We start from the raw sequence: 109445 nt of genomic DNA on the forward strand, positions 1-109445 counted from the left end.
GCTGGGCTCCAGCGCCGGGATGATCCCTTCCTGCTCGCAACAGAGCTGAAACGCCTCCAGCGCCTCGCGGTCGGTGATCGACACATATTGCGCGCGCCCGATATCGTGCAGCCACGAATGTTCCGGCCCGATGCCGGGATAATCGAGCCCGGCGGAGATCGAATAGCCTTCGAGAATCTGGCCGTCATCGTCCTGCAACAGATAGGTGCGGTTGCCGTGCAGCACGCCGGGCCGCCCGCCGGTCAGCGATGCGCAATGCTCCATCCGGTCGTTCACACCCTTGCCGCCGGCCTCCACCCCGATGATCTGCACATCCTTGTCGTCGAGAAACGGAAAGAACAGGCCCATGGCGTTCGAGCCGCCGCCGATCGCTGCGATGATCGTATCGGGCAGCCGGCCTTCGGCGGCCATCATCTGTTCCTTGGCCTCCTTGCCGATGATCGCCTGAAAATCGCGGACCATCGCCGGATAGGGATGCGGGCCCGCCACGGTGCCGATGCAATAGAACGTGTCGCGCACATTGGTCACCCAGTCGCGCAGCGCGTCGTTCATGGCGTCTTTCAGCGTGCCCCGCCCGCTGGTGACAGGGATCACGTCTGCGCCCAGAAGCTTCATCCGGAAGACGTTCGGCGCCTGCCGCTCCACGTCATGGGCGCCCATGTAGACCACGCATTTCAGCCCGAATTTGGCGCAGACCGTGGCCGTGGCCACGCCATGCTGTCCGGCGCCGGTCTCCGCGATGATCCGGGTCTTGCCCATGCGGCGGGCCAGAATGATCTGGCCCAGCACATTGTTGATCTTGTGCGCACCGGTATGGTTCAGCTCGTCGCGTTTGAGATAGATCCTGGCGCCGCCCAGATGCTCGGTCAGACGCTCGGCAAAATAGAGCGGCGACGGGCGTCCGACGTAATGGGTCCAGAGATCCTGCATCTCGTCCCAGAAGCTCTGATCCGTCTTGGCGTATTCATACTGCCGTTCCAGTTCCAGGATCAGCGGCATCAGCGTTTCCGACACGAACCGCCCGCCAAAATCGCCGAAGCGCCCATCTTCGTCCGGGCCGCTCTTGAAACTGTTCAGTCTGTCGTCAGGCATGTGCCGACCTCCGGTTTGGGTCCCGGTCCCGCTGTCGCGCTTACCGGTTCCTTTTCTGTGGGGTTGAGATATCGCGGCAGGCCCCGCGGGGCAACGCCCCCCCGCGGGCCGGCGCGGGTCAGCGCGGCAAGACCACTCCTCTCAGCGCCTCGGCGAAGGCCGCGATCTTCGCGGCATCCTTCACCCCCGGCGCGCTTTCGACGCCGGAACTTACATCCACCTGCGTGGCCCCGGTCATCTCGACGGCCAGCGCGGCGTTCTGGGGCGTCAGCCCGCCGGCCAGCATCCACGGCACGGGCCAGCGCCGGCCCGCGATCAGCCGCCAGTCGAACGCCAGCCCGTTACCGCCCGGCAGACCGGCATCATCCGGCGGCTTGGTATCGACCAGAAGCTGGTCGGCAACGCGGCCATAAGCCTCCAGCTTGGGCAAATCCGCCTCCGTCGCGATCCCCACGGCCTTCATCACGGGCAAACCGTATCGCGCCTTGATCTCGGCCACGCGGGCGGGGGTTTCGGCACCGTGAAGCTGAAGCATGTCCAGCGGCACCTGATCGACGATCCGGTCCAGAAAATCGTTTTCTGCATCGACGACCAGCGCCACCTTGGCGATGCCCGGCGGCACCTCCAAAGCCAGCTCCCGCGCCTCGGCCACCGTGACCGCCCGCGGAGATCTGGCGAAGAAATTGAAGGCCACGTAACGCGCGCCGGCCCCGGCCGCGGCCGCGACATCTTCGGGCCTGCGCAGACCGCAGAATTTGATTGCAATGTCCATCACCGGCACTTAGCGCGACGAGCCGGTATCCTCAAGCAGGGCCAGCACGTCATCCTTGCCCTCGTTGGCCCGGCCTTTCAGGCCTTCAACCTCGCGTTCAAGGCGCTGCTTGTCGCGGCGCTGCGTCTTCGCCTCGACCCGGTGGCGATGCTCGCGCAGCCATTCCCAGACAAAGCCCACCAGAAGGCCCAGAACGACACCGCCGAAGATGACGAGGAAAAGCGGCAGCTCGACCGCGTAGGACCAGCCGAACCAGAGCGCCAGATTTTCCGGCAGCACCTCCAGCAGAACCGGCTCGCGATTGGCCAGTGCAAGCACCACCAGTCCAAGCGCGACCAGCACCAGAAATGCGTATTTGAGATAGCGGATCACGTCACCCTAGCCTTTCAGCCGTCATGCCCGTTCAACCGATCCCGTAGCAGCTTGCCGGCCTTGAAGAAAGGCACATGCTTCTCCTCGACCGCGACGCTTTCGCCGGTCCGCGGATTCCGGCCAACGCGGGCGTCGCGTTTCTTGACCGAAAACGCACCGAACCCCCTCAGCTCGACCCGGTTGCCCTTGGCCATGGCCTCGATGATCTCTTCGAAAATCGCGTTCACGATGCGCTCAACATCGCGCTGGTAGAGATGCGGGTTCTCCTCCGCAAGCTTGGTGATCAGCTCCGAGCGTATCATCCTGTCCCTCCCAGGTAGTGCGCAGCAATTCTGATGACTATAGGCCGATTGGCCGCGCGGCGGAACTGAAAAGCCGCGTCCGATTTGCGAAACTCTGCCGGTATCGCCCTGTTTGGACGGGGAAATCACCGATGATCGGCAATCCGCCGCCTTCGGTGGGGGATATGCCTCACCTCTCACCATTTCGTGATTCGGCGGATCGGCGCGGCCGGGCATGGGGCCGGGGACGGGCAGGAATTTGTCTGGCGATCCCTGAAGGACTCGAACCCTCAACCTGCTGATTAGAAGTCAGCTGCTCTATCCAGTTGAGCTAAGGGACCGCTCGACGATCAGTTACGCCTTCACGGGGCCAAGGTCCAGATGCGGGCGACATGCGGGCGGCGGCCCCGCGACCGGTTCGCCGCAGGACGCCACCGGAACCGCCGCCGGACCCTAATGGGTCCAGGCACCGCGCCGGTCGGTGGCGAAATTCTCACCATAGCCGCGCGGGCGAATATTCGGTTTGCGCGTCTTCGGCTGGATCACCACCGCGTCGATCCCGTTTTCGGCGGCGTAATCCCGCGCCGCCTCCAGCGTTTCGAAATGCAGATGCACCTGACTGTTCATGTCGTCGGAACTGGTCCAGCCCATCAGCGGATCCACCTGACGGGCCGAGGCAGGCGCGAATTCCAGAACCCATTGCCTCGTCTTGGCCGTGCCCGAGGACATGGCGGTCTTGGCAGGTTTGTAGATGCGTGCACGCATGGGCGTTTCTCCGGATGTCTCGCGCTCTTATCGGAAATTCCGGACTGTCACGCAATGCGCCATCTTTTCGCGGCGATCAGTCTTCCTTCCGCGCAGAGCGGCACCGGAAGCCGCGGCACGTCCCGGCCCGGATCGCCGGATCCGCAATTCGGCCGCGTGAAGCAGAGCTTCGCGCAGGGCATGCGTCGAGAACTGGCGGAATGCGGCGGAATATCTGGAAGGAGGAGAAGTGGGTTGCCAACCCGGCTCGAGGGAGCGAGGGGTGGGGTGGGTGCACGAACCCGGTTGGCAACCGCTTCTGCTGCTTGCGGGAAAAGATTATGACGCCGATAGGGTCATTGCAATCAAAAATTCTCCTTAAGGTTGTGTTTATTTGTCTCAAACTCAAGGAGTTTTGTTAACCGTCCGGCAAGGTTTGCCGGGCGGGTGTCAGCATGGGGCGAGCAGCCCCTTGAACAGGAACAAAATAAGACCATTCTAAGGCTGTCCCATGAGGTCCGTGATGCATAACAACTCCCCCGAACAGATGCCCGTCCTGAACCGCTCCGTGGATGAAGTCCGCGTGCGGACCAAGCTGGAGGGGGGTAAACGGTTCATTCTGCACACGGAATTCGAGCCTGCGGGCGACCAGCCCACCGCGATCGCGGAGCTGGCGGCGGGGATTCGCGAGGGCGACCAGAATCAGGTGCTGCTCGGCGCGACCGGAACCGGCAAGACCTTCACCATGGCGAAAGTCATCGAGGAGACCCAGAGGCCGGCGATCATCCTGGCCCCGAACAAGACGCTGGCCGCGCAACTCTACGGCGAGTTCAAGGGCTTCTTCCCTGAAAACGCGGTGGAGTACTTCGTGAGCTATTACGACTACTACCAGCCCGAGGCCTATGTGGCGCGCTCCGACACCTATATCGAGAAGGAAAGCCAGATCAACGAACAGATCGACCGGATGCGCCACTCGGCCACCCGCGCCCTTCTGGAGCGCGACGATGTGATAATCGTGGCCTCGGTCAGTTGCATCTACGGTATCGGGTCGGTCGAGACCTATGGCGCGATGACCCAGGACCTGATTGCCGGCAAGGAGTACGATCAGCGCAAGGTGATGGCCGATCTGATCGCGCAGCAATACCGCCGCAACGATCAGGCATTCCAGCGCGGCAGCTTCCGGGTGCGCGGCGACAGTCTGGAGATCTGGCCTGCACACCTGGATGACCGGGCGTGGAAGCTTTCCTTCTTCGGCGAAGAGCTGGAAAGCATCACCGAATTCGACCCGCTGACGGGCGGGAAAACCGACACGTTCGAAAAGGTCCGCGTCTACGCGAACTCCCACTACGTCACGCCGCGCCCGACCATGCAGCAGGCCATGAAGGGCATCAAGGCGGAGCTGCAAACCCGGCTCGACCAGCTTGTCGGCGAGGGAAAACTGCTTGAGGCTCAACGGCTTGAGCAACGCACCAATTTCGATCTGGAGATGCTGGAGGCCACCGGCGTCTGCAACGGGATCGAGAACTATTCGCGCTACCTGACGGGACGCGCGCCCGGGGAACCGCCGCCGACGCTGTTCGAATACATTCCCGACAACGCCATCGTCTTTGCGGACGAATCCCACGTCTCCGTCCCGCAGATCGGCGGGATGTATCGTGGTGACTACCGGCGCAAATTCACGCTCGCCGAGCACGGGTTCCGCCTGCCGTCCTGCATGGACAACCGCCCGCTGAAATTCGAGGAATGGGACGCGATGCGCCCGCAATCGGTCTTCGTCTCCGCCACGCCGCAGGCCTGGGAGATCGAACAGGCGGGCGGTGTCTTCACCGAACAGGTGATCCGGCCCACGGGGCTGCTGGACCCGATGGTGGAAATCCGGCCCGTGGAGATGCAGGTGGACGATCTGCTGGACGAGGTGCGCCGCGTCACCGCGGACGGGTTCCGCACACTGGTCACCACGCTGACCAAACGCATGGCCGAGGATCTGACCGAGTACATGCACGAGCAGGGCATCAAGGTGCGCTACATGCATTCCGATATCGACACGCTGGAGCGCATCGAGATCCTGCGCGACCTGCGGCTTGGCGCGTTCGACGTGCTGATCGGGATCAACCTCCTGCGCGAGGGGCTCGACATTCCGGAATGCGGGCTGGTGGCCATTCTGGACGCGGACAAGGAAGGCTTCCTGCGCTCGGAAACCTCGCTGGTGCAGACCATCGGGCGCGCGGCGCGGAACGCCGAGGGGCGGGTGATCATGTATGCCGACCGCATCACCGGCTCGATGGAGCGCGCGATAGGCGAGACCGACCGGCGGCGTGCCAAGCAGATCGCCTATAACGAGGAACACGGGATCACGCCCGCGACGGTGAAAAAGAACGTCGAGGACATTCTGGCGGGCCTTTACAAGGGCGACGTGGACATGAACCGGGTGACCGCGAAGGTGGAAAAGCCCCTCCACGGGGCCAATCTGGAGACGGTGCTGAACGGGCTGCGCACGGATATGCGCAAGGCCGCCGAGAACCTGGAATTCGAAGAGGCCGCTCGGCTGAGGGACGAGATCAAACGGCTGGAAACCGTGGATCTCGTGATCTCGGACGACCCGCTGGCACGGCAGACCGCTGTGGAGCAGGCGGTGGATTCAGCGACCAGAATGGCCGGGCGCTCCACGGCGGGACGGCCCGGGCAACGGGGTGGGAAGGCAAGACGGGGGAGGTGAAGGGCGGGTCATGCTCAATGGCATCCTGCAGGAGCCGTGCAATGGTCCCTTGCGTCACGGATTGAACTGAAGTTTCCAGAATGATCCTGCCCCGCGCGCAGACGAACCGGACTGCCGAACGCCCGAGCCCGATCTTTGCGAAATCGCCCTCTGTCAGAGCGTTGTTCGCGGATCAAGCGTGGCGCTCTGCGTGGTGACGCCTTGGCCATCCTTGCCTTTGATCGGCACAGAAAGCCCTGCTTTGGCAGGACACCTAGCGAGTTGAAAGGCTGGCGGCCAACGCCGTTTCATCCAGCCACAACCTGCCGTCCCGGTAACCACCCCGGACCAGATGGCCCGGCGTCGCGACTTCGGGAAAATCGGCCGTCCACTCCCGGTAGCGATCGTTGGTGAGGACCTTGGCCCCAAGATCACGTGCTGCCGCGAGGATCGTGGGGTCTGCCGGCTCGCCCTTGCCGACCACCAATACCCTGTCGCTCGGCAGGTTCAGCAACTTTGCGAAATGGCGGTCATCAAGGTAGCGGTCGCTGAACTTGTAACCCGCGTTGGCATCGAAGACGACGCCGGGCTGAAAGCCGCGCCCGCGCAGCGTGGTGACCACTTCGCGCAGAGTGTCGAGATGCGGCGTCTCCCCGTTCCAGTGCATCACGTTGGAGCCGTCGATCACCACGTGCGGGCACTTGCGCGACCGGCGCCCCGGGATGTGCCTGCGGCCATCGGGAGCATCTGCACCAAAACCGCGGAGAAGCGCCACGCCGAGGATCAACAGGGCGGCGACGGCAGAGAGCGATGCCACGGCGAGGGGAAGCGTCAGGGTCGCTCCCTCGGTCATCAGGATTCCCCCGGCGCTGGCGAGGGACAAAAGCAGCAATATCAACGGTGTGCGCATGGAAACCGGTTCTTCTCTGGCGTCGGGGCAGGATCACATCCGCAGATGGCATTTCTGCGGCCATGAGGAGGAGAAAACGGACCGGCCCGATCTGTTCGGCCGAGGCCGCTCACACCCCCAACTCCGCCCGTTTCTTCTTCGTCATCCCCGCCACGACCAGCCGGTAGCTCTCCTCGACATGCTCGCGCAGCATCTCGTCGCTCATCGCCCCGTCCTCGTAGACCTGAAGCCATGTCATCCCCCGCGACGCCAGGTACGGCGCGGGGCGGATGCCGGGTTCGCCACCCAGCACCTCGAACGCGATCTCTCCAACCTTGAAGGTGAAGGCATCCTGTCCCTCGTTCCAGCCGCAGATCGCAAAGACCTTGTCGCCCACCTTCCAAACATCCGCATTGCCCCATTGGACCACGTGGGAGGTTGCCTTGAGACCGGCGCAGAACCGGTTGAACTGATCGCGTGTCATGGCCCGACCCTGCCCAGCCCCGCCGGCGGAGGCAAGCGGTCTTCGCAGGCGCGCGCACCCGCATCCCTGCCAATGGACCGGCCGTGCCCTTCCAATTCCCCCAAGCCACCCCATTCCTGCCCGAAATCGCGCCTAATTCCAGCCAAAGCGAAACAGACCGGGACAGATACACATGCGATGGGGCCTGCTTTTCACCGATATCTCGGCCCGTCTGATCGGGCTTTTCGGGCTTTACTGCACGGTGCTGCTGCTTCTGGTCTGGGCCCGGAACGCGGGCTTGCCGGAGGCGACGGGCCAGTTCGTCTTGGGTCTCGGGATTTTTTCGCTGGCCATGACCGGGCTTTATCTTGTGCCGGGGCTTCATGACAGGGTGTTGCGCAGCACGGTGCGCCTGCTGGCCCGCATCCCCTTCCTGCTGATCAACGCGCTCTGGCTTGTCCTGATCATGGCCGTTCTGACCTTCGCGTCGGAGAGCGGGCACAGGGTGATCCCGATGGAGTTCGGGCGGCAGGCCCATATCTACGCAATCGCCGCCCTTCTGGGGCTGTTCGCGCTGACCATTTTCCCCTTCGGCCTTGCCTATGGCGATGCCAGGGCCGAGCTGAACCGGGCCCGGCTTCTCAAGCGGCTGGACCGGGATATCACTGCGCGCGCGGCGGGCGTGCTGGATGGCTCCCAACCTGACCGGCCGCTTCGCAAGCGCGACATCGGCGATGTGCTCGCCCCCCTCCCCCTGGGGCTGACGCTTGTCTGGTCGCTCTATGCCTTGCGGTTTGGCGACACGCTGCAAACAGCCCAACTGGACCGATGGGTGGAGGCGAACGCGGTGATGCTCTTTGCGAGCATTGCGGTGCTGATCGTGTTGCCGCCCCTCCTCAACCGCCATCTGCGCGCGCCCACCACCCCGCAAGGGGCGCGGCGCGGGCTTGGCAGACGGCTGGTCCTGCCCATGCTCGCCCTGCCGGTCACGACCGGTCTGCTTCTTGCGGTGCTGCCCCATGACGGGCTGCCGCAGGCGTGGAACATGGCCACCGCAAACCCCGTCGAAACGCTGCACTACAAGCTGGTCGATATGGCGACGGACCCCGGGCTCGGCGGCTGTGTGCGCCTGGCCCCGGTCGACGCGCCCCAAGACGAAATGCTGCATTGCGGGATGGACCGCGCGTTCACGGATCAACTGGCGCCCGGCGATATCTTCGAAGCGACCGGCGAGTTGAGCCGGTTTGGCCATACGTTCGATCAGGTTCGCGTGCTGCGCTAAGCGCCGCCGGGCTACTTGCGGCACGGGGGCCGCCCGCGGTGGCCCCCTGCCCGGTCTTTTCCCCGGCTCCGTGCGCCAGAGCACAGCGCGGGTCTCTCCGACGCTCTAGACCGTTTCGGGCACGGCTCCCCGGCCTGCAGTGTCCAGTTCAGAACAGATAGGAGAGATCAGATGTCCAATCCAACCGGCCAATACACCGATGTCCGCGTGGTCGCGATCCAGGGCCATGGCGGCAACATCTCGGGTGCAACCGGCACCTACAGCAATATCAAGGTGTTCAGTTGCGGCCCGTTTCCGCCCAATGACCGCCCCGCGATCGACGGGTTCTACAACATAACCGGCAAGCATAACGGGCAGAGCTATTCGTTTCCGGGTGTGAAATGCACGCATTCCGGCGGAACAAGCGACTTCCGGGATCCCAGCACCTGACGGCGCGGGGGCATGCAGGCGCCCCGATCCGGCGGCTCCGTCCGGCATGCCCGGGCGGGGCCGGTGACTGCGTGCGCCTTCGGCTCCGACTTCGCCACATCCGCCGCGATTGAGGGTCCGGATCGGCGGGCCGCAGATACGGAAGGCCCGCCGGCCTGCGCCGGTCGTCTCTTGCCAACGGGCGGAAACGCGCCACACTTCGTGTCATGCGCTGCCTGCTGATGATCGCCGTTCTGCTCCTTCCCCTGCCGGCGCTGGCCTGGGATGTCGGCAGAGATGGCCCTCGCTGCACGCTGACCCATCGAACGGCCGAAACGACGATCCGCCTGACCTATGATTCGGGCCTGCCCGAATACACGATCCGTCTGACCCGCCCCGGCGCCCCGTGGCCGAGGGCACCGGTCTTCGCCCTGCGCTTCGACGGCGCGCAGCCCAACACGATTTCCACCAGCCGGCACGTGCTGAGCGATAGCGACACACAGCTCATGGTGACCGACAGAGGGTTCGGAAACGTGCTGGACGGGTTGCAATTCAATGACTGGGCCACCGCGATCATCGGCGACGAGATGCTGCGCATCCCGCTTGACGGCGCCGCACCCAAGGTCGCGGATTTCCGCGCCTGCAGGGCTCCCCTGCCCGTCGGCTGAACGGACCGCCACCCACCATCGGCCAGATGCGCCCCCCGGGGACGCCGGGCAGATTGAACCTTCGCCCGGCCCCGCGCGACCTATCCCCGAACCATCCTGTCCGGGAGCCTCCCCATGCGCCGTCTCGTCTCCGTCATCTGCACCGCCGGGCAACTGGCCTTCACCGGTCCGGCCCTTGCACAATCCTTCAGCATCGGCCTGTCGGACGGCCCGTTCAGCCTGAGCCTTGGCACGGGGACGCGAAACGCCCGCACATGCGAGATCAGGACGGTGCAGACAGGCGGGACGGTCCGCCTGCGCAATGGCATGATCGTGGAAAGCGTCAGCTGCGCCGATGCGGACTGCACCCGGCAACGGGTCGTGATCTGCCCGCGCCGCCGCTAGGTCCGCTCAGAAATCGAAGATATCGTCGAGGAAGGACCCGCGCCGCTTTTCTTGTGGTAGCTCGACGAGCGGTCCGGGCCCTGATCGTAATCGTCGTCATAGCCACGGCGCGCGGGTTGCGGCGCGGCCGGCGCATCCGCCGTGGAGCGTTCGATGATCTTGTCCAGTTCACCCCTGTCCAGCCAGACGCCCCGGCATTGCGGGCAATAGTCGATCTCGACCCCCTGTCGGTCGGTCATTACCAGTTGGGTTCCGTCGATGGGGCATTGCATGGGGCAGATCTCCTGAGGGTTTCATTCATACAGGTAGGCGTCATCAGGCGGCCTGACAAATGCCGATAGGGAAAGCCTATCGATCACATGGGCCCCCTTCATATCCGCCATCGCCGGGACCGCCGGCTAGGTGTCGAACACGGCCGCGACATCATACATCACCGGTTCGAAACTGCGGCAAAGCTCGGTGATCGCCTTGTTGCGGCGCACCATTTCATCGCTGCGCAGCATCGCCTGAAAATCCTCGCGCCGGTCCCATTGGGAGTAGTTCGCCACCCGGGTCTGGGCATCGTTCACATGCAGCCCCGCCGCGATGAACCCGGGCTGATGCGAAATGAACTGGTCATAGGCATCGGTCAGCGCCTCGATCAGGTCGCGGCAATTGCCGGGCGTGGTTTCGAATGTGGTGATCACGGTTTGCAGGGCCGCACCCTTGACGATGGATGGCATCAGGCTGTCCTTTCTGCTGTGCAAGGGTAACGCCGCAACGCGGGCCGGAGCAAAGAAAAAGAGGTCGCGGGGCGCGGGCGGTATGTTTTACCGGCGGCCCATCGTGCCGAGTTCCCCGCGCCATCATGGCCAGGCGGCGAAACGGCTCAGACGAAATGGCGGCGCATCGCCTGATAGACCACCGCTGTCGCCGCATTGGCGAGATTGAGCGAGCGGATATGCGGGCTGCGCATCGGGAGATGAAAAACCCGGTCCTCCATCCCGTCCAGTATCTCGGGTTGCAGACCTTTCGTTTCGCGCCCGAAGACCAGATAGGCATCGGCGGGGTAGTCCGGCGCATAGACCGATGCCGCGCCATGATCTTCGAAGAAGAAAAGCCGCTCACGACCGGGCTGCCGCGCCTGCAGAAATTCGGGCCAGCTGTCATACTCACTCAGCCGGACATGCCGCCAATAATCCAGCCCGGCCCGCCGGACGGATTTTTCCGAGATATCGAACCCGTAGGGGCGGATCAGGATCAATTCGAGATCCAGCGCCACACAGGTGCGCCCGATCGTGCCGGTGTTGCCCGGTATCTCCGGCGTGACCAGCACGACCTTCATCCGGGGGGCCGGCCGGTCGGCGGGTCCGGTGCCCGCGTCAGACATTCGGCTTGCCTTCCAGACCCAGTATCCGGCGGGTGGCGGTCCAGATCGCGGGCAGGCGCGGCGGTGTGTCCAGTTCCGCCATCACCTCGTCTTTCAGTGCGCCCGTCAGATGCGTTTCGGCAAACCCCCGCGCCCAGTCAAGCAGATCGGCCTTGTCATCGGGGCGGAGCCGCACCGCGCTGCCGATCAGGCCGACGATGGTGCCTGCGGGGGAATACCATTCGTCCTGGATGGCGCGGATCCGTTCCGGCAGGACCGGACCGATACCGCGGATCAGCCGGGATTCCGAAAACCGCAGCAGAAGCCGGCCCATCTCTTCGCGCGAATAGCCGATCAGCGGCGGGAACGTGTCGAAGAATATCGGCCCCTCCTGCCCCATGGCGAAGTTGCGGATCGACGGATGATAGCCGATGCGTTCGGGCCGGCGCGCCACCGCCGCCCAGAAGCCCGCGATGCTGATCGCCGCCTGATCGAGCAGTGCGATCGCCGTTTTCAGATCCGCGGCCAGCAGCATGTCGCGGAGCATGGTTTCCGGCGGCAACGCCTTTTGCAGGATTACCGGGCGCTGGAAGCCCGCCTCCTCCAGCAGCAGAAACTGCGTCTCGGGCAGAGTGACGCCCGCATCGCGCAGACAGGCGGCATAGGCGTCATGGCGGCGCGCCAGAAGCTCCAACACCTCGGGGTCGCGCCCGCCGCGATAGGTCTTGATCACCCGGTCCGACAGCGGCCCCGACCGGGGGCGGAACGGGGCGCAGAAATAGCCCAGGCGGCTGACGGGATCCCCCCGGTCCGCAAGCGCGTCGCGCACGGCGCGGTTCAGTTCGCTGGTGTTCATGTCCCGCCCTTTCCGCTGGCATTCCCGTGGTTAGGGCGGGGCGCGGCCACGTGCAAGGGTGCCCCGGTTCTGGCGGGGCCGTCGGCCTTGTGATATCCGGACCTCATGGCCGACGCCCCCAACCCGATCCGCGAAACCGACGATGACGCCCGCGCGCTGGCCCGGGGCCTGATCGCGGCCGCGCGCTACGGGGCGCTTGCCGTGATCGAGCCCGAAACCGGCCTTCCGATGGTCACGCGGATCGCCGTGGTGCCGGGCCCGGACCGGGCACCGATGAGCCTGATCTCGGATCTGTCGAGCCATAGCGCGGCGCTTGCGGCCAATCAGGCCTGTTCGCTGTTGCTGGGTGAACCGAAGGCAAAGGGCGACCCGCTGACCCATCCGCGGATCACCCTGCAATGCCGGGCGCAGCGCGCGGACAAATCGGCGTGGCGCGAGCATTATCTCGGCCTCTATCCCAAGGCGCAGCTCTATTACGATTTCGGCGATTTCCGGATGATCCGGTTTCAGATCGACCGCGCGCTTCTCAATGGCGGATTCGGCAAGGCCTTCCATCTGACAGCGGATGACCTTGCGCCCTAGGCGATGGCCGGTTTCCGTGCCATGCTATCCCCATGAGAGCGATTGACCCCGATCTGCCCGGGCGTTGGGGCCTGCCGGGCGAACCTTTCACCTACGAGGTTCTGCCCGACGGAAGCTATCACGTGGCCGATGCCGCGGCGCCGCTGAGTTTCTCGGACGATGCGGCGGAAATGACCTGGGACGGTCAGGTTTTCGACAGGCAAGGCGCACCCGGTATCGGCGTCGAGGGCGCGTGGCGCGCGCGCGACGGCGCCGAGCACTGGGTGTTCACCGCCGATGGGTCCTATCAGGTCGGATGGGGCGACACGCGCCCGCCGGCAACCGGCATCTGGGCCCTGCACGATCATGGCCGCAGGCTCTGGACACGCGAAAAGCTGGCCCAGTTGACGACCGACGGGGCCAATGTCGTCTTCCACCTGATCGGCGGCGGCCCGCAACCCTATGGCTACACCGTAAGCGACGGGATCTGGACGTTGCTCGACCCCACAAGCTGGAAGAAACGCGCGGCCTATCACAGGCTGTGACGCTCACCAGAACTCGGTTCCCGGCGCGCCCTTGATCCGGCCCCGCAGGTTCGGGGTGACCCAACCGCCATAGAAACTGCCGGGCTGTGGCGAAACCTGCTGATCGCCCACGAAACAGGCATCCATCGGCTCGGAGTAAAACGCGAGATACCCCGCGAGCGACGCGAAGGGTTTCGACGGGCGCGAAAAGCTCCAGGCGGCGCGCGGCCGGATCTCGCCGCCCGCCTGCGCCGTCCAGTAGCGCGCGGCCCCTTTCCATTCGCAATAACTGCTCCCCTGCGCCGCCTTCAGGACACCGGCCATCACATCCTGTGGCGGAAAGTAATAGGTCGGCGCGTGGTGGGTTTCCAGAACCCGCAGCCCGGCGGTCGTATCGGCGATCACCACCCCGCCAAGCACGACTCGCAGCCTTTGCGCAACCTGTTCGATAGCAGGAGGTCGTGGATAATCCTGCACATTTTCAGAGGGAAGATCGTTCATTGCGCTCTCCGACTTGGGAACGCCCCCGCCCCTCCGTCGACCCGGGACCTAACACAGCGCCCTCATCGAACAAGCCCCCCCGATCTGGATCGGCGGGGGCTTGCCTGTCTGTCATGGCCCTGGCGAAAAAGCAGGCGTCAGACCGTGTCGCAGCGCGCGGTCAGCTGCACGGACCCCCTGACGGCCTGCGACCAGTTCAGCCGGATCGAGCCGCGGTCAACGCCATGCCGGGTGGTCGCAAATGGCGTGGTATAGACCGCCACATTGGATGCAGTACGGATTGACCCCTCTGGCACGACAGAGGTCACCACACGCGCCTCGGTGCCGAAGGGCAGCCAGTTCCGCAGATCCATCTCCCAGACCTGCTGCGCGGTGTTTTCCGTCATCTTGACGGTGACGGGGTTCTGGGCATCCTTGATGATCCCGTGGAACGTGTTCCCCGTCATCAGGAAGGACCGCGTCCGGCTGGTATCCAGCGGAGCCACGCTTTCATCCACGCCGTCGACCCGGTCAAGCGCCTGGCCGTTGAGCTGCTTGAACACGTTGTCGCAAATCGACAATCCGTTGATGTAATGCCCCGGCCCCATCGGCTTGATGATGATGAACTTGATCCAGGGCGCCGCCCCGTTCGAGGTGAAGATATTGCCGTTGATCGTCAGCCCGCCGAAACTCAGCTCGTTTTGCAGCTCGGGCCTCGGATCATGCTCGTTGACCCATTCCAGGAAATTGTTGTCGATGTAGTTTCCGGTGATCGTGGATTTGACATTGGTATTGGTCAGAACGATCCCGGCGCTGCGCAATCCGTCGGTTTCCGCATCGCCCTGGAAGTAGTGATTGCCGATCACCATGTTGCCCGACCCGGTCAGGACCGCGAAATGCTTGAAACGCACCGCCCGGTTGTTTCGGATCTTGGGATCGTTGCGATTGACGTTCATGCAGATCGTCGTGCGATCCTGCGCCCGGGCCGACTGTTCGTTCGACAGGAACTGGCAACGGTCGACCTGAAGACCCTGGCATCCGCTATCGGCCGAGGTGATGCCGCGGTCCTTGGGGCCGGTGAAGAAGCAATCGCTGAACTGGAAGGTCAGACCGTTGATCGGCAACATCACCGCGCTGGAGCGTCCGGCGCAGAGGAACTCGATATTGCTGATGACAAAGCGTTGCAGGTTCTGAAACCCGATGAAGTCCAGAAGATACTTGAAGCGCCGGAATGTGTAGGTCTGGCTTTGCGGCGGCACGTTGAGCGGGTTCGACAGAAACACCTTCCCCGCCGCGACATTCTTGCCCGAGACATATACTTCGCGGCCCACGCCTTGCGCCGCCGTCACCAGAGACCCGATCTCGATATTCGCCACATTGGCGACGTCGGACAGCTCGGACGGCTTGGTAACGACCCAAGTGCCGGTTCCGGTCTGAACCTCGTCCTCCCAGCCGGTGCTGTTATCCGCGCTGATCTGTCCGTTTCTGATGACGCGGCGATTGGCATAGGAGTTCTTGTTGTCCACCACCGCCTGCACATCGATCGGCTCGCTCAGCAGCACGCGGCGCCCGCCCATGTCGAACGCCTCGTGATCGGATTGGTTGAAGAGCGTCTGAATACCTTTCTTGAAGCCGATGACATCGTCGCCGAATGCGTCGGAATAGGCATCCAGATCGAAGTTCTTGGTCAGTGCGAGCCGGTCCGTGTCCGACATGATCAGCCGGCCCTCGAAGCGGACGGGGCTGTTCATCGTCAGGTTGCCGACAATGCGGTAATCGCCCTCGGAGACCAGCACCTCGCGCCCGGCGGCGGCGGCATCGGCGGCCAGAAACGCCGCCCGGTCATTGGTTGTACCGTCGCCCATGGCGCCGAAATCCCGGACATCGACCCAATCCATCAGCTTGCGGTGGAACACATGGGTGATGTCTTCGATACGGATGCTCTCGATCCGTACAATCCCGCCATTGGGCCCGGTCAGATCGAGACCGAAATAGCCATAGGCCGCCGTTTCGCCCCAGGGCATGTCCACCCCGCCCCGGTCGCCCAGCCCGACAATCGCCGAGATCGTCACCACCTCGCCATAGCTGGTCAGGCTCGTCGATGGCCCGGTCTGCGGCACGCCACCCACATTCGCATCCGCGGCGGTGCCGGCCCAGCCCCCGATGCGCACATCGGGCAGGTTGCCCGCGACTGCCTTGAGGCGGGCCGAGATGCGCAGATACATGCCCGGCAGCATCGGCGTCTGCCCCATGTAGCGCAGGGTCGTAACACTGTCGGTTTTCAGGATCTCAAGGCAGGTGCCGAAATCCTGATCCGCGGGCACCAGCGCGGCATTGGTTGCGGTTGCATAGGTGTCGCTGCCGGGTGTGCCGTCCTGGCGCGACCAGACCCCAAGCCCATCGCCGAATTCCGGCGGCATCAGCATCAGCCCGTCGGTGATCACCTTGTTCATATCAAACCCTTTCCTGCGCGCGGAACGCGCACGCATCTGGCCCCGCAGGACCAAGGGGCCCTGAAAGGCAACCTCGATTGTTCACATGTCCGGAGAGACCGGCCCGCAAATCAGGGCCGGATACGCTTCAAGGATTAGCGCAGATTAGTTAAGGCAGCTTTAATGCGGCGGCGTTTTCACGCGCCCACCTCCGGCGCGCGCAGGAACTGGACGCCATTGATCTGCCATCCGGCCTCCGTTTCGATCATCTGATAGCCAAGGACATGGACCCGGCCCTGACGATCGGTCACCTGAACGCGCTGCACCACAAGCCCGCCAAGCGTCTGCAGATCGAGATAGTCGATCCGGCCCGGGCGCCAGACCATCGGATATCCCTCGCGAACCATGCGCCCGAAATTCTCGGGCGTCTGGAACAGGCGCTGGATATTGGGGCTGGCATATTGCCATGCGGTGGCGAGGTCATCTGCCAGAAACGCCTCGAACTGGCTCTGGATGGTGGATTCGATGGCCGGGTTCGGGGCCAGAACCTCCTGCGCCTGCGCCCAGGCCGCGGCCCAGATCAGGCCGAGCGTCAGAATAAATCGCCGCATGGGGTCCGTCCTTCCCGCACCGTCTTCGGATATGAAAAAGGATAGACCGCGCAGGGATCCGGTCAAACCCGCCATGGCGGCCCGTCGCCCGGTACGCCGGTCAGACGGCGAGGGTCCCGGCCAGCCCGTCCTCGATCAGCCCGATGGTCTCGGTGACGCCGTAAAGCGCCACGAACCCGCCAAATCGCGGCCCCTGGCTTGCGCCCAGAAGCACTTCGTAAAGCGCCTTGAACCAGTCCCGCAGCGGCTCGAAGCCGTGATCCTTACCCACCGCGAAGACGAGCGTCTGCAACGCCTCGTCGTCCTGCGGGCCATCATAGGCGGCCAGCCGGTCGGCCAGATCGCGCATCGCGGCGGCCTCTTTTTCATCGGGCAGACGGAACACCTTATGCGGCTTCACGAAGTCGTTGTAGTACCGCACCGCAAAGCCCGCAGCCTGATCGAGATCGGGGTGGGTCTCGGCGCTGGCATCGGGCGCATATCGCCGGATGAAGCCCCAAAGCGCCTCCTTGTCCTCCGCATGGGCGACGGATGCCAGATTGAGCAACATCGCGAAGCTGACCACCATGTTCGAGGCCGGCACGTTGTGGCCGTGAATATGAAACACGGGGTTGTTCAGCCGCGCCGCGGTGTCCTGCCCCGCATAGGCGCGCAATTGCTGATGATACTCGTCTACCGCCTTCGGGATCACGTCGAAATACATCCGCTTGGCGGTTTTCGGCTTTTGATACATGAAGTAGCTCAGGCTCTCCGTGGAGGCATAGGACAACCATTCGTCGATGCTGATCCCATTGCCCGTGGACTTCGAGATCTTCTGCCCGTTCTCATCCAGGAACAGCTCGTAGGTGAACACTTCGGGCGGCTTGCCGCCGAGTTTCGAGCAGATGGCGGAATAGATCGCCGTGTTGGGGGCATGCTCCTTGCCATAGCTTTCCCAATCGACGCCAAGCGCGGCCCAGCGCGCTCCGAAATCGGGCTTCCACTGCAGCTTGACGTTGCCGCCGGTCACGGGGAGCGTCCATTCGCGCCCCTCCGCGTCATCGAAGGTGACCGTCCCTTCGCCCGCATCCACCTGCTTGATCGGCACATACAGCACACGCCCGGTTTCGGGGTGGATCGGCAGGAAGATCGAATAGGTCTGCTGGCGCTCCTCGCGCAGGGATTTCAGCATCACCGCCATCAGGTCATCATAGCGTTCGGCCGCGCGCAAAAGCGTTTCGTCGAAGGCACCGGAGCGATAGAACTCGCGGGCGGAATAGAACTCGTACTCGAAGCCGAACGTGTCCAGAAACCGGCGCAGCATGGCGTTGTTGTGGTGGCCGAAGCTCTCGTGCTCGCCGAACGGATCGGGGACACTCGTCAGGGGCATCTGCAGATAGTCGGCCAGCATCTCCTGGTTCGGCACGTTATCGGGTACCTTCCGCATCCCGTCCATGTCGTCGGAAAAGCAGATCAGCTTGGTGGGGATGTCCGACAGGATCTCGAACGCGCGGCGCACCATCGTCGTGCGCAACACTTCGCCGAAGGTGCCGATATGGGGCAAGCCGCTTGGCCCGTAGCCGGTTTCGAACAGCACATAGCCCTTTCCGGGCGGGCCGTTTTCATAGCGTTTGACCAGACGTCGCGCCTCCTCGAAAGGCCAGGCCTTGGAGTTGAGTGCGGTCTCGCGCAGATCGGTCATTTTCATCTTCCATCGTTTAGCCGCGCCACCTTGCCGCGCGCCGCCTGCACCTATTGCCCCGCGGGCTCAGGGTCAATAAATTCCAATGACGCAAATGCCCACAGGAGCCCCCAACGTGACCGATGATACCTCCCTTTCCGCGCAGGACGCGCTGGTTGCCGTCATGGTCGCCGTCTCGGTCTCCGATGAAACGATCCGAACCGCCGAGCTTGTCACCATCGAGGAGTTGGTAAATCACCTGCCCGTTTTCGCGGATTACGACACCGACAGGATGAAGCGCGTGTCGCAGACCGTGTTCGACCTGTTCGAGGAGGAGGACGGGCTGGACGCGCTTTTCGGGCTGATCAAGAACGCCCTGCCCCACCGGCTGTTCGAGACGGCCTATGCGCTGGCCTGCGACGTTGCCGCCGCGGACGGCCTGCTGCGGCAGACCGAGCTCGAATTCCTGATGGAAATCCGCTACCAGCTCGATATCGACCGGCTCCATGCTGCCGCGATCGAACGCGGTGCGCGGGCAAGGCATATGGTACTGTAATCAGGCCATGAACGGCGACGGGGCAGTTCTTTCGAACCACCCCGGGAATGCCAGCTGACGTTAGCTGCTACTCAGACCTGTCGGTCGTTATCCGTCATTCTCGGGCGGCGTCACGCGCAGCGTCGGCACTTCGATCGTTTGAGTCTCGGTCGTGACCTCCACTTCGGGAACCTCGACCTCGACGGTCTCGCTCTCCACTGCGATCTCGCCCACATCGGCGTTGAACTCAGGCATTTGCCCCCCTTCGACGGAGACGTCGACATCGGGCAAGCGGGCTTCCTGCGTCTGATCGATATCGATCATGTAGATCGCGCCCACGATTGCGACAGCCGCGACAGCGCCAATTGCGATGTATCCACCGGTTTTCATAAGATACTCCTTTTCAATCTTCGGGCTCTCAACCAGCCGGCGCACAAATTGGTTCCCCAAATTATTATTGGAACCCAAACCCGGGGGCGCCGCGTTGTTTCCGCAGACAGGCTTCTGTCCACCTCGCAAAGGAAACATCATGGAATATGGTATTTTGGGCCTGCTGGTCCTGATCGCCAACATCTACGCGATCTACAACATCGTCACTTCCGGCGCCTCGACCGCGGCGAAGGTCGTCTGGACGCTGGTTATTCTGATCCTGCCGGTTCTGGGCTTCATCGCCTGGCTGATCGCAGGGCCCAAGAGCGACGCAAGCGCCCGGGTGTAAACCATCCGTTTCGCGCAGAGACAAACCCGGTCCGGGCTTCTCCGAGCCGGGTTTTCCCCATCCGAAGGCCTTTATGTGTAGAGAGCGGCCCATCGCTCGACTAATTGCTGCTGCAACCGCTTTGCGCGTCGGGTGTAGTCGCGCCCGCCCTCCGGGCGTTCCATCTGTGCCGGGTTCAATGCGCCGCGCCGATCCAGATCGGCGCAGAATACGGCGAAGGCGAAGTCACGGCCCGTGGGCGCGCGCGCATATCCCGCCAGCGAACTGACGAAATTCAGCGTTCCGGTCTTGGCCACGACCTCCACCGGATGATCGGGTTGCAGGTTGCCCTCGGCATCGCGCATTGGGATCGCCCTCATCAGGCGGCGCAGCATGCCATCGGCGCCCGCCGCCACCAGAGCCTGGGTCATGTCCTGCGGGCGGACCCGGCTGGCCTCCCCCAGCCCGGAATGATCGACAAAGCTGGAGTTCCGCGCCGCAAGCCGGGATCTCATCCAGGCGCTCATCTCGTCGGCCGAAGCGCTGAGCGAGCCGGGCGCCGCACCGCCTGCGATACTCGCACTCAACCCCACCGCCTCGGCCGTGATATTGGTGGACCAGCGCATCATCCCGCGCAGGATGTCCTGCAACGGCTCGCTGACATGTTCGACCAACACGCTCCCGCTCTCGGGGGGCGGGCCTTCGCCCGGCCCGTCAAGAACGATCCCGTTCGAGCGGGCCAATGTCTGGAACACCTCGGCCGCGTAGAGATGCGGCTGGCGCACCGGCAGCCAGCGGCTGCCGCCATTGCCGAGCGCGCCGCGGGCGACCGTCCAGTTCTCCCGTCCTTCGCGCTGCTCATAGGTGTATACGGGCACATCGCGATCCGCGACACGCATCCGGGCAAGGCTGACCGCAGGGCGGAGCGTTTCCGAACGCGCGTCCATCCGGACGGTATACTCCCCCTGCTCCCGCGCCCATTCGAAATGCACCCGGTTGAAGTTGAGATTGAGCCCCGAAATCGCGGGGTTGTAGCCCACATGATCCGGCTGCTCCGGGTCGATCTCCCTCACATAGGGCAGCGCGCCGGTGGCCAGCATCAGGCGGCCCGTCACCTCGCGCAGGCCGGCCTCCCTCAGTGCGATTGCCATCGCGCTCAATTGATCGGTTCCAAGCAGGGGATCGCCACCGCCGACCAGCCACAGGTCACCCTCCAGCCGGCCATTGGTGACCGGCCCGCCGGCGACCAGACGGGTCTGGAACCGGTAACCCGGCCCCAGTCGGTCCAATCCATAGGCGCAGGTGATCGCCTTGGCCACGCTTGCCGGCGGCATCCCGTAAAGCGGGCGTTCCACCTCCAGCATCTCGCCCGTACGCGCATCGGCAACCGCATAGCCCACACGCCCGCCCAGCCCCGCCTGGGTGATCAACTCGGACGGTGACGGGATCGCGCGCTGCCACAGCCCGCTGGGACGGACCAGCGGCCTCAACGAGGTTTCGGGTGGCATTGCAAAGCCGGGCTGCGCCAGCCCGGCCAATACGCCACTCAAGAAAACCCGCCGAGAAACCATTTCAAAAAAAGCCCTGTCGCCGTATTCAACTAAACCGCAGCCCGGCGGGCGGCTCAACCCTTTCGATGCTCACAAAAACCTCATATCCGGAATGGATGACATCCGGAACGCGGCGCGCGGCGCGCCGTGTGCGATCAGCGCACCCAGTCGCCCCGCGCCCTGATCTCGCTGGACGATACATCCAGCATCGGCACGTTCAGAAAGCACCAGGCCGGCGGCTCCGACATCGCCAGGCGCGAGGCGGCGGCAGCCGGCAGCTTGTGGCGGCGGAAAACCTGCGCCGCCTTGGAGGTCCGTGCCGAAATGCGTTGTCCCGGTCGGGCCATCACGCCAACAGGCACGTTGCGCATGATCCATTCCCACCGCTGCCAGCGGTGAAAGCTCGCCAGGTTGTCCGCGCCCATCAGCCAGACAAAGCGAACACCGGGGTAAAGCGCAAACATCCGCTCCAGCGTGGCGCCGGTGTACCGCGTGCCCAGACGGGCCTCGATATCCGTCACCTCGACTCTTGGGTGCCGCACAAGCGCCCGCGCCGCCGCCATCCGACGGTCGAGCCGTGCGGGCCCTTCGGCCTTGAGCGGATTGCCGGGCGACACCAGCCACCAGACCCGATCCAGCTCGAACCGCTTCAATGCCTCCCGGCTTACATGCACATGGCCTGCATGAGGCGGATCGAAGGACCCGCCGAAAAGACCCACCCGCATGCCGGGCCGCGCATTGGGAAAACCGCTTCGCAAGGGCCTCACCCCGTTGCATACCTGTCAAAGCGGTCTGGTAGCAGCCCAACCCCTTGGGCGCAAAAGAAAAGGGCGGCACGGATGCGCCGCCCCCCTCGCAATGTCCGGGGCATGTCAGTTCGTGGGGTCTTCCCAGAGGCTGTTGTCCCATAGCGGCACGGGCCGTTCGCTGCGTACTTCGAAGGTGATCCGGTCCCGCCATTCGCGCCCGTGCTGATCGGTGGCGGTCACGGTGATCACATGGGCGCCCTCGGGCAGATCGGCGGGCATTTCCAGCCGCCAGAGGTGAGAGGAACTGTCGGCGATCATCCAGGCCTCAGCCGATTGCGGGACCGCGGGGCCGAACTGCCGGCCCTGCCAGATCTCGAAGCCCTGCGCCCGCGCATCGCCCGATTGCGATTGCCATGCATAGCGCCCAACGGTCATCTGCCGCGGGACCGAGAACGGATCGGCATACTCCGCCCCTGTCAGAACATCCTCGCCATTGCCGGCCTGCGTCCGTGTCATCTCCATCATCGGGCCGTCGCCGATCTGGGCCATCACACGGCTGTTCCGCGTTCCGTTCCAGACATTGGCCGTGAGATAGACGCCCTCCCCCAGTTCCTCCGGCGTGAACAGTTTCACATCGGCCAGATCGTTCACGGTTAGCGGCGGGGCGTCGGTACTTGTGTCGTCCCGCGCCTCGGTCCAGGCGAACAGCTCGGTGAACCAGTCGCGGAATTGAGGCGTGTTGAAGCTGAGCGCCATCTGACGGTCGGGGCTCTGGTTCGCGGCATGGAAATTCACCACGAAATCCGAACCGTCGAACTCCACGATCATGTAGCCCGGCGGTGTACCGCCCCGCGCAAAGGACATCGGAGTGCCATCGAAGCTCAGATCGCCGAAGAACCAGTTGCCCGAGGGCGCGCCGCCCACCACATGGTCGAAGGGCAGCCGGGTGACGCCCACCTGCTCTTCCCAGCCTTGGTACCACTCGCCGGCGGCCAGATATTCGAACGTATGCGTGTGGCCCGAGAAGGAGACCTCGGGCCGCCCCGCCAGCATCTCGTGGATCTGGGCCAGATTGTCCGTCTGGTGCCGTCCTGTGTTGCTGTCGATGAAGGACACGAACGGAATGTGATGCATCAGCACCACCAGACGGTCCTCCGGCACCAGTGCCAGCGTCGCCTCAAGCCAGGCCATCTGGTCGTCGGTCACCCGGCCGTTATAGACTGTCCGCTCGGGGTCGGCGCAGGCATCGCGCCCGCCGGGGCCGCTGTCTTCCGGACCGCAGGGATAGACCACGTTGTCCAGCGCCACGAAAAGCACCTCGCCCATCTCGAAGCTGTAGTAATTGGGGCCGTAGATCTGGCGCCAGCTATCGGCGGAATGCACATCGCTGGAGGCATCGAAGTCGAAATCATGGTTCCCGTGGATATAGTATTGCGGCAGGTCCAGCACCGAAAAGACATCCATGAACCGCGGCAGCAGGCTCAGATCGTCGCCCATCACGTCGCCCAGCATCACCATGCACCCCGCGTCGCTCAGATCGCGGTCCAGGAGGCTGTCCAGCACGCCGTCGCGGACATAGCCGACCTCGGTATTCGAATAGGGCTGGGTATCGCCCATCATCACGCAGGAAAACGCCTCGTCGATACCGGTGCGGATCATCGGGAAATTGATCGCATCGGGCAGCGGACCGGTGGGTGCCAGCCCGCCATAGCGCAACGTCTCGGGCGTGCCCTCGGGTTTGTGATGGTAGAAGAACTGCGGAACGCCATGGGCGTTTACCGGCACGTCCCACGCGGCCGGTTCGCTGACCATGACGGTCATGTTGTCGAATACCGGCAGGCGATAGCTGCCATCGGGCCCGGTCTGGGTCACGTCGCGCCCGTTCGACACAATCACACCGCCCACACCGGGTTCGTCATCCTGGCGCACACCGTCGCGGCTGAGATCGTGGAACACCACGCCTGTCACCGTTTCGGTCGTGCCGCCGCTGCCCGGCACCACGTGAATATCGGCCACATAATCGGTCCGCGCCAGCGCTGGCGCGGCAACACTCAAAGAAACCGCCGCGAGCAAACATGCGCGGCCCGTGAAACGTCCTGGAGTCATGGGTCACCTTCAGTTTTCAATGAAACGTGCCCGAGGAATGCATCCCCCCGGAGCCCCAAGCCTGCACCCGCCGGATGACGCTGCCATGTCAGAACGGACACGTCTGAATGAAACCGGCAGGAAGCCGCCCGGCCGGGGTCGCCGGCCCCGGTACCGAGGCCGGCGGGGGATGCGCGCTAGAGGTTGAATATGTTGATCCGGGGCGGCGGGTCGACCGACCGCGGCGGCCGGGCCTGCGGCAGCAGGCCCACATCATGGCGCAGATAGTCGGGGATATCGGCCGGTGGCGGCAGATCCCGCTTGGCCGGTTTCAGACGGGCCAGCAAGCGGCCAAGGATACGCAACACCGCGCCGGGGCTCCGGCGCCGGGGATGAACGGATTGAGGTGTCATTTCGTGCTCTCCAATCAAAATGGAAAGCCGCCGCATGAGGTCGGGAAAATAGAAAAAGGCCGCGTCATGGGCGGCCTTCGAACAGGATTAGCTGATCGTGCCGCGTTTACGGGTCAAGGCCGCGTAGGGCCGTGCGGGTCACGATCATCAAGTCCATGGGTTTTCCTCGTCGAGGGGTTCAAGTGCGGGGTGCCTAGCGGGCGGCCTGAGTCGCTGCAACCCCAAATCTCGCGGATGCCCCCGCTCGGCGAAAAACCGTGGCATCCGGGTTACCGCGAATTCGCGCCCGTGCGATTGCCCATTCCCGCCGGCCCAAGTAAAGAACGACGAAACCCCATTTTCCGAGTGGAGCATGACCCATGGCCAGTTACCAATATGTCTATCACATGGATGGCGTCTCCAAGACCTATCCGGGCGGCAAGAAATGCTTTGAAAACATCCGGCTCAGCTTTCTTCCCGGGGTGAAGATCGGTGTTGTCGGCGTAAACGGCGCGGGCAAATCCACGCTGATGAAAATCATGGCCGGGCTCGACAAGGACTTCTCGGGGGAGGCATGGGCCGCGGAGGGCGCCAAGGTCGGCTATCTCCCGCAGGAACCCCAACTGGATGAGAGCCTGTCGGTCCGCGACAACGTCATGCTCGGCGTCGCCGAGAAAAAAGCCAAGCTCGACCGCTTCAACGAGTTGGCGATGAACTATTCCGACGAGACCGCCGACGAGATGGCGGCACTTCAGGACGAGATCGACAGCAACAACCTGTGGGATCTGGACAGCCAGATCGACGTCGCGATGGAGGCGCTCCGCTGCCCGCCGGATGACGCGATGCCGGAGCATCTCTCGGGCGGGGAACGCCGCCGCGTGGCATTGTGCAAACTGCTGCTCGAAGCCCCCGACATGCTGCTGCTCGACGAACCCACCAACCACCTTGACGCGGAAACCATCGCCTGGCTTCAGCAGCACCTGATCGACTACAAGGGCACGATCCTGATCGTCACCCATGACCGCTATTTCCTGGATGACATCACGGGCTGGATCCTGGAGCTGGATCGTGGACGCGGGATCCCGTACGAAGGAAACTATTCCGCCTGGCTGGAACAGAAAGCCAAGCGGCTGGCTCAGGAAGCGCGCGAGGACAAATCCCGCCAGAAGACGCTTGAGCGCGAACTGGAATGGATCCGACAGGGCGCAAAGGCGCGTCAGGCCAAGCAGAAGGCCCGGATCAACGCCTATGAGGATCTGGCCAGCCAGTCCGAGCGCGAGAAGCTTTCGCGCGCACAGATCATCATACCCAACGGTCCCCGGCTTGGCGGCAAGGTGATCGAGGTGAACGGGCTTGCCAAGCATTACGGCGACAAACAGCTGATCGAAGACCTCAGCTTCGCGCTTCCGCCCGGCGGGATCGTCGGCGTGATCGGCCCCAACGGCGCGGGCAAATCCACGCTGTTCCGGATGCTCACCGGGCAGGAGGAGCCAGATGCCGGAACGCTTGAATACGGCGATACGGTCGATCTGGCCTATGTGGACCAGTCGCGCGATGCGCTTGCCCCCGATGCCACCGTCTGGGAGGAAATCTCGGGCGGGGCCGAGATCATCGAGCTCGGGGATGCGCAAATGAACTCCCGCGCCTATTGCTCGGCCTTCAATTTCAAGGGCGGCGATCAGCAGAAGAAAGTCGGACAGCTGTCGGGCGGCGAACGCAACCGGGTCCATATGGCCAAGTTGCTCCGGTCCGGCGGCAACGTCCTGCTGCTCGACGAACCGACCAACGATCTGGACGTCGAGACCCTGCGCGCGCTGGAAGACGCCCTGACCGAATTCGCCGGCTGCGCGGTGGTCATTTCGCACGACCGGTTCTTCCTCGACCGTATCTGCACCCATATCCTGGCCTTCGAAGGCGAGGCGCATGTGGAGTGGTTCGAGGGCGATTTCTCGGCCTATGAGGAAGACAAGAAGCGTCGCCTCGGCCCGGACGCGCTGGAACCGAAACGGGTGAAATACAAGAAATTTGCAAGGTAGACGCCCAGCGGCGCCGGCAAGTGCAGGGCACGGCGCTTGCCGGGGACCGCGGGTGCGATGTTCGTCAATGAAACAGCTGTCGGCAGGGTGGTCCGGCCGCGCGCCGTCGCGGCCTGCCGTTTTCACCAAGGCCTTGTGACCGGGGCCGACATGACATTACCGCTGATCTGTGTTCGTCAGATGTAAAAGCCGGTCCCGATTTTCTCTGTCGCTTCCGTTGTGGGTCAGACACGCCAAGCGAAACCTGCCAGGTCAGACGCAGCCGTTGAGCGGCCTCAAGGAGGGGCTGCCTAAGAGCCCTCGAATGACATCCCCGGATTTCAGGAGCCCGGTGTTGAGGGATGCATAGCTCGGCCATAACCCTCCACGCTGGAACAACTCCAATACGAGTTTACGCATGCTGAAAGCCCGACCAACTGAGCTGGCCTGCTGCCGGTTTCGTAGACGGCAACTTAAGCTTTCATAGCTCGCTCCTCGAAGGTCATAGGACTTAGATAGCCAATGGTCGAGTGACGTCGCGTTGGGTTGTAGAACCGCTCGATGTAATCGAACACATCGGCGCGCGCCTGTTTTCTCGTCCGGTAGGTTTTTCGCCTGACCCGTTCGGTTTTCAGGGAAGAGAAGAAGCTCTCCATCGCAGCGTTGTTCCAGACATTTCCGGACCGGCTCATTGAACAGATGATGCCCTGATCGGCCATCAGCCTTTGGAATGGTTCGCTGGTGTATTGGCTGCCCTGGTCCGAGTGGTGCAGCAGTTCCTGCGGCCTGCCTCTGCGCCAGATTGCCATGATCAGCGCATCCGTGACCATCTGCGAGGTCATCTGGTCGCTCATAGACCAGCCAACAACGCGCCGCGAGAACAGGTCGATGCCGGCAGCAACATAGAGCCAGCCTTCTGCGGTCCAGATATATGTGAAGTCTGCCACCTATTACCTGAGGGGCGATGCTTGCATCGCCGAGAGGGCATTTCTGGTTCGGGCCATTCGCCTCGAACTCTCGCTCAAGCACGTTCGCAGCTATGACCGACCTCCTGCCTTGGTCTTTCGGTGGTTGCCGACGCCTGGGGCGAGCTCTGAAGGCTGCATTCCGCATCAATCGTTCAACGCAATGCAGGCCACAGGCGTAACCTTCTTCGAGAAGATCGTGCCAGACCCGTCGGGCTCCATAGGTTCGGTCCGATCGCAGAAAGCTCGCACGGATCGCCGTCGACAGCTCTTCGTCGCGGATAGACCGGTCGCTACGTGGCCGCGTCAGCCAGGCATGAAAGCCCTTCGTGACACACCGAGCGTGTCACACATCCAACTTACCGGCCAGACCCTTCGGTGCTTCGCCCATCTCGGCAGATTTGCCATGCAAATCGCCTGCCAGGCCATGCACAAACCCAAACATCACAGCTGGTCCTTGACAAAGTAGGCGGCCGCTTTTTTAAGATATCACGCTCCGCCTTCAGCTTGGACACCTCACGTCGAAGAGACCTGAGCTCTTCTTGCTCTGGCGTCAGCTTGCCATTTCCGGGGAAAGCTGCGGGGCCATCAGCCTCGGCAGCACCCACCGCCGAAGCACGGTGGCATGTATTCCAAGATCCCTCGAAGCCTGTGCCGCATTGACACCACGCTTCGTCACCAATTCCACCGCCTCCTGCTTGAACTCGCGGCTGAACATCCTTCTCGTCATATAGATTCTCCAGTTTCATAAACACCTTATCTCGGCCTCCACAAAACCGGCAGCAGGCCTGATCTTCGCCTGGGATGGCGGCAAGGGTGAAGCCAGCGACGTCTATCTCGACAACCATAGCTACCGATGAGGTGAGACCCATGTTGACGACCAAGCGCAAACCGGCCCCGGTGTCGGAAATCCTGATCGAGGAGTTCATGAAGCCGATGGAACTGACCCAGGCCCAACTGGCCGAAGCGATGGGTGTGCAGCGTAAGCATGTGAACGAGCTGTGCAACGACCGCCGCAATGTGACGGCGGCCACCGCGCTGATCCTGGCGCGGGTATTCGGTAACAGCCCCGACTTCTGGCTCAACGTCCAGCGGCGCACCGAACTTTGGGAGGCGATGCACGATCCGAAGGAACAGGCCCGGATCGAGCGGGCCAAACCGCTGTCGACCGCCGCATGACGACCGCCCTTCACACACCTTTCCCGCCCTTGACCGTCATGCGCTTGTCTTTGCGCGTCGAAGCACGCATCGCACTCCGGCGTGCGGACAGGCGATTCCGCGCCGGGCGGTCCAGTTGCATCGTGAGCGGATGGATCGTTCCCGGCGCCTACATCGCACACCGATCGGCCGGCCCCAGGCTATGGGGGCCGGGCCAGCCGATCTCTACGACTATTTCCGCCCCGTCGAACCATCCGGCAAGCGCCGCCGCGCGCAAAAGCGCATCACCATCACCGACGACTGGCCGGAGATTGTGCCGATCACCGAGTTCGAGGTCCGGATCGTCGAAGCCTATTTCGGCGACGTGCTCGACGAACTGTTCGGGCCGCTTCCCTAATCTGAGGATCATGCCATGACTGACACAGCCTCTCGCTCACTGGAGGCTGTGCCCAATAGCCGCTCCGTTCGCGCCGCGCTCTATCTTCGTGTCTCGACGAACCGGCAGGCCGAGCATGATCTGTCCATCCCCGACCAGCGTCGCCAAGCCGAGCGCTACTGCAAAGCCAAAGGCTGGCAGATCATCGCGGAGTATGTCGAGCCGGGCCAGTCGGCGACCGACGACAAGCGCCCCGAGTTCCAGCGCATGATGGACGCGGCACTCCACGGCGGCTCGCCCTTCGACGTGGTGCTGGTCCATTCGTTCAGCCGGTTCTTCCGCGATCAGTTCCAGCTTGAGTTCCACGTCCGCAAGCTCGCCAAGGCGGATGTGCGGCTTGTCTCGATCACACAGGATTTGGGCGATGATCCGATGAGCAACATGATCCGCCAGATCATGGCGCTGTTCGACGAATATCAGTCGAAGGAGAACGCCAAACACGTCTTGCGGGCCATGAAGGAGAATGCGCGGCAGGGCTTCTGGAACGGCGCGCTGCCGCCCATCGGCTATCGCACCGTCGAGGCCGAGAAGCGCGGCGCCAAGATCAAGAAGAAGCTGGAGATCGATCCCATCCATGCCGACACCGTGCGATTGATCTATAGACTCGCGCTGCGTGGCGACGGCGACAGCGGCCCGATGGGGCTGACGACGATCACCAAGCATCTCAACGAACGCAACATCCGCACCCGCGATGGCGGGCGCTGGGGCATCGCCGCCGTCCACCAAATCCTGACCCGCACGACCTATGTCGGCGAGCATCGCTTCAACACCTACGATTCGAAGGCCAAGCGCCCGAAGCCCGAGTCCGAGCATGTCGTCATGGAGGTGCCGTCCATCGTCACCAAAGACGAATGGCAGGCGGTTCAGGCCCATCTCAAGTCTCGCAATCCCAAATGGACGCCGCCCCGCACGGTCAGCGGACCGACGCTGCTGACCGGCATCGCCTTTTGCGCCTCCTGCGGCGGCGCGATGACGCTCAGGACCGGCAAGGGCGGGCGCTATCGCTACTACACCTGCTCCACCCGCGCCCGGCAGGGCAGCAACGGCTGCGGCGGCCTAACCGTGCCGATGGGCAAGCTCGACACGGCGGTGACGGCTCACATCGAGAAGCGCCGGCTTGATCCACGCCGGCTCACCGCGCTCTTGTCCGAAGTTCTAAACCGCAGGGATGACTACATCGCCCGGCGGCGCACTCACATCACCGAGCTACGCCAGCGCGCCTCGGAGGCCGACGCCAAGCTCAAACGGCTCTACGAGGCGATCGAAAACGGTATTGCCGACCTCAACGATCCCGCGTTGAAGGGCCGCGTCGCCGAACTCTCCGCCATCCGCGATCAGGCCCACGCCGATGCCGAGCGGGCGGCGGGTACGATCCAACGCGTAGGTCCTGACCTGACAGAGGAAAAAGTGAAGGCGTTCGCCAGCGCGGCGCGTAAGCGTCTGCGCAAGAGCGACGGCACCTATCGCCGCGATCATCTGCGTGCCGTCGCACAGCGTATCGAAGTGATCGACAAGACAGAGGCCCGCATCATGGGATCGCGCACCGCGCTTCTCAAAACGCTTACCGCCGCCAGCGCACAAACGGAGGCCACGGCCGTGCCCACTTTGGAACTGAAATGGCGCGCTGGGGAGGATTCGAACCCCCGACCCCTTGATTCGTAGTCAATTCTGAACTCGAATCACTTCTTCACATAGCAGAACTAAAGCGTATGATTATATTGTGTTTTTATCCATTTCGGTGAACATGGTTGACCATAGAAACTCGCCCTTATGCCCACGATTCATGTGACTAAAAGAGACTAAAATGCGCCTCAGGCTAACCGACATCGCCGTTCGCAAGCTCGCCCTGCCGTCATCGGGACAACAGACGTACTGGGACGCGACAACGCCCGGATTTGGCGTTCGGTGTTCTACCCGATCCAAGTCCTACGTTGTTATGTACGGCCCGAAACGGCGGCTGAAGACATTGGGCAGACACCCTGAACTTGGCCTGGCCGACGCGCGCAAACGGGCGAAACTTCAACTTGTGCAACATCAATCTCGTAGCGACGACATCGGCAATTTCGACTACCAAATGGTCCTTTCCGAGTACCTCGTAGACTGTGAACAGCGTCTGCGACCATCGACGATAGACGGATACACGCTGTATCTGAGCGCTATCCACTTCTCCGGCCCGGTCGATCAGGTCACACGCCAGGACATCATGCGCAAGATTCGCGAGTACACAAAGAGTCCTTCAAGCCAGAACTATGCCTTCACTACCCTAAAAGTCTTCTTCAACTGGCTCGTGCGGTACCAATACCTCCAGACGAACCCGTTAGATGGGCTGAACCGGCCCCACGCACCAACGAGCCGTGATCGCGTGCTTTCGCGTGATGAAACATCCCAACTACTCCAATACACCCTCGGCAACCGAGACCGCTTCAACGACATCGTTAGCTTGCTGCTAATGACTGGACAACGCCGGGGCGAAATTGCCGGATTGCAATGGAGTGAAATTGACCAAGGTCAGCTTTCATTCGATGCGCAGCGCACCAAGAACAAGCACCGGCATGACGTGCCGATCCCGGCATTAGCGGTTGACCTGCTCGAGTCGATAGAAGGTGGCAGCACCTACGTTTTTGGCACTCCGGAAGCTGACACACCGTTCAACGGGTGGGCCCGAGCCCAACGACGGCTGTTGCACGAGACTGGCTTGTCGCCTTTTACTCTCCATGACCTACGACGCACCTTCGCCACACTGCATGCCGATATCGGCACACCCATCCATGTGACCGAGCGACTGCTCAACCACCGCTCTGGCACCATCAGCGGAGTGGCTGCAATCTACAACCGTCACTCGTATCTTGGAGAAATGAAGGAGGCGACACAGCTCTATGGCGAACTTCTCGCCAAACTGCACGCAGCCCGCTAGACTTCGATTGCCTAGGTTTTTGTCAACCCTAGGGCATCGCGATGCTCTTCAATCATGGAGAGATCGTGATGCGGATGCTTTCAAAACGCCAGCTGAAGGAGTTGGTTTTGTACTCGCCACAACATATCGCACGCTTGGAGAAGGCAGGCTTATTCCCATTGCGGGTACAGCTGGGCCCGAACCGGGTGGGCTGGGTTGAGGATGAAGTGCTGGATTGGCTCCAGAAGCGCCTGGACTGTCGAGAAGTTCCCGAACGGCACTCCTGATCTCAGGAGCAGGGTGGTCAGGCGTGCACAGTCTGGCCACCCTATTATTGGCGCTCAGATCATCGCTGCCAAACAGCTACATTCCTCACCACATCCGCTCTGCAATCGCCAGCTCATCCGCGCCTAAGGCATTGGTGTAGATGGCAGTCGTGCTCATCGAGGCATGGCCGAGCCATTTTTGCAGCATATTCAGCGGCACGCCGCATTTGATCGCATGGATGCCATAGCCATGGCGGAGGCCTTTGGGACAGGCCTGTGCGCCGGTGATGTCAGCGGTGGCCATGACGGATTTGACCCACCGATAGGCGGTGACGCGGGGCACAGGTGCGCCCCTGATATGCCAGAGAGGACAGTCGGGGGTGTTGGTCAGCGCCCCAAGCACCGTGACGAGCTCATCGGGAATGGGCACTTCACGCATATGATGGATCGCACGCTTTTTGAGACTGCGAATGGAAATCAGCCTGGCGTCCAGTTGCAGCGATGCCGGGGTGAGCGCGCGCGCTTCGGACAAGCGGCAGCCGGTATGGAGAAGCGTCAACGCAAAGGCGCGCTGCTGCGGGCTTTCGGTCTGGGCGGCCGCAATAAACCGCGCGCGCTCCTCGGTGTTGATGTAGAGGCGTTGGGCGCGGTCATCATAGAGCCTCATCAATGAGGCCGATGGCGCGTCGCGATGTGGGGACAGCATGGGACTGGTTGATTACGCCGCAAGGTGTGAGGTGTGGCCGCAGTGAAACAGAATTGCGAATAGTGTTTCAGCGGCCCATTAAGCGTTCATCTACAACGGCTTAGCTGGTTGTGCGCAGACGCTAGCCGATGCGGTGCGCAACCACAAGCCCGTCAACACCTTGGACCTTCATGATAGTACACTATTCGCAATAGTGTTTCGGGTAACGGCAGGGAAAGCGTCTTGGAAACAACGGTCTACACCATACTATTGATGGAGAGACCACATGAAATCCCTACTTCCGGCGGCGCTTGCCGCGCTGCTCATGACGCCGGTCTACGCCCAAGACGCCACCGACTTTTCGGGTGCCTATGTGGGCTTGAGCGTAAATCGGACGGACAGCAGCTCCTTTGATTCAGCGTCCGACATTGATGCCAGCTCCAACGGTGCGGCCCTTACCGCAGGCTACCTGTTCGACATGGGCGGTGTTCTGCTCGGCGGTGAAATCAGCTACCGGCGCAACAGCTATTCCGGCACTGAGAGAACCACGGCCACTGCCATCAGCGGCACCGCGACCAGCACGGCTTTCGGACTGCGGCTGGGGTACCCTGTCGGACGCACGATGCCATACATGGCGGCACGCATCGGGCGCGGCACGGATGATTTCGGCACTGGTTCGCTGGATTTCGACACCAGAGAGTTCGCCATCGGGGCCGAATACGCGCTGACCGAAAATGTGTTCACGCATCTCAGCTTTGAGCGTGTCATCTTCGATTATCGCGACACCGACCTCAACCTGCGCAGCAATGCTGTCTCGTTGGGCATCAACTATCGATTCTGAGCGCTGTGATGCGACGCGGCCTCGCCCGCCAGGGCGGGGCAGTTGCCAGGCCCACCTACGCAGTGCAGCCAGTTGAACCGGGCTAGTCCTGCCGATGCCCGGCCCAAGAAAGACCACTCTTGATGCTGTCCTATCAATCTGGATCGGCAAAAGCAGGCCTTCAAAAGTATCGGCATCGGATTGAAACAGCGTCGCGATGAGATCGATGAGTATCGCGACCAGTCTATTTCGCTCAGCTGCAGAGCCTCCTTTGGGTCCGCACCCTAAACACCTGGTGCCGGGTCACATGTAGGCCGCCGACGTCACTGGATCAGGCATCAATTTTACCAGATCCTCCGCTCGCCGGCAGGCCGAGGTATGACCCGGCGACACTTCTTGCCAATTTGGCACTTCGGAGCGGCAAAGATCAATCGCTACAGGACATCGGGTGTGGAACCGGCATCCTGAGGGCGGGTTAGCGGGGCTCGGAATATCGTCGTTCAGAATGATCCGCTGCCTCTGCCGCTCAATGGATGGATCGGGCACAGGGATCGCACTGAGCAGGGCGCGCGTATAGGCATGGCGCGGGTTGGCGAATAGTTCTGCCTTTGGTGCCACTTCCACAACCTTGCCCAGGTACATTACCGCCACCCGGTGCGAAATATGCTTCAGTGAGCCAAGGTCATGCGCAATGAATAAGTAAGTCAGCCCGAGCCGAACCTGCAGATCCTCAAGCAAGGCCACGATCTGCGCCTGAATTGACACGTCGAGGGCAGACACCGCTTCGTCGCAAACGATGATATCCGGCTCACACGCGAGCGCACGGGCAATACCGACGCGCTGCCGTTGCCCCCCTGAAAACTCATGCGGATAGCGGTGAGCGGCTGATTGGGGCAAGCCCACCAGGTCTAGCAGTTCGTGCATCCGGGCTTTGATTGCCGCGCGCCCTTGTCTCAGTCCATTCAGGCCAATCGGCTCCGCGATCGTGGCGCCGATGGTCATCCGGGGGTTCAGACTGGCCGATGGGTCCTGAAAAATCATCTGCACGCGTCGATCCCTTGTCAGGGGTTTGCCGTCGATCAGAATTGTGCCACTTGTTGGTTCGGTCAATCCGACCACGGCGCGGCCCAGGGTCGACTTGCCACAACCGCTTTCGCCCACCAGCCCAAGGGTTTGGCCGCGTGGGATCTCCAATGTCACCCCATCCACGGCCTTGATGACGCCGCTCGAACCCGACAGAAAGCCGGTTTTTACCGGGAAATGCACAGCGAGATCGCGAAGTTGTATCAATGGGTTCATGGTGTCTTCCCCACGAGAATGCAGGCCGCGCGATGGCCTGGTCCGCAAGATACAAGCGGTGGCTGCTCATGATGACAACGCGCCGCAACCAGATCGCAGCGAGGCGCGAAGCTGCACCCTTTGGACGGCCGCATGACATCGGGCGGACTGCCCTGGATCGGACGAAGCGGCCCCTCATCCGCAACATCCAGACGAGGAACTGAACGTAAAAGCGCGCGGGTGTAGGGCATGCCCGTTCGCAAAAAAACTGCCTCAGCCGGTCCCGTTTCGACAATGCGACCCGCATACATCACCTGCACACGGTCTGCAGTCCGCGCCACCACACCAAGATCATGGGTCACCAGCATGATCGCCATATTCATCTCGGATTGAACCTCGGCCAGCAACTCCAGGATCTGCGCCTGAACGGTTACATCAAGCGCGGTCGTAGGCTCATCTGCGATCAACAGTTTTGGCTTGCAGGCGATGGCCATGGCAATCCCGACCCGCTGGCGCATCCCACCCGAGAACTGGTGCGGATAGTCGCGTAGTCGCGCCTTGGGCTGCGGTATCCCTACTTGATCGAGCAGATCAGCCGCATGCGACTGCGCCGTTGCACGCGTCATACCGAGGTGTACTTCGCCGATTTCTGACAGTTGCCGCCCGACTGTCAGCACGGGATTGAGAGAGGTCATGGGATCCTGGAAGACTATCCCAATTTCTTTGCCGCGCACCCTGCGGAACTGCTCTTCCGAAAGCGCCATTAAATCACGCCCATCGAACCTAAGAGCATCAGCTTGCACCGTCGCAGTCCGTTTGGGCAGCAGTCCAAGGATCGCCAGCGCTGTGACTGACTTGCCAGAACCGCTCTCACCAACAACGGCCAAGGTCTCGCCTTCCGTCAAGGTCAGGTCGATCCCGTTGATTGCCTTTGCCTCGCCTCGGTCGGTGGAGAAAGTGACATGCAGATCTTTGACGTCAACCAGTGGCATCAGCCCATCCGCATCTTTGGATCAAGGGCCGAGCGCAAGCCGTCGCCGACCAGATTGCAGGCGATCACGACACTCAGGATCGCGATGCCGGGAAAGGTGCTGATCCACCAAGCGCGTTGCAGCATCTGCCGACCCTCGGCCGACATCAGGCCCCATTCCGGCGTGGGCGGTTGTGCACCAAGCCCGAGGAAAGATAGCCCAGCCCCGATCAGGATTGCCGAGCCGATCTGCAGGGTCGCCAACACCACGATCGGAGCGTTTGCGTTGATCAGAATATGTCGCGCCATAGTCCGTAGGTGGCTGTTGCCTACCAGACGCGCCGCCTCAACATAGGGTTGCGACTTGATCGACAGCACCGTGCCACGCACCAGGCGCGCATAATCCGGCAGCGTCGCAACGCCAACGGCAATCATCATGTTCTGGATCGACGCTCCCAGAGCGGCGATCACCACCAACGCCAACAAGATCGACGGGAACGCCAGCAAGGCATCGACGAACCGAGAGATGATCGTATCCACCCAGCCCCCGAAGTAGCCGGCCAGCAGGCCAAGGATCACCCCGGGGATGCCACCCAGCAAGACGGCGATAAGCCCGATGGAGATCGAAATACGGGATCCGTAGATCACCCGACTCAGCACGTCGCGGCCTAGCATATCTGTGCCAAGCCAATGCTCGGCGGAGGGGGGGAGACGGGCCCGGCCCACCAGACCTGCGGGGTCGTAAGGTGCGAGGACGGGCGCCAGGATTGTCACCAGGATCCAGCATACCAGTACGATTAGGCCGATCACCGCACCGGGGTGACCCAGATACCGCGCTACCGCCAATCTCCAAGATTGCCCGCGCACGCCAATATCCAGAGGCTCAGTTGCCATATCTGATCCTGGGATCAAGCCAAGCGTATGCAATATCCACCGCGAGGTTCACAAGCAGGTAGACTACCGCCAAAAACAGGATCGCCCCCTGCACCAGTGGGTAATCCTTAGCCAAGATCGAATCGACGATCAGTCGTCCCAACCCCGGACGGCTGAACACCGTCTCAGTAACCACCGTGCCGGCCAAAAGCGCGCCGAATTGTAGGCCCATCATTGTCAGCACCGGGATCATCGCGTTCTTCAAACTATGGCGCAGAACAATCAAGCGCGGGGGCAGGCCCTTAGCGCGGGCGGTACGCATATAGTCCTCAGTCCCCACCTCAAGCATCGAAGACCGGATAAGCCGCGCCAGCACCCCGGCCGACAACAGGCCAAGGGTGAAGGCTGGCAGGATCAGTGCTTCGAATGACCCGCCACCAGCCGAGGGCAACCATCGAAACGTGAACGAGAACACCAGCACCAACAGCAATCCCAGCCAATAGACCGGCATCGACGAGCCAATGTAGGACATCGTCATGCATAGTGTATCAATCCAACCGCCTTGGCGCGCAGCGGCAATCATCCCCAACGGCATCCCTATCGCGATGGCAAGGAACAAACCCGCCACGGCCAGCTCCAACGTGCTGCCGAACCTATCAAGAATAAGCTCGATCACCGGGACCTGAAACCGGATTGAGCTTCCAAGATCGCCCTGCACCGCGCCTAACACGAAGTTCAGATACTGCGTGGCCAATGGCTGGTTCAGCCCCATCTGCTCACGCAGATCATTCAGCCGTTCAGGCGTGATCGCCCCACCCTCGGCACCAGAAAGCATCAATAGCGCGGGATCGCCTGGCAGCAGACGCATGACCGCGAACACGATCAGCGAAACCAGGATCAACACGGGGACGAGTTGCAAGAGGCGGCCCAACACATACCGGCCCATCAAGTTTCCTTTTCGAGGATTGGATGGCGGCCACCTAGTTGAGCGGCCGCCGACAAATCATTCTTCGATTGATGTGTTGTGCAGGAAGAACCAATTGCCTTCGGCACCCATCTGGAATCCCTGAACCGAGGCCTGCAGACCGACGATGATCGGCTGGCTCAGAGTCGGCATCATGAGCGCATTCTCCATAATGATTTGCTGCGCCTCACGGGCCAGATCACAGCGTTCGTCATCGTCGAACACCGCCCGAAGCTCCTCAAGGATGCCATCAAGCTCTGCGTCAGCGTACCCCGTCCATGCCCAACCACCGGGTTCGTCATAGGCAGAATTCCAGACTTGATCGAGGATCAGCGGGCTTGGCGACCTTTGCCGCTCATACATCAGCTCAAAGTCGCGGCGCTGCACCATATCGAGTTGCACGGGACCGGGAACGACCTCGATTTGCAGGTCGATACCAAGCGGCCGCAACTGAGCCTGAAACACCTCGCCGATTTCCTGATGGTGGAGGGTGGAGTAGCGGATCACGAGAGGTGTGCCGTCTTCGACACCTTCGACGTCCTGTGCAACACGCATGCCGTCGTCGCCGACAACCCAACCTGCCTCATCCAGCAACGCCGCCGACCGGTCCGGATCGAAGGGGTACATATCGGTCGCCCCTTCCCAATAGCACGGGTGGATATTGTTCAAAGGACCATCCGAGGCCTGGTAAAGCCCGTCATACAAGATGTCGTTGGCCGCAGCAGAGTTTTTGCCAAAGAGCAACGCCTGACGGACCCGGATATCGTTGAGCGGTGGGTTCCGGATGTTCATCACCATCTGAAGACCGGTGCCCGCTTGTCCTTTGCTGAGCAGGATGTAATCGGGATTGTCTACATATTGGTCCGAGAACAAGGGCGGCAGCGTATAGACCATATTGACTTCGCCGGTGGCAAGGACCTGCCCCATCACGGCACTCTCGCCGATGAAGCGGATCGTCACGGAGTCAAGGCCGACGGGTCCCGGCGCGTCCGAGATCGCGGTGACGCCGGCATAATCGTCCCACCGCTCCATCGTGATATTGTCGTTCTGCACCCAATCTACGAATCTGAACGGACCGGTCCCGATCAGGGTCGCGGCCATATCGCCGGGCTCCGCCGAGGCCAGGGCTGCGGGTGACCACAGCGGCGCGCGACGCAGCGCATCAAGCAGCGTGACCCAAGGTGTGTCGTAGATGATGGTTAGGCTGGTTTCGCCATCCGTTTCGATCGATGCGATCGGACCGATGTCGCTGGCTAGTTGGGCCGACGCGGTTTCCGGTGCCAAGACACGCTCCAGATTGGCCCGGACCGCGTCGGCATTGAACGGACTACCATCGTGGAAGGTCACGCCCTCGCGCAGGGTGAAGGTCCATGTCGTGCCATCGTCGCTCACCGACCAATCCGTCGCGAGCCCTGGAATGTAAGTACCGTCGGGAGACAAAATCACCAATGGGTCCGTAATCAGCGAGTTGATCAGCCAAGTGGACTGATACGGATCGATATGGCCGTCGAGCGATGCGGGCTCGTTGTTGGCGGGCATCGCGATAATAAGATCGCCCGCGGCGACAGACGCACCGACCGACGCGATCAAAGCCAAGGATGCTACGCCACTGCGTAGGGCCGCTATTCTCATTCTGGTCATTCTGGTTCCCCTCTAATTCAACCGGACATTGTGGATAGGGCCGCCCAGCTGGGCCGCTGCTTGTTCTGAAAATACTCCTTTGTCCCTTCACAAAATTGTACTCATGCAGGTTGTCGACCGTCAACTTTAATACACAGGATGGAGTTCTTCGGGACCAAGCCTTGGAGCGCGTCTAATTTTTATGCAGCAAAATCATGGGCCTTCACGGCATTCGACCACATTTTTCAAGTTGACCGCTCCATGGAACTTGCAGCGTTTGGTGGGCGCTTGGTCGATAATCAGCGTCTTGCCCCCGCCGATTCTGTGGATTGATCACCGGGCTGAGCGCACAAACCCGGAGAGCTTCGTCGCGAAGCTCAGACAGACCGACGTATAGTCGTCGCAAGGCCAGACTGTGGCCGAGGCGGTTCGCCCAATCAGCGTAACGCGGTTCGGTATGCAGAGCATTTCGATGTATTCGAACATGTCTCGCCTTGCGTCGTCGCGGGTTGGATAGGTCCGGCGAGGAATGCTTCTCTTTTCAGCAGTTGAAACAAGCCCTCGGCAACGGCGTTGTCGTGGCAGTTCCCGCGTCGGCTTCTTCGCCTCAGAGTTAGAGGGCAAAGCGTCTACAAACCTGGAGCATCTCACACTTCAGCGGGGAGGATTAAGCATCGCCATAGAAATGACAAATTGGCCTGCCAAGAACTGAGTATACTGACCGGTGCCTCAACCTGAGCCGGAAGACACCCAAAACGGAGAGAGAGGCAGACTCCATGAAAAACACCAAGAAGATTTGCGTCCTTGCTTCTGCGATAATTGTCGCGTCGCAGTTATCGATTGCCACGGCTGAGGCCGCTGCCACGCCCGCGGACGCACAAGCAATTGTCGGACTCCTCAACGATGGCAGCTACGTTGCCTTACGCGACTACATTGCTGATAATCCTCAACTCCTGGACGGAAACGGTGCCCTTGCAAGGGCACTTCGGGACTTCTATGCCCAGGTGACAACTCTTGATTCCTTCGGGGTGGTCCGCCTTGAGCTAAGTGTCACATCCCGGCAGGTAATATGGTTGTTTCTTGAACAGTTCCGGCTTGAGTTTGTGCCAGTCCTTCATCGCCTGTAAGGGCGTCTTGCTGCCCAAGGCTGACTGCGGCAGTTGCTGGTTGTAGAGCCAGACGTAGCGGTGCAGCGTCGTCTCCAGTTCTTCACCTGATTTGAAATGGTGGCTTTGAAGCACGTCTTCGATGCGGCCATTGAAGCGCTCGACCATGCCGTTTGTCTGAGGCGACCTCGGCGGAGTAAGGCGATGTTCGATGTCGAGGGCGGCGCACAGCGTGTCGAACTCGTGAGCGCCGGTCGCGACGCGCCTGCGCAAGCCGAAGAGGCGATCGGTGAACTCCTTGCCATTATCGGTCAAGACCGTGCGGATGCGCAGCGGACAAGCGCGCTCCAGGTCACGCAGGAAGCGCCGGGCGTTGGCCGCAGTCTTGGCCCTGAATACGCGGATGAAGACCCAACGCGTCGCTCGGTCGATTGCCACGAAAAGATAGCGGCGTGAAGTTTCGTCAGCCATCTGAGGCAGGTATTTCACGTCTACGTGGATGTAGCCGGGCTCATAGGCTTTGAAGGCGCTGTGCTTCGGCTTCTGTCCCTTCGCCTTGAGATCGCGCAGGTTTCCAACGCCATGCCGACGCAGGCAGCGGTCCAGCCCAGAGCGCGAGGCATTCGGATTGAGAAACTCGCGCACCACCGCCAGCAGGTCGTCCAGCGACACCAGCAGCGTCGTGCGCAGCGCCACGGCGACGGCCTCCTGGGCCGGGGTCAGCGTCGTTTGCAGGCGGTGCGGCGTATGGCTGCGGTCGTGAACGCTGTCGCGGTGTTTCCATTTATACACCGTCTGTTCAGTCGTGCCGAAGCGTGACGCCAGGGCCGATGCAGGCTCATCGCTCGCCTGGATTGCAGCCCTTATCTTGGGCGTCGTCGTCGCCTGCTTGTGAAGATGGATCAGCATGGTTGCACTCCGTCCCGAACGTCACTCAGAACCGATCTTGCCATGAAAAACGCAGATCGCCGAGGATCTATGTGATCATCCGGGATGGAACAGCTAAGCACGATCGACAATCTCTTCGAGCAGGCCAGCATCTACTGACGAGTCTGTTGGAGGCGTCAGTGAACACTCAGCACATGGGTGCCTGCGGGAGTGTTGCGTTCAACAGGCATGAAGGGCAGAAGATGAGCCATCGGCTTCATTCTCGAAGGCCTAGGCTTTCGATCTTGGTCGATCCGCGTTTTTCAGGTGGCACATCGGCAGCCGTCGCGCGGGAGCTCTACGCTCTGGCAAATCACGTGGATCTGCGGGTGTTCGCACTCGAAACACGGATGTTCAAAGGGCGCTTTGTAAACCCAAGACTGCAAACGGCGATGGACGATCTTGGACTCGAACTGGTTTGGAATCCCAAGACCGTTCGGGACGAGTTTGTCGTTATCCACAATCCTTCATGCCTTAAATTCAATCATGAACTCGACCTGAAGATCATCTGCGATACAGCCTATGTAGTGACCCACGAGAACTTCACTCGTCCTCTAGGAGGAGAGGGTTTTGACGTGCAACTCTGCCTTGGCCTTCTGGAAAGGTCCTTGCTCTGCCGCCGACGCTTCCTCGCACCTGTCTCGGGCTACAACTGCCGCAATGTTCTCAATTGGGTGCGTGACAACATGGATCTCAGAACCCGTTGGCATCTGACGGAGTTTTTTTGGTTCAACATCTGCGACTTTCCGATGCTCGCCCCAACGGCTAACCCTCGGGACCGTCGCGGGCGCTTATCGCGCGCAGGGTTCGAGAAGTTCCCAGATCTTGAGACCATGCAACGGCACTTCCCCAAACATGCGGAAAAATGCTCTATACTTGGTGGTGATAGCTTCCTTCTCGACCCCTCCCAGATCCCGGATCATTGGGAAGTCCTTCCCTTCGGGGCGACATCCGTGGAAGAGTTCTTTGAGGGTTTTGATTTCTTTGTTTACTATACACACCCGCTGCTTCAGGAAAGTTTCGGCCGGGTCATCGCCGAGGCCATATCCGCGGGCAAGGTCGTTATCACGGATAACAAGACAGCAGAGACGTTCGGGGATGCAGTCATTGCCTCACATGGTCACGACCTGGACGAAATCATAGCTGGTTTCGTTGCCGACCCCGAACGATACCAGCGTTTTGTATCGGCAGCTCAATTAACGATCGCTCGCTTTGCCGCTGAACCCTTTGTCGAACAGGCCCTGACAGAGTTTCGGGCAGCCCAGGAGCGTGCGCATGATCTTTTTTGAGACTATAGGCACTGGACCCGAAAGCATCGACTCGCTTGCGGTTCTCGTTCATCAGATGCGATTGGCGGGTTACGATGCAGCCATAGCGGCCGATAGTATTCCACCCGGTGCTTCCCTCTATCAGCAGTACGACCTGGCCCATCTGATCACCGAAGCCTCACCCGGGGAGGGCGACCGGCTGGTTCTGATCGATGCTCACCAACTCAACGATGCAGCGCTCGTAGACTTGCGCCGAAGGCATGGCGACAAAACGCAGTCTTGTCTTGCGGTGGGTCGGTTTGAGACAACTCAGTCCGAGATCGGGGCAAGGGCGAAGCTTTCATATGTCCTTGGATATGACCCGGAGATTGATTCCACGGCCCAGAAGCGTAGTAATGGCGCGTCGCTGGACCTGCCCGTTATTGGCGTTTGCGGTAATCGCCCAAATCGCGCGGCCCGTAAGGTCCCCGCCGTTCTGCTCTTCGACCCCAATATCGAAGATCCAAATCTGAAGCATGTCGCAACCTCGCGCCAATTCGATGTCATCATCCTGACAAGCGGCAAGAAAAAGCAGGAATGGATCGCCAGAAACGGAAACTCCGTGCCGATCTATCATTATGGCGAACTCCTGCCCGCCCACATCTCCGCCATGGCGGATGTCTTTGTGACCTTTCACGGAATTTCTTCGAACTATCGAGTACGAAGCCTTATTGCGAATGTCATTGCTGAGGGAGCGGCCCTTGTGGACTGCTCGGAAAAGCTCGAGCATGCTTCGGAAAGCAAATGCTTCATTCAGGGGCCAAGCGACGCGGTAGGCCTTCAGAGCCATTTGAAGGGCGATATTGTTCCAAATCTTGAGGCAATTCGCGCAACCGTACGCCACGAAACACAGGGTGTGGTCGCGGAGTATGCACGGGTCTCCGCTCATCTCGCTGACCATGCCCACGCTACGGCTGCGCAGGTCGCACCATCAGCACCGGGTTCCAGACCCCAGCGCGTTGTTATCGTGCCGACCAACGGGGTCGGTCTCGGACATGCACAACGCACCTCCCTCATAGCTTCGAAACTTGACCGCGACCGAGCCACTCCGGTTTTCGCAGCGTTCCCCTCATGTATCAGGCTAATCAATACGTTCGGCTTCGATGCCATGCCTCTGGTCGGTCGAAGTGGCCATCACGAGCAAGCGCACGCCAACGACTTGGTGAATTATCTGCGATTGCACGCTCTGTCCCGGGAAGCCTCTACGTTGGTTTTCGACGGTGGCTATGTATTTGATTCCATCTACCGAACGGTCCTCGATCATGGCCTGAACGCTGTATGGGTTCGTCGCGGGATGTGGCAGAAACGGCAGAATAACTCTCTGCCGCTCGATCGCGAGAAGATTTTCGGCCGTGTTATCGTTCCCATGGAGGCCTTCGAGGAGCTCAACCATGTCTATTCCTCCGGGAATCACATTCGCGAAGTCGGCCCGATCGTCGAGCCCCTCGATTTCGACGAGCCGAGGCGGGAGAGCGTTCGTGCCAAGCTATCGGAAAAATTTGAGAAGCCATTCGACAAGCTTGTTGTCACGATGCTCGGCGGTGGGGTGGCTGCAAAGCGCAGTGTACAGATCCAAGCGATCTGCGGCATGATGGAGGCGCGCGCTGACGTTCTCCACCTCGTTGTTGTCTGGCCGACCTCGACAGTTGAGCCAACGACTTTTGCCTGGGAGAACACCCGGGTGGTCAAGACGCACCATGCAAGCGTGATCGCAGCGGCGAGCGACCTGTACATCTCTGCCGTAGGATACAACTCCTTTCACGAAGCACTCTACAATGCGGTACCCACAGTTTTTATACCGCAAACTGGCGCATTCATGGACGACCAAGCCGCACGCGCTCAGGCTGCGGCCGAGCGCGGTCTTGCTGCCATGGTAATGCCGCAAGATGTTATGACGCTCCGCAAGGAAATCGAAACCTTTCTCGACGACGGCCGATCCGGAGAGATCAGGGAGCGGCTTATAGATCTCAGTTTGCCACAGCCTGGCAATCGCGCCGCAGCTTCGGCAATCGAGGAGATGGTTGAATGAACGCTGAGTTCTGGGAAGACGTAATATTGCGCATCAGCAAGAGGGATGCGGTCAATATCGATGATGTTGCCGGTCCCACAGACCCGCGCAGAAATCCCGTCGGCAAGGGAGTATTCCCCGATGGCATACATACGGCCTTGGCGGAGCTGCCGTTCAAGACTGAGGAGATGGGCGCCATCGGCTTCCGGATCACCGAACCGCGGGACGACATACCGCAGGCAGCATTCCATCTAGCTATGCTGGCCATGGAGCACGAAGTGGATGTAATCGTCCTTGCTCATCTTGATTACTGCGGGCTTGAAAGGTTTGGATTTCGCTGCGAGCGGATCACGGGTGACACGCCCAAGGCGCGCTCTGATTGCGAGCAGCAAATTCGGAGGTTTTGGAACATTGACCTCGTTCTCTGATCGGAACCCCGCCATGCCGAGAACGAGGATTGCTGCAAGGTGCAAAGCGACTTCTTTGTTGAGTGAGTCCAGGCGCATCTGGAAGAGATTCAGGAAAGAGCGAACGTGAGGATTTCCCAGAAACTTGCCGCGTTCCGCGAAGGCCGGTTGACCGCGTCGCATATCTCCAAGGCCGATCTCGTCAAGTTGAAGATCGGTAAGTAATGGGATGTACCGGCTGCTTCACCCAGCAGGTTAGGCTTGGCCTATTTCTGCAACATGGAGAAGTAGCATGGCGACGCACGATTTTGATAAGCTGATGTCGGTGGGCATCGATATTGGCAAAAATGTCTTTCACTTGGTTGGCTTTGATCACGATGGTCAGCTTGTACTGCGCAAGAAGATCAAAAGGCTGGCGCTGATGCCGACATTTGAACAATTGCCGCGCTGCATTGTCGGTATGGAGGCTTGCCTGAGTGCGCATTTTGTCAGCCGGACGCTACGCGAAATGGGGTTCGAGCCCCGGATCATCCCCGCGATTTATGTGAAGCCTTTCAACAAGGGTCAAAAGAACGACTACAACGATGCCGAGGCGATTGCAGAGGCCGCATTGCGTCCCAATCTCAAGACGGTTTCTGAGAAGACGCAGGACCAGCTCGACCTGCAAGCGCTGCATCGCGTCCGGTCTCGCCTTGTGTCGCGGCGGACGGCCGCGATGAACCAGATTCGGGCCTTTCTGATCGAACAGGGTATCACCGTCCGGCGCAGTGTGTCTGCCTTACGCAACTCGCTTGAAGCCATCCTCGACAATCGCAGCGGCGAGATGTCACTGCGCATGCGGAGACTAATCCTAGGTCTGCAGCAGGACTGGATCTGGCTGGACAAACGGATCGAGATGACCACGGCTGAAATCAAGGAGGTCAGTGAAACTGAGCCGGGGTGCCAGCGGCTTATGACCATCCCAGGTATTGGCCCGTTGATCTCAACGGCGATGGTTGCTGCCGTTGGCGAGGGCGAGGCCTATGACCGTGGCCGCGACTTTGCAGCCTGGCTCGGACTGGTTCCGCGACAGAGCAGCACGGGCGGGCGCACGATACTGGGGAGCATCACAAAACGTGGCAGTCGTTATCTGCGCATGCTCTTTGTGCAAGCCGCACAAGTCATCATGATGAGGCCGAAGAACTGGCACAAGTTCAGCTTTGGCCCGTGGCTGGAAGCGGCGTCAATGCGGATGCAGCACAACAAACTTGGTGTGGCGCTGGCCAACAAGCTCGCCCGGATCGCTTGGAGCGTTCTCAGCTCCGGCAAAGACTTTGATTGGAAAGGACAAGAGATAGCGGCTGCGGTCTGATCAGGCCAATACCGTAAACGACGTTCGTAAACCTCAACTGCATGGAACGGAATAAAGACGCACCCAAAGTCTGAGAGCCCAAATGGTCATCAATGATCTGGTAAGTAATGAGACAGCGGCGCGTGCGCACTCCCAACAGGGCCACGGCAAACAACGAAGCCGATACAAAGGCCGGATACATATCAGCGACTTCCAGAAGACATGCGATTGATCACTTGCGAACAGCAGCCGGTACATACATTGGGCTCGTGGATCTGGCCTATGTCGAACCGTCAGTATCGATACAGTCAGGTTTGATCTGCAGCCGAGGTGAATGCTTCTTCGGAAGCTACAGCTACATGAACAATGGTGGATACGTACGTGACAGGGTATTTATCGGCCGATACGTGAGCATTGGCAGGCGCGTAACGCTGGGGGCCGGCACGCACGCGATGCAGGGCCTGTCCACCTCGCCGGCGCTTAGCAACACAAGTGAAACCATACCATACACTCCGGACCAAAGGGAGCGCCTGAACCTGAAACCGCGCGGCGAACACGGCTTTACTGTTGTGTTAAACGATGTCTGGATCGGCGATGGAGTCGTTGTGAGCAGTGGCGTGACGATTGGAACCGGCGCCATTGTAGGGGCAAACGCCGTTGTAACACGAGATGTTCCGCCTTATGCAGTGGTGGCTGGTGTCCCGGCCAAGATCCTCCGTTACCGATTTCCGGATGATGTGATACACGCCCTTCTAACCTCGGAATGGTGGGAGTGTCCGAAGAATTTCCTAGACACCCTTCCATTAGGTAATGTGCTTGCGATAATCGAACATATGGGCGGCGAGAAACAACGCTCTCCAAAGCAAGCAATTGGCACATATCTTCTCGCCTCTGCTCCTGCAATCCGCTAAGGCCATAGCCGCGGGTGATTTCGCTCACTTCCTCAAAGGCACGATTCCTTGGATGGACAGGCCTACAGCGCTGATCAAATAAAGCTTACCGACTGCAGTGCATTATCCCAACAGCGTCGTAGGGGTGTTGTCACAAACTTTTATGCTATGGTCTATCAGGTAGCTCAATCTGTCGACGAGGTCGGGCAAATGGTATCGTTCAAAGGCGCGCAGTTTCCGAGGGATGATATCGGCGCTCTTCAGCGGGCCGCTCGATGGCTTGCAAGGTGGACGAGATAGCGGTTTGCGAAAGCTCTCGGAACCTTAGAAAACTGGCAATCCTCGTCGACTCGTTGTTTCGGCTAACTGGATTGCACCAACCGAGGGTCACTCTACCCTGGCCAACCACTCCGCACTGAACGCCGCTGCCGCCGGACCGGTGCAGTCTTCACCGCCGGCGGGCGCCGCGAGATACTCGTGGTAGGTGATCTGGCGAATCCCGCCGATCACCTCGGTTCTGACCAGAACCGTGTTCAGCACCAGTCCGAACTGCGGCACGACCGCTGCCGTTGCCATTGCCATGTCCACGGCGAAAGCGTCGGCGTCCGGCTGAAAGGCGTAGATCGCACAGACCTGCTGCGGTACGAGGTACTCCGTCCCGCCGCCCAAGACCTCATGAATGAAGCCAAGCGCTTTCAGGAATGCCGGACCGCCCATATCAGTTTCGGTGATGAAGTCCTGGCTGCGAAACACGTCGGCGTGCGCCGCATAGACGCTATTGGCCAGCGCCAGGATCGGTGCCATCTCGCCGCTGCTGTTGGCAGATTCGAAGGCGTTGACGATCCGCAGGATACCGTCGACTGACTGGAGTGCAGCGGCTTGCGCCGGTTCGGAGCCGAAGATCCGGGTGCCATTGAGCTGGAATTCCTCGGCTTCGGTTGGGGAGGTCATGCGGCATAGCGCAGACAGCGCCACGACAGCGGTCGATATTCGTGTCATAGGTCGGTCCTTTCGAGTTTTGATTTGACCTGACATCGCACGCTTGATGCATTAGAAGAAATCTATTCCATCAATCCGACACATGCATAATTTCAATGCCAGTAGCACCGATATCCCTCAATAAGCTGCTCATGTTGGATGAGATTCTTGCCTGCGGGAGCATTTCTGTAGCCGCCAGTCGGTTGAATCGGACGCAGCCCTCGGTCAGCAAGGCACTCGGCGACCTGCGCGCCTTCTACGGCGATCCACTCCTCGTCCGTGAGGGCGGCGGTCTGGTGCCCACACCCTTCGCCAAAGGCTTGATGGAGGCGCTTGCATCCTGGCGGCGGAAGGGTGACGGCCTGCTTTCGATGCGGAACGAGTTCGTGCCTGGCACATCCAGGCGACACTTCGTGATCCGGGCTTCGGACTATCATCTTTCCGCCTTTGGCCCAACGCTGCACGAAGCGGCCCTGTCCGCTGGTGCGTCCCTGAGTTTCGAGTTCATCAGCCCGATCGGTACGCTGCAGGAGGATTTCCGCCAAATGGGCTTTGACCTCGCATTCAAGGTCAATGCTGCCGACACCTCAGGGTTTGAAGTCCGCTCCATACTGTCAGAGTCTTACGTTATCCTGTTCGATCCGCAGCACCAGAGGCGGCCGGTCGATATTGAGACTTTTGCAATGGCAGACTTCGTTCTTGCTTCGCCCGCGGGCTCCGGTCCAAGCGCGATCGACCGATACCTGCGCCGCCTCGGTCGGCGCCGCAGGATTTGCTTTCGCGTTCCCAGGCTTTCTGATGTCGCCCAGTTCGTCTTGGGTTCCAGCTATTTGAGCGTCGTGCCGGAATCGACGGCCAAGTGTGCCGTGTCAACGCATGCATTGGAGATCGCGCCGCTGTTTTTCGACGTGCCCAAGGTCACGACCTCGTTGGCATGGCCAACCTCCCGGGCATCCGATCCCGCGGTTGAATGGCTTTCGGAAAGACTTGCATCTGCCGTGACCTCCAGGATGGACAGCGGGCAATCTCGTTCACAGCCGCCCGTTAGCACATAATGTGCGTTCAGTGCCTTCCCCGGAATATCGGCTCTAGCTCTTGAACTGATTGCACAATCTGGCGCGAGACTGCATCGTTCTGACAAGTGAGACAGGACATTACTGATATGCAGATCGACGGGACGCTAGCTGCCACGCACCAACGCAGGTTTGACCAGCTTGAAGCCTGGGTGCGTTCGAACTTTCCCGGTGGGCCAAAGACCAGGACATTTGCTCTTGTCGGAGGAGCCGTGGTGCTTTGGGCAAGCTGGCCTGCGCTTGCTGTAATCGCCTATCCAGCTCCGCCTTTGCTGGTTTTGGGGGCATCGGCACTGATTGGTTTCCTGTTTTCGTTTCTGCTGGCAGCCAGGCAAAAGACGCTCACGGCCTTTGCAGCTGTGCCGATCAAGACCCTCACTTTTGTGGCCATCGGCCTGATGGGCAACAATGCCTTCTATCTGGCCGCAATCGCCCGGATCGGTCCTGCCGAGGCCAATGTGGTGCACTATCTGTGGCCGGTCTTTCTTGTCGGGTTGGCGTCTGCTTTGCACCGGCGCGCACCCTCTCTGCTTCAGACCCTGGGTATCGCTTTCGGCTTTGCCGGTGTCGCTATCGCCCTGTCTCCACAGATGGGTCACGGCTTTGATCTGACCGGGGTTCTTCTTGGCGCATGTGGCGCCCTCACATTTGCGATCTATTCGGTCGGTCGGTCGCTTGCCAAAGTCGAGATGAACGTCGTTGGTCCCTCGTTGGGAGTGGCGGGCGTTGTCGCTTTGGCTGCACATTTCATTCTCGAACCGGCCTACTGGCCGACCACAGGTCAATGGCTTGCCATCGTTCTCATGGGTATTGGTCCCTTCACTGTCGCAAATATCTTCTGGGACAAGGCCACGAGAGAAGGTTCCGCTGCGACGATCTCCAGCCTGGCTTTTCTAACACCATTGGTTGCCATGATGTTGCTGGCCCTGTTCGGCCTTGGTGTTGTGAGCATCGTCACGATCATCGGAGCGCTTTTTGCGATAGCGGGAGCGGTGTTGAGCTCAGGTTCAAGATGACCGTTTGAGAAAAGCCCACGGAATCTCTGCCCATCATCGCCGCGATCCTGTGTGTGGATTTTCTGGCGCTGGTCAGTCCTTGCCCGAACTTCATTCTGACGACCTCTGCTGCCGTGTTCAGACTCAGTACATCTCGGTTTCGAAGTGCGTTGATCAGTTTTTCGGCAGCGTTCTCCTTTTCCTTTGCCTACGTTTGGCTTGGGATGGCCGATAGTGTGAGAAAGCGCGAAAACAGCTGTTCTTGCGTTTGGCAGCATCGGACGTATTGGGCTCGCTGCAGACATCGGCTGCACTTCAATGCTTCACCAGTAGGGCCATCGAGCCGTGTCGCAAACGGCCCACAGCGGACATTGGCGGACCCCGACGGTGCTGCGGCGCAGCTTGCGCCCAAGGACAAAGAAGCGGCTTGCTCTACTCTGAATGGGGCTCGACCTGAACCACATCTGAATCGCTTTGCGGCGGCATCCAAAGTGTCGGCGGGATAGGCAAGCGGTAGTGCCTACAGGCCGTCAAGAAAAGTGGAACCAGTCCTCGTTTCATCGCTGTCATTTCAAAAATTGCCCCGCACTCCTTGATTGCTAGGTTCAAGGTATCTGCTATCTCCGCATGTCCACGTGATGGCGACAGGTCAGTCACGCAAATCCCATTGTAGGTATCCCCACGCCAGACTTTCTGATCCGTTTCCTCATCGGGGAACCACGCCTGATGTGTGCAGTTCGGTATTTTTTCCGAAAGTCGTCTGGAAAATTCCTCAATGAAACTTTGTTCGGCCCCGTACTGAAGCCATACGAACAGGTAGGGATACAGGATACTGCCAACACATGCCTCGTCGCGGTATTCCTGTTCATTGCTAGCAGGATGCGCAAGCAGATCGTTGTAGTCGCGAAAGCACGTCGGGTAACTGGCATTGGTTAGTAGCGCGAACGATGTGTTCTCAGCCATAGCATGAAACCATGGCATAAATCGCCTGCCTGACGATGTTTGTTGTGCGAGATACATGACCAAGGCTGCCTCGATCATGTGATCGTCCTTGAACGGAGACCCCAAAGTCGGGTTGTTGTTGATCAGAGCTACCAACACGTCGAGCATTTTCGCTGTCTGCTCGCTCAGGCTGCGAGCAAATTCGGGGTTCGCTTCTGAAAGAGCCTTTCCAAACAAGTCCGTCCAGATTGCACGGGTGGCCGCACGCCCGAGCAGGTCGAACATCGCAAGATTGGCATCGACCGCCTCCCGTGACTTCACCGAAACCGTCAGCGCGTGAAGCGTCTCGGCATGAGGATACAGTACCTTTTCAAAATACAACTCGGACATCATCAGATAGAGCCGAACGTATTGATCCAAAATTTCTGTCAAAGCCGCTTGATGCTTAGTGGGCTTCGGCTTGATTGGTTGTTCTCGCATTGCATCCCAGCAGAACAGCAAGCCCAATTCAGATATCCGATAGACGACATCGAGGCTCCTAGCTTCAATGGCCCAGGCGCATATGACGTGGAGGCCAATATACGCTTGTCTTAGCCTCAATAGTCGCTCTTTGTCTTTCATCTCCTCTGGAGGGAGAACGATGGCGACAAAACTTCTGGTATACTCGTAGCAAGCCTCTGGTTCGTTCACCATTGCAAGGGCTTTTTGGAAATGCCTGCGCGCCGCTTCGTCCAATAACTCCCGCGCCAACAAAGACCTCTCCATAAATCCAGCTAGGCGGTCCCCGTTCCATAGCTCAAAGCACACTTCGCTAGTCGCGTTTTTCTGCGTGAAGCCAGCCCAGTTGCCCTCCACAGTTTCTTTTAACTCGCCCCCCATGCACAAACATATTTTGATCGGCAAATCATGATGCTCTTTTGCAATTTTCGAACCTATGTAGACATCCAGTATTTCCTGCAACTCTGGACGTACTGACTGTGGCCCTGCATCCCAATCGTTGCGCCCTACGTCTCCTGCCTTGACGCAGAGCAAGTAAAGGTACTTCCGATCATCGTCTGGCAGCTGACCTACGGCAGATATGTCAACTCCGTCTTGGCGAGTTCCGATCATCGGAGTTTTCAGCACCTGCAACCCCATCGCAGACAGCAGGTTGGGCAACAACGCTTTGTCAAGGTCGCCGCGTTCCTTGAGCGACGCGAGATATTCTTTGAGTATCAGTTTCATTTTGTTTTTCTCTGCTCGACCCTACAAACTGTGAGAAGCGCATTAAATCCAACCGGGTCAACCACAGACAAGCGTGGAAATTCAAAGCTATAGGAGTGTTCGCTCAGCGGGGTAATATTTGGAAACTTCTTGCCATCAGCACCCGTGATCATACTGAAGCTCTTTTTACCGTAGAGCATCGTAGCAGTATGAAACATATCGCCAAAGATTGACATCTTGCGCGCCTGCTTTTGAATATCTGTGTTCCTCTGGTGATCTTTGATGGCAGCGGCTCGTCTCGCTTCATTTGAGGGCTCAAGTTCGCTAAGGTCATGCGCCTTTTCCAGCCCCTCAATGTATGCTGCGTGCTTCGCTATCAGCTCTTGAGCCGCCTTGGCCCCAGTCGGGGATGCACTCGATGCCTGTTGTTCAAGATACGGCCTAAGCTCACTGGAGTAGCTAAGCAGAAGTGGCTCCCAAAGAAGTGCTTCGATTTCAGGGACGGCATCTGGATGTCCATTTTCCACAAGACTGAGCAGAATTGACGCCGCTTTGATCTCATGGAGCCAAAGGAACCCGATACATTTTCGGGCTATAAAGGCTTGATCGACCGCTCTGGGGGGTAGGTCGTTTGGCAGCAGAGGTAGCGCGGCTCCCTTATCTCCGCCGCTGACCATCTCGGCCAAGAAGCTGCACAAGGAAAAGTCGCCAGAATTAAGCCATCGGGCGAATAGATAAGAGGCGTTTGCAGGTTCAACAAAAACCCATTCGATGAAGCTATGGAACTGCTTGCTTTTTGCGGGCTGCTCAAAGCGCGGAACCATGACTTCCATGAATGCAACTACCTGCTTGAACGACCAGCGGTCATCTTTCCAAGTTAGGGCGCTTTCTATCCAGTGACTTGCTGCCTCGTATCTTGAGGATATTCCTTGCAACTTCCTCAATATCGCACTGATGGTTTTCTCTGTGGATGCATTCTTGTGATAAAAAAGCATCGCGCTTAGACGCACCAAGTCTTCATCGGTCGGTTTGTCGAGTAGTGACTTCATCACTTCGTCTTGCCGATATTTTTCCTCGGTCGCGTCATTATCCCAAACGCGAAAGGCAGCTTCAATTGCGGCATTTCTCGCATCATCCGAAGACGGTTTCTGAATTTCCGACAGACAAGCATCTATGCCGGTTTGGTCATTCTGTGTTGTCATATTTTTGAGCCTTCCCAAGGCGCGAAAACCAATGGAACGGATTTCTGCTCTGTCGTCCCGTACAAAGTCTACCAAGCACCCAAAGTCATTGAGACCTTGCAAAGCAAACACACAGGAGCGTAGGCAATCTGCTTGGCCGTCTTTTGCGCCTAGTATGATTTCTCTGGCCTTTGAGGGATGTTTTTCGCACCAGCGAACGAATGACAAAAATGGTGTGTTTGAAGCCCCATCATTGCCTGCTTTTTCAACCATACATTCAGCAAAACGCTGAACAGGGGGATAGTCATCTGTCACATGCTCAATTGCGTCAGACAACGCGCCGAACACCATCCAAAAGTCGTTGTGCTCAAGCCGTCGTATAGCCTCAAGGTTGGCGTCCGAGAGCAGAGCGATATCACCCGAGTTGTGCAATTCAGCCAAGAAACCGCCTAGTTCGCGTTTTCTGTCTTTGTATTCAAATTCAAGAATGATTGGGATAAGGCGTCCGGCGGCGTCGCCATCGATAATCAACTGAGCTAATTTACCTTCTTTCGTCACTCTGCCGACCTCGTTCTCCAGTGCATTCTTTGTGCAGCCATACCGTGCGGACGGATCGTTGGAAACTACCGCCTCTCAAGAAGGTGTAGGTAATTTTCACACAGACCGTCTCGACTTTGCACCTGCAGCGAACGGCAGCTATCCGCCGAATCTGTTGAAAAACAACGTGTTGCGAGCGCAGAAAGTGACGCGCTGAACCGAGCGCGAGTGCCTTTCTGATCAGGCTTTGCGCGTTTGCTGCGGTGCAGGAAAGATCTTTGCGAGTTTGCGGAGGTTCTGGGCTGTGGCGGCGAGGAGGAATTCGTCGTTTGCGCCGCATGGCCCACGTAATCGGAGCCGTCCCAGGCCAAGGATGCGCTTGAGGTGGGCGAAGAGCATTTCGACCTTCTTGCGCAACTTCATCGAGATGTCGTACTGACGGGTCTTGGCGATGTCGCGGGCAACCTGGCGGGCGTCTTCGTGTTCTTCGCGGGTGATCTTGCGTGCATCGGCGTTCGGGCAGCACTTGGCTTTGGACGGGCAGACCTGGCAGACGTCTTTCAGGGTGCGATATCGAGCCGTGCCTTTGCCGGTCGGTCCTCTGTTTGGGTCGGAATAATTGCGACGGAACTGCTTGAGTTCCTGCCCCTCGGGGCAAATGTATTGATCGTTCTCGGCATCCCATTCAAAGTCTGCCCGGGTCCACGTCCCATCATTGCGTCCGGACTTGTCGAAGACCGGAATGTGCGGCGCGATCTTGCGGTCGACCAGCCAGCCCAGCATTGGCCCCGTGCCGTAGGCCGTGTCCGCGATCAGGCGTTCGGGATGCAGATCAAACTTATCCTTCACACGCTTCAGCATCGTTTTTGTTGATCCGACCTCGGCCTGCCGGATTGAGCGGGTTGCTTCGACATCAACAATGACGCCGTGATCCGTGTCGATCAGGTAATTGTCGGAATAGCTAAAGAAAGCAGGGCCTTTGCGTGCCGCCGTCCATTGGCTGGCCGGATCAGAATGGGAGGTGAACTTCGGCTGCACCTCGCTCGCCGCACCAAACGCTGCTTCATCCAGCGTTTCGAGATACTCGCGAACCGCGCGGGGTGCATCTTTTGGATCAATGCGGGCCGTGTCCCACTCTTCCTTCGGCGTCGAGTTCTGCTTGTTCGCGTCCGCCTCGATCAGGCTGGCATCAATGGCCATGCGCTGGCCGCTGACGAGGCCTTCCGCGATGCACCGCGCCACCGTCGTCTCGAACAGATGGCGGAGCACTTCGCTGTCGCGGAAACGCCCATGCCGGTTCTTCGAGAATGTGGAATGATCCGGCACGCGGTCGTTCAGATCGAGACGACAAAACCAGCGGTAGGCCAGATTCAGATGCACCTCTTCACAGAGCCGCCGTTCTGAGCGGATGCCGAAGCAGTACCCAACCAGCAGCATCCGGATCAGCAGTTCAGGATCGACGGATGGCCGACCGGTATGGCTGTAGAACTCCGACAGATGTCCCCGGATGCTGCCCAGATCAACGAACCGATCAATAGAGCGCAGCAGGTGATCTTGGGGAACATGATCCTCCAGCGAGAACTCGTAAAACAACGCCGCCTGCGCTTCCTGCTTAGGTCCCATCATGACTGATCCTCCCGCTCCTAGAGAGAAGTGAATCAGCGACCGACAACTCGATCAAGCTTGAGTTTTTCAACGAAATACGCCGTTCACGTGGGGTCCCACAGATCAAATGGGGTGCTGTGAGCTCCAACGAAACGCGGCTCGCCTTCCGCTGGCGCGCAGGCAAGATGCCGATTGGCAAGCCTGCGGTGTGATTTTCCAAGCAAGCGCTGGAATGCGCTCTGCCGCGCGTCTGTACGATGCACCCAGAGCACCGCGATCGGCGCGTTCAGACCGTAGTGTTTGTTGGCCAGTCCTCCCGAGAACACTGCATCATACTGCGCCAATGACGACCGCCAGCTCTTTCGGGCGGCGGTGGAAGCAATCGGTTCGGTCCCACGGTCTACCTCCACCATGAACGCTCGGAACAACCCGCCATAGTCGATGGCGAAGAGCTGATCCGGGATCAGCTTGCGCGGCCCTAGAGGGACAGCAAGCGAGGCTCCTGCGCGACCGAGGATCTCATGGGCTGGAATGTAGCGAAATCCGCGACGGCGCGCCTCCAGATCGAGATTGGCGGTGAAGGCTGCCGTTTCGGCGATATGCCACCAATGGCCGGTTGGCCGGACTGTGTTTTCCGCCAGGCCTGCATCTTTTAGGAAAAGGTGCCCCTTTGGGGCCAAGTCATAAACATAGGGCTTGAACTCCGCCCGCTCGCACGCCCGCTGCTGCTTGGGCAGATAGAGAAAATCCGCTGCCCGCAACGCCTGCAAGCGCCGGAGCGCGGTGTCTTTGCAGCGATGCGTGTCACGGGTGACCTCGAATAAATGTACCGAAGACAGCGGCCCGTGCCGCTCGATATGCTTCATCCATCGGATGTCCCGCTCATTCGGCGCAATGTCTGCACGCGGAGCGATGGCATGGAAGGTGGCGCGGCCAAGGGTATCTGTCTCAAGCATGCGCCGAAGATAGGATCAATCAAAGTTCAGAAGAAGGTCTTAGTGGATCATCGTCAGGATTTTCTTCACCATTATCAGTGTTTTGAGGTTCTCTAGATTGCTTATGGCCACCCATATCCTGCCATGGGGCCGCATAGGCCTTTCGGCTGAACTCCCGGATATCTGCCAAGGTTTTGGTGCTGGCGGGCGGTCGTTTCTCCAAAACGAAGAAGGGAAAGGACAGGGGCACGGCGCGATTCGTGGTTCCGCGTATGTAGGTGGCGAAGGTGCCTTTAGGCTGCGAGGTGATCATATCTGGGTCACAGCTCATCATGCCCGCCATCGCCCGTGCGTCCCGCGCAGAAACACCGCCCGCCAGTTTGATCGAGGTATTGGCCTCAAAGGCTTCCTGGAGGCCGTGGTTGAGCTGGCCAAGGTATTGATGGGCCATAGTCATGCCGACGCGGTATTTGCGTGCCTGGCTCAGGATCACGCCAAGCGTTTGATCGAAATAGTCCTGAGCTTCATCGATATAGATATGGGCAGGCAGCCGAGCCCGGTCGGCGATCGTGGCCCGCTCCTGCGCCGCCTGGGCAATCAGCGCAATGAAGAACCGTCCGAAGATCTGGGTGCCTTGCTCCTTCAGAAGGGATTTGGTCGTGTTGATCAGAATGAGCTTGCCCGCATTCATCTCGGCAAACATGTCGAACTTTGTATCCGAGTTTGAAAACATCCGCTCGAAGGTCTGGTTTTCCAGCACGCCATAGAGCCGGCGCAGCACCTGAGATTTTGTTGCGGCGAACTCTTTACCGTCGAACTCGGTCTCGAAGAAGCGTTTGGTGGACCCGCCCAGTTGCCCGATCTCGTCCTGGAACTGCGCGGTGCCATTGGGCTCCAGCAAATCGCGAAGGGTGTGGATGGTCGCGCCGTCGATATGGAACATCAGGCGTGTCACATAGCGGAACACCACCGATTGCTTGGCGGTCATCCCGGCACCAAGCAGCGACCCCAGAACAAAGTCATAGAGCTCGATGATGGAGTTGGAGAGGCGTTCGCGTTCCAGGGCGTCGTATCCGGCCAAGCGCTCTTGTCCGACCGAAAACAGGTTCAAGCTGACCGGCCATTCAATATCCTCCGGATCGATCAGCACGATCCGCTCGGGTGGCAGACCGGCATGTTTGAGGATGGTGTTGATCAAATCGCCCTGGCTGTCGATGATCACAACCGACCGATCTCCAGCCTCGATATGCGCCAGGTCCTGCGCGATCAGATATTGCAGGGTCTGGGTTTTTCCGTGACCGCTGCCCGCCACCATATGCAGATGTTCAAAGCGGCGTTCGTCGGGAATGGAAAACGGTGTTCGCAGCTTGAAAAGATCAAGGAGCTGCGTGCCTTTGAGGTAGGTGAAGATCAGGTCTGCGCCTTTGTAGTCGCGGGGGAAGATCGGCGTGCCGCTGCGGCTGGTGCTATGCAGATTGGCGTCGAGCTGATCTCGGATGGATCGGAAGAGTTGATACGGACTTTCGTCGAAGAAAGGGGCAACCACCGCCTCAACCGCAGATCCCAGAGGCTCAAGGAACTGGGTCACTTCCACCAGAACCTCCCCGCGCAATGGCGGCGCGGCGGCAGCGATTGGCTTCAGGCTGCGAGAGAGGATCCCGAGCGCGGCCAGCGCCATTCCTCGATCATGGCGGACCTGGCCCAGTCGCGCCAACTGATCACGATATCGGCCACCTTCCAACGTGTTGCACAGCGCCGGAGGAGGCGGCACCTCCGGCGTCAGGCCCTCCTGCGCGTAGAGGGTCCGACCGATCCCCAGCAATTGGATTTTGAGCGCCTCAGGGGTATCTGCGGGCCAATGTTGGGTCAGCGCCTGATTAATCTCAGCCTGAGTGATCTCTACCCGACCATTCAACGCATGAGTGTATAGGGCCTCGGTCTCCCGCCTGGCGATGGCCTCGGCCCGACCCGGGCTATCGCGCCATAGCCGGTAGCCAATGTATGAGGGAATGCCGACCAACGCGACGGGGGTCAGGACAATGGCCACGACAACAAAGCCGCCGATCACCAGAGCTGTGAACAGGATAGCGCCTTCAAGGCTGTCCGCAAACGGGCGTCCCGCCATCAGAACTCAACCACGGTACGGTCGCCAAGCTCGGCGTTGTCAGACAGCCAGAGTTTCACCTGCCGCATCGCCATCAGCAACTCGTCTTCATAGATTTTCGCTGCTGATGGTGTGGGACACAGAAACCGATCCGGCGTGGCCTGCATCAGATGTTCCAAGCGCAGCTCAAAGAGCTCATCACGATCATCGACGCGTGCGTCAGCCGGACGGCGATCCATGAGCTTGGTTTTGGCCAGATTGCGTTGGCGAATGATCTGTATCTCTTCATGGCTGAAGACCACATCCAGATGTACCTCATAGTAGGTTGTCTTGAAGAGAAACCCCTTTCGTTCGGTGTGGTGAGAGATGGAGACCCGCATTGGATCAGGTCCAATAGGGTGATTGGGGCGTGAGCTCTGGCGAGCGCCACAATTCTCTCCTGTAAAGGAGAGATGTCACGGATAACCTGGGCCCGTTCTGGTGTCGGTATGTGCAGCTATGAAACCTGCGCCACCCCCACAGGCAACCCCCATAGAGGTTGGGGGTGTGTATGGGGGTCATGAAGTGCCCTTGGTTGAGCTGGTGGTAGTTGCTCGAGCCGCGTCTTGATCCACATGGCTTTTGGCCTGATCAAGCGTGGCGAAGGTATGGCCTTCGACCAGAAACCCGAGATCATTTTTGTGAATGCGCATTCCCCGATAGTCCCAATCCCGCCGACCCGTGACTGGACCGCGACTTGCGCCCGGCAGTGCTTTGGTCGGCGGCGCAGGTGTCTCCGCAGACTGTCGAGAGTCCGGCGCGCGCGAACTGGTCGAATTCGGATTTGCAGACGGCTGATCCGCAAAAGAGGTCGGACGGCTGGCATGTGCCAAGGCTTGTTTAGACACGTCCAACTGTTGGCGCGCGACGCCAAGCATCTGAAAGCTATAGTCCGCCGTGTCCACGGCGGCCTTGCCCATCTGTACCAGCACCACACCGACGAAACAAAAAATTGCCATCGAGATGCCGGGCACCGCTGCTAGCAGCCCGGATGACCCAAACCCGCGGGAGGCTGCACCACCGGCGACAATCGCGATAATGACACCCAGGCCAATTCCGCACCAGAGCGCAAGTTCCGCAAAACCCAATACACCTCGGGCTGCTCCATAACTCGATGTCTTCACAACCATGATTGCCCCCAATCCAGAAATACAGAAAACAGGCTGCAATTTGCTATTGCAGCCTGTCAAATGATTTAAGCGATGCATGTCTTTCATCGGGTATGAAAGACGAGACGCCCGGCCCCTCGTTTACACGTTCCTGGCGAGACTGGCCCCCATGCCGGAATGTGCGAATGGGATTGCGACGGCTTTAGCGGAGCGATAGACCAAGTCATCAAGAAACAGGACGTGCAAAAATGTCGAAGCTAAATCTGGAAAAACTCACTGTCAAAGAGTTGCGACAACTGCAACGGGACGCCGCGAAGGCGATCGCAGGCTATGAGGATCGCAAGCGGGCGGAAGCCATTGCAGAGCTGGAAGCCGTGGCCCAGAAGCACGGCTACAAACTCTCTGATCTTGTGAGCGGCAAGAAGGCTACCAAAACGGCCTCGCCTGCAAAATATCGCCACCCTGAGAACCCGGCGATGACGTGGACCGGACGCGGTCGGCAACCCAATTGGATCAAAGAAGGCCTGGCGGCCGGCAAGTCTTTGGGCGACTTCGCGATTTAAGGGAGCCGCTTATAGCATTCAAAAATGCCACCGCTTTCCGCAAGCGGTGGCGTTTTCATTTTCTGAGTCTTGTTGACTGCGGAGGACCTACCCGAGAGCAGCAGCCAGGTTCTCTGGTGGGCCCTTAATGACCGCTTCAGCCATCGCAATCGCCTCGAAGATCACCATCCCGCGCGGCTCAAAATCAAACAGTCGCCGTTTGCGTTTTGGAAGGTAGCCCGCCAACTCGGGATGTTTGCCGGCCAAGTAATGAGCCTCTTCATACTTTGAGGGGAATGTCCGGGGGCGCTCCACCGATACGTCCAAGACCGTGTTGTGGCTGGCGAGCACCGCGATGGAGTGGATGAGTTCCTTGGTGCGTTTGCCCTTCCGGCACCCGGCGTCCAACTTCTCGGTCACGACCACATCCGGCTTCAGCTCATTGATGAGCTCCTGCACAAAGCCGACCAGATCAGATCCCGTTTTCACCGCCTTCACCGCAATGCCCCAGTCCAGCAGCTGCGCGCCTTGCAGGTAGACATACCCTGCGCGCCCAGACGCCACCGCGATCGAGAGCACCCTAAGCGCCGCCATTCTTCGATGGTTTGGCCAGCCGTCGCTTCAGGCGCTCCAGCGAGGCAGGACGGTTAAAGGTATGGGCGGTCTGTTTGCCGAGGTCCGGCAGGCAGGACAACCGCTTCTTCAACTGCTTCCGGCGTTCCGCCATCAGCTCGCCAAACAGGCTCTCAAACGAGCGCCCATAGATGAGGGATAATTCGATGATCTGTTCAAGCGATGGCCGGATCTTGCCAAGCTCCAGATCAGACACCGCAGATTGATGGCTCGCCAATAGATGCGCCACATCGCCTTGGGTGTAGCCCGCCTTGCGCCGTGCCAGGCGCAGGTCGAGGGCAAATTCTGTCGTCATAGGTTTGTGTATGATTAAACTGATAGAGGGTCAGTCTATGGCGCAATCGCGGCGAGACATAGCAGGCACGACATAGTGCTCTACGATGCCGTGACTGCATCGCGTGCCTACGATGAACAGCACTCGAGCAGCGGGTGCGCGTGGACCGGACCCATTAAGGGTCCGGCATCAAACGAACACTGGCGGCACAGGTGTTCGTCTCTGCAATGCGGACGCGAGTCGAGTGGCCCAGATCATCAAACGATCCAAACCGCCCTTGGAGTGTCGGGAATGGCTACCGAAGCCTTGATGGCTATGACGTTTTTCGGGGCCGATTTCTTTCAGCAATTCGCACCTGGGTACAAAAAACGCCGCCTGACTAGCAGGCAGCGTATAGGTGAGGGCGATATTGCTCAGTATTCGGAGGCAAGCATGATGGTCAGGACTCGGTGAGTCACGGCTTCATTGGCGGGGTTTTCGCTCCCGGCGGTGAGGTCTGGGTTGTAGTAATCGATCTTCCAAAAGACCTTCTGGCCTCGGACCTCCACTGCGCCAAAATCATGCTCGCCCCACGGATCGTTGTCTTCGCCAAAGGCATCGAAGCCCTGAACCGCGGCGACTGCAGCCTCCAGGAACTCTTGGCCTTCGCCCTGAATACCAACGGTCAGCATAACCGAGCCACGCCCCTGCCCGTCGCGCCGGAACGCGTCGTTCAACTCGCGGATACGACCGTTCTGGGGAACCTCTGGCTGAGACCAAACCAGCCTGGTCTCCGCCTCACACTGATGGCAATACGCGCAATCAAACACTGCCTCCAACTCCCAAAGACCATAGTCCCGGTTCCAGCAGGCCCAGGCGTCTTTCACGACCCGTTCCGAACCGCAGCTCTGGCAGCGAGGCACAGAGCCGATATCGCCTTCGATATCTTCACTAAGAACATTCATGGTACATCTCCTTCCGGACAAGAGCGCAAGGAAGTCTCGCGCTCTTGGCGGCAGGCGATGTGGGTATGAACGGCTCTGGCTTCATTGTCCCAAGACACCGCCAAGCAGAAAAGCAGGCACGATATCGACAGGCGCTATGCTCCGTCTGCTAGGCGGATTGCGGGCGAGGCACGAAAATGGCGTCATGCCTCCTTCCATTCTTGGCCTCGCATACAAGCGCTACACTGAGCCGGTTCCGTTCGGGATCCTGCAACCTGATCGCCTGCTGCATCTGTACGTCATCGGGCAAACCGGTACTGGCAAGTCTACCTTGCTCTACAACCTGGCCTCTCAGGACGCGCAGTGCCGTCGTGGCTTTTGTCTCATCGATCCCCATGGCGATCTGGCCGAGGCACTGCATCGCAATCTGGGCCAGCCGCATCTCTATTGGGATGTGGCCGATGCGACCTGTCCCTACGGATACAACCCGCTGAAACGCGTGGCAGAAACGTACCGACCGCTGGTGGCCTCCGGCCTCATCGAGACGCTCAAGAAGCAATGGCCGGACGCCTGGGGGGCGCGCATGGAGCATCTCCTGCGTCACGCCATCCTGGCCCTCCTGGAGCAACCACAGGCCGATCTGCGGGACATCATGAAGCTCTTCGTCTTCAAGGGGTTCCGAAGGCAGGTTACCGAGACCCTCACCGACGCGCAGGTGCGGTCCTTTTGGAAGTACGAGTTCCCAGCCCTTAATTACCAATCCAGCGCCGATGGCGTCTCACCGATCGCCAACAAACTCGGCGCCTTCCTCGCGCATCCAACGGTTCGACGAGCGCTTTGTGAGCCGCAGGAACCCCTGAGGTTCCGATCGATGATGGATACCGGCGAAATCCTCATCGTGAACCTGGCCAAAGGGCGGTTGGGGGCGGATGTCTCCAACGTCCTGGGTGGTCTGATCACCACAACCGTGATGCACGCGGCTTTCACCCGCCACGGCTTGCCTGAGCCAGCCCGAAGGCCGTTTTTTCTCTACGTCGATGAGTTCCACAACTTCACGACCAAGTCTTTTGCCGGGCTGCTTTCTGAGGCTCGAAAATACGGGTTGGGGCTCACGCTGGCCCATCAACACCTGTCCCAGACCGACCCCGAGGTGCGGGATGCGACCTTGGGCAATGTGGGGAGCATGGTGGTGTTTCGTGTTGGCGCGAATGACGCGCCGTTTTTTGAGCGCTTGCTGCCACCATTCTCCGCCCATGATCTGCAAAACCAGCCCAACCATCGATCAGTTGTCCAGCTCCTGCATCAAGGCCAGCGCGTGAAGCCCTTTACGGCGTCCATGTATCCACCTCATCGGTGGGTGGCATAGCGTGCCCGCTAGGCACCATGTGCCCCTTCAAATAGGATAAGGTCATGGCAAAACCTGACCCGCTCGATCAATACTTGGACATATGCTTGGAGGTGCATCGCACCCTGGTTCGCGAGGGGAAATGGCCGTGGCCGGATTCGCAAAATTCTGAGGATTTGGTAGAGTCCGAAGGTAACCCAAACCAACCATGACCCAATGCTTCGGCTATGTGCGGGTCTCGACCTTGAAACAGGGAGACGGCGCGTCTCTTGAGGCCCAGAAAGATGCAATCACGGGTTTTGCGAGTCATCAGGGATTGGTGATCAGGGATTGGTTTGAAGAGCTTGAGACGGCATCCAAAAGAGGGCGACCGATCTTCGACGACATGATGTCCCAGCTGAAGGCTGGCAAGGCACAGGGCATCATCGTCCACCGTTGGGACAGAATAGCACGTAACTTTATGGACTGGGCCAGCATCAGCGAAATGGCTGATCAGGGCATCAAGATCCTATGTGCCGGAGATAATATCGACTTCGACAGCCGTAGTGGCCGCCTCATGGCAGACATCCAGATGGTTATTGCTGCGGACCACAGCCGCAATCTGAGCATCGAGGTACAAAAAGGACAAAATCAACGGCTCAAACAAGGCTATTGGCCCTGGCGCGCGCCGCTTGGGTACATCGATATGGGGGAAGGTCAGCTCAAGACGCTCTGCCCTAAGAAAGCGCCCCTCGTGAAAGAAGTCTTCGACCGCTATCTAACCGGAGACTATTCCATAACCTCACTCACCGAAGTGATGCGCGACCGTGGGCTGACCGGATACTACGGCCAACCGCTCGTCCGGCGAAACGTCGAGCAAATTCTGCGCAACCCTTACTATTGCGGCCAGCTGAAGTGTAGCCGTGGCGTATTTCAGGGCGTGCACAAGCCGCTTATCACAGTCGCCACCTTTCAGGCGGTCCAGAAGATCAAAGCCGGTCGGCACGTGAAAAAGCAGACCAAGCACCGCTACCTGTTTCGCAATCTCATCAGTTGCGGCCTGTGCGGGCGCACTCTTACCGGCGAACGACAAAAGGCCCACATATATTACCGTTGCCATGGCCGGGATTGCCCAGAACGGAGCTATCGCGAAGACATTCTGGAAACGGCGATACGCGCTGCCATCGCTCGCATCCGTTGGACGGATGACCAGATTGCATCCTTCCGCCGCAAGCTTGCCTCGCGCGACCTCTTTGCGGACCAAGACGCCCTGGGGGCATCGCTCAATCTTAGAGCCGCAGACATCCAGACCCGCCAGTCCAGGCTAACGGATCTCTTCGTTGATGGCAGTATCAGCGATGCTGAATACCAAATGCGGAAAGGACAGTTGAAGCTCGATCTGGCGCGGATTGATGAAGAGCGCGTGGAACTGGGGGAGTTGAAGAAGCGTCAGGGATCACTCGATGATCTGATCGTGTTCGTGAGCTCGCTACCTGATCTCTACGCAGCTTCCATGCCAAGCCAGAAGCGACGATTGCTCAAGCATGTGTTTGATACCAGGCGAACACTTGCAGGCAATTGCATTCTTACCCCGGCAGATTGGTTCAACGATCCAGTGGGAACGCCCCCGACACCTGTGAGTCTTCCAGCCGCCCAGGACGCGCAATCGGCTCCTGCCACCATAGCGACCAAAAAGTGAGCGGCGGGTTGGCAAGGACATGCATTCACACGCGTAGCCCTAGCGTGTTTTTTCCTCCGAGAATCGACAATAATGTTGCTGCCCGCCTGCAAGAGTTCGAACCTTAGAATGTGGCTTACCTAAGCCATGAGATGACCAACCTGGGAGGTTCAGGCACAAATCCCCAAAAAGGGAAGTTCGAACCGCAGAATAAGGCTCTGTTGAGCCGTAGAATCGCTAAATCTGGGGGGTGCATCCCACTTTGCGGGCATGTCCGAGTCACTCTTCGAACTTTTATCGCCATAAAATATGTGGCGACTTCTAGACTCGTCACAACATCTGTGGTGCGGGCATCTCTGAGTCACTTCTCGAACAAACATCGACTCTGGAGATCCAGCGACTTCTAAACTCGCGGCATGATCTATGGTGCGCGCATAATAAATGACCTCTTCGAACATCTTTCATCTCCGAGCATGTAGTCATGAAGTGACGTCTAAGCCCGTTCAATGCATTGTTAAGTAGGCGTGTCAGAACCGCTCTCCAAGAGGACAAAACCGTAGTGACGCGCCACAACGGTTCTGCCACACATTCCCGCAGATGTGGCTGAGCCGAAGGCGACAAGATAGACAGCATAGCCACGAAGAGTGCTGCGTCAGCCAACTCTAAATGGATCGTTGCCGCACAAAAAAGTTCACTAGACCCGCCGCCAGCGTGAAGAACAAGCTGCATAAGCAAAAGCTGTAGAAGCATCAATTAAGGTCCCGGTCTGTACTCTACTGGCAACCAGAACGGACACCTCACCGACATAATGTGACTGTTTATCTGGACTTCCAGAACCTTCCCCCGCGCCCCAAGCCTGCGCTGAAGCACTTGTCCTGACCTAATCTTCCACTTAGCGTGGTCCCGACGAATAAGTCCAACAAGGCTGAAATGACGGCATGCGACACGTTCACAGTAGATGTTCCATCCCGGATGATCACATAGATCCTCGGCGATCTGCGTTTTTCATGGCAAGATCGGTTCTGAGTGACGTTCGGGACGGAGTGCAACCATGCTGATCCATCTTCACAAGCAGGCGACGACGACGCCCAAGATAAGGGCTGCAATCCAGGCGAGCGATGAGCCTGCATCGGCCCTGGCGTCACGCTTCGGCACGACTGAACAGACGGTGTATAAATGGAAACACCGCGACAGCGTTCACGACCGCAGCCATACGCCGCACCGCCTGCAAACGACGCTGACCCCGGCCCAGGAGGCCGTCGCCGTGGCGCTGCGCACGACGCTGCTGGTGTCGCTGGACGACCTGCTGGCGGTGGTGCGCGAGTTTCTCAATCCGAATGCCTCGCGCTCTGGGCTGGACCGCTGCCTGCGTCGGCATGGCGTTGGAAACCTGCGCGATCTCAAGGCGAAGGGACAGAAGCCGAAGCACAGCGCCTTCAAAGCCTATGAGCCCGGCTACATCCACGTAGACGTGAAATACCTGCCTCAGATGGCTGACGAAACTTCACGCCGCTATCTTTTCGTGGCAATCGACCGAGCGACGCGTTGGGTCTTCATCCGCGTATTCAGGGCCAAGACTGCGGCCAACGCCCGGCGCTTCCTGCGTGACCTGGAGCGCGCTTGTCCGCTGCGCATCCGCACGGTCTTGACCGATAATGGCAAGGAGTTCACCGATCGCCTCTTCGGCTTGCGCAGGCGCGTCGCGACCGGCGCTCACGAGTTCGACACGCTGTGCGCCGCCCTCGACATCGAACATCGCCTTACTCCGCCGAGGTCGCCTCAGACAAACGGCATGGTCGAGCGCTTCAATGGCCGCATCGAAGACGTGCTTCAAAGCCACCATTTCAAATCAGGTGAAGAACTGGAGACGACGCTGCACCGCTACGTCTGGCTCTACAACCAGCAACTGCCGCAGTCAGCCTTGGGCAGCAAGACGCCCTTACAGGCGATGAAGGACTGGCACAAACTCAAGCCGGAACTGTTCAAGAAACAACCATATTACCTGCCGGGATGTGACAAGTAGACTCGCGCGGCATCGTATCGCAGCCAGGCAGGTGGCCTACGTTGACCTGAGTCTGATTTTTACCTCTATTCCGTTTGCCGTTATTTTATTTGACGAAAATTGTATAAGCTTGCCCAACGAAATGGGCTCCATAATCTGCAGGCCCGCAATACAAGACCCGTCACTTTTGGCTGGAATCGTATTTCTCTTAGTTTCCTTTGTTATCTCAAAAACACTATTCTTCTTCAAGAACTTTCATTTATTTGAAGCGTCCACAACCGAACACCCACTGATCGCTAACCTTTTTAAAACGTTTTCAATCGTTGCTGTGGCTTGGTGCGCCGTCAATGAAGTGCAAGTTGGATTTTTCTTTATGATCCTCGCGATTTGGTTTTTTGAATTTTGGAGCCTTTTGACTGGTGGACCAAACCTTCAGACGGTTCAAAGAATGAACAAACAATCCTGGGTATTTGGAATAATGATAAACTTCTTCCTGTTTTGGGCCCTTATTTTGGTTTTGGCGACTTCTGGGATCGCTGGCGGCTTCGCAAGCGATGGGCGGCTGGTTCCAGATAGTGTTATAATTTTCTTATTAGGGGGATATCTACTTGCAAGATCGATGCTAATAAACGGCCTTTGCAAAGAGGTGTATTTCCCCCAAGACGGTAAGGCTCAATTATGATGACAGATATTTACGCGATTGTACCAATTTTTCTAATTATAGCCTCGGCTGTGTGGGCAATCTTGGCATATCGAAGAGACACTGGCAGCGCGAAGCCCCCCAAAACCCAAGATGAAATTTCACTAGTAAGAAACGCCTCCCAAGCGACAGTGACTTGGACACATGTCGCTACTAGCTTGGGTGGTGCAGTAACCATCTCATTTATCGGACTTATATACCGCGATGGCACCTTCATGCTTGCAATCGGGATTTCATTCATCCTCGGACTTCTAATTTATCGAGCAATCCTGCCGGTTGTGTATGAACGGTTCCATAGTAACCCGAACGTTTCATCATTTGAAGAATATTTGTCCTGCGAAAGCTCAGTTTTATTGTTTTTTGTATCGTGCGTAAACTTCTTCATTTTCTTTTTGCTCACCACGGCTCAGTTTACTGCAGCATACTTATTGTTCGACTGGCTTGGGATTGATTACCGCATCCCGCTACTAATTATTCTGATGGCAATTGCTGGCAGCTACGTTGCCTATGGCCTTCGAGGTGTGTTCTTAACAGAAAAAATTCAAGTCGTTGCAGTTTGTGCATGGCTGCTTGTTCTAATTGCTTACTGCCTCCGGTTTTCAAGCGTTGAATCAATAGCACAACTCGATATCATGTATCTCTCAGGCCTTGCTAATGGCCCCGTAGTTCTAATGCTAGCATTAATATTGTTTCCGCTTACAGCCATTGCGAGGTCTGATCTCTGGCAAAGAAGCTTCTCGTGTTCCTCTCACGAGCAAGCTCAAGGAGCAATTTCACGCCTCATGATTGTTATGGCGTTTATTTATGCGCTTATGGGTGTAGTTGGAATTACTATTTTCTCACTTAACCCTGACCTCTCCAATTATAACAACGCTGCATATACCGTTCTAGATAGCTCTAACCCCATTGTATCGTTGCTTGCCGTAACTGGTATCCTAGCAGCTCTAGTTTCGACAGCCGATAGTAGTTTGAATCTCACCGCTGTTGCTGCACTAAACATTCGAAAAGCCATTATGGGCAATCGAGCGCCACAGAAAGCCTATATCTTCTACATAGTTTCCTTGGCGCTCATCCTTATTTGTATATTTTTCTTGATCTTGAACGACGTTGACTTGGGCTCCGTTGTGTTATTGGCGTCCACCGCCGGAGCGTTGCTTTTGCCAACGCTCGGTGCCTTGGTCCTAATAAAAGAGCCTTTGATATACTCGAAAGTCATCTCAATCATCTTTGGAGCGATGGCAGCCATAGCGACACTCGCCATTACGGGTGATGCAACAATTGCGTTCATTCCCGGGTTTTTTGTATCTCTGATTGTAGTTGGATTAGGGTGGCGCGTAGAGCCATCATTTGGCATAGCCAAGATAGGCTCTGGAGAGTAGAAATGCGTCAAGCTCAGAAAAAGAAGTTTAGGGCAACTCGATTCTTTAAGCGTCTCTCTACATCCGAAGCTAGGGAAGAATTTGCCTCTTTTCCTGACCATCTCCGCAATGAGGACGGAGTGCCCACAAAACTTCTTGACGAAATTCTGTCGAGGATCAAGCTCTCCTCCGAAGAAGACATGGAGCGCTTGGAGTGTCATGTCCTTAGAGACGCTGCGGATGTTGCGTTTGCATGGTGTATCTTTGAAAGACACGTCGCTTTCCAAAGACTACACATCCTTCTTTTTGCGTTGGACACGAAGAGAGCGCCCTTTTTGAATATTACTGCGATAAAGGCACTTGAAGAAATCATTCATCAGCATGCGCTCGATAACGAGGACTATTCATTCACAGCATTCATGACCGAAAGCATGTTTGATATCTATAGGCACATTAGAAAAAAGTTTTTTGATACGATTAGCCATCTCCCAGATTTTTATCCCGTAGGAGATGATCGGCAATCTGGTTACTTCGGGTACAGACCGCCTCAGAACGGCATCGTAAGCGACGTAGAAATATCCTCAGGTTAACGGCAGCATGTGCGACCGGCCGGAAACTAAAACTGCTTATTCTTTTGATTAGTTGAGATCGCAGTAGGACGACTCACTGCAGTTGGCAGTGAGCTAGCTATTTTCGAGCCTATAGCGAGCCTAAGAAAACATCTCTTCAGCTAAGTCATTGATTTAATGGTGCCCGGGGGCGGAATCGAACCACCGACACGAGGATTTTCAATCCTCACTCCCTTGCTCCTAACCCACGCCACTTGGAGCATCAGCGCCTCGGCTCAATCCAGAGCCGTTTGCGCTGTGCGTCGACCTGCTCGAACGAGATTCATGTGACTAAAGAGAGACTACACTGAATGGCAGTGTCAGTGACCGAAGCGTAAGCTTTTGATTTTATTGGCGCGCTGGGGAGGATTCGAACCCCCGACCCCTTGATTCGTAGTCAAGTACTCTATCCAACTGAGCTACCAGCGCGTGAGGCCGGGGTTTATCGCCCCGCCCCGATCAGTGCAAGGGGCAATTCAGGCCGCGATGCTGGCCGGAAGGTGAATGCAGAAGGTGGTCCCGTCAGGTCCGGTTTCCTGCAACTCCAGCTTGCCGCCATGGCCACGGATCAGTTCGGACGCGATGGCCAGACCCAGACCGGTGCCCCCGGCGCGCGCACCCCCGTGAAACGGCTGAAACAGGTGATCCTGCGCCTTTTTCGGCAGCCCCGGCCCGCTGTCCTGCACCTTTATCCACCAGCCTTCGGCGGTCTCGCCCGCGCTGACGCAGACCTTGCCCGGCTGCCCCGTTGCAAGGATGGCCTGGCGCGCGTTGCGGACCAGATTGCCCAGCACGCGGTAAAGCTGCTCGGGGTCCGCGCGAGCCATGATGCCGGCGGGAATATCGGCGATCAGCTCAACCTCCTCGTCGGTGAGGGTCAGCTGTTCGTTTTCCATCAGATCGGAAATCAGATGGTTCAGATCGACCCGGTCGAGGGCGGGCGGCGGCTCTTCGGCGCGGCCGAAGGCGAGCGTGCCCTCGCAGAGGTTCACCGCACGCCCGAGCGATGCCACGAGCTTCGGCGTGGTGCGTTTCACCGCCGGGTCGTCAATGGTTTCCAGCCGGTCCGCCATAAGCGTCGCCACTGTCAGGATGTTGCGCAGATCATGGCTGATCTTGGCCACCGCCTCGCCCAACTGGGCAAGGCGTTCGCGTTGTCGCAGCGCGCCGGTCAGCTGGGTCTGGAGCGATTGCAGCGCGATTTCGGCATCCCGAAGTTCGGTGACGCCGGCGGTCGGCTCGATGATCCGGCGGGTATCCTCGGGGGCCTCGGCATAGGACATCATGTGCGACACGACGCGCTTGATCGGGGTCACCAGAAAGCGCCGCACCGCCAGAAACAGCAACGTCGCCGTCACCACCGAGATCACCGCCGAAAGCCAGAGAATGCGGATCCCGTAATCGATCAGCGCCGCCCGCAGCGGCTCGGTATACATCGTGACCTCGATCAGCAGGCCCGCCTCGCGCACCGGCTCTCCGATCACGCGGATGGTCTGGTTTTCCGGTGTGGCGATCCGCACCATTGCGTCGCGGATCAACTGCCAGGCCGGGGCGTCGCGCAGATCGAAGCTGTAGGAGACCGGCGGAATGTTATCCGTCGACAGGATCAGCTGGCGCACCTGATCGCGCCGCAACACCACGTTCAGAACCTCCGCGTTTTCCAGCAGCTCGTATTCCAGATCGTCATCGATCATTCCGTCGCTGGCCAACAGGGCGAGCGACGCGATCTGCGCGCGCTCCAGCCGGTTGAGCAGATAATCCTCGCGAAAGCGCGCAACCGAGGGCACGAAGATCAGGACTTCCGCGATCATCACGAAAATCACGGTCAGGATCAAGAATCTGCCTGAGAGAGAATTCACGGTCGGCTCTCTTCCTTGAACAATTCGTGCGGTTTAAAACCGCTGCACCAGTCGCACAACCCGTTTGACCCAAGGGTTTTCGAACAATCTGGGAGAGAAATACGCCCCCGCGGCGCGTTTGTTAATCTCCCCCAGGGTGGGATAGGGCGCGACCATGCCTGCAACAGCGCTCATTTTCAGACCGTTGGCAATGGCAAGCGCCCATATCTGGATCAGCTCTCCGGCCTGTGCGCCGACGATGGTGGCGCCCACGGGCTTGCCCTTCACCACCATGACTTTGACAAATCCCGTAGTCCGGCCCGTGGCGATCGCCCGGTCATTCTCGTGATAGGGGAAGCGCGCGACCTCCAGCCTGTCGCCATGCCTCTCGCGGGCCTCCGCCTCGGTCAGGCCGACCTGTGCAAGTTCCGGATCGGTATAGGTGGCCCAGGGGATATGATCGGTCCGTGCCCTGGCGGGCAGCCCGAACAGCATCGGCCGGATGATGACGCCCGCGTGGTAGCCCGCGACATGGGTGAATTGCAGCCCGCCCGCGGCATCGCCCACGGCATAGACGCGCCGGTTGCTGGTCGAGCGCAGGCCCGCATCCACCTCCACGCCACGCCGGGTATGGGCCACATTGCCCGCCTCCAGCCCCAGCTTGTCGACATTGACCTTGCGGCCAACCGCGACAAGCAGGTGGCTTCCTTCAAAGCCGCGGCCATCCTCGGTTGTCACCCGGATGCCGCCGCCGGTTTCGGCCACCTGCGTGACCTGCGCGTTTTCGACGATCCCGACCCCCTCGGTCTTGAGCTTTTCCAGCACGATGGCCGCCGCCTCGGGGTCGTCCCGGCCCAGCGCCGTCATGCCTTCCAGCACGGTCACCTCGCAGCCCAGACGGCGATGAGCCTGCGCCATCTCCATCCCGATCGGGCCGCCGCCGATGATGATCAGATGGGGCGGGCGCGCGCGCAGGTCGAAGATGGTTTCGTTGGTGAAATGCGATACCGTCTCTAGCCCCGGGATCGGCGGCACGAACGGGCGCGATCCGGTCGCGATGACAAAGCGGCGGGCGGTGATCACATGGTCCCCTGCCTGCACTTCCCTTTCCGAGATGAAGTGCCCGAACTCGCGGATCACATGAACGCCGAAACCTTCGAACCGCTCCTGGCTGTCGACCGGCGCGATCATTTCGATCACGCCTTGCACGTGGTCCTTCGCGGCGACGAAATCCGGCTCGGGCGCATGACCTCCAACCCCGAAGGCGGAAACGGAGGTTTCATGCGCCTTGTGCCCGGCGGCCAGCAATGCCTTGGAGGGCACGCACCCGTAGTTCAGGCAATCGCCCCCCATCTTGTGGCCTTCCAGCAGAACCACCTTCGCTCCCATCTGCGCCGCCCCGGCAGCGACGGACAACCCGCCCGAGCCCGCGCCGATGATGCAGATATCCGTTTCGATCCGGGTCATGGCTCAAAGTCCCTTTTTGCCGCGAACGGCCTTCAGAAGGATCGGCAGCAATGCCAGCGCGCAGAGCCCGAGGATCGGCAGCAGGATCCGGGGCTCGAAGATGATGCCGAGATCCGGTGTCTCGCCGCGGGCGAAGACCTCGCCCAGCCCGGCCCCGACCGATGTGTAGACAACCGCCCCCGGCATGATCCCGAAAAAGGTCGAGATGACATAGCGCCGGGTGGGCACCTCAAGGAAGGCGGGAACAAGATTGGCCACGAAAAACGGCACCGCCGGGATCAGCCGCATCAGAAACAGCATCGACCACTGGTTTTCGTCGATACCGTCCTTGATCCGCTTCACGAGCCCTTCGGAGCCTTCAAGCCGCGCCCCCATCCGGGCACCGAAACTGGTCTGCGCCGCAAGGAAAATCGCCGTCGCCCCCAGCGTGGCGGCGGTGATGTTGAAAAACGCGCCTGGGAACGTGGCGAACAGAAAGCCTCCGGCCAGCGTCGCGACCGTCGCTCCCGGCAGCGAAAACGCGACGATCAGCGCATAGATACAGATGAAGGCCAGAACCGTCAGAAGATAGTTGGCATCCCGGAATGCGATCAGCGCCTCCCGATTGTCGGCCAGCGCCTGAAAGGCGGCGTCAAAGCCGAGATACGACCGGAACACCCACGCAAACAGACCCGCGCCGATCACGATGACGGCAAGCGGCAGATAGCGCGCGATGGGTGATTTGCTTTGCTCTTTCACGATGTCCGTCATCTGGATTGTCCTTCATGCTCAACTTGGACCCTAAATGCGGGATCGCGTGCAAGGGCGATAGCGCGCCTCACGGCTGCTTGATGTACCGTGACGGAAAGAGGGCTTTTATGTCAGGAAATCCGCCCTTTCCAGCATATCCGGCAGCGCCATGTTTCAAGCTCCCAGATTCCTCGCCCGGATTTGTTGACATGCGGCCCGCAAGACCGTATTGCCCGGACTTCTAGAGATTCCCGTGCCGTTTGACGCGCCCATCCGGGGTGCCGTCCGGCAACACTACGGAGCGATACAATGTCGAAACGCACATTTCAGCCGTCCAACCTGGTGCGCAAGCGTCGCCACGGATTTCGTGCGCGCATGGCCACGAAGGCAGGCCGCAAGATCCTCAATGCCCGCCGCGCCCGTGGCCGGAAGTCGCTGAGCGCCTGATCCTACCCGAAAGGCCGGTGCCATGACACCGAATGCGCCTCCGCCGACGGCCCCGTCGACGGGGGCTTTTTTGCTTGAAAGGCTCCGCAAACGCTCCGATTTCCTGCGCGCGGCCAAGGCGGCGCGCGCGCCGGCTCCGGGGTTTCTGCTGCAGGGCCGGCAGCGGCACGCGGACGAAGAGACCACGCCGGGGACAATCCGCGTCGGCTTCACCTGTTCGAAAAAGGTTGGCAATGCCGTCGCGCGGAACCGCGCCAAGCGGCGCCTGCGGGAAATCGCCCGGCTGGTCCTTCCACTGGAAGGACGCCCCGGCTGGGACTACGTTCTGGTGGGCAGGCCCGCGGCGACCGCCGCCCTGCCCTTCGACCAGCTCAAGACCGATCTTTCCCGCGCGCTGAAAAAAGTCCACCGATGACCGTTCTTGCCCGTATCTTTGCTCTGCCAGTCCGCGCCTACCGGCTGATCTTCTCTCCCTGGGTCGGGTTCAACTGCCGCTATCATCCGACCTGTTCGGCCTATGCGCTGGAGGCGCTGGAGAAACATGGCGGGTTGAAAGGCGGCTGGCTGGCGCTCCGCCGGATCGGGCGCTGCCACCCCTGGGGCTCCTCGGGCATCGACAACGTGCCGGATTGAACGGCCCGCAGCTGCCGGGCCGGCACGCGCCTGCGAGAGTTGCCATGTCCTTTTGCAAATCGCACGGAGGGGCCCGAACCGGCGGTCAGATGATGCGCCCGCTTGACGCCGCCCTGCCCCGGCCCCTATGCCAAATCCAGATCACAAAGGCCCCGCCCCATGCTGGACGATACCGACGACATCCACCCGCTTTTCAACGGCGCGCCGAAGACGGCGGAGTTCAAGAAACTGCGCAAGCGGATCATCCGCGAGACCCGCGAGGCGATTGAGCGGTATGGCATGATCGAACGCGGCGCCCGATGGCTGGTCTGCCTTTCGGGCGGAAAGGACAGCTACACCCTGCTGGCCGCTCTGGTGGAGTTGCAATGGCGCGGGCTCCTGCCCGTGGATCTTCTTGCCTGCAATCTGGATCAGGGCCAGCCGGGCTTTCCCGCCACGGTCCTGCCCGAGTTCCTGAAGCGGATGGGCGTGCCGCACCGGATCGAGTATCAGGACACCTACTCCATCGTCATGGACAAGGTGCCTCAGGGCCGGACCTATTGCGCGCTCTGTTCCCGGCTGCGGCGGGGCAATCTCTACCGCATCGCGCGGGAGGAGGGCTGCTCCGCCGTGGTGCTCGGCCATCACCGCGACGACATTCTGGAAACCTTTTTCCTCAACCTCTTCCATGGCGGCAAACTGGCCACAATGCCCCCCAAGCTGCTGAACGACGAAGGCGATCTCTTCGTCTATCGCCCGCTCGCCCATGTGGCGGAGGTCGATTGCGACAGGTTCGCCCGTGCCATGGGCTATCCGATCATCCCTTGCGATCTGTGTGGCAGTCAGGACGGGCTGCAACGTCAGGCCATCAAGCAGATGCTCGACAGATGGGAGACCGCCTCCCCCGGTCGGCGGCAGAAGATGTTCAGCGCGCTGATGTCGGCACGGCCCTCCCATCTGCTGGATCCGGACCTGTTCGACTTTGCCGGACTCACCAGATCGGTCGCATTTGAGCAAAATTCCACCGACTAACGGCACAGCGTTAAGGGCCTGTCAGGCAGTTTGACTTAGCGATGAGGCGTTGACCGGCGATGTCTGCCGGGCGGTGTTGCGAAGGGTCGATCATGCCGAGATTTGAGTTTCTGCGTTTTTCCGGCCTGCTCGAAGGACTGCGGGGCGGGCTGTTGCGGATCGACGTCTTGGTGCTTTACCCCATACTGGCGCTGATCGCCGTGGGGTTCGGCGAAATCGAGATTCTTCTCGTCACCGCATTCCTGCTGCCGGCGCTGCTTGCCTTGCAGGCCTTCGCGCGCGCCCCGCGGGCCCGGCGGGACGGAGGTCGCCCCGCCGGGGCGGAAGGGACGCATGGCTTGCCGACCCGCGCCTCGCTCATGGCGATGCTTGACCGGATCGCGGCACAATCGCCGGCCGAAGCCACCGCGGCCATCATGGTCCATATCGACGAACTGGCCAGCGTGACCGAGCGCTGGGGCGGCGAAACGGTCGATGATATCCTCCTTCGGGCGGCAGACCGTTTGCGCGCGGTGCTCAGACATGACGACATGATCGCCCGGATCGGCGAAGCAGGCTTCGGCATCGTGCTGCATCCGGTCCGCAGGGCAAGTTCCGATGTCCTTCTGGGTGTGATCGAGCGCATGGAAACGGCCTTGCGGCAGCCGTTCGCAATCGGCGGCTCTTCGGCGCATATCTCCGCGTCCTTCGGCTACTGCACGCTGGACATGGCGCCCGCACCCACCGGGAAGTCGATGCTGGACGCGGCAGAGGCCGCGCTTGCCGAAGCGCGTGGCAACGGCCCGTCCGCAGTTCGCGCCTTTTCAGGGGAACTCGGGCAGCGGCGGCGCAAAGGCTCAGATCTGGCCGACAGGGTCAAACCGGCGCTGGCCTCCGGCGAGATCCGGGCCTGGTACCAACCGCAGATCTGTACCGATACCGGCATCATCAGCGGTTTCGAGGCGCTGGCGCGATGGCACCACCCCGAACATGGCGTCTTGCCGCCCGGCGAGTTTCTGCAAGCCGTCGCAGCTGAGCAGCAGATGGCCCGGCTGGGCGAGGTGATGCTCTATAATGCGCTGGCGGCCCTGCGAAGCTGGGACAGGGCGGGCCTGTCCATCCCCTCGGTCGCTGTGAACTTCTCCGCCGAGGAGCTGCGCGACCCGCGCCTTGCCGACCGGATCAAATGGGATGTGGACAGGTTCGACCTGCGCCCGGGCCGGTTGACGGTCGAAATCCTCGAAACCGTCGCCGCGCAATCCGAAGACGATATCATCATTCGCAACATCGAGATGCTGGGAAGCCACGGTTTCAATCTGGATCTGGACGATTTCGGCACCGGTCAGGCCTCGATCGCGAATATCCAGCGGTTCAATGTGAACCGGATCAAGATCGACCGCAGCTTCGTGACCAGACTCGACAAGGATCCAAAGCAGCAATCCATGGTCTCCGCAATCCTGTCGCTGGCCGAGCATCTGGGCGTCGCCACGCTGGCAGAAGGGGTCGAGACCCCGGGCGAGTACAGCATGCTGGCGCAGCTCGGCTGCGGCCATGTGCAGGGCTTCGGCATAGCCCGCCCGATGCCGTTTGAGGACACCATCGCCTGGGCCGCGGCGCATACCGCCAAACTGGCTGACACCGCCGGGATCGGTCGCCAGGCGGGATAACCGCCCGCGAAGCACCCGCATGTGCCGGCCCTGGCTGCCCGGCTCTGCCGCACCCTGCCTTTCCGCCACATGCCCGCCGCGGTCGCGCCGCACCGCCAGGGCGAGACGAAACCGCGCGGAAGCCTTGCGCCACGGGGAAAAGCCCTTGACCTTTCCAGCCCCAATCTGTTGAACCTCCCTGACTTCAACCAAGGGGTGGTCCGCAACAATGAACGATCAGAACAGAAACCTGATCCTGGCAACTGCGCTGAGCTTTCTGGTCATTCTGGTCTGGTTCTTGCTGTTCCCGCCGCCCGAACCGCAGGTGGCAGACCCGAACACACCCGCCGTTACCGCGCTGAACGAAGACGGCACCGAAATGGCGTTGACCCCTCCGGTTGCGGACGCGTCGGACACGCCGCAACTTGCCACCGATGCCGAAACGCGCGCCAGCATCCTGTCCGAAGCGGAGAGGATCACCATCGACACGCCCGCCGTGTCCGGCTCGATCTCCCTCGTCGGAGGGCGGATCGATGATCTGTCGCTCAACAACTATTTCGAGACGCTGGAGGACGACAGCCCGACCGTTACGCTTCTGTCCCCCGTGGGCGAGTCAGAGGCCTATTACGCGCTTTACGGATGGGCCCCGGCCGGCGATCTGGGTTTCGAAGACGTGCCCGGCGCCAATACCCCATGGCAGATCGAGAGCGGGGACACCCTCACTCCCGAAACTCCGGTGACGCTGATCTGGGACAATGGCAACGGTCTGATTTTTCGCCGCACCGTCTCGATCGACGAAGATTTCATGTTCGAGATCACGCAATCGGTCGAGAACACGACCGAAACACCGGTGCGCATGGCGCCTTATGGCATCGTCGCGCGCCACGGACTGCCCTCGGATCTGCAGAATTTCTTCATCCTCCACGAAGGTGTGGTGCGCAAGATCGACGGCACGCTCGATGAGATTGCCTATGACGATCTGCCGGATCTGGATTTCATCCAGCGCGAAGGCACACCCGCCGAGGTGATCGACGTCACCGAAAACGGCTGGATCGGGTTTACCGACAAATACTGGATGACCACGCTGATACCGGGTGAGCAGCAACCGTTCACATCGGTGACCCGCTATGTGCCCTCCAGCGACATCTACCAGACCGAGGCGCGCCTTCCGACGATGACCGCCGCACCGGGCCAGACCACCGAGATCACGACGCAGCTGTTCGCCGGAGCGAAGGAATGGGAGACCATCCGCGACTATCAGAACGAAGGCGGCATCGCACGGTTCCTCGACTCGATCGACTGGGGTTGGTTCTATTTCCTCACCAAGCCGATTTTCTGGATGCTGCACACGCTGAACGCCCTGATCGGCAATATGGGCGTGGCGATCATCGCGCTGACCCTGATCATCAAGGCGGTTCTGCTGCCGCTCGCGTTCAAATCCTATGTCTCGATGGCGAAGATGAAAGAGCTTCAGCCCGAGATGGAAAAGCTGAAGGAACGCGCGGGCGACGACCGGCAGAAACTCCAGCAGGGCATGATGGAGCTTTACAAGACGAACAAGGTGAACCCCGCCTCGGGCTGTCTGCCGATCCTGTTGCAGATCCCGATCTTCTTCTCGCTCTACAAGGTGATCTTCGTCACGCTGGAGCTGCGCCATGCTCCGTTCTTCGGCTGGCTGAATGACCTTTCCGCTCCGGATCCGTCGTCGATATTCAACTTCTTCGGGCTGCTGCCATGGGCGGCACCGGAACCCGGCTCGATCATGGCGCTATTGTTCATCGGCATCCTGCCGCTGCTTCTGGGCGTATCCATGTGGCTGCAGCAAAAGCTGAACCCGGCGCCGACCGACCCCACGCAGGCGATGATCTTCGCCTATCTGCCATGGGTCTTCATGTTCATGCTCGGCAGTTTCGCCAGCGGCCTTCTGGTCTACTGGATCGCGAACAACACGATCACCTTCGCGCAGCAATACACCATCATGCGCAGTCAGGGCTTCAAGCCGGACGTATTCGGGAACATCCGGTCGGGGTTCCAGCGCAAGAAGCCTGAAGAGAAATGACTGTGCGCCTGACCTCGATCTGGCGCTATCCGATCAAGGCCATCGGGGCCGAGGCGCTGGAGCGGGTCGTGCTGGCGCCTGACCGCCCGCTGCCGCTGGATCGTGCCTGGGCCGTGCTTCAGGACGGCGGAGAGTTCGATGGCAGCTGGAGTTCCTGCCGGAATTATCTGCGCGGCGCCAAGGGGCCGGGTCTGATGGCCATAACCGCGCGGGTCGACGGGGCGTTGATCCATCTAAGCCACCCGGATCGGCCCGATCTGGCGCTGGACCCGGATGGCGACGCAGCCCCGCTTCTGGACTGGCTGCGCCCGATCTACCCCGAAAACCGGCCCGCCCCGGCAAGGCTGGTGAAGTCGCCGGAGCAGGGCATGAGCGATGCGCCCTTCGCCTCGGTCTCCGTCCTGAACGCCGCCTCGCTTCGCGCCCTGTCGCAAAGACTCGGTCAATCGCTCGACCCGCGCCGGTTCCGCGGCAATCTGTGGCTCGACGGGCTCGCCCCATGGGAAGAGTTCGATCTGGTCGGCAAGACGCTTCACATGGGGCGCGTTGAACTGAAGATCGTGGAGCCCATCGGACGCTGCACCGCCACCGAAGCCAACCCGGAAACCGGACGGCGGGATGCAAGAACGCTGGACGCGCTCGAGGCGGGCTGGGGCCACACCAATTTCGGCGTCTATGCCAGCGTCGTTCTGGGCGGCGAGATCGCCGTTGGCGACACCGCCGGGATCAGGCCGTGAACGCGCTTCCCTTTCCGATCGCCGACCCGCCGGACGACGCCACAGTTGAGCGGGGGCGCAGGCTTTTCGCCACCGGTGCGGAGTTTCTCAAAGGTGTGGTCGCGATGGATGGCATGCCGCCCGCCGACCGGGTGGAGGTCTGCTTCGCCGGCCGCTCCAATGTCGGGAAATCCACCCTGATCAACGCGCTGACCGGGCGCAAGGCGCTTGCGCGTGCCTCGAACACGCCGGGACGCACGCAGGAGATCAACTTCTTCACCCTGGCCGACAGCCACTATCTCGTCGATCTGCCGGGATATGGCTTCGCCAATGCGCCCGTGGCCGTGGTCGAGAAATGGCAACGCCTGCTGAAATCCTATCTGGCGGGCCGCGCCACGCTGCGCCGGGCCTTCGTGCTGATCGACACGCGCCACGGCGTCAAGCCAGTCGATGAGGAGATCATGGCGCTGTTGGACAAGGCCGCCGTGACATTTCAGGTCGTCCTGACAAAGGCGGACAAGGTCAAGGACAGGGACCGCGAGAAAACCCTGACGCAGGTCCGCGGTGCGCTGGCCGGTCACCCCGCCGCCTATCCCGAACTGGTGCTGAGTTCGTCGGAGAAGGGTGAGGGTATCGCCAGCCTGCGCAGCATCATCGCCACGCTCGACTGAGCCTCGCGCTTGCCTCGCCCGTGCGACGCCCGTAACAAGACGCGACGCGAGAGGCCAGATCCGATGAAGAAACAGACCGCCATGACCCGTGACTATGTTGCCACCGCCCGGACCCTGAACGAGGCGCTGCCCTATCTGCAACGCTACGACGATGCGATCGTGGTCATCAAACTGGGTGGCCACGCCATGGGCAGTGACGAGGGCATGGCCAGCTTCGCCCGGGACGTGATGCTGATGCGCACGGTGGGCGTAAACCCCGTCGTCGTCCATGGCGGCGGCCCGATGATCAACGACCTTCTGGCCCGGCTTGGCGTGGTGTCGGATTTCGTGAATGGCCAGCGGGTGACCGACGCAGCCACCGTCGAGGTGGTGGAGATGGTTCTGTCGGGTCGGGTCAACAAACGCATCGTGCAGGCGATCAACTCCGCGGGCGGCAAGGCTGTGGGCCTGTCAGGCAAGGATGCCGATCTGATCGTTTGCGATCAGGCGGATCCGGAACTGGGCTTCGTCGGCCATCCCACGGACATCAACCTGGACCTTCTGCAGCAACTGTTTCAGGCCGAGATGATCCCGGTGATCGCACCCATCGGCACGGGCCGCAACGGCGAGACCTTCAACATCAACGGCGATATCGCCGCAGGTGCCGTGGCAGCCGCGCTGAAAGCGGACCGGCTGCTGCTGCTCACCGATGTCTCCGGCGTCAAGAACGCTACCGGCGACGTGGTCACCGAGCTTTCCGCCGCCGAGGTCGAAGAGATGACCCGCGCAGGCATCATCGCGGGCGGCATGATCCCCAAGACCCAGACCGCGCTGGACGCCGTGCGCGCCGGGGTGCGGGCATGCTCCATCGTGGACGGGCGCGTGGCCAATGCTGTGCTGCTGGAGCTGTTTACCGATCACGGCGCGGGCAGCATCATACGCGCCTGACCGCTTGCGCCACCGGGCGCGGCCCGACAAGGTAGGGCGATGGAGTACTCCGCACTGAGCGCGCGCGTGCGTGCGCACCATCTGGACATATTCGGCGCGTTCCACCCCGGCCCCGGAGACGACGCGCCGGCGGGCACGGAAACGCTCGTGCTCCTCGGCCCGCGGGAGCCGGGCTTCTGGGCGCATGTCACCGCCGAGCCGGAATTCACCGACCGCAAGCCCGACCCGATGGATCGCTGGTCGCGCCGGGTGATCGGGCGGCTGGCCTGCGATCTCGGTGTGAAGGCAAGGTTTCCCTTCGGCGGGCCACCTTTCGCGCCCTTCATCCGGTGGGCCACGCGCACCGGGCGGGCCTGGACCAGCCCGGTGAGCATTCTGGTGCATGACGTGGCGGGGCTCATGGTGTCCTACCGCGGAGCGCTGGCGCTGAAGGAGCGGATCGCGCTGCCGGAGCCTCCGGCCGCGCCGCCTTGCGAAACCTGCCACAAACCCTGCCTGACGGCCTGCCCCGTCTCCGCCCTCACGCCACAGGGCTATGACACCATCGTGTGCCATGCCTATCTGGATACTGTCCCCGGAGAGGCATGCCTGAGCGCGGGTTGCGCCGTGCGCCGCGCCTGCCCGCTCAGCCAGTCATATGGCCGACAGCCCGCCCAATCCGCCTTCCATATGAGAAATTTTCATCCATGAGCCTGACCCTGATCCTGATCCGCCATGCGAAATCCGACTGGGACGACCCCACGCTGGACGATCACGACCGCCCGCTGAACGAACGCGGGCAGCGCGATGCGCCGCGCATCGGCGCCTGGTTGCGGGCGAAGGGCCATGTGCCCGTGGCGGCGATGATTTCGACCGCCGTCCGCGCCGCCGAGACCTGGACGCGGCTGGGTTTCGATACGGTGCAGGCCAGCTATCACCAGCGTCTCTATCACGCGCCAGCCCCAGTGATGCTGGGTACCCTCGCCACAGCCCCCAGAGACGCACCCGTGGTCGCGATGGTGGGTCACAATCCCGGTATCGCCGAATGCGCCGAAAGACTGCTGGCGCACCCGCCCGATCATGGCCGTTTCTCCGACTATCCCACTTGCGCCACGCTGGTGGCGCGTTTCGATGCGGCCAACTGGTCCGATATCCATTGGGGAACCGGCACGGTGCTCGACTTCGCCACGCCGCACGATTTACCCTGAGCGCGGCGGACCCCGGGAAACGCCGGTATGTTTGCAAGACACAGGCCGCCCCGAGGGACGGCCTGCACGATCTGTAGAAAACCCGCTACCGGATCAGTGGCCGAGGATCTGGCTCAGGAACAGTTGTGTCCGCTCGGATTTCGGGTTGTTGAAGAACTCTTCGGGTTCGTTCTGTTCCACGATCTGGCCCTGATCCATGAAGATCACGCGGTTTGCGACCTGTCGGGCAAAGCCCATCTCATGGGTCACGCAGATCATCGTCATGCCTTCCTCGGCAAGCTGGATCATCGTGTCAAGCACCTCCTTGATCATCTCCGGATCGAGCGCCGATGTCGGCTCGTCGAAGAGCATGATCCGGGGCCGCATGCACAGGCTCCGGGCGATCGCGACACGCTGCTGCTGGCCGCCCGAAAGCTGCCCTGGGTACTTGTCCGCCTGCTCCGGGATCTTGACCTTGTTGAGGAAATACATCGCCGTTTCCTCGGCCTCCCGCTTGGGGGTCTTCCGCACCCAGATCGGCGCCAGCGTGCAGTTTTCCAGGATCGTCAGATGCGGGAACAGGTTGAAATGCTGGAACACCATGCCGACCTCTGACCGGACCCGGTCGATGTTCTTCAGGTCGTTCGACAACAGCGTGCCATCCACGGAGATGGTGCCTTTCTGATGCTCCTCCAAAGCGTTGATGCAGCGGATCAGCGTGGATTTGCCCGAGCCGGAAGGGCCACAGACAACGATCCGTTCACCCTGATTGACGGTCAGGTTGATGTCGCGCAGCACGTGGAATGTGCCGAACCATTTGTTCATGTCCCGGATCTCGATCGCCACCTCGTCGGAGATAGCCATTTTCGAGCGGTCGATTTTGCGATCCGCGACGGGCGAAGTCTGAGCGTCGGTCATATGGACGTCTCCTTAGCGATGTTCGGTGCGGAGCTTGCGCTCCAGGAATTGCGAGTATTTCGACATTGAGAAACAGCAGATGAAGAAGCAGAGCCCAATGAAGATGAAAAGCTCCCAATAGATGCCATTCCAGTCGGTGGTCGCGCGGATCAGGTTCGAGAAGCCGATCGGATCTGACAGCCCCACGAAAACCACCAGCGTCGTGTCCTTGAACAATCCGATGAAGGTATTCACGATCCCCGGGATCGAGATCTTGAGCGCCTGAGGCAGAATGATCAGCTGCATCGATTGCCAGTAATTCAACCCCAGACTGTCGGCCCCCTCGTACTGCCCCCTTGGCAGTGCGGCGAGACCGCCCCGAATGACCTCCGCCATATACGCGGATGCGAAGAAGGTCACCATGATGATCACCCGCAGAAGCAGGTCGAAATTGGTGCCGGGCGGCAGGAAGTAATTCAGCAGCAGCGAGGCCGTGAACAGCCAGACGATCAGGGGCACGCCACGGATCACCTCGATGAAGGTCACACAGGTCTTGTTGATGATGAACAGATCCGATTGCCGCCCAAGCGCCAGGAGGATGCCCAGAGGGAAGGACAGGATGATACCTGTTATCCCGATGATGAAGGCCAGCATGAAGCCGCCGATTTCGTCGGAGGAGACATACTGCATCCCAATCGGCGCGATGGAATTGAGGATCGCGGTAAGCGGACCGGCCAGCAGGAGCCAGTAGAGGATCGGTACAACGAACGCCCCGATGATTGCCAGCAGCGGCCCAACCACCTCGGCCCCGTATCTGAAGACCGCGCCGGCGATCACAAATCCCAAGGCAACGACAATCGGCCCCCAGATCGTCCCGCCCCAGATCAGCCAGAAGCAAATGAACGGCGCGGCAGCCGTCAGATAGAAGAGCTTGCGCGGGACGCCCTCGAACAGGATCGGGGATACGGCCACGAAGAAGACCAGCAGCGCCGCTACGGGTCGCCAGTACAGATCCTGCGGATAGAAGCCGAACAGAAGTTGGTCCCACCGATCCGCGAGGACGGCCCAGCAGGCCACGCTGGCATCCTCTCCGTAAAGCTCGTTCCGGATCTCCCGGCATTCGGTCAGCGAGCCCGCGTCCCATATGCCGTAAAGCATCCAGCCAAGGGTGTGGCTGAGCACGTAATAGATCACGTAGAGCGACAGGATCGTCAGGATCGCATTCAACCAGGAGGAAAACAGGTTTTCCCTGAGCCACTTGATAGCGCCGCGTTCGGTGACCGGCGGTTCGGCCTCAGGAAGCATGGTCTCGCGCACATATGAGACGGTTTGCGCATGAACGTCACTCATCTCAGCGCTCCTTCAGCTTGATGGACTGGTTGTAGACATTCATCAGCCCCGAGATGATCAGCGACGTGACAAGGTAGAACAGCCCAAGAAGCAGCATCCCCTCAAGTTCCCGACCGGTCTGGTTGATCGAGATACCGCCAAGAGTGGATCGGACATCCATGTATCCAACGGCAATCGCGAGCGACGAGTTCTTGGTGAGATTGAGATATTGCGAGATCAGCGGCGGAATGATGACCCGGAGAGCCTGTGGCAGGATCACGAGATTCATCGTCCGGTTCGGACGAAGGCCCAAGGCAAATGCCGCCTCAGTCTGGCCTTTCGAAACGGCCAGGATCCCCGATCGCACATTCTCGGCGATGAACGCTCCGGTATAAAGCGACAGCGCGAGCCAGAGCGCGATAAGCGAGTTTCTCAGATGTGTGCCGCCCGCGAAGTTGAACCCCGCCAGTTCCGGGTATTCAAGCGTCACCGGTCGGCCCAGAATGTAGTAAAAGAGGATCGACGGAATGAAGAACAACCCAAGCGATACCCAGAAAACCGGCAGGATAACCCCGGTTTCCTCCTGACGTTTGCGGGCATAGCGCCGAAAGGCGAAGATACCCGCGAGCGAGGCCAGGAAGACGAGGATCAGAACCGTTGCCCCCTCGCCCCAGACCGGTGCGGGAATGAAGATGCCGCGGTTGGTTATGGCGACGGTGTCGAACAGGATCATGCTGGCTTCGGGGTTTTCGCCGCGAAAATCCCGCGGCTGAGGCGTTGCCTCGGTCATGATCGCGAAAACGATCAGGATCCACAGAAGCGTGGGAATGTTGCGAAAGCCCTCGACATAAACGCCCATCAGCCGCGACACGATCCAGTTCTTCGACAGGCGCAGAACGCCCGCGATCACACCCAGGATCGTGGCCAGGATGCAGCCCAGAAAGGCAACAAGCAGCGTGTTGAGAATGCCGACCAGCGCGGCGCGCGCATGGGTCGAGTCGTTGGAATACTCGATCAGGCGCTGGTTGATATCATATCCGGCCCGCTGTCCAAGAAAGCCGAAATTGAAGTCCTTGCCCAAATCCTGAAGGTTCTGGACCGTATTGTTCGCCAGCCAGAACACCCCCGCCATGATCAGAATGAAGGCCACCACCTGGATCGTCAGCGACCGGTAGCGGGTATCGTAGATCAATTGGCTTAGTCGGAAGGCTTCGGCGGGTGGTTCCGTCATCGTTGCCATATCGGGCACCCCTGCAACTGTTGGTATGCCGAACTCTGTAACAGCGCGATATCGGCTGCCCGGTTCGGTCTATGGTTGTTGTGTAGATAGACGAAGGGCGCGGAATGACCGCGCCCTTCGAGGTTTCTGCTTACCGGAACGGTGGCGAGTACAGCAGGCCGCCATCGGTCCACTGAGCATTCAGGCCGCGGGACAGGCCGATCGGCGTCGATTCACCGATGTTGTCCTCGAACAGCTGGCCGTAGTTGCCAACCGCTGCAATCGCGTTCTGGGCCCAGTCGGAGCTCAGACCAAGCATACCGCCCAGTTCACCTTCGGTGCCCAGAAGACGGTTGATCTCCGGGTTGTCGGTGCCACTGGCCAACTCGGCCACATTGGCCGACGTGATGCCCAGTTCTTCGGCGGCGATCAGCGCGTTCAGCGTCCAGCGGACGATGTCGCCCCATTCGTTGTCGCCATGACGGACCAGCGGCCCAAGCGGCTCTTTCGAGATGATCTCGGGCAGAACCACATGCGCCGACGGATCTTCGAAGGTGGCGCGCGTCGCGGCCAGACCCGAAGCGTCGGTCGTGTAAACGTCGCAGGCGCCAGCCAGATACTGCTGCTGCGCTTCGGCGTTGGTTTCGATCGGCACGGGCTCGTAGCTCATTCCGTTCGAGCTGAAGAAGTCGGCAAGGTTCAGTTCGGTCGTGGTGCCGGTCTGGATGCAGACGGTTGCCCCGTCCAGTTCCATGGCCGAAGCCACGCCCAGTTCACGCGGAACCATGAAGCCCTGACCGTCATAGTAGTTGATACCGACAAACTCGAAGCGCAGGTCGACATCGCGGCTGAAGGTCCAGGTGGTGTTCCGCGCCAGCATGTCCACCTCGCCAGAAGCCAACGCGGTGAAGCGGGTCTGACCGGTGGTGGGCACGAAGTTCACGGCCGTTGCGTCGCCAAAGACGGCGGCGGCAACCGCGCGGCACAGGCCGACATCGAAGCCTTCCCATTCGCCACTGGCGTTGGGGGCAGCAAAACCTACCAGGCCGGTTGTCACGCCGCAGTTCAGGCTGCCGCGCGCCTGGACTTCGTCCAGCGTCTGCGCGGAGGCGAACCCGGCGGCGAGACCAGCAATAGCCAGAGTGCCGAAAAGTACGGATTTTTTCATTGTTTACCTCTTCCTGATGGACTGCCTTTGAGGACAGTTTCCGATGGCCAAGAGTGCCTTGGCATAGCTCATGAGAGGCTTCCACCCCCTCATCGCCTCTAAATTGGGCAAATATGTGCCGAGAGGTCAAGGGGCGGGAGCCTTGTTTCCGCGGGGTCAGGACATATCCGATGGCGTCATTTCAGTAGATGCTTAAATGACAAGCATAACGGATGCTTATATGACGTTGGTGCAATCAGGACCCGTCCGACAGTCTCCAGAACCGCGCCGCATGACGGAACGCCTGCTCTTTCTGCGCGGCAAAACGGGTGGCTTCGTCGTCTTCGCCCCACTGCTCGACCTGCCAAAGCTCATCGATTCGCGACAGAAGCCATGCCTCTTCCGGGGCAATCCGATCCTCCGTCACGGCCAGCGCCAGCAGGAGCGACCCCGAAAGCGTGACCAGATCGTGAAACGCCGTTAGCGAGAACGGCCTGATCGAGCCGACCAGTTCTGAATAGACCCGCAGACTGGCGGGCGGCTGATCCACCGGCAGCACCCCTTCGGTCGCGATCAGCGGCCCCTGAAAGCGGCGCGCCGCCCAGTCCAGTATCGGGTCCCAACCCGCGATCTGCCGCGCGACAAGCGCCTCGGGGCTCCCGGCCCTGTGGCACAGCAGGTCGGTTTCCGCATAGGCCGCCAGCATCGCCGCGACCTCCGCCTGCTGCGGCGCGACCTTGTCGATCGCGGAATTGGCTGAACGGGTCACGGGCATGCTCAGCGGGTCGATCTTCTCACCCTGGGCCGCCCATTCTTCGGCGATGGCCTCGGCCATGGCCCGGCTTGGAAGCGTCAACGCGGATTTGAACGGGGTGCGGACCGGATGACCATCGAGCGAGACGGAAAATGCGCCATCGCCCTCCACGACCTCTGCCCTGGTCCAGAAACGCCTGACGGACCATTCGCTCATCGCGTCCCCCAGATGCCGGACAGCGCCTGCGGCAGGGCCTTGAAATCCGGCAGGATCTCGGTCGCACCCGCCGCCTTCAGCGCCGCGCCCGCGTGATACCCCCACCCCACCCCGATCGAGTGAATGCCGCCTGCGCGGCCCATCTCGATATCGTAGGTGGTATCGCCCAGGATTACCGCATTCTCGGGGGCCACGCCGGTATCGCCGAGACAGGTCAACACCATGGAGGGGTGCGGTTTCGACGGGTGGTCATCTGCGACCTGCACGGTGTGAAACAAAGGCCCGAACCCATGCAGATTGAAGAGGTGATCCAGACCGCGCCGGGATTTGCCGGTGGCCACACCCAGCAAGACATCCTCCCGCGCCGCCAGCGCGTGCAACGCCTCCATCGCGCCCGGAAACAGAGGGGATTGGGCCACCTGATTGCCTGACCGGCGCAGCGCCGCGAAGCTGTCCTTGTAGGCCTCGACCAGTCGTGCATTCAGCCCATCGGAGGCGTCGGGCACCAGCCGCGCCATCGCCTCCGGCAGCGACAACCCGACAATCGACAATGTCGCCTCGCGGCCTGGCGGAGCCATCTCCAGAGCCTCGAATGCCCAGGTCATGGAGGCGAGGATATGCGCCTGGCTGTCGACCAGAGTGCCATCGACATCGAAGATCACCAGTTTCGGGGCCGCGCCGGTCACGAAGCGGCCTCCTCGAACGGGTCGGCGGGCACGTCGCGGGCGTCCCAGCCCAGGGTCTCCCATGTCCGCGCCATATGATCGGGCAAGGGCGCGACAAGGTTCAGCCGCGCGCCTGTCATCGGGTGGGTCAGCGCAAGGGAGCGGGCATGCAGATGCAGCTTCCGGCTGATCTGTCCGCCAAGCTGCGCACCCCAGCCATCGCCCAGATTTTCCTGGCCGCTGCCCCCGTATTTCCCATCGCCGATCACCGGGTGTCCCATCTCGGCCATATGGGCGCGCAACTGATGGGTGCGCCCGGTCACCGGCACCATCGCGACCCACGCGGCGCGGGTGCCCAGATTGCTCAGCACCGCATAATCGGTGGTCGCCCGCTTGGCCCCTGACGTCGCGTCCACCTCACCGGGGTGCAGGCACAGCATCTTCTCGCCCTCGCCGCCTTTTCCATGGCCGGGCGCCTTCACCAGAGCGAACTTGATCGTCCCCATGCGCGGCAAGGGCGCACCAGCCACGGCGGCCCAGTAGATCTTCCGCGTATCTCGGGCCCGAAACGCCTTGGTGAGGGCGGCTGCCGCCTGCCGGGTACGGGCCAGAAGCAGAATGCCGGATGTGTCCTTGTCCAGCCGATGCACCAGCCTCGGCTTGTCGTCGAAGCCGAACCGCAATGCCTGGGCAAGCCCGTCCACGTGCGTGGTCTGTTTGCTTCCGCCCTGCGACGGCAAACCGGGCGGCTTGTTCAGGGCGATCAGATGGTCGTCCCGGTAAAGCACCGCCGCGCGGATCATCTCCGCGTCGGCGTCCGAGACCGTCATGTGGGCGATCGCGGGCGCGGGCGCGGCCTGATCCGGCAGCGGCGGGATGCGCACCTTCTGCCCGGCTGCGATGCGCGTCGCGGGCTTCACGCGGCCACCATCCACGCGGATCTCGCCCTTTCGGCACATCTTTTCGATACGCCCCTGGCTGATCTGCGGAAACTGACGCCGAAACCAGCGATCGAGACGTTGATCGCCGTCACCCGGCGCCACCTCAAGGGTCTGTACGCCGCTCATGTGAATATCCCCCGCGCGAGCCACAGGCCGAGAACCAACCCGAGGATCGAGAAACCTACCGAAGCCAGCACATAGATTACCGCGGAGGCCATCTCGCCCCGCTCATAGAGTGTGACCGCCTCCAGCGAGAAGGCCGAGAATGTCGTGAATCCGCCCAGAAACCCGGTCACCACGAGAGGCGACAGATGGGTCAGCCCGCGATGGGCCGCGGCGACCACAAAGAGGCCCATCAGGAACGAACCCAAAACATTGACGGTGATTATCGCATAGGGGAAAGACGTATGTCCGACGATCCGGATCATGCCCAAACCCGTCAGATAGCGCAGAACCGCCCCCGCCGCCCCGCCAAGGGCCACCTGAAAAACCGCTGTCATCATGGGGCGGGGTTTCGGGCCTGCGGGTCGCGATGTCAACTGTGCTGACGTTCGGCGCGCAGCTTGTTGAAATAGGCAAGCCGCTTGGCCAGTTCGCGTTCATAGCCGCGCTGGACGGGCTGGTAGAATTGCGCGCGCCCCATATGCTCGGGAAAGTAGTTCTGCCCTGAAAACCCGTCCTTGGCGTCGTGATCGTAATCGTATCCGGCCCCATAGCCCTGATCCTTCATCAGGCCCGTGGGGGCATTCAGGATATGTTTGGGCGGCGGCGTCGAGCCGGTGGATTTCGCCGATTTACGCGCATCTTTATATGCGGTGTAGGCCGCGTTCGATTTCGGGGCGAGTGCCAGGTAGAGCACCGCCTGCGCCAGGGCCAATTCTCCCTCGGGCGAGCCAAGTCTTTCGTAGGTTTCCCACGCATCCAGACAGACCCGTTGCGCCTGCGGTTCTGCCAGGCCGATATCCTCCACCGCCATCCGGGTGATGCGACGCGCCAGATAGCGCGGGTCTTCGCCGCCTTCCAGCATCCGGGCCAACCAGTAAAGGCTGGCATCCGGGTCGGAGCCGCGAACCGATTTGTGCAAGGCCGAGATGAGGTTGTAATGGGCGTCGCCGGATTTGTCATACTGCGCGGCGCGGCGCGACAGCCGTGCACCGAGGGCAGGCGTATCCAGCGGATGCTCCGGCTTCCAGGCCGCCACCTGTTCGACAAGGTTCAGCAACGCCCGCCCGTCGCCATCGGCCATCTCGCGCAGGGCGACCCGCGCGTCCGATGTAAGCGGCAGCTTGCGGTCCAATTCGGCCTCGGCCCGAAGCAAAAGTTGCTCCAGCTCCGCGTCCTCAAGCCGTTGCAGAACCAGAACCTGCGCCCGGCTCAGAAGGGCGGCGTTCAGTTCGAAGGACGGGTTTTCCGTCGTGGCGCCGACCAGAAGGATGGTGCCATCTTCCATATGCGGCAGAAACCCGTCCTGCTGTGCCTTGTTGAATCTGTGGATCTCGTCCACGAAGAGCAGGGTGCCGCGCCCGTTGGCATGGCGCATCTTGGCCGCCTCGAACACTTTGCGAAGCTCCGGCACGCCGGTGAAAATGGCGCTTATCTGAACGAAATGGAGATCGGTTTCATCGGCCAGAAGGCGGGCAATCGTGGTCTTGCCGACGCCCGGCGGCCCCCAGAAAACCAGCGATGACAGGGCGCCACTGTCGAGCATCGTCCGCAGGCTGCCCTCAGGCCCCAAAAGATGGGATTGGCCGATGACGTCTTCCAGATTGCGAGGTCTCAGCCGGTCCGCGAGCGGGCGAGGCCCGGCGGACGCGGGCGCATTGGATGCAGCTGTATCAAATAGGTCGGCCATACCCCATATCTAAGGGGACGGCGGGCGAGTGCATAGACCCCGCCCGTCGCGATCGTGTGCGTGCAATGAAGACACAATCCATCTCAATGCATCTTCGAGGCCATCGAGACGAAATAGCAGCGATGGGCAACGCCGCCGATCTTCAACAAGGGGCCACCGGGTTCCATCGTGATCCCGAGGCGGCGACCCAGTCGCGGAATACCGATCGGCAGCAGCCCCAGAAGCGTGGTGGCCCCCAACGCCCTTGCAGACCGCACCATATGGCCCATCAGCGACATCTGCACCTCGCGCCTTATGTCCGTGCTGACCCCCTCGGCAACGAACAGACGGTTTGCATCCCAGATATGGGGTGCGATCGGTGCGGGCTCGTCCAGCAGGTTGGAGGGGATTTCCTCCAGCAACCCACGCTGCGCGTCGCGCACCATGTAGCTGTAGATGCCGCAACGCGCGGTGGTCGGCGTCAGCCGGACCCCGGCCAGGACCTTGCCACCTTCATGTACGCAGACCCACCTGCTTTGCGGCGTGTCATACTGATCGAACTCCATGCCGTTGGCACTGGGCAGATCCCAATGCATATGGTCGATAAAGGTCGAGTGCCTTGCACGAAGCATGTTCGCAAAGAGCGGCCCATGCCGATGCATATTGTTGAAAGAGAGGGTCGTAGACTGCATAGGTCGGCCTCCTTAGGGTTCGAGTGAAAAACCTCGTTCGCGGAGGAGTGTTCCAGCGGCGCACCATTATCCTAACCCCCTCAGATCAAGCCATATTCCCGTGCCCGCTGAACCGCTTCGGCCGTGGTACGGGCCATAAGCTTCTGGCGGGCAGAGGTCAGGCGTGCCTTGAAGGCACTTTCGGATATGCCAAGTTTGGCTGCGGCGGCTGCATGGCGGTCCCCATCCGCGATACATCTCAAAGCTTCGATCTGCGCCTTGGACAAACGTGTCGGCGGCACAGACAGATCGTGCATGCGTTGCACGATCCGATGCACGTACTCCATTTCCTCCTCTGTATATTCGCGGTCGCCCCTAGCAGCCCCAGCTATGGTCCGCGAAGATAATGGGCCGATCGAACAGATCATCCCGTAGTGCATTCCATACTCACCCGCCTCTTTAAGAATTCCAAACGGGTCCGGAAGGCCGATCTGGCTCCAGCGGCGGGTTCCCGTATGGCTCAGCCCCCAGGCCAGGGTCGGATCCCTCAGCCCGTAAACTTTCGCTGTATATATTTCCTGCCATTCCTCGGGATATGTGTTCACCATGATCAACGGTGAGACATAACGAATATGCAATCCGACCGCGTAGCCGCCCGGCGTCGCCAGGGCGAGCTCATGTAGAAGCAGATCGAGGGCAGGTGTTTTTGACATGGTTCCAGCGAAAAGACATGTCTTTTTAGATAGGTTGCCAGAAAGTCGGTCAACCTTAAAATGTTAACGGTATGAGTATAGGTGTCCGTGATGTCTAAAAAGATCGACCCGGATCTTTTTGCACGATTGATGGGTTTGCCGCAGCCGGCGCGTAATGATCTGCTAGAGTTTTTAGGTGAAACCCCGGTTGCCGAGGCCGAATTGGAGCGTTTAATTGAAGACGCTGCCAATAAGGACGGCCCGCTGAAACCCACATAAATGAAGAAACCCCGCCTTCCGGCGGGGTTTCGATTTTTCGAAACTGTGTTCGAAATGTGTCGTCAGTCGTCGGCGAAATCTTCTGCATCGATTCGCGCGCGGTCTCCGGCACCCTTGGCCTCGACATCGCGGTCGACAAACTCGATGATCGCCATCGGGGCCATATCGCCATAGCGGAACCCGGCTTTCAGAACCCGGACATAACCGCCCTGACGCTCCGCGTAGCGCGGCCCCAGAACATCGAAAAGCTTTGCCACATAGGCATCCTGCTTCAACTGGCTGGCGGCCTGGCGGCGGGCATGCAGATCACCGCGTTTGCCAAGCGTGATCAGCTTCTCGATGATCGGCCGCAATTCCTTGGCCTTGGGCAGGGTCGTCTTGATCTGCTCATGTTCGATGAGCGAGCCGGCCATATTCGCAAACAACGCCTTGCGGTGTTCATGGGTGCGATTCAGGCGGCGGTAGCCTCTTGCGTGACGCATGGGTTGGTCTCCTTACATTTTGCTTTGTCCGGGGATCCGTGCGTGCGGATCCCTCACCTATTGGGGCACTGCGCCCGGGTCGCGATTGGCGGAGAGGTGGGCGATACCCGCCCACCTGAACCGTCAGAAGTTGTCTTCGTATTTCTTGGCCAGATCCTCGATATTGTCCGGCGGCCAGTCGATGATATCCATGCCCAGATGCAGCCCCATGCCCGACAGAACTTCCTTGATCTCGTTCAGGGATTTGCGGCCGAAATTCGGGGTCCGCAGCATCTCGGCTTCGGTTTTCTGGATAAGATCGCCGATATAGACGATGTTGTCGTTCTTCAGGCAGTTCGCCGAACGCACCGACAGCTCCAGTTCATCCACCTTCTTCAGCAGAAGCGGGTTGAACTCCAGATCATCCTCGTCATCCTGACGCGACGCGCTTTCTGGTTCGTCGAAATTCACGAAAATCGACAGTTGGTCCTGAAGAATGCGCGCGGCATAGGCCACCGCATCGTCGGGCGTGACCGATCCGTCGGTTTCCAGCTTCAGCGTCAGCTTGTCATAGTCCAGCACCTGCCCCTCGCGGGTCGGCTGCACGTCATAGCTGACCTTCTTGACCGGCGAATAGATCGCATCGATCGGGATCAGCCCGATCGGCGCATCCTCGGGCCGGTTCTTGTCAGCGGCGACATAGCCCTTGCCGGTGCTGACCGTCAGTTCCATGAACAGATCCGCACCATCGTCCAGATGGCAGATCACATGCTCCTTGTTGAGCACTTCGATGCCGGCGGTTTCGCTGATATCTCCGGCGGTCACGACCTTGGGGCCCTTGGCCGAGATCGACACACGTTTCGGCCCATCGGCCTCCATCCGGATCGCAACGCCCTTGAGGTTCAGAACCACGTCCGTCACGTCCTCGCGGACGCCGGCAATGGAGGAGAACTCATGCAGCACATTGTCGATCTGGACCGACGTGATCGACGCGCCCTGCAACGAGCTCATCAGCACGCGGCGCAGAGCATTGCCGAGCGTCAGGCCAAAGCCACGCTCCAGCGGTTCGGCCACGACAGTTGCCTGACGCGCGGGTTCATTGCCCGGGTTCACAACCAACTGTGTGGGCTTGATAAGTTCTTGCCAATTCTTATGGATCATGGTGTCGCCTCCATTCTTGTTCAGGGCCTGGATCCGTGGCCCCGAACGCTCGAGGATCAAAAATGACGGCAACGGGCCACGCACAAACGCAGCCCGTCGCGAAATAACCTGACTTACACGCGGCGGCGTTTCGGCGGGCGGCACCCGTTATGGGCCATCGGGGTCACGTCGCGAATGGACGTGATCGAAAAGCCGACGGCCGCAAGGGCGCGCAATGCGCTTTCACGGCCCGAACCGGGGCCCTGCACTTCGACCTCGAGGGTCTTCACGCCGTGTTCCTGCGCCTTCTTGCCCGCGTCTTCCGCTGCCATCTGGGCCGCGTAAGGCGTGGATTTCCGGCTGCCCTTGAAGCCCATCGTTCCGGCCGATGACCATGCAATCGCATTGCCCTGCACGTCGGAGATCAGGATCTTGGTGTTGTTGAACGAGCTGTTCACATGCGCCACACCGGCGGCGATGTTCTTGCGTTCCTTGCGCTTGGTGCGCGTCTTGTCCCGTGCCATCGATCTGCCCCCTTACTTCTTCTTGCCGGCAATGGCCTTCGCGGGGCCTTTGCGAGTACGAGCGTTGGTGTGGGTGCGCTGACCGCGCACGGGCAGGTTGCGGCGATGGCGCAGGCCGCGATAGCAGCCGAGGTCCATCAGACGCTTGATGTTCATCTGCGTGTCACGACGCAGGTCACCCTCAACGGTGAAATTCGCGTCGATATGCTCGCGGATCTGCAGAACTTCCGCATCGGAAAGCTCGTTGACCCGGCGTGCGGCGTCGATACCGACAGCTTCGCAGATCTGCGTCGCGGAGCTGTGGCCAATTCCTGTGATATAGGTCAGCGCGATGGGAACGCGCTTTGCGGTTGGGATATTCACCCCGGCAATACGTGCCACGTATCTAGATCCTTCTTCGTTGCGGTTCCGTTGTTCCAGAACCTTTTTTCACAACATAAGGCCCGAGGATATGGTCCTGCGGGCCCTGTCATATCTGGTCGAGGGTTTCGAGGTCTGATTCCCCGGCGCACCTCACGATTCCCTAAAAGGAAGGCTTGCAGTTAGGACCTTTTAAACCTGCCGTCAAGAGCCGGTCAGGCCCTGTCAAGCATTTCCTTGATCGATGCCGCGACTTCATCGATCTCGCCCAAACCCGGCACCCATCTGAGCTGCCCCTTGGCGTGGTAATACCCGATGAGGGGAGAGGTCTTCTTGTAGTATTCCATCAGCCGCGTCTTGAGGCTTTCCTCGTTGTCGTCGGCCCGACGCCTGAAATCGGACGCGCCGCAATTGCGGCACTTGCCATCCGCCGGGATCGGGCTGGTGATGTCGTTATAGACCTCGCCGCAATTCCCGCAGGTCGACCTTGCGGTGATGCGCGCCACCAACGCGTCGTCATTGACTTCCATGGCAACGACATGGTCCAGGCTCTGGCCGTTCCGCTCAAGCAGGTCCGCCAGCGCATCGGCCTGAGCGAGGGTCCGCGGGAAGCCGTCGAAAATCACGCCGCCGCCGATATCGCCGCGAAGTCGCTCTTCGATTAGGCCGATGACGATCTCATCGGTCACCAGCTCGCCCGCATCCATAATTGCGGCCACGCGCTGGCCCATTTCCGTACCGGAGACACGAGCCTCACGCAGCATATCTCCGGTGCTCAGTTGCACCATGCCGCGTTCTTCCACCAACCGGCGGGCCTGCGTCCCCTTGCCGGCGCCTGGCGGCCCCAGAAGTATGATGTTCATCTACGTGCCGGTCCCTTGCGTCCGCTGCCGCTGCGGCCTTTCTTGCCGCGCAACTGCGATTTCTCGATCAGCCCTTCATACTGGTGGGCCAAGAGATGAGACTGGATTTGCTGAACGGTGTCCATCCCCACCGACACAATAATCAGGATCGACGTGCCCCCGAAATAGGCCGTGATCGCCAGTTCGGTGCGCACGATTTCGGGCAGCAGACAGACCAGCGCCAGATAGCCAGAGCCAAGAACCAGCACGCGATTGACCACGTATTCCAGATATTCCGATGTCTTCTTGCCGGGGCGGATGCCCGGGATGAAGCCGTTCTGGTTCTTCAGATTGTCGGCCACATCATCGGTCTTGAAGGAAACGTTCAGCGTATAGAAATACGTGAAGAAGATGATCATCGCAGCGAAGAACAGCAGATAAAGCGGCTGTCCGGGCCCGAAATTCGCCAACAGCCACGACATGAACGGCCCGCTGGCCTCCCCGCCGGAGAAGGTGGTCAGCGTGGTCGGCAGCAACAGAAGGGACGACGCGAAGATCGCCGGGATCACACCGGCGGGGTTCACTTTGACGGGCAGGTGGCTCGTGCCACCATCATAAACCTTCATCCCCACCTGACGGCGCGGATACTGGATATGGATCTTGCGCAGGGATCGCTCCATGAAGACCACGAAGGTCAGCGTCGCCAGAAGCATGAAGATCACACCCAGGATCACCGGGGTGGCCAGCGCGCCCTGACGGCCCTGCTCGAAGAACTGGGCCAGCGCGGCGGGCAGTTCCGCAATGATACCGACGAAAATGATCAGCGAGATGCCGTTGCCGATGCCGCGGGCGGTGATCTGCTCCCCCAGCCACATCAGGAACATCGTGCCGCCGACAAGCGTGATCACGCAGGCGGCGCGGAAGAACCAGCCCGGATCGGTCACCAGACCGCCGGATTCAAGCGAGACCGCGATGCCATAGGCCTGAAAGGTCGCCAGAACGACCGTGCCGTAGCGCGTATACTGGTTGAGCTTCTTCCGGCCCGCTTCACCCTCTTTCTTCAGCGCTTCCAGCTGCGGCACCATCGCGGCCATCAGCTGCACGATGATCGAGGCCGAGATATAGGGCATGATCCCGAGAGCGAAAACGCCCATCCGGCTGAGCGCGCCGCCGGTGAACATGTTGAGCACACCACCCAGCCCGGCCGCCGCATCTTCGAAGAAGCGCTGCAGTTCGACGCCGTCGATCCCCGGCACGGGGATGTAGGTGCCGATCCGATAGATGATCAGAAGACCAAGGGCGAACAGGATACGCTGGCGCAGCTCTGTCGCTTTGCCAAGCGCGCTCCAGCTCATGTTCGCTGCCATTTGCTCTGCCGCAGATGCCATGCTGTCTCTCTTATGCAAGTCGCGCCGCGAGATCGGGGTTCGATCGCGCGGCGCGGATAAAAACCTTGGGTGTAGATGTAAGGGGCTGGCTCGCCCCCCACAAGCACCTAAGGGGTCACGCCCCCCGTTACGGGTTATTCCGCCGCAGGTGCTGCCGCGATGGTCAGGCTGCCGCCCGCCTTTTCAACCGCCTCGATCGCCGACTTGGATGCGCCGGTGACGGTCAGCTTCAGTTTCGAGGAAACCTCGCCCTTGGCCAGAATACGCACACCGTCGAGCTTCCGGCGCACGATGCCCGCCTCGACAAGCACGTCCTCGGTGATCTCTTTCTTGACGTCCAGTTTCCCGGATTCGACGAATTTCTCGATCAGGCCCAGATTGACGACAGCGAATTTCTTCCGGTTCGGCTTGTTGAAGCCACGCTTGGGAAGACGCTGGTAAAGCGGCATCTGGCCGCCCTCATAGGCGTTGATCGCCACGCCCGAACGGGATTTCTGGCCCTTGATACCCCGGCCCGCCGTCTTGCCGGTGCCGGAGCCCGGACCGCGACCAACGCGTTTGCGTTTCTTGGTGGCGCCGGGATTGTCGCTTAGCTCATGCAGTTTCATATCGCTTCTCCTTGGCCGGAACTGCCCCCGAAGCGAGATGGGCAGACGCGGCGTTTCTTGAGTTTTGAATCGGGTCTATGGAAGACCACTGGCGGCGTATAGACGGGTTGGGCAGCCCTTTCAAGGCCCGGTTCATATCCCTGGCCGCAAGCTCCCATAGCCTCCCGTCTCGGCAAACGGCCCCATCCTTAGGGCGCGGCCTGACGTTCTAGGGGGCCTGTCGCCTCACGCCTCGATCCCGCCCCGCCGGATCATGTTGCGGCTCACGACCGCATATGCCTTGCGCCAGGCCTGCTCCAGTTCGACCGTGAATTCATCGCCCAAGGCGTTGCGCATCGTCTCGATCAGGGCATCCTCCATCGGGGCAAAATCGGCGGTGCGCACGCCCATGATCGCATGGCTCCGGCCAAGACCCTGATAACGGCTGGCAAGCTCCTCCTCGTTGTCCAGCTTGTGGACGATTACATCGAGCGTCGTCATGAACTTCATCCCCTGCCCCGTCAGATCCTCGCGGAACATCTGGCGCAGATGAGGCGCGCGGCGAAACAGCGCGTCATAGAAATTGGTCGAATGAACTTCGAAATCCTTGCGCAGGCGGTCCAGGCTACCCCGCACCATCGCAAGCTCTGCGGATGTGATGGACATAGGCCCCTCCTTTAGTTGTGCAAGACAAGTATATCACAAAACCAGGGAGGGCGATTTGCCCGCGGGCCGTCCGGCCCCATAACGCAAGACGCCCCGATCTGGCGACCGGGGCGTCCTTGTTTTCGTCAGAAGCGGGCCTGCTCTCAGCCGCGTTCTTCAATGATCTCCACCAGATGCGGGATCTTGCGGACCATGCCGCGCACGGCGGGGGTATCCTCAAGCTCACGGGTCTTGTGCATCTTGTTCAGGCCCAGCCCGATCAGCGTTTCACGCTGCTTGGCGGGGCGACGGATCGGAGAGCCGATCTGTTTGACGACGATGGTTTTTGCCATGGGTCTCAGGCCTCCTCGGACACGGGCGCTTGCTCGCCGTCGATCTGCGGCGCGTCATCCCGCTTGGGCAGGATATCGGCGACCTTCTTGCCGCGACGGGCCGCAACCTGACGGGGCGAGCTTTCTTTCTTCAACCCGTCCAGCGTGGCGCGGATCATGTTGTAGGGGTTCTGCGACCCGGTCGATTTCGACACGACGTCCTTGACACCCAGCATCTCGAACACGGCACGCATCGGACCACCGGCGATGATCCCGGTTCCTTCCGGCGCGGTGCGCATCACGACCTTGCCGGCACCGTGACGGCCCAGAATGTCATGGTGCAGCGTCCGGCCTTCTTTCAGCGGCACGCGGATAAGCTGACGCTTTGCCTGTTCGGTCGCCTTGCGGATCGCCTCGGGCACCTCCTTGGCTTTCCCCTTGCCGAAGCCCACACGGCCGCGCTGGTCACCGACAACCACCAGGGCTGCGAAGCCGAAGCGCTTGCCGCCCTTGACGGTTTTCGACACGCGGTTGATCGCGACCAGACGATCGGCGAATTCGGGCGTCTCGTCCCGGTCCTGACGACGCCCGCGCCCTCTGTTTTCACGTTCTGCCATAAGAGGCATCCTTTCCTAGCGGCGCGCTGCGCGCCCTTAAATCCAATCGCAGTGGGCCTTCATGCCCCCCGATCATCGAGGCGGCGCTTTCACGCCGCCTTCATTTGCGTGACCCCGGAGGGATCAGAACTTCAGACCACCTTCACGCGCGGCGTCGGCCAGAGCCTTCACCTTGCCGTGGAAGAGGAAACCGCCGCGGTCGAAATAGCACTCTTCGACGCCGGCCTTCTTGGCGCGCGTGGCAATCGCCTCGCCCACCTTGGCAGCCGCTTCGACATTGTTCCGGCCGACGACGCCCAGATCCTTCTCCAGCGAGGAGGCGGAGGCGAGCGTCACGCCGTTTGCATCGTCGATCAGCTGAACGCTGATGTTCTTGTTGGACCGATGTACCGACAGGCGCGGACGCCCATCTGCCATCTTCCGCAATTTGTTCCGAACGCGCAGGCGGCGTTTCTGGAACAGTTGTCTCTTGCTGTTTGCCATTGTCGTCGCCTTTACTTCTTCTTGCCTTCCTTACGGAAGATATACTCGCCCTTGTAGCGAATGCCCTTGCCCTTGTAGGGCTCGGGCTTGCGCCACTCGCGGATGTTGGCCGCAACCTGGCCGACGAGCTGCTCATCATTGCCCTCGATCACGACCTCGGTGACTTTCGGGGCCGTCACGGTCACACCGGCGGGCACCTCGAAATTCACCTCATGGGACAGGCCAAGCGACAGTTTCAGGGTGTTGCCCTGCATCTGCGCCCGGTAACCCACACCCTGGATCTCGAGCTCTTTCTTGAACCCGTCGGTCACACCGGTGACTAGGTTCTGCACCATGGTGCGGCTCATGCCCCACTGCTGGCGCGCGCGCTTGGACTTGCCGCGCGGGGTCACCGTCACGGCATTGTCTTCCACGGCAAGCGTCACATCGTCGGTCGCGGTGAAGCTGCGGGTCCCCTTGGGGCCCTTCACTTCGATCTTCTGGCCCGAGATCTGCACATCCACGCCCGAGGGAAGATCAACCGGCCTTTTGCCAATACGAGACATCTTTCCCTCCTCAGAATACGGTGCAGAGCACTTCGCCGCCGACATTGGCGTTGCGTGCAGCTGCATCCGACATCACGCCCTTGGACGTGGAGACAATCGACACACCCAGACCCTGACGGACCTGCGGAATGTCATCCACACCCATATAGACGCGACGTCCGGGTTTGGAGACCCGCTTGAGTTCGCGAATGACGGGGGTGCCCTCGTAGTATTTCAGGCTGATCTCGATGGCCGGGTGCCCATCGGGCCCGGTCACCTTCTCATAGCCGCGGATGTAGCCTTCGTCGGCCAGCACATCCAGAACCCAGGCCCGCAGTTTCGACGCGGGCGTAATCACCGTGGATTTGCCGCGCATCGACGAATTGCGGATCCGGGTGAGCATGTCTGCGATAGGATCAGTCATAATCTATATCTCCCCTACCAGCTCGACTTGACCATGCCGGGGATCTGACCGTTGGAGGCCAGATCACGCAGCTTGATCCGCGACATCTTCAGCTTGCGGTAATACGCACGCGGGCGCCCGGTCAGCTGACAGCGATTGTTCAGGCGGGTGGCCGAGCTGTTGCGCGGCAGTTTCGCCAGTTTCATCTGCGCCTTGAACCGCTCTTCCATCGGGCGTTTCTCGTCCCGGGCGATTTCTTTCAGTTCGGCGCGCTTGGCGGCATATCTCGCCACCAGTTCCTCGCGCTTCTTCTGGCGCTCAATCATTGCTTTTTTTGCCATGTGTCTATCCTCTCCCGCGCGTCACGAGTTGAAGGGCATGTTGAAAGCTTTCAACAGCGCCTTGGCTTCCGCGTCGGTTTTCGCGGTGGTGGCAATCACGATATCCATGCCCCAGACCTCATCGACCTTGTCGAAGTTGATCTCGGGGAACACGATGTGCTCCTTCAGACCCATGGCGTAGTTGCCACGGCCATCGAAGGACTTGCCGGACACGCCGCGGAAGTCGCGGACGCGTGGCAGGGCGATGGTGATCAGACGGTCCAGAAACTCGTACATCCGATCGCCGCGCAGCGTGACCTTGGCGCCAAGCGGCATCTCTTCGCGCACCCGGAAACCCGCGATGGATTTCTTGGCCTTGGTCACGACGGCCTGCTGGCCAGCGATGGCGGTCAGATCTTCCTGAGCGGATTTGACCTTCTTGCTGTCCCGCACCGCTTCGGCACCGGCGCCGATATTCAAGACGATCTTGTCCAGGCGGGGAGCCATCATCGGATTGGAATAGCCGAATTCCTCGACCAGCGCAGGCTTGACCGTCTCGGTGTAGAGCGCCTTCAGACGCGGGGTATAGTTTGCAGTGTCCAGCATCAGATCACGTCCCCCGTGGTCTTGGCAAACCGCACCTTCTTGTCGCCGTCCATCTTGAACCCGACGCGGGTGGCTTTGCCGTTGGCGTCCAGAAGCGCCAGATTGCTCAGCTGGATGGGCATCGCTTGCGGGATGCGCCCCCCCTGGCTCGACTGGCTTTGCTTGGTGTGGCGAATGGCGATGTTGATCCCATCCACGATGGCCTTGCCGGATTTCGGGTCGACGGACGAAATCTCGCCCTCCTTGCCCTTGTCCTTGCCGGCCAGCACGACGACCTTGTCGCCCTTTTTCAACTTCGCAGCCATGTCACAGCACCTCCGGCGCAAGCGAGATGATTTTCATGAAGTTCTTCGCACGCAACTCACGCACCACCGGCCCGAAGATCCGGGTGCCGATCGGCTCGTTGTTGTTGTTGAGAATGACGGCGGCATTCCGGTCAAACCGGATCGCGGTGCCGTCCTCGCGGCGGACTTCCTTGGCGGTGCGCACGACGACGGCCTTGCGGACGTCGCCCTTCTTCACGCGACCGCGCGGAATGGCTTCCTTCACGGATACGACGATCACGTCACCGACGCTTGCGTATTTCCGCTTGGACCCACCCAGAACCTTGATGCACTGAACACGGCGCGCGCCGCTGTTGTCAGCCACATCCAGATTGGTCTGCATCTGGATCATTTGGTTTCTCCCGACCTTTGGGGACCTTGCGCCCCAGGGTTTCGTTCAAACCGGTTGGTGAATACCTTCAGGAGGCAATCACCTCCCAGCGTTTGGATTTCGAGACGGGCGCACATTCCTGAATGCGGACGGTGTCGCCGACCTTGAAACTGTTCTCCGGGTCATGCGCCCGGTACTTCTTGGACTTCCGGATCGTCTTCTGCATGACCGGGTGCTTGAAGCGGCGCTCCACGGATACGGTCACGGTCTGTTCGTTGGCGTCGCTGGTCACGGTGCCGGTCAGAATACGCTTGGGCATCGGTTACGCCTCCGACTTGGCCGCTTCAGCGGCTTTCTGGTTCAAGATGGTCTTCACACGGGCCGCATCCCGGCGCACCTTGCGCATGCGGGCAGTGTTCTCCAGCGCGCCTGTGGCTTGCTGGAAGCGGAGGTTGAAGGCCTCCTTTTTCAGCTGGACAAGCTCATCGCGAAGCTGATCCGGCGTCTTGTCACGCAGTTCATTGGCGTTCATCGCCCTGTCTTCCTTTCAACATCACCAGACGGCCCCGCTCAGGGTCACCGTGATTCTGGTGGAGTAGGTGAATGAAGGGGCCGTATAAGAAGTGACGCTCAAGAAGGCAAGGACCAAATCTCTATGCAGTTCGAATACACCGAGCCACAAACGGAGCTGGAGAAGCTGTGGGGCGGCTTCTACTGCATAAATGCCTTTGGCCGAATTGAAATCGGAGACGGACCCAAGTTCGGAAAGTTTCTTCAAGTTACTGGTCCGCCACCGTTAACAGCAGTGTATATCGATTCATCAGGTGGCGATGTAGAAGCAGCTTTAGAAATCGGCAGATCCATTCGGCAAGCCTCTCTGTCTACAACAGTTGGTCGATACACTCCTGAGCAGGCTAACGGCGAGGGATTTGTCACTCCGCGCAAGCGAGGCGATGGGCAGTGCCTGAGCGCAGCAACCCTTATGTATCTTGGTGGACGTTTGAGAAATTTTTCCGACCGATGTGAGTTTGGAGTGCATCGTTTCTCGTATGCAAACCCATCGCCTGAGAACATCGAGAAGTCACAGATACTCGCCGCGAAGATCGCAAAATATGTGGAAGAGACCGGGCCTCACCCCCACCCATAATTGAAACTCACGCTCACCCGGTCGTCTTCCGCCATGTTCATCGGCACCTCGTGGCGGAGCCAGCTTTCCCAGAGCAGCACATCCCCCGCCTCGGGCGTGACATAGATGAAACTGCGCAGTTCCTCCCGCGCCTCCGGCAGCCGTGTGGGGGCGGCCATCATCATGGCCGAGCGCGGGTCTTCGAATTTGATGGCGCTGGCGCCCGGCGGGACGGTCACATAGGTCGTACCCGAAACCACCGAATGCGGATGGATATGGGAGGTATGGATGCCACCCTCGGGCAGGATGTTGATCCACAGGCTGTCGAGTTTGAGTTTCTTGCCGCCCAGATCGAATTCCAGATCCTTGGCAAACGCCTTCACGTGCTTGTCGAGCGTCTTCCTGAGATCCTTGAAGATCGGAAACCGCCACGGCAGATCGGTCAGCGAGGCATAGGACGTGTAGCCTGGATACCCGTTCTCCTGGCACCAGTCCTGCCCCGCACCGTCCTCTTCGGCGATGGCGAAGCAGGAGGTCTCCAGCTCCTCCTGATCGACGGCAGTCTTGCCCAGCTCGGACAGGCGGGCGTGGTAAAGGCGGGTTGCGAAGAGGGAGCGGATGTTTGACATGGAGCACCTATAACAGAGCGCGTTTTTACGCGACAGACCCGGCGGCCTGCGATATCCGGTCACCGTCCCGGGAGTGCGACAATGCCCAACGATGTTGATCTTGACGAGGCTGGCCGAATTCTCGCACGAGCGCGGCGTATCGCCGTTGCCGGGATCTCCGGCGCGGGCAAGTCGACGCTGTCTCAGGCGATCGCCGAACGCCTCGGGCTGCGTTACATCTCGCTTGACCGGGACATGCGCTGGCTTCCCGGATGGCAGGTGCGGCCACGTGCGCAGCAGCGCCAGAGGCATGATGCCTTCGTCGCGGAAGAGAACTGGGTGATCGACGGAACCTCCATCGGCATGATGGACACCCGCCTGCCCCGTGCCGACCTCCTGATCTGGCTTCGGATGCCGCGGCGGGTGGCGCTTGCCGGAATTGCCCGGCGGGTGATCACCAGCCATGGCAGAACCCGGCCCGACATGGCGCCGGGCTGCCCGGAACAGCTTCCGGATCGGGAATTCCTCGCATGGATCTGGACCTTCGAGCGCCGACAGGCGCCGCGGCTTCTGGCAACGCTCGACCGCGTTGCGCCCGCCTTGCCCGTGGCAACCCTCAGGTCGCACCGGGATGTCGCGCGGCTCCTCGCATGCCTGAACGGTAAAAGCCCCCGGCGATGACCGGGGGTTTTGAATTCTCAACCGGGATGAGGCCCCGACGATTTCTTCGAAATCGCCCTTGCCCCCCTCGGCGGCAACGTCGCCTTTTACCAGTCCTCGCGGACCACGGTGCGCGTCTTGATCGGCAGCTTCATCGCCGCAAGGCGGAGCGCCTCGCGGGCGACGGGCTCTGACACGCCGTCGATCTCGAACATGATCCGGCCGGGCTTGACCTTGCAGGCCCAGTAATCGACCGACCCTTTACCCTTACCCATCCGGACTTCGGTGGGTTTGGAGGTCACCGGCACATCGGGGAAGATCCGGATCCAGACCCGGCCCTGACGTTTCATGTGACGGGTCATGGCACGACGAGCGGCTTCGATCTGGCGCGCGGTCACACGCTCAGGCTGAAGCGCCTTCAGACCAAAGGTACCGAAGGTCAGGTCGGAGCCGCCCTTGGCCTCTCCCTTGATCCGGCCCTTGAACTGTTTGCGGAATTTTGTGCGCTTTGGTTGCAGCATCTCAGTTCCTCCTCAACGGTCGCGGCGGGGACGCGGGCCGCCACCTTCCTGAAGCTCCTGGTGCTTGCGATCACGGGCCGACGGGTCGTGCTCCATGATCTCACCTTTGAAGATCCAGACTTTGATGCCGATGATGCCATAAGCGGTTTTCGCTTCGGCATGTGCATAGTCGATATCGGCGCGGAGCGTGTGCAGCGGCACCCGGCCCTCGCGATACCATTCCGTCCGCGCGATCTCGGCGCCGCCGAGACGGCCCGCGACATTCACACGGATGCCGAGCGAGCCCATGCGCATGGCGTTCTGAACCGCGCGCTTCATCGCACGACGGAACGAAACGCGGCGCTCAAGCTGCTGCGCGATCGACTCTGCCACCAGTTGCGCATCCAGTTCGGGCTTGCGCACCTCGACGATGTTCAGATGCAGTTCGCTGTCGGTCATCGCGGCAAGCTTCTTGCGGAGCGTTTCGATATCCGCGCCTTTCTTGCCGATGATGACGCCCGGGCGCGCGGTGTGGATCGTGACGCGGCACTTGCGGTGCGGACGCTCGATGATCACTCGGGACACGCCCGCCTGCTTGCACTCTTCGTTGATGAACTCACGCATACGGATGTCTTCCAGAAGAAGATCCCCGTAATCCTTCGTATCGGCATACCAGCGACTGTCCCAGGTGCGGTTCACCTGCAGGCGCATGCCAATCGGATTGACCTTATGACCCATTACGCTTGCTCCTCGACCTGGCGGACCGTGATGGTCAGCTCGCTGAACGGCTTGATGATGCGGCCGAACCGGCCCCGCGCCCGCGGACGCCCGCGTTTCAGGGTCAGGTTCTTGCCGACATAGGCCTCGGCCACGATCAGCTCATCCACATCCAGGTTATGGTTGTTTTCGGCATTGGCGATGGCGGACTGAAGGCATTTCTTCACATCCGCGGCGATCCGCTTTTTCGAGAAGGTGAGATCGGCCAGCGCCTTCTCCACCTTCTTGCCGCGGATCATCTGCGCCACCAGGTTCAGCTTCTGCGGGCTTGTGCGCAGCATGCGGGCCTTGGCCATCGCTTCGTTTTCCGCCACACGGCGGGGATTCTTATCCTTGCTCATTTGCGTTTCGCCTTCTTGTCGGCGGCGTGACCGTAATAGGTCCGCGTGGGCGAGTATTCTCCGAACTTCTGGCCGATCATGTCCTCGGTGACATTCACCGGGATATGCTTGTGGCCGTTATAGACCCCGAAGGTGAGGCCCACGAACTGGGGCAGGATGGTGGAACGACGCGACCAGATCTTGATCACTTCGTTGCGGCCGCTTTCGCGGGAGGCTTCGGCCTTCTTGAGGACATAGCTGTCGACAAAAGGCCCCTTCCAAACAGAACGCGACATGGATCAGCGCCCCTTCTTCTTGGCGTGACGCGAGCGGATGATCAGCTTCGACGACGCTTTGTTCTTGTTGCGGGTCCGGGCGCCTTTGGTCGGCTTGCCCCAGGGCGACACGGGATGGCGGCCACCGGATGTCCGGCCTTCACCACCACCATGAGGGTGATCGACGGGGTTCATCACGACACCGCGCACGGACGGGCGGATGCCCTTGTGCCGGTTGCGGCCCGCCTTGCCGAGGTTCTGGTTGGAGTTGTCGGGGTTCGACACCGCGCCAACCGTGGCCATGCATTCCTGCCGCACCAGCCGCAACTCGCCCGAGGAGAGCCGGATCTGCGCATAGCCGCCGTCACGACCCACGAACTGGGCGTAGGTGCCCGCGGCGCGCGCGATCTGGCCACCCTTGCCGGGCTTCATCTCGATATTGTGGACGATCGTCCCGATCGGCATGCCCGAAAACGGCATCGCGTTACCCGGCTTGATATCGGCCTTGGTCGACGAGATCACCTGATCACCAATCGCCAGACGCTGCGGGGCCAGGATATAGGCCTGCTCGCCATCTTCATATTTGATCAGCGCGATAAACGCGGTCCGGTTCGGGTCATATTCGATCCGCTCGATGGTTGCCGCGACATCCATCTTGTTCCGTTTGAAATCGACGATGCGATAGAGGCGCTTCGCCCCACCGCCCTTGCGACGCATCGTGATCCGTCCGGTATTGTTCCGGCCGCCATTCTTGGTCAAACCCTCGGTGAGGGACTTGACCGGACGACCTTTCCAAAGCTCCGAACGGTCGATCAGCACCAGCCCACGCTGGCCCGGCGTCGTCGGCTTATACGACTTGAGTGCCATGCTTTCTGTCTTCCGTTTGCTTTGCGGGAGGTTGATCCCGTCTCTTGATGTATAGGGCCCCGGAGGTCCCTGAATTTACTGGCCTTGCGACCAAAAGCAGAACCCCGGACGAATCCGGGGCCTTACCGATGGGGTCTGTTAAGGGATGGGGGTGTGGGGGTCAAGAGGTAGGAGGCATGTAAAACTCTCGGGATTCCGGCGGAAAAGGCTCAAAACGAGCCCTCAGCTTCAGCCAGTTCGTCGTGTAGTTCTGCACGCAGGTTACTGATTGCTTGATTCACTTTCTTGACACCTGCTTCGTGCTC

Annotated in this window: 120 protein-coding genes, 2 tRNA genes and 4 pseudogenes (2 of these 126 cut by a window edge); 44 read left to right on the plus strand and 82 right to left on the minus strand. The window is 60.3% G+C overall.

Features of this window, described 5'->3' with window-relative positions; translation table 11 throughout:
* The 6 genes from trpB to ACQ651_RS12550 all read right to left on the minus strand — a co-directional run.
* On the minus strand, positions 1-1092 hold the 5' portion of the coding sequence (gene trpB / locus ACQ651_RS12525) for a tryptophan synthase subunit beta (protein ID WP_430449453.1). Its footprint begins 138 nt before the window's first position; 1092 of the gene's 1230 nt are visible here — the first part of the coding sequence; it begins with the start codon at positions 1090-1092; its stop codon lies off the left edge, out of view.
* A 118-nt stretch (positions 1093-1210) separates the two neighbouring features.
* Complete coding sequence (locus tag ACQ651_RS12530) at positions 1211-1864, minus strand: phosphoribosylanthranilate isomerase (protein WP_227287616.1); 654 nt, start codon at positions 1862-1864, stop codon at positions 1211-1213.
* A 9-nt stretch (positions 1865-1873) separates the two neighbouring features.
* Positions 1874-2236, minus strand: coding sequence for a lipopolysaccharide assembly protein LapA domain-containing protein (locus tag ACQ651_RS12535; protein WP_353618467.1), 363 nt, complete (start codon positions 2234-2236; stop codon positions 1874-1876).
* Positions 2237-2250: 14 nt separating this feature from the next.
* The gene (gene ihfB, locus ACQ651_RS12540; protein ID WP_227287615.1) at positions 2251-2538 is read right to left on the minus strand and encodes an integration host factor subunit beta; all 288 of its coding nucleotides are present in this window, start codon (positions 2536-2538) and stop codon (positions 2251-2253) included.
* Between the two features lie 243 nt (positions 2539-2781).
* Positions 2782-2858: transfer RNA gene (locus tag ACQ651_RS12545), tRNA-Arg, on the minus strand.
* A 112-nt stretch (positions 2859-2970) separates the two neighbouring features.
* Positions 2971-3282 (minus strand): ETC complex I subunit, encoded by a 312-nt coding sequence (locus ACQ651_RS12550; RefSeq protein ID WP_121898977.1) that lies wholly within the window; start codon positions 3280-3282, stop codon positions 2971-2973.
* A gap of 502 nt (positions 3283-3784) precedes the next feature.
* Here ACQ651_RS12550 and uvrB point away from each other — a divergent pair.
* Complete coding sequence (uvrB, locus tag ACQ651_RS12555) at positions 3785-5977, plus strand: excinuclease ABC subunit UvrB (RefSeq protein WP_430449454.1); 2193 nt, start codon at positions 3785-3787, stop codon at positions 5975-5977.
* A gap of 253 nt (positions 5978-6230) precedes the next feature.
* On the opposite strand, the gene ACQ651_RS12560 is transcribed toward uvrB, so the two are convergent.
* A complete protein-coding gene (locus ACQ651_RS12560; RefSeq protein WP_430449455.1) occupies positions 6231-6866 on the minus strand; it encodes an NYN domain-containing protein in 636 nt (211 codons plus the stop codon).
* A 109-nt stretch (positions 6867-6975) separates the two neighbouring features.
* On the minus strand, positions 6976-7329 hold the full coding sequence (locus ACQ651_RS12565; protein ID WP_430449456.1) for an MmcQ/YjbR family DNA-binding protein: 354 nt from the start codon (positions 7327-7329) through the stop codon (positions 6976-6978).
* 172 nt (positions 7330-7501) lie between these two features.
* Here ACQ651_RS12565 and ACQ651_RS12570 point away from each other — a divergent pair, with 172 nt between their 5' ends.
* From ACQ651_RS12570 to ACQ651_RS12585, 4 genes are all read left to right on the plus strand, one after another.
* Positions 7502-8590 carry a hypothetical protein gene (locus tag ACQ651_RS12570; RefSeq protein ID WP_430449457.1) on the plus strand — a complete coding sequence of 363 codons (1089 nt, stop codon included), beginning with the start codon at positions 7502-7504 and terminating at the stop codon, positions 8588-8590.
* A gap of 171 nt (positions 8591-8761) precedes the next feature.
* Positions 8762-9019: a hypothetical protein gene (locus ACQ651_RS12575; RefSeq protein ID WP_227287611.1), complete on the plus strand. Its 258-nt coding sequence runs from the start codon at positions 8762-8764 to the stop codon at positions 9017-9019.
* A 221-nt stretch (positions 9020-9240) separates the two neighbouring features.
* Positions 9241-9666 carry a hypothetical protein gene (locus tag ACQ651_RS12580; RefSeq protein WP_430449458.1) on the plus strand — a complete coding sequence of 142 codons (426 nt, stop codon included), beginning with the start codon at positions 9241-9243 and terminating at the stop codon, positions 9664-9666.
* A 114-nt stretch (positions 9667-9780) separates the two neighbouring features.
* Positions 9781-10050 (plus strand): hypothetical protein, encoded by a 270-nt coding sequence (locus ACQ651_RS12585; RefSeq protein ID WP_375551570.1) that lies wholly within the window; start codon positions 9781-9783, stop codon positions 10048-10050.
* 6 nt (positions 10051-10056) lie between these two features.
* Here the strand turns inward: ACQ651_RS12585 and ACQ651_RS12590 are convergent.
* The 4 genes and pseudogenes from ACQ651_RS12590 to ACQ651_RS12605 form a co-directional block, all read right to left on the minus strand.
* Positions 10057-10322 (minus strand): annotated as a pseudogene (locus tag ACQ651_RS12590) (zf-TFIIB domain-containing protein).
* Between the two features lie 126 nt (positions 10323-10448).
* Positions 10449-10772: an antibiotic biosynthesis monooxygenase family protein gene (locus ACQ651_RS12595; protein ID WP_227287608.1), complete on the minus strand. Its 324-nt coding sequence runs from the start codon at positions 10770-10772 to the stop codon at positions 10449-10451.
* Positions 10773-10918: 146 nt separating this feature from the next.
* Positions 10919-11419: a tRNA (cytidine(34)-2'-O)-methyltransferase gene (locus ACQ651_RS12600; protein WP_227287607.1), complete on the minus strand. Its 501-nt coding sequence runs from the start codon at positions 11417-11419 to the stop codon at positions 10919-10921.
* Positions 11412-12254, minus strand: a complete 843-nt coding sequence (locus tag ACQ651_RS12605) for a DUF6206 family protein (RefSeq protein ID WP_430449459.1) — start codon at positions 12252-12254, stop codon at positions 11412-11414. Before ACQ651_RS12605 ends, ACQ651_RS12600 begins: the two co-directional genes overlap by 8 nt.
* A 105-nt stretch (positions 12255-12359) precedes the next feature.
* Between ACQ651_RS12605 and ACQ651_RS12610 the strand changes: the two genes are divergently transcribed.
* Together ACQ651_RS12610 and ACQ651_RS12615 are read left to right on the plus strand one after the other, a co-directional pair.
* The gene (locus ACQ651_RS12610; protein WP_227287605.1) at positions 12360-12836 is read left to right on the plus strand and encodes a HugZ family protein; all 477 of its coding nucleotides are present in this window, start codon (positions 12360-12362) and stop codon (positions 12834-12836) included.
* 32 nt (positions 12837-12868) lie between these two features.
* Positions 12869-13360 (plus strand): hypothetical protein, encoded by a 492-nt coding sequence (locus ACQ651_RS12615; protein WP_430449460.1) that lies wholly within the window; start codon positions 12869-12871, stop codon positions 13358-13360.
* A gap of 3 nt (positions 13361-13363) precedes the next feature.
* Here the strand turns inward: ACQ651_RS12615 and ACQ651_RS12620 are convergent, their stop codons facing one another.
* The 4 genes from ACQ651_RS12620 to ACQ651_RS12635 form a co-directional block, all read right to left on the minus strand.
* Positions 13364-13840, minus strand: a complete 477-nt coding sequence (locus tag ACQ651_RS12620; protein WP_227287603.1) for a DUF427 domain-containing protein — start codon at positions 13838-13840, stop codon at positions 13364-13366.
* A gap of 137 nt (positions 13841-13977) precedes the next feature.
* The gene (locus tag ACQ651_RS12625; RefSeq protein ID WP_227287602.1) at positions 13978-16272 is read right to left on the minus strand and encodes a glycosyl hydrolase family 28-related protein; all 2295 of its coding nucleotides are present in this window, start codon (positions 16270-16272) and stop codon (positions 13978-13980) included.
* Between the two features lie 176 nt (positions 16273-16448).
* Positions 16449-16862, minus strand: coding sequence for a DUF4864 domain-containing protein (locus ACQ651_RS12630; protein ID WP_430449461.1), 414 nt, complete (start codon positions 16860-16862; stop codon positions 16449-16451).
* Between the two features lie 100 nt (positions 16863-16962).
* Positions 16963-18543, minus strand: coding sequence for a lysine--tRNA ligase (locus ACQ651_RS12635; RefSeq protein ID WP_430449462.1), 1581 nt, complete (start codon positions 18541-18543; stop codon positions 16963-16965).
* Between the two features lie 85 nt (positions 18544-18628).
* Here ACQ651_RS12635 and ACQ651_RS12640 point away from each other — a divergent pair, with 85 nt between their 5' ends.
* On the plus strand, positions 18629-19078 hold the full coding sequence (locus tag ACQ651_RS12640) for a tellurite resistance TerB family protein (protein ID WP_375551564.1): 450 nt from the start codon (positions 18629-18631) through the stop codon (positions 19076-19078).
* Positions 19079-19165: 87 nt separating this feature from the next.
* Here the strand turns inward: ACQ651_RS12640 and ACQ651_RS12645 are convergent, their stop codons facing one another.
* Positions 19166-19447, minus strand: coding sequence for a hypothetical protein (locus ACQ651_RS12645; RefSeq protein ID WP_227287599.1), 282 nt, complete (start codon positions 19445-19447; stop codon positions 19166-19168).
* A gap of 139 nt (positions 19448-19586) precedes the next feature.
* Here ACQ651_RS12645 and ACQ651_RS12650 point away from each other — a divergent pair, with 139 nt between their 5' ends.
* Positions 19587-19775: a PLD nuclease N-terminal domain-containing protein gene (locus tag ACQ651_RS12650; RefSeq protein WP_227287598.1), complete on the plus strand. Its 189-nt coding sequence runs from the start codon at positions 19587-19589 to the stop codon at positions 19773-19775.
* 71 nt (positions 19776-19846) lie between these two features.
* On the opposite strand, the gene dacB is transcribed toward ACQ651_RS12650, so the two are convergent.
* The 4 genes from dacB to ACQ651_RS12670 form a co-directional block, all read right to left on the minus strand.
* Positions 19847-21304: a D-alanyl-D-alanine carboxypeptidase/D-alanyl-D-alanine endopeptidase gene (gene dacB / locus ACQ651_RS12655; protein ID WP_430449463.1), complete on the minus strand. Its 1458-nt coding sequence runs from the start codon at positions 21302-21304 to the stop codon at positions 19847-19849.
* A gap of 155 nt (positions 21305-21459) precedes the next feature.
* Positions 21460-22062 carry a nicotinate-nucleotide adenylyltransferase gene (locus tag ACQ651_RS12660; protein ID WP_375551562.1) on the minus strand — a complete coding sequence of 201 codons (603 nt, stop codon included), beginning with the start codon at positions 22060-22062 and terminating at the stop codon, positions 21460-21462.
* A 114-nt stretch (positions 22063-22176) separates the two neighbouring features.
* On the minus strand, positions 22177-24108 hold the full coding sequence (locus ACQ651_RS12665; RefSeq protein WP_430449464.1) for a calcineurin-like phosphoesterase C-terminal domain-containing protein: 1932 nt from the start codon (positions 24106-24108) through the stop codon (positions 22177-22179).
* Between the two features lie 227 nt (positions 24109-24335).
* Entirely contained in the window at positions 24336-24551 is a 216-nt protein-coding gene (locus ACQ651_RS12670) for a hypothetical protein (protein WP_227287594.1), read from the minus strand.
* 359 nt (positions 24552-24910) lie between these two features.
* On the opposite strand from ACQ651_RS12670, the gene ettA reads away from it, so the two are divergent.
* On the plus strand, positions 24911-26566 hold the full coding sequence (ettA, locus tag ACQ651_RS12675) for an energy-dependent translational throttle protein EttA (protein ID WP_121899001.1): 1656 nt from the start codon (positions 24911-24913) through the stop codon (positions 26564-26566).
* A 452-nt stretch (positions 26567-27018) separates the two neighbouring features.
* On the opposite strand, the pseudogene ACQ651_RS12680 reads toward ettA, so the two are convergent.
* A pseudogene (locus ACQ651_RS12680) lies at positions 27019-28240 on the minus strand (IS3 family transposase).
* Between the two features lie 140 nt (positions 28241-28380).
* Here ACQ651_RS12680 and ACQ651_RS12685 point away from each other — a divergent pair.
* The 5 genes from ACQ651_RS12685 (at position 28381) to ACQ651_RS12705 (ending at position 32284) form a co-directional block, all read left to right on the plus strand.
* Complete coding sequence (locus ACQ651_RS12685; protein WP_430449465.1) at positions 28381-28689, plus strand: HigA family addiction module antitoxin; 309 nt, start codon at positions 28381-28383, stop codon at positions 28687-28689.
* A 181-nt stretch (positions 28690-28870) separates the two neighbouring features.
* Entirely contained in the window at positions 28871-29065 is a 195-nt protein-coding gene (locus ACQ651_RS12690) for a hypothetical protein (RefSeq protein WP_430449466.1), read from the plus strand.
* Between the two features lie 15 nt (positions 29066-29080).
* On the plus strand, positions 29081-30766 hold the full coding sequence (locus ACQ651_RS12695) for a recombinase family protein (RefSeq protein ID WP_430449467.1): 1686 nt from the start codon (positions 29081-29083) through the stop codon (positions 30764-30766).
* A gap of 142 nt (positions 30767-30908) precedes the next feature.
* Positions 30909-32018, plus strand: a complete 1110-nt coding sequence (locus ACQ651_RS12700) for a tyrosine-type recombinase/integrase (RefSeq protein WP_430449468.1) — start codon at positions 30909-30911, stop codon at positions 32016-32018.
* Positions 32019-32059: 41 nt separating this feature from the next.
* Positions 32060-32284: a helix-turn-helix transcriptional regulator gene (locus tag ACQ651_RS12705; protein WP_227287913.1), complete on the plus strand. Its 225-nt coding sequence runs from the start codon at positions 32060-32062 to the stop codon at positions 32282-32284.
* 85 nt (positions 32285-32369) lie between these two features.
* Here the strand turns inward: ACQ651_RS12705 and ACQ651_RS12710 are convergent, their stop codons facing one another.
* On the minus strand, positions 32370-32930 hold the full coding sequence (locus ACQ651_RS12710; protein ID WP_227287912.1) for a tyrosine-type recombinase/integrase: 561 nt from the start codon (positions 32928-32930) through the stop codon (positions 32370-32372).
* A gap of 304 nt (positions 32931-33234) precedes the next feature.
* Here ACQ651_RS12710 and ACQ651_RS12715 point away from each other — a divergent pair, with 304 nt between their 5' ends.
* On the plus strand, positions 33235-33789 hold the full coding sequence (locus ACQ651_RS12715; protein ID WP_430449469.1) for an outer membrane protein: 555 nt from the start codon (positions 33235-33237) through the stop codon (positions 33787-33789).
* 282 nt (positions 33790-34071) lie between these two features.
* Here the strand turns inward: ACQ651_RS12715 and ACQ651_RS12720 are convergent, their stop codons facing one another.
* From ACQ651_RS12720 to ACQ651_RS12750, 7 genes and pseudogenes are all read right to left on the minus strand, one after another.
* On the minus strand, positions 34072-35067 hold the full coding sequence (locus tag ACQ651_RS12720) for an ABC transporter ATP-binding protein (RefSeq protein ID WP_430449470.1): 996 nt from the start codon (positions 35065-35067) through the stop codon (positions 34072-34074).
* A complete protein-coding gene (locus ACQ651_RS12725; protein ID WP_430449471.1) occupies positions 35064-36038 on the minus strand; it encodes an ABC transporter ATP-binding protein in 975 nt (324 codons plus the stop codon). Before ACQ651_RS12725 ends, ACQ651_RS12720 begins: the two co-directional genes overlap by 4 nt.
* Positions 36038-36910, minus strand: coding sequence for an ABC transporter permease (locus tag ACQ651_RS12730; protein WP_430449472.1), 873 nt, complete (start codon positions 36908-36910; stop codon positions 36038-36040). The genes ACQ651_RS12725 and ACQ651_RS12730 overlap by 1 nt, the downstream gene beginning before the upstream one ends.
* The gene (nikB, locus tag ACQ651_RS12735; protein WP_430449473.1) at positions 36900-37835 is read right to left on the minus strand and encodes a nickel ABC transporter permease; all 936 of its coding nucleotides are present in this window, start codon (positions 37833-37835) and stop codon (positions 36900-36902) included. Before nikB ends, ACQ651_RS12730 begins: the two co-directional genes overlap by 11 nt.
* Before the next feature lie 57 nt (positions 37836-37892).
* A complete protein-coding gene (locus tag ACQ651_RS12740; protein WP_430449474.1) occupies positions 37893-39449 on the minus strand; it encodes an ABC transporter substrate-binding protein in 1557 nt (518 codons plus the stop codon).
* 471 nt (positions 39450-39920) lie between these two features.
* Positions 39921-40072: pseudogene (locus tag ACQ651_RS12745) on the minus strand (IS3 family transposase); the annotation flags it as partial.
* A gap of 444 nt (positions 40073-40516) precedes the next feature.
* Positions 40517-41488 (minus strand): IS481 family transposase, encoded by a 972-nt coding sequence (locus ACQ651_RS12750; protein WP_430448186.1) that lies wholly within the window; start codon positions 41486-41488, stop codon positions 40517-40519.
* Between the two features lie 221 nt (positions 41489-41709).
* On the opposite strand from ACQ651_RS12750, the gene ACQ651_RS12755 reads away from it, so the two are divergent.
* From ACQ651_RS12755 to ACQ651_RS12775, 5 genes and pseudogenes are all read left to right on the plus strand, one after another.
* A complete protein-coding gene (locus tag ACQ651_RS12755) occupies positions 41710-42795 on the plus strand; it encodes a hypothetical protein (protein WP_430449475.1) in 1086 nt (361 codons plus the stop codon).
* Positions 42782-44842, plus strand: a complete 2061-nt coding sequence (locus ACQ651_RS12760; RefSeq protein WP_430449476.1) for a glycosyltransferase — start codon at positions 42782-42784, stop codon at positions 44840-44842. Before ACQ651_RS12755 ends, ACQ651_RS12760 begins: the two co-directional genes overlap by 14 nt.
* The gene (locus ACQ651_RS12765) at positions 44839-45249 is read left to right on the plus strand and encodes a hypothetical protein (protein WP_430449477.1); all 411 of its coding nucleotides are present in this window, start codon (positions 44839-44841) and stop codon (positions 45247-45249) included. Before ACQ651_RS12760 ends, ACQ651_RS12765 begins: the two co-directional genes overlap by 4 nt.
* A gap of 271 nt (positions 45250-45520) precedes the next feature.
* A pseudogene (locus ACQ651_RS12770) lies at positions 45521-46596 on the plus strand (IS110 family transposase).
* 231 nt (positions 46597-46827) lie between these two features.
* On the plus strand, positions 46828-47469 hold the full coding sequence (locus tag ACQ651_RS12775) for a CatB-related O-acetyltransferase (RefSeq protein WP_430449478.1): 642 nt from the start codon (positions 46828-46830) through the stop codon (positions 47467-47469).
* 366 nt (positions 47470-47835) lie between these two features.
* On the opposite strand, the gene ACQ651_RS12780 is transcribed toward ACQ651_RS12775, so the two are convergent.
* Positions 47836-48447, minus strand: coding sequence for a hypothetical protein (locus tag ACQ651_RS12780; protein ID WP_430449479.1), 612 nt, complete (start codon positions 48445-48447; stop codon positions 47836-47838).
* A 95-nt stretch (positions 48448-48542) separates the two neighbouring features.
* Between ACQ651_RS12780 and ACQ651_RS12785 the strand changes: the two genes are divergently transcribed.
* Both ACQ651_RS12785 and ACQ651_RS12790 read left to right on the plus strand, forming a co-directional pair.
* A complete protein-coding gene (locus ACQ651_RS12785) occupies positions 48543-49481 on the plus strand; it encodes a LysR family transcriptional regulator (RefSeq protein WP_430449480.1) in 939 nt (312 codons plus the stop codon).
* 107 nt (positions 49482-49588) lie between these two features.
* Complete coding sequence (locus tag ACQ651_RS12790) at positions 49589-50515, plus strand: DMT family transporter (RefSeq protein WP_430449481.1); 927 nt, start codon at positions 49589-49591, stop codon at positions 50513-50515.
* Positions 50516-50926: 411 nt separating this feature from the next.
* Here the strand turns inward: ACQ651_RS12790 and ACQ651_RS12795 are convergent, their stop codons facing one another.
* The 7 genes from ACQ651_RS12795 to ACQ651_RS12825 all read right to left on the minus strand — a co-directional run bounded on the left by ACQ651_RS12795 (position 50927) and on the right by ACQ651_RS12825 (position 60257).
* Positions 50927-52660: a hypothetical protein gene (locus tag ACQ651_RS12795; RefSeq protein WP_430449482.1), complete on the minus strand. Its 1734-nt coding sequence runs from the start codon at positions 52658-52660 to the stop codon at positions 50927-50929.
* Positions 52657-54378: a hypothetical protein gene (locus ACQ651_RS12800; protein WP_430449483.1), complete on the minus strand. Its 1722-nt coding sequence runs from the start codon at positions 54376-54378 to the stop codon at positions 52657-52659. The genes ACQ651_RS12795 and ACQ651_RS12800 overlap by 4 nt, the downstream gene beginning before the upstream one ends.
* 219 nt (positions 54379-54597) lie before the next feature.
* The gene (locus tag ACQ651_RS12805) at positions 54598-55983 is read right to left on the minus strand and encodes an IS1182 family transposase (RefSeq protein ID WP_430449484.1); all 1386 of its coding nucleotides are present in this window, start codon (positions 55981-55983) and stop codon (positions 54598-54600) included.
* Positions 55984-56066: 83 nt separating this feature from the next.
* On the minus strand, positions 56067-56828 hold the full coding sequence (locus ACQ651_RS12810) for a replication-relaxation family protein (protein ID WP_430449485.1): 762 nt from the start codon (positions 56826-56828) through the stop codon (positions 56067-56069).
* A gap of 109 nt (positions 56829-56937) precedes the next feature.
* Complete coding sequence (locus tag ACQ651_RS12815; RefSeq protein ID WP_430449486.1) at positions 56938-59022, minus strand: type IV secretory system conjugative DNA transfer family protein; 2085 nt, start codon at positions 59020-59022, stop codon at positions 56938-56940.
* Positions 59022-59381 (minus strand): hypothetical protein, encoded by a 360-nt coding sequence (locus ACQ651_RS12820; RefSeq protein ID WP_430449487.1) that lies wholly within the window; start codon positions 59379-59381, stop codon positions 59022-59024. The genes ACQ651_RS12815 and ACQ651_RS12820 overlap by 1 nt, the downstream gene beginning before the upstream one ends.
* 177 nt (positions 59382-59558) lie before the next feature.
* Positions 59559-60257, minus strand: coding sequence for a hypothetical protein (locus ACQ651_RS12825; RefSeq protein WP_430449488.1), 699 nt, complete (start codon positions 60255-60257; stop codon positions 59559-59561).
* 140 nt (positions 60258-60397) lie between these two features.
* Between ACQ651_RS12825 and ACQ651_RS12830 the strand changes: the two genes are divergently transcribed.
* Positions 60398-60712 (plus strand): H-NS family nucleoid-associated regulatory protein, encoded by a 315-nt coding sequence (locus ACQ651_RS12830; protein ID WP_227287898.1) that lies wholly within the window; start codon positions 60398-60400, stop codon positions 60710-60712.
* 87 nt (positions 60713-60799) lie between these two features.
* Here ACQ651_RS12830 and ACQ651_RS12835 read toward each other — a convergent pair whose 3' ends face one another.
* The 3 genes from ACQ651_RS12835 to ACQ651_RS12845 all read right to left on the minus strand — a co-directional run bounded on the left by ACQ651_RS12835 (position 60800) and on the right by ACQ651_RS12845 (position 62542).
* A complete protein-coding gene (locus tag ACQ651_RS12835) occupies positions 60800-61285 on the minus strand; it encodes a hypothetical protein (RefSeq protein WP_430449489.1) in 486 nt (161 codons plus the stop codon).
* The gene (locus ACQ651_RS12840) at positions 61272-61619 is read right to left on the minus strand and encodes a helix-turn-helix transcriptional regulator (protein ID WP_430449490.1); all 348 of its coding nucleotides are present in this window, start codon (positions 61617-61619) and stop codon (positions 61272-61274) included. Before ACQ651_RS12840 ends, ACQ651_RS12835 begins: the two co-directional genes overlap by 14 nt.
* Before the next feature lie 392 nt (positions 61620-62011).
* Positions 62012-62542 carry a DUF3768 domain-containing protein gene (locus ACQ651_RS12845; protein ID WP_430449491.1) on the minus strand — a complete coding sequence of 177 codons (531 nt, stop codon included), beginning with the start codon at positions 62540-62542 and terminating at the stop codon, positions 62012-62014.
* 184 nt (positions 62543-62726) lie between these two features.
* On the opposite strand from ACQ651_RS12845, the gene ACQ651_RS12850 reads away from it, so the two are divergent.
* The 6 genes from ACQ651_RS12850 (at position 62727) to ACQ651_RS12875 (ending at position 70173) form a co-directional block, all read left to right on the plus strand.
* Positions 62727-63887: a type IV secretory system conjugative DNA transfer family protein gene (locus ACQ651_RS12850; RefSeq protein WP_430449492.1), complete on the plus strand. Its 1161-nt coding sequence runs from the start codon at positions 62727-62729 to the stop codon at positions 63885-63887.
* 187 nt (positions 63888-64074) lie between these two features.
* Positions 64075-65544, plus strand: coding sequence for a recombinase family protein (locus ACQ651_RS12855; RefSeq protein WP_430449493.1), 1470 nt, complete (start codon positions 64075-64077; stop codon positions 65542-65544).
* Positions 65545-66574: 1030 nt separating this feature from the next.
* Positions 66575-67546 carry an IS481 family transposase gene (locus ACQ651_RS12860; RefSeq protein WP_430449494.1) on the plus strand — a complete coding sequence of 324 codons (972 nt, stop codon included), beginning with the start codon at positions 66575-66577 and terminating at the stop codon, positions 67544-67546.
* Positions 67547-67577: 31 nt separating this feature from the next.
* Positions 67578-68207 carry a hypothetical protein gene (locus ACQ651_RS12865; protein WP_430449495.1) on the plus strand — a complete coding sequence of 210 codons (630 nt, stop codon included), beginning with the start codon at positions 67578-67580 and terminating at the stop codon, positions 68205-68207.
* Positions 68207-69604 carry a hypothetical protein gene (locus tag ACQ651_RS12870; protein ID WP_430449496.1) on the plus strand — a complete coding sequence of 466 codons (1398 nt, stop codon included), beginning with the start codon at positions 68207-68209 and terminating at the stop codon, positions 69602-69604. Before ACQ651_RS12865 ends, ACQ651_RS12870 begins: the two co-directional genes overlap by 1 nt.
* 2 nt (positions 69605-69606) lie before the next feature.
* A complete protein-coding gene (locus tag ACQ651_RS12875; protein ID WP_430449497.1) occupies positions 69607-70173 on the plus strand; it encodes a hypothetical protein in 567 nt (188 codons plus the stop codon).
* A gap of 370 nt (positions 70174-70543) precedes the next feature.
* On the opposite strand, the gene ACQ651_RS12880 is transcribed toward ACQ651_RS12875, so the two are convergent.
* From ACQ651_RS12880 to ACQ651_RS12895, 4 genes are all read right to left on the minus strand, one after another.
* Positions 70544-70620, minus strand: a tRNA-Arg gene (locus ACQ651_RS12880).
* Between the two features lie 47 nt (positions 70621-70667).
* Positions 70668-72002, minus strand: coding sequence for a sensor histidine kinase (locus ACQ651_RS12885; RefSeq protein ID WP_227287634.1), 1335 nt, complete (start codon positions 72000-72002; stop codon positions 70668-70670).
* 81 nt (positions 72003-72083) lie between these two features.
* Positions 72084-73496 (minus strand): dihydrolipoyl dehydrogenase family protein, encoded by a 1413-nt coding sequence (locus ACQ651_RS12890; RefSeq protein ID WP_430449498.1) that lies wholly within the window; start codon positions 73494-73496, stop codon positions 72084-72086.
* A 3-nt stretch (positions 73497-73499) separates the two neighbouring features.
* Positions 73500-74246 carry a TVP38/TMEM64 family protein gene (locus ACQ651_RS12895; protein WP_430449499.1) on the minus strand — a complete coding sequence of 249 codons (747 nt, stop codon included), beginning with the start codon at positions 74244-74246 and terminating at the stop codon, positions 73500-73502.
* A 288-nt stretch (positions 74247-74534) separates the two neighbouring features.
* Here ACQ651_RS12895 and rpmH point away from each other — a divergent pair, with 288 nt between their 5' ends.
* The 11 genes from rpmH (at position 74535) to ACQ651_RS12950 (ending at position 83501) form a co-directional block, all read left to right on the plus strand.
* Complete coding sequence (rpmH, locus tag ACQ651_RS12900; protein WP_025311815.1) at positions 74535-74672, plus strand: 50S ribosomal protein L34; 138 nt, start codon at positions 74535-74537, stop codon at positions 74670-74672.
* A gap of 22 nt (positions 74673-74694) precedes the next feature.
* On the plus strand, positions 74695-75087 hold the full coding sequence (gene rnpA, locus ACQ651_RS12905) for a ribonuclease P protein component (protein WP_375551557.1): 393 nt from the start codon (positions 74695-74697) through the stop codon (positions 75085-75087).
* Positions 75084-75305: a membrane protein insertion efficiency factor YidD gene (gene yidD, locus ACQ651_RS12910; protein WP_121899005.1), complete on the plus strand. Its 222-nt coding sequence runs from the start codon at positions 75084-75086 to the stop codon at positions 75303-75305. Before rnpA ends, yidD begins: the two co-directional genes overlap by 4 nt.
* Before the next feature lie 159 nt (positions 75306-75464).
* A complete protein-coding gene (gene ttcA, locus ACQ651_RS12915) occupies positions 75465-76316 on the plus strand; it encodes a tRNA 2-thiocytidine(32) synthetase TtcA (RefSeq protein ID WP_375551556.1) in 852 nt (283 codons plus the stop codon).
* Positions 76317-76408: 92 nt separating this feature from the next.
* Positions 76409-77962, plus strand: coding sequence for a putative bifunctional diguanylate cyclase/phosphodiesterase (locus ACQ651_RS12920; protein WP_430449500.1), 1554 nt, complete (start codon positions 76409-76411; stop codon positions 77960-77962).
* A gap of 208 nt (positions 77963-78170) precedes the next feature.
* Positions 78171-80000 (plus strand): membrane protein insertase YidC, encoded by a 1830-nt coding sequence (gene yidC / locus ACQ651_RS12925; RefSeq protein WP_430449501.1) that lies wholly within the window; start codon positions 78171-78173, stop codon positions 79998-80000.
* Positions 79997-80737, plus strand: coding sequence for an MOSC domain-containing protein (locus ACQ651_RS12930; protein WP_430449502.1), 741 nt, complete (start codon positions 79997-79999; stop codon positions 80735-80737). Before yidC ends, ACQ651_RS12930 begins: the two co-directional genes overlap by 4 nt.
* Positions 80734-81387, plus strand: coding sequence for a ribosome biogenesis GTP-binding protein YihA/YsxC (gene yihA / locus ACQ651_RS12935; protein ID WP_227287582.1), 654 nt, complete (start codon positions 80734-80736; stop codon positions 81385-81387). The genes ACQ651_RS12930 and yihA overlap by 4 nt, the downstream gene beginning before the upstream one ends.
* A 63-nt stretch (positions 81388-81450) precedes the next feature.
* Positions 81451-82314 carry an acetylglutamate kinase gene (gene argB, locus ACQ651_RS12940; protein WP_227287581.1) on the plus strand — a complete coding sequence of 288 codons (864 nt, stop codon included), beginning with the start codon at positions 81451-81453 and terminating at the stop codon, positions 82312-82314.
* Between the two features lie 39 nt (positions 82315-82353).
* Positions 82354-83004, plus strand: a complete 651-nt coding sequence (locus ACQ651_RS12945; RefSeq protein WP_430449503.1) for a ferredoxin — start codon at positions 82354-82356, stop codon at positions 83002-83004.
* Positions 83001-83501 (plus strand): SixA phosphatase family protein, encoded by a 501-nt coding sequence (locus tag ACQ651_RS12950; protein WP_227287580.1) that lies wholly within the window; start codon positions 83001-83003, stop codon positions 83499-83501. The genes ACQ651_RS12945 and ACQ651_RS12950 overlap by 4 nt, the downstream gene beginning before the upstream one ends.
* Before the next feature lie 93 nt (positions 83502-83594).
* On the opposite strand, the gene ACQ651_RS12955 is transcribed toward ACQ651_RS12950, so the two are convergent.
* From ACQ651_RS12955 to ACQ651_RS13005, 11 genes are all read right to left on the minus strand, one after another.
* Entirely contained in the window at positions 83595-84398 is an 804-nt protein-coding gene (locus ACQ651_RS12955; RefSeq protein ID WP_286193566.1) for an amino acid ABC transporter ATP-binding protein, read from the minus strand.
* 12 nt (positions 84399-84410) lie between these two features.
* A complete protein-coding gene (locus ACQ651_RS12960; protein ID WP_430449504.1) occupies positions 84411-85727 on the minus strand; it encodes an amino acid ABC transporter permease in 1317 nt (438 codons plus the stop codon).
* A 1-nt stretch (position 85728) separates the two neighbouring features.
* Complete coding sequence (locus tag ACQ651_RS12965) at positions 85729-86946, minus strand: amino acid ABC transporter permease (protein ID WP_227287578.1); 1218 nt, start codon at positions 86944-86946, stop codon at positions 85729-85731.
* Between the two features lie 130 nt (positions 86947-87076).
* Positions 87077-88093, minus strand: a complete 1017-nt coding sequence (locus ACQ651_RS12970) for an amino acid ABC transporter substrate-binding protein (protein ID WP_227287577.1) — start codon at positions 88091-88093, stop codon at positions 87077-87079.
* Between the two features lie 235 nt (positions 88094-88328).
* Positions 88329-89042 (minus strand): ATP12 family chaperone protein, encoded by a 714-nt coding sequence (locus ACQ651_RS12975; RefSeq protein ID WP_430449505.1) that lies wholly within the window; start codon positions 89040-89042, stop codon positions 88329-88331.
* Complete coding sequence (locus ACQ651_RS12980; protein WP_430449506.1) at positions 89039-89728, minus strand: HAD-IA family hydrolase; 690 nt, start codon at positions 89726-89728, stop codon at positions 89039-89041. The genes ACQ651_RS12975 and ACQ651_RS12980 overlap by 4 nt, the downstream gene beginning before the upstream one ends.
* Positions 89725-90774 carry an RluA family pseudouridine synthase gene (locus ACQ651_RS12985; RefSeq protein WP_430449507.1) on the minus strand — a complete coding sequence of 350 codons (1050 nt, stop codon included), beginning with the start codon at positions 90772-90774 and terminating at the stop codon, positions 89725-89727. The genes ACQ651_RS12980 and ACQ651_RS12985 overlap by 4 nt, the downstream gene beginning before the upstream one ends.
* Positions 90771-91151 (minus strand): fluoride efflux transporter CrcB, encoded by a 381-nt coding sequence (gene crcB, locus ACQ651_RS12990; protein ID WP_227287573.1) that lies wholly within the window; start codon positions 91149-91151, stop codon positions 90771-90773. Before crcB ends, ACQ651_RS12985 begins: the two co-directional genes overlap by 4 nt.
* A gap of 32 nt (positions 91152-91183) precedes the next feature.
* Complete coding sequence (locus tag ACQ651_RS12995) at positions 91184-92500, minus strand: replication-associated recombination protein A (protein WP_430449508.1); 1317 nt, start codon at positions 92498-92500, stop codon at positions 91184-91186.
* Positions 92501-92583: 83 nt separating this feature from the next.
* Positions 92584-93171, minus strand: a complete 588-nt coding sequence (locus tag ACQ651_RS13000; RefSeq protein WP_121899022.1) for an acyl-homoserine-lactone synthase — start codon at positions 93169-93171, stop codon at positions 92584-92586.
* Between the two features lie 80 nt (positions 93172-93251).
* The gene (locus tag ACQ651_RS13005; RefSeq protein WP_121899023.1) at positions 93252-93863 is read right to left on the minus strand and encodes a helix-turn-helix transcriptional regulator; all 612 of its coding nucleotides are present in this window, start codon (positions 93861-93863) and stop codon (positions 93252-93254) included.
* Positions 93864-93953: 90 nt separating this feature from the next.
* On the opposite strand from ACQ651_RS13005, the gene ACQ651_RS13010 reads away from it, so the two are divergent.
* A complete protein-coding gene (locus tag ACQ651_RS13010; protein ID WP_227287571.1) occupies positions 93954-94121 on the plus strand; it encodes a hypothetical protein in 168 nt (55 codons plus the stop codon).
* 62 nt (positions 94122-94183) lie between these two features.
* Here ACQ651_RS13010 and rplQ read toward each other — a convergent pair whose 3' ends face one another.
* From rplQ to rpmC, 19 genes are all read right to left on the minus strand, one after another.
* Complete coding sequence (gene rplQ, locus ACQ651_RS13015) at positions 94184-94603, minus strand: 50S ribosomal protein L17 (protein ID WP_430449509.1); 420 nt, start codon at positions 94601-94603, stop codon at positions 94184-94186.
* A gap of 123 nt (positions 94604-94726) precedes the next feature.
* On the minus strand, positions 94727-95743 hold the full coding sequence (locus ACQ651_RS13020; RefSeq protein WP_227287569.1) for a DNA-directed RNA polymerase subunit alpha: 1017 nt from the start codon (positions 95741-95743) through the stop codon (positions 94727-94729).
* A gap of 113 nt (positions 95744-95856) precedes the next feature.
* Positions 95857-96246 carry a 30S ribosomal protein S11 gene (rpsK, locus tag ACQ651_RS13025; protein WP_121899025.1) on the minus strand — a complete coding sequence of 130 codons (390 nt, stop codon included), beginning with the start codon at positions 96244-96246 and terminating at the stop codon, positions 95857-95859.
* Between the two features lie 12 nt (positions 96247-96258).
* Positions 96259-96627, minus strand: a complete 369-nt coding sequence (rpsM, locus tag ACQ651_RS13030; RefSeq protein ID WP_227287568.1) for a 30S ribosomal protein S13 — start codon at positions 96625-96627, stop codon at positions 96259-96261.
* A gap of 194 nt (positions 96628-96821) precedes the next feature.
* Positions 96822-97469, minus strand: coding sequence for an adenylate kinase (locus ACQ651_RS13035; protein WP_430449510.1), 648 nt, complete (start codon positions 97467-97469; stop codon positions 96822-96824).
* On the minus strand, positions 97466-98836 hold the full coding sequence (gene secY / locus ACQ651_RS13040) for a preprotein translocase subunit SecY (protein ID WP_121899028.1): 1371 nt from the start codon (positions 98834-98836) through the stop codon (positions 97466-97468). Before secY ends, ACQ651_RS13035 begins: the two co-directional genes overlap by 4 nt.
* Positions 98837-98970: 134 nt before the next feature.
* Positions 98971-99444, minus strand: a complete 474-nt coding sequence (gene rplO, locus ACQ651_RS13045; RefSeq protein ID WP_227287567.1) for a 50S ribosomal protein L15 — start codon at positions 99442-99444, stop codon at positions 98971-98973.
* Between the two features lie 225 nt (positions 99445-99669).
* Positions 99670-100089: a globin domain-containing protein gene (locus tag ACQ651_RS13050; RefSeq protein WP_375551543.1), complete on the minus strand. Its 420-nt coding sequence runs from the start codon at positions 100087-100089 to the stop codon at positions 99670-99672.
* 143 nt (positions 100090-100232) lie between these two features.
* The gene (gene rpmD / locus ACQ651_RS13055; protein WP_121899030.1) at positions 100233-100421 is read right to left on the minus strand and encodes a 50S ribosomal protein L30; all 189 of its coding nucleotides are present in this window, start codon (positions 100419-100421) and stop codon (positions 100233-100235) included.
* 5 nt (positions 100422-100426) lie between these two features.
* Positions 100427-101017 (minus strand): 30S ribosomal protein S5, encoded by a 591-nt coding sequence (gene rpsE / locus ACQ651_RS13060; RefSeq protein ID WP_227287565.1) that lies wholly within the window; start codon positions 101015-101017, stop codon positions 100427-100429.
* A 123-nt stretch (positions 101018-101140) separates the two neighbouring features.
* Positions 101141-101500: a 50S ribosomal protein L18 gene (gene rplR, locus ACQ651_RS13065; protein ID WP_121899032.1), complete on the minus strand. Its 360-nt coding sequence runs from the start codon at positions 101498-101500 to the stop codon at positions 101141-101143.
* Positions 101501-101511: 11 nt separating this feature from the next.
* Positions 101512-102045, minus strand: coding sequence for a 50S ribosomal protein L6 (gene rplF / locus ACQ651_RS13070; protein WP_227287564.1), 534 nt, complete (start codon positions 102043-102045; stop codon positions 101512-101514).
* 10 nt (positions 102046-102055) lie between these two features.
* Positions 102056-102448 carry a 30S ribosomal protein S8 gene (gene rpsH / locus ACQ651_RS13075; protein ID WP_121899034.1) on the minus strand — a complete coding sequence of 131 codons (393 nt, stop codon included), beginning with the start codon at positions 102446-102448 and terminating at the stop codon, positions 102056-102058.
* A 14-nt stretch (positions 102449-102462) separates the two neighbouring features.
* On the minus strand, positions 102463-102768 hold the full coding sequence (gene rpsN / locus ACQ651_RS13080; protein ID WP_227287563.1) for a 30S ribosomal protein S14: 306 nt from the start codon (positions 102766-102768) through the stop codon (positions 102463-102465).
* Between the two features lie 21 nt (positions 102769-102789).
* A complete protein-coding gene (gene rplE, locus ACQ651_RS13085) occupies positions 102790-103353 on the minus strand; it encodes a 50S ribosomal protein L5 (protein WP_430449511.1) in 564 nt (187 codons plus the stop codon).
* A complete protein-coding gene (gene rplX, locus ACQ651_RS13090; RefSeq protein ID WP_121899037.1) occupies positions 103353-103658 on the minus strand; it encodes a 50S ribosomal protein L24 in 306 nt (101 codons plus the stop codon). The genes rplE and rplX overlap by 1 nt, the downstream gene beginning before the upstream one ends.
* Position 103659: 1 nt before the next feature.
* Positions 103660-104028 (minus strand): 50S ribosomal protein L14, encoded by a 369-nt coding sequence (gene rplN / locus ACQ651_RS13095; protein ID WP_121899038.1) that lies wholly within the window; start codon positions 104026-104028, stop codon positions 103660-103662.
* A gap of 67 nt (positions 104029-104095) precedes the next feature.
* The gene (rpsQ, locus tag ACQ651_RS13100) at positions 104096-104326 is read right to left on the minus strand and encodes a 30S ribosomal protein S17 (protein WP_121899039.1); all 231 of its coding nucleotides are present in this window, start codon (positions 104324-104326) and stop codon (positions 104096-104098) included.
* 3 nt (positions 104327-104329) lie between these two features.
* Positions 104330-104539, minus strand: a complete 210-nt coding sequence (gene rpmC / locus ACQ651_RS13105; protein WP_227287562.1) for a 50S ribosomal protein L29 — start codon at positions 104537-104539, stop codon at positions 104330-104332.
* A gap of 123 nt (positions 104540-104662) precedes the next feature.
* Here rpmC and ACQ651_RS13110 point away from each other — a divergent pair, with 123 nt between their 5' ends.
* Positions 104663-105154, plus strand: a complete 492-nt coding sequence (locus tag ACQ651_RS13110; protein WP_430449512.1) for a hypothetical protein — start codon at positions 104663-104665, stop codon at positions 105152-105154.
* Here ACQ651_RS13110 and ACQ651_RS13115 read toward each other — a convergent pair.
* Positions 105139-105762, minus strand: coding sequence for a 2OG-Fe(II) oxygenase family protein (locus tag ACQ651_RS13115; RefSeq protein WP_430449513.1), 624 nt, complete (start codon positions 105760-105762; stop codon positions 105139-105141). The genes ACQ651_RS13110 and ACQ651_RS13115 overlap by 16 nt on opposite strands.
* Positions 105763-105843: 81 nt before the next feature.
* Between ACQ651_RS13115 and ACQ651_RS13120 the strand changes: the two genes are divergently transcribed.
* On the plus strand, positions 105844-106422 hold the full coding sequence (locus ACQ651_RS13120) for an AAA family ATPase (protein WP_227287559.1): 579 nt from the start codon (positions 105844-105846) through the stop codon (positions 106420-106422).
* Between the two features lie 86 nt (positions 106423-106508).
* Here ACQ651_RS13120 and rplP read toward each other — a convergent pair whose 3' ends face one another.
* The 6 genes from rplP to ACQ651_RS13150 all read right to left on the minus strand — a co-directional run.
* On the minus strand, positions 106509-106922 hold the full coding sequence (gene rplP / locus ACQ651_RS13125; RefSeq protein WP_121899044.1) for a 50S ribosomal protein L16: 414 nt from the start codon (positions 106920-106922) through the stop codon (positions 106509-106511).
* 12 nt (positions 106923-106934) lie between these two features.
* The gene (rpsC, locus tag ACQ651_RS13130) at positions 106935-107639 is read right to left on the minus strand and encodes a 30S ribosomal protein S3 (protein ID WP_121899045.1); all 705 of its coding nucleotides are present in this window, start codon (positions 107637-107639) and stop codon (positions 106935-106937) included.
* Positions 107639-108019 (minus strand): 50S ribosomal protein L22, encoded by a 381-nt coding sequence (gene rplV / locus ACQ651_RS13135; RefSeq protein ID WP_227287558.1) that lies wholly within the window; start codon positions 108017-108019, stop codon positions 107639-107641. The genes rpsC and rplV overlap by 1 nt, the downstream gene beginning before the upstream one ends.
* Positions 108016-108294: a 30S ribosomal protein S19 gene (gene rpsS, locus ACQ651_RS13140; RefSeq protein WP_121899047.1), complete on the minus strand. Its 279-nt coding sequence runs from the start codon at positions 108292-108294 to the stop codon at positions 108016-108018. Before rpsS ends, rplV begins: the two co-directional genes overlap by 4 nt.
* Positions 108295-108297: 3 nt before the next feature.
* Positions 108298-109140, minus strand: a complete 843-nt coding sequence (rplB, locus tag ACQ651_RS13145) for a 50S ribosomal protein L2 (protein ID WP_430449514.1) — start codon at positions 109138-109140, stop codon at positions 108298-108300.
* A 209-nt stretch (positions 109141-109349) separates the two neighbouring features.
* Positions 109350-109445, minus strand: the end of a protein-coding gene (locus tag ACQ651_RS13150) for a hypothetical protein (RefSeq protein ID WP_430450358.1). 318 nt of this gene lie beyond the right edge of the window; the window shows 96 of its 414 coding nt (coding positions 319-414); its start codon lies beyond the right edge, outside the window; the stop codon is at positions 109350-109352.

Origin of the sequence: Rhodophyticola sp. (genome assembly GCF_965284195.1) — a bacterium.
Lineage (GTDB): Bacteria > Pseudomonadota > Alphaproteobacteria > Rhodobacterales > Rhodobacteraceae > Rhodophyticola.

What these genes read in the sequence shown, in the direction of transcription:
- ACQ651_RS12855 (WP_430449493.1), top strand. Translation starts at nt 64,075, where the DNA reads ATGACCCAATGCTTCGGCTATGTGCGGGTCTCGACCTTGAAACAGGGA.
- ACQ651_RS12620 (WP_227287603.1), bottom strand. Translation starts at nt 13,840, where the DNA reads ATGAACGATCTTCCCTCTGAAAATGTGCAGGATTATCCACGACCTCCT.
- ACQ651_RS13000 (WP_121899022.1), bottom strand. Translation starts at nt 93,171, where the DNA reads ATGCAGTCTACGACCCTCTCTTTCAACAATATGCATCGGCATGGGCCG.
- ACQ651_RS12840 (WP_430449490.1), bottom strand. Translation starts at nt 61,619, where the DNA reads ATGACGACAGAATTTGCCCTCGACCTGCGCCTGGCACGGCGCAAGGCG.
- rpsH (WP_121899034.1), bottom strand. Translation starts at nt 102,448, where the DNA reads ATGACTGATCCTATCGCAGACATGCTCACCCGGATCCGCAATTCGTCG.
- ACQ651_RS12930 (WP_430449502.1), top strand. Translation starts at nt 79,997, where the DNA reads ATGACTGTGCGCCTGACCTCGATCTGGCGCTATCCGATCAAGGCCATC.
- rpsE (WP_227287565.1), bottom strand. Translation starts at nt 101,017, where the DNA reads ATGGCAGAACGTGAAAACAGAGGGCGCGGGCGTCGTCAGGACCGGGAC.
- ACQ651_RS12920 (WP_430449500.1), top strand. Translation starts at nt 76,409, where the DNA reads ATGCCGAGATTTGAGTTTCTGCGTTTTTCCGGCCTGCTCGAAGGACTG.
- ACQ651_RS12795 (WP_430449482.1), bottom strand. Translation starts at nt 52,660, where the DNA reads ATGAAACTGATACTCAAAGAATATCTCGCGTCGCTCAAGGAACGCGGC.
- yidD (WP_121899005.1), top strand. Translation starts at nt 75,084, where the DNA reads ATGACCGTTCTTGCCCGTATCTTTGCTCTGCCAGTCCGCGCCTACCGG.
- ACQ651_RS12805 (WP_430449484.1), bottom strand. Translation starts at nt 55,983, where the DNA reads ATGATGGGACCTAAGCAGGAAGCGCAGGCGGCGTTGTTTTACGAGTTC.
- ACQ651_RS12615 (WP_430449460.1), top strand. Translation starts at nt 12,869, where the DNA reads ATGAGAGCGATTGACCCCGATCTGCCCGGGCGTTGGGGCCTGCCGGGC.
- ACQ651_RS12705 (WP_227287913.1), top strand. Translation starts at nt 32,060, where the DNA reads ATGCTCTTCAATCATGGAGAGATCGTGATGCGGATGCTTTCAAAACGC.
- ACQ651_RS12530 (WP_227287616.1), bottom strand. Translation starts at nt 1,864, where the DNA reads ATGGACATTGCAATCAAATTCTGCGGTCTGCGCAGGCCCGAAGATGTC.
- rplE (WP_430449511.1), bottom strand. Translation starts at nt 103,353, where the DNA reads ATGCTGGACACTGCAAACTATACCCCGCGTCTGAAGGCGCTCTACACC.
- ACQ651_RS12845 (WP_430449491.1), bottom strand. Translation starts at nt 62,542, where the DNA reads ATGAATGTTCTTAGTGAAGATATCGAAGGCGATATCGGCTCTGTGCCT.
- ACQ651_RS13020 (WP_227287569.1), bottom strand. Translation starts at nt 95,743, where the DNA reads ATGATCCATAAGAATTGGCAAGAACTTATCAAGCCCACACAGTTGGTT.
- ACQ651_RS12625 (WP_227287602.1), bottom strand. Translation starts at nt 16,272, where the DNA reads ATGAACAAGGTGATCACCGACGGGCTGATGCTGATGCCGCCGGAATTC.
- ACQ651_RS12960 (WP_430449504.1), bottom strand. Translation starts at nt 85,727, where the DNA reads ATGAGTGACGTTCATGCGCAAACCGTCTCATATGTGCGCGAGACCATG.
- ACQ651_RS12870 (WP_430449496.1), top strand. Translation starts at nt 68,207, where the DNA reads ATGACAGATATTTACGCGATTGTACCAATTTTTCTAATTATAGCCTCG.
- ACQ651_RS13035 (WP_430449510.1), bottom strand. Translation starts at nt 97,469, where the DNA reads ATGAACATCATACTTCTGGGGCCGCCAGGCGCCGGCAAGGGGACGCAG.
- ACQ651_RS13050 (WP_375551543.1), bottom strand. Translation starts at nt 100,089, where the DNA reads ATGTCCATCACATCCGCAGAGCTTGCGATGGTGCGGGGTAGCCTGGAC.
- rplF (WP_227287564.1), bottom strand. Translation starts at nt 102,045, where the DNA reads ATGTCTCGTATTGGCAAAAGGCCGGTTGATCTTCCCTCGGGCGTGGAT.
- ACQ651_RS12600 (WP_227287607.1), bottom strand. Translation starts at nt 11,419, where the DNA reads ATGTCTGACGCGGGCACCGGACCCGCCGACCGGCCGGCCCCCCGGATG.
- ACQ651_RS12575 (WP_227287611.1), top strand. Translation starts at nt 8,762, where the DNA reads ATGTCCAATCCAACCGGCCAATACACCGATGTCCGCGTGGTCGCGATC.
- ACQ651_RS12685 (WP_430449465.1), top strand. Translation starts at nt 28,381, where the DNA reads ATGTTGACGACCAAGCGCAAACCGGCCCCGGTGTCGGAAATCCTGATC.
- rplN (WP_121899038.1), bottom strand. Translation starts at nt 104,028, where the DNA reads ATGATCCAGATGCAGACCAATCTGGATGTGGCTGACAACAGCGGCGCG.
- ACQ651_RS13115 (WP_430449513.1), bottom strand. Translation starts at nt 105,762, where the DNA reads ATGTCAAACATCCGCTCCCTCTTCGCAACCCGCCTTTACCACGCCCGC.
- ACQ651_RS12725 (WP_430449471.1), bottom strand. Translation starts at nt 36,038, where the DNA reads ATGCCACTGGTTGACGTCAAAGATCTGCATGTCACTTTCTCCACCGAC.
- ettA (WP_121899001.1), top strand. Translation starts at nt 24,911, where the DNA reads ATGGCCAGTTACCAATATGTCTATCACATGGATGGCGTCTCCAAGACC.
- rplV (WP_227287558.1), bottom strand. Translation starts at nt 108,019, where the DNA reads ATGAGCAAGGATAAGAATCCCCGCCGTGTGGCGGAAAACGAAGCGATG.
- rplR (WP_121899032.1), bottom strand. Translation starts at nt 101,500, where the DNA reads ATGGCAAACAGCAAGAGACAACTGTTCCAGAAACGCCGCCTGCGCGTT.
- ACQ651_RS12645 (WP_227287599.1), bottom strand. Translation starts at nt 19,447, where the DNA reads ATGAAAACCGGTGGATACATCGCAATTGGCGCTGTCGCGGCTGTCGCA.
- rplX (WP_121899037.1), bottom strand. Translation starts at nt 103,658, where the DNA reads ATGGCTGCGAAGTTGAAAAAGGGCGACAAGGTCGTCGTGCTGGCCGGC.
- ACQ651_RS12550 (WP_121898977.1), bottom strand. Translation starts at nt 3,282, where the DNA reads ATGCGTGCACGCATCTACAAACCTGCCAAGACCGCCATGTCCTCGGGC.
- rpsK (WP_121899025.1), bottom strand. Translation starts at nt 96,246, where the DNA reads ATGGCACGGGACAAGACGCGCACCAAGCGCAAGGAACGCAAGAACATC.
- ACQ651_RS12635 (WP_430449462.1), bottom strand. Translation starts at nt 18,543, where the DNA reads ATGACCGATCTGCGCGAGACCGCACTCAACTCCAAGGCCTGGCCTTTC.
- ACQ651_RS12695 (WP_430449467.1), top strand. Translation starts at nt 29,081, where the DNA reads ATGACTGACACAGCCTCTCGCTCACTGGAGGCTGTGCCCAATAGCCGC.
- ACQ651_RS12875 (WP_430449497.1), top strand. Translation starts at nt 69,607, where the DNA reads ATGCGTCAAGCTCAGAAAAAGAAGTTTAGGGCAACTCGATTCTTTAAG.
- ACQ651_RS12810 (WP_430449485.1), bottom strand. Translation starts at nt 56,828, where the DNA reads ATGAAGCATATCGAGCGGCACGGGCCGCTGTCTTCGGTACATTTATTC.
- ACQ651_RS12690 (WP_430449466.1), top strand. Translation starts at nt 28,871, where the DNA reads ATGGGGGCCGGGCCAGCCGATCTCTACGACTATTTCCGCCCCGTCGAA.
- ACQ651_RS12715 (WP_430449469.1), top strand. Translation starts at nt 33,235, where the DNA reads ATGAAATCCCTACTTCCGGCGGCGCTTGCCGCGCTGCTCATGACGCCG.
- secY (WP_121899028.1), bottom strand. Translation starts at nt 98,836, where the DNA reads ATGGCATCTGCGGCAGAGCAAATGGCAGCGAACATGAGCTGGAGCGCG.
- ACQ651_RS12650 (WP_227287598.1), top strand. Translation starts at nt 19,587, where the DNA reads ATGGAATATGGTATTTTGGGCCTGCTGGTCCTGATCGCCAACATCTAC.
- ACQ651_RS12560 (WP_430449455.1), bottom strand. Translation starts at nt 6,866, where the DNA reads ATGCGCACACCGTTGATATTGCTGCTTTTGTCCCTCGCCAGCGCCGGG.
- ACQ651_RS12640 (WP_375551564.1), top strand. Translation starts at nt 18,629, where the DNA reads ATGACGCAAATGCCCACAGGAGCCCCCAACGTGACCGATGATACCTCC.
- ACQ651_RS13005 (WP_121899023.1), bottom strand. Translation starts at nt 93,863, where the DNA reads ATGTCAAAAACACCTGCCCTCGATCTGCTTCTACATGAGCTCGCCCTG.
- rpsN (WP_227287563.1), bottom strand. Translation starts at nt 102,768, where the DNA reads ATGGCAAAAAAAGCAATGATTGAGCGCCAGAAGAAGCGCGAGGAACTG.
- ACQ651_RS12970 (WP_227287577.1), bottom strand. Translation starts at nt 88,093, where the DNA reads ATGAAAAAATCCGTACTTTTCGGCACTCTGGCTATTGCTGGTCTCGCC.
- uvrB (WP_430449454.1), top strand. Translation starts at nt 3,785, where the DNA reads ATGCATAACAACTCCCCCGAACAGATGCCCGTCCTGAACCGCTCCGTG.
- rpsQ (WP_121899039.1), bottom strand. Translation starts at nt 104,326, where the DNA reads ATGCCCAAGCGTATTCTGACCGGCACCGTGACCAGCGACGCCAACGAA.
- ACQ651_RS12785 (WP_430449480.1), top strand. Translation starts at nt 48,543, where the DNA reads ATGCCAGTAGCACCGATATCCCTCAATAAGCTGCTCATGTTGGATGAG.
- ACQ651_RS13010 (WP_227287571.1), top strand. Translation starts at nt 93,954, where the DNA reads ATGTCTAAAAAGATCGACCCGGATCTTTTTGCACGATTGATGGGTTTG.
- ACQ651_RS12790 (WP_430449481.1), top strand. Translation starts at nt 49,589, where the DNA reads ATGCAGATCGACGGGACGCTAGCTGCCACGCACCAACGCAGGTTTGAC.
- ACQ651_RS12565 (WP_430449456.1), bottom strand. Translation starts at nt 7,329, where the DNA reads ATGACACGCGATCAGTTCAACCGGTTCTGCGCCGGTCTCAAGGCAACC.
- ACQ651_RS12825 (WP_430449488.1), bottom strand. Translation starts at nt 60,257, where the DNA reads ATGAAAGACATGCATCGCTTAAATCATTTGACAGGCTGCAATAGCAAA.
- ACQ651_RS12610 (WP_227287605.1), top strand. Translation starts at nt 12,360, where the DNA reads ATGGCCGACGCCCCCAACCCGATCCGCGAAACCGACGATGACGCCCGC.
- ACQ651_RS12750 (WP_430448186.1), bottom strand. Translation starts at nt 41,488, where the DNA reads ATGCTGATCCATCTTCACAAGCAGGCGACGACGACGCCCAAGATAAGG.
- ACQ651_RS12630 (WP_430449461.1), bottom strand. Translation starts at nt 16,862, where the DNA reads ATGCGGCGATTTATTCTGACGCTCGGCCTGATCTGGGCCGCGGCCTGG.
- rpmH (WP_025311815.1), top strand. Translation starts at nt 74,535, where the DNA reads ATGTCGAAACGCACATTTCAGCCGTCCAACCTGGTGCGCAAGCGTCGC.
- ttcA (WP_375551556.1), top strand. Translation starts at nt 75,465, where the DNA reads ATGCTGGACGATACCGACGACATCCACCCGCTTTTCAACGGCGCGCCG.
- ACQ651_RS12885 (WP_227287634.1), bottom strand. Translation starts at nt 72,002, where the DNA reads ATGATCGCGGAAGTCCTGATCTTCGTGCCCTCGGTTGCGCGCTTTCGC.
- ACQ651_RS13110 (WP_430449512.1), top strand. Translation starts at nt 104,663, where the DNA reads ATGCAGTTCGAATACACCGAGCCACAAACGGAGCTGGAGAAGCTGTGG.
- ACQ651_RS12700 (WP_430449468.1), top strand. Translation starts at nt 30,909, where the DNA reads ATGCGCCTCAGGCTAACCGACATCGCCGTTCGCAAGCTCGCCCTGCCG.
- ACQ651_RS12835 (WP_430449489.1), bottom strand. Translation starts at nt 61,285, where the DNA reads ATGGCGGCGCTTAGGGTGCTCTCGATCGCGGTGGCGTCTGGGCGCGCA.
- rplP (WP_121899044.1), bottom strand. Translation starts at nt 106,922, where the DNA reads ATGCTGCAACCAAAGCGCACAAAATTCCGCAAACAGTTCAAGGGCCGG.
- ACQ651_RS12595 (WP_227287608.1), bottom strand. Translation starts at nt 10,772, where the DNA reads ATGCCATCCATCGTCAAGGGTGCGGCCCTGCAAACCGTGATCACCACA.
- ACQ651_RS12780 (WP_430449479.1), bottom strand. Translation starts at nt 48,447, where the DNA reads ATGACACGAATATCGACCGCTGTCGTGGCGCTGTCTGCGCTATGCCGC.
- nikB (WP_430449473.1), bottom strand. Translation starts at nt 37,835, where the DNA reads ATGGGCCGGTATGTGTTGGGCCGCCTCTTGCAACTCGTCCCCGTGTTG.
- ACQ651_RS12945 (WP_430449503.1), top strand. Translation starts at nt 82,354, where the DNA reads ATGGAGTACTCCGCACTGAGCGCGCGCGTGCGTGCGCACCATCTGGAC.
- ACQ651_RS13120 (WP_227287559.1), top strand. Translation starts at nt 105,844, where the DNA reads ATGCCCAACGATGTTGATCTTGACGAGGCTGGCCGAATTCTCGCACGA.
- ACQ651_RS12605 (WP_430449459.1), bottom strand. Translation starts at nt 12,254, where the DNA reads ATGAACACCAGCGAACTGAACCGCGCCGTGCGCGACGCGCTTGCGGAC.
- ACQ651_RS12950 (WP_227287580.1), top strand. Translation starts at nt 83,001, where the DNA reads ATGAGCCTGACCCTGATCCTGATCCGCCATGCGAAATCCGACTGGGAC.
- yidC (WP_430449501.1), top strand. Translation starts at nt 78,171, where the DNA reads ATGAACGATCAGAACAGAAACCTGATCCTGGCAACTGCGCTGAGCTTT.
- ACQ651_RS12755 (WP_430449475.1), top strand. Translation starts at nt 41,710, where the DNA reads ATGAGCCATCGGCTTCATTCTCGAAGGCCTAGGCTTTCGATCTTGGTC.
- crcB (WP_227287573.1), bottom strand. Translation starts at nt 91,151, where the DNA reads ATGATGACAGCGGTTTTTCAGGTGGCCCTTGGCGGGGCGGCGGGGGCG.
- ACQ651_RS12895 (WP_430449499.1), bottom strand. Translation starts at nt 74,246, where the DNA reads ATGACGGACATCGTGAAAGAGCAAAGCAAATCACCCATCGCGCGCTAT.
- rpsC (WP_121899045.1), bottom strand. Translation starts at nt 107,639, where the DNA reads ATGGGTCATAAGGTCAATCCGATTGGCATGCGCCTGCAGGTGAACCGC.
- ACQ651_RS12670 (WP_227287594.1), bottom strand. Translation starts at nt 24,551, where the DNA reads ATGACACCTCAATCCGTTCATCCCCGGCGCCGGAGCCCCGGCGCGGTG.
- ACQ651_RS12860 (WP_430449494.1), top strand. Translation starts at nt 66,575, where the DNA reads ATGCTGATCCATCTTCACAAGCAGGCGACGACGACGCCCAAGATAAGG.
- ACQ651_RS12815 (WP_430449486.1), bottom strand. Translation starts at nt 59,022, where the DNA reads ATGGCGGGACGCCCGTTTGCGGACAGCCTTGAAGGCGCTATCCTGTTC.
- rpsS (WP_121899047.1), bottom strand. Translation starts at nt 108,294, where the DNA reads ATGTCGCGTTCTGTTTGGAAGGGGCCTTTTGTCGACAGCTATGTCCTC.
- ACQ651_RS12830 (WP_227287898.1), top strand. Translation starts at nt 60,398, where the DNA reads ATGTCGAAGCTAAATCTGGAAAAACTCACTGTCAAAGAGTTGCGACAA.
- ACQ651_RS12710 (WP_227287912.1), bottom strand. Translation starts at nt 32,930, where the DNA reads ATGAGGCTCTATGATGACCGCGCCCAACGCCTCTACATCAACACCGAG.
- ACQ651_RS12720 (WP_430449470.1), bottom strand. Translation starts at nt 35,067, where the DNA reads ATGAACCCATTGATACAACTTCGCGATCTCGCTGTGCATTTCCCGGTA.
- ihfB (WP_227287615.1), bottom strand. Translation starts at nt 2,538, where the DNA reads ATGATACGCTCGGAGCTGATCACCAAGCTTGCGGAGGAGAACCCGCAT.
- rplO (WP_227287567.1), bottom strand. Translation starts at nt 99,444, where the DNA reads ATGAAACTGCATGAGCTAAGCGACAATCCCGGCGCCACCAAGAAACGC.
- ACQ651_RS12820 (WP_430449487.1), bottom strand. Translation starts at nt 59,381, where the DNA reads ATGCGGGTCTCCATCTCTCACCACACCGAACGAAAGGGGTTTCTCTTC.
- ACQ651_RS12730 (WP_430449472.1), bottom strand. Translation starts at nt 36,910, where the DNA reads ATGGCAACTGAGCCTCTGGATATTGGCGTGCGCGGGCAATCTTGGAGA.
- ACQ651_RS12850 (WP_430449492.1), top strand. Translation starts at nt 62,727, where the DNA reads ATGCCTCCTTCCATTCTTGGCCTCGCATACAAGCGCTACACTGAGCCG.
- ACQ651_RS12585 (WP_375551570.1), top strand. Translation starts at nt 9,781, where the DNA reads ATGCGCCGTCTCGTCTCCGTCATCTGCACCGCCGGGCAACTGGCCTTC.
- ACQ651_RS12985 (WP_430449507.1), bottom strand. Translation starts at nt 90,774, where the DNA reads ATGAGCGGCGTACAGACCCTTGAGGTGGCGCCGGGTGACGGCGATCAA.
- ACQ651_RS12955 (WP_286193566.1), bottom strand. Translation starts at nt 84,398, where the DNA reads ATGACCGACGCTCAGACTTCGCCCGTCGCGGATCGCAAAATCGACCGC.
- rpmC (WP_227287562.1), bottom strand. Translation starts at nt 104,539, where the DNA reads ATGAACGCCAATGAACTGCGTGACAAGACGCCGGATCAGCTTCGCGAT.
- ACQ651_RS12975 (WP_430449505.1), bottom strand. Translation starts at nt 89,042, where the DNA reads ATGAGCGAATGGTCCGTCAGGCGTTTCTGGACCAGGGCAGAGGTCGTG.
- rplQ (WP_430449509.1), bottom strand. Translation starts at nt 94,603, where the DNA reads ATGCGTCACGCAAGAGGCTACCGCCGCCTGAATCGCACCCATGAACAC.
- ACQ651_RS12965 (WP_227287578.1), bottom strand. Translation starts at nt 86,946, where the DNA reads ATGGCAACGATGACGGAACCACCCGCCGAAGCCTTCCGACTAAGCCAA.
- ACQ651_RS12580 (WP_430449458.1), top strand. Translation starts at nt 9,241, where the DNA reads ATGATCGCCGTTCTGCTCCTTCCCCTGCCGGCGCTGGCCTGGGATGTC.
- ACQ651_RS12995 (WP_430449508.1), bottom strand. Translation starts at nt 92,500, where the DNA reads ATGGCCGACCTATTTGATACAGCTGCATCCAATGCGCCCGCGTCCGCC.
- argB (WP_227287581.1), top strand. Translation starts at nt 81,451, where the DNA reads ATGAAGAAACAGACCGCCATGACCCGTGACTATGTTGCCACCGCCCGG.
- ACQ651_RS12570 (WP_430449457.1), top strand. Translation starts at nt 7,502, where the DNA reads ATGCGATGGGGCCTGCTTTTCACCGATATCTCGGCCCGTCTGATCGGG.
- ACQ651_RS12765 (WP_430449477.1), top strand. Translation starts at nt 44,839, where the DNA reads ATGAACGCTGAGTTCTGGGAAGACGTAATATTGCGCATCAGCAAGAGG.
- ACQ651_RS12760 (WP_430449476.1), top strand. Translation starts at nt 42,782, where the DNA reads ATGATCTTTTTTGAGACTATAGGCACTGGACCCGAAAGCATCGACTCG.
- rnpA (WP_375551557.1), top strand. Translation starts at nt 74,695, where the DNA reads ATGACACCGAATGCGCCTCCGCCGACGGCCCCGTCGACGGGGGCTTTT.
- rplB (WP_430449514.1), bottom strand. Translation starts at nt 109,140, where the DNA reads ATGGCACTCAAGTCGTATAAGCCGACGACGCCGGGCCAGCGTGGGCTG.
- ACQ651_RS12890 (WP_430449498.1), bottom strand. Translation starts at nt 73,496, where the DNA reads ATGACCCGGATCGAAACGGATATCTGCATCATCGGCGCGGGCTCGGGC.
- rpmD (WP_121899030.1), bottom strand. Translation starts at nt 100,421, where the DNA reads ATGGCAAAAACCATCGTCGTCAAACAGATCGGCTCTCCGATCCGTCGC.